Annotated in this window: 84 protein-coding genes, 3 tRNA genes and 1 pseudogene; 42 read left to right on the top strand and 46 right to left on the bottom strand. The window is 65.8% G+C overall.

Annotated elements, in window-relative coordinates; all coding sequences use genetic code 11:
* The first annotated feature begins 733 nt into the window (after positions 1–733).
* Entirely contained in the window at positions 734–1219 is a 486-nt protein-coding gene (locus NNJEOMEG_RS08590; RefSeq protein WP_173083374.1) for a BLUF domain-containing protein, read from the top strand.
* A gap of 273 nt (positions 1220–1492) precedes the next feature.
* A complete protein-coding gene (locus NNJEOMEG_RS08585; RefSeq protein WP_173083372.1) occupies positions 1493–2791 on the top strand; it encodes an EAL and HDOD domain-containing protein in 1299 nt (432 codons plus the stop codon).
* Between the two features lie 46 nt (positions 2792–2837).
* Here NNJEOMEG_RS08585 and NNJEOMEG_RS08580 read toward each other — a convergent pair whose 3' ends face one another.
* Positions 2838–3236 carry a response regulator gene (locus tag NNJEOMEG_RS08580; RefSeq protein WP_173083370.1) on the bottom strand — a complete coding sequence of 133 codons (399 nt, stop codon included), beginning with the start codon at positions 3234–3236 and terminating at the stop codon, positions 2838–2840.
* A gap of 104 nt (positions 3237–3340) precedes the next feature.
* On the bottom strand, positions 3341–4270 hold the full coding sequence (locus tag NNJEOMEG_RS08575) for a sensor domain-containing diguanylate cyclase (protein WP_173083368.1): 930 nt from the start codon (positions 4268–4270) through the stop codon (positions 3341–3343).
* Positions 4271–4809: 539 nt separating this feature from the next.
* Here NNJEOMEG_RS08575 and NNJEOMEG_RS08570 point away from each other — a divergent pair.
* The 3 genes from NNJEOMEG_RS08570 (at position 4810) to NNJEOMEG_RS08560 (ending at position 7945) form a co-directional block, all read left to right on the top strand.
* The gene (locus NNJEOMEG_RS08570) at positions 4810–5286 is read left to right on the top strand and encodes a bacteriohemerythrin (protein WP_173083366.1); all 477 of its coding nucleotides are present in this window, start codon (positions 4810–4812) and stop codon (positions 5284–5286) included.
* Positions 5287–5444: 158 nt separating this feature from the next.
* Positions 5445–6596, top strand: a complete 1152-nt coding sequence (locus tag NNJEOMEG_RS08565) for a sensor histidine kinase (RefSeq protein ID WP_173083364.1) — start codon at positions 5445–5447, stop codon at positions 6594–6596.
* 527 nt (positions 6597–7123) lie between these two features.
* Positions 7124–7945, top strand: coding sequence for a hypothetical protein (locus NNJEOMEG_RS08560; RefSeq protein WP_173083362.1), 822 nt, complete (start codon positions 7124–7126; stop codon positions 7943–7945).
* 628 nt (positions 7946–8573) lie between these two features.
* Here the strand turns inward: NNJEOMEG_RS08560 and NNJEOMEG_RS08555 are convergent.
* The 4 genes and pseudogenes from NNJEOMEG_RS08555 to NNJEOMEG_RS08540 form a co-directional block, all read right to left on the bottom strand.
* Positions 8574–9071 carry an integrase core domain-containing protein gene (locus tag NNJEOMEG_RS08555; RefSeq protein WP_173083360.1) on the bottom strand — a complete coding sequence of 166 codons (498 nt, stop codon included), beginning with the start codon at positions 9069–9071 and terminating at the stop codon, positions 8574–8576.
* 102 nt (positions 9072–9173) lie between these two features.
* Positions 9174–9257, bottom strand: a pseudogene (locus NNJEOMEG_RS21135) (hypothetical protein); the annotation flags it as partial.
* A 279-nt stretch (positions 9258–9536) separates the two neighbouring features.
* Positions 9537–10028, bottom strand: a complete 492-nt coding sequence (locus NNJEOMEG_RS08545) for a chemotaxis protein CheW (protein ID WP_173083358.1) — start codon at positions 10026–10028, stop codon at positions 9537–9539.
* Between the two features lie 15 nt (positions 10029–10043).
* Positions 10044–12083, bottom strand: coding sequence for a HAMP domain-containing methyl-accepting chemotaxis protein (locus NNJEOMEG_RS08540; RefSeq protein WP_173083356.1), 2040 nt, complete (start codon positions 12081–12083; stop codon positions 10044–10046).
* 991 nt (positions 12084–13074) lie between these two features.
* On the opposite strand from NNJEOMEG_RS08540, the gene NNJEOMEG_RS08535 reads away from it, so the two are divergent.
* Positions 13075–15891, top strand: coding sequence for a response regulator (locus NNJEOMEG_RS08535; protein ID WP_173083354.1), 2817 nt, complete (start codon positions 13075–13077; stop codon positions 15889–15891).
* Between the two features lie 144 nt (positions 15892–16035).
* On the opposite strand, the gene NNJEOMEG_RS08530 is transcribed toward NNJEOMEG_RS08535, so the two are convergent.
* From NNJEOMEG_RS08530 to NNJEOMEG_RS08515, 4 genes are all read right to left on the bottom strand, one after another.
* Positions 16036–17652 (bottom strand): sensor domain-containing diguanylate cyclase, encoded by a 1617-nt coding sequence (locus tag NNJEOMEG_RS08530; RefSeq protein ID WP_173083352.1) that lies wholly within the window; start codon positions 17650–17652, stop codon positions 16036–16038.
* Between the two features lie 94 nt (positions 17653–17746).
* Complete coding sequence (locus NNJEOMEG_RS08525) at positions 17747–18541, bottom strand: hypothetical protein (protein WP_173083345.1); 795 nt, start codon at positions 18539–18541, stop codon at positions 17747–17749.
* Between the two features lie 105 nt (positions 18542–18646).
* Positions 18647–20029, bottom strand: coding sequence for a DUF1254 domain-containing protein (locus NNJEOMEG_RS08520; protein ID WP_235956888.1), 1383 nt, complete (start codon positions 20027–20029; stop codon positions 18647–18649).
* Between the two features lie 865 nt (positions 20030–20894).
* A tRNA-Leu gene (locus NNJEOMEG_RS08515) sits at positions 20895–20981 on the bottom strand.
* Positions 20982–21117: 136 nt separating this feature from the next.
* Between NNJEOMEG_RS08515 and NNJEOMEG_RS08510 the strand changes: the two genes are divergently transcribed.
* Positions 21118–22059, top strand: coding sequence for a bifunctional riboflavin kinase/FAD synthetase (locus tag NNJEOMEG_RS08510; protein WP_173083341.1), 942 nt, complete (start codon positions 21118–21120; stop codon positions 22057–22059).
* A gap of 180 nt (positions 22060–22239) precedes the next feature.
* Here NNJEOMEG_RS08510 and NNJEOMEG_RS08505 read toward each other — a convergent pair whose 3' ends face one another.
* The 5 genes from NNJEOMEG_RS08505 to NNJEOMEG_RS08485 form a co-directional block, all read right to left on the bottom strand.
* On the bottom strand, positions 22240–23097 hold the full coding sequence (locus tag NNJEOMEG_RS08505) for a glycerophosphodiester phosphodiesterase (RefSeq protein ID WP_173083339.1): 858 nt from the start codon (positions 23095–23097) through the stop codon (positions 22240–22242).
* A 24-nt stretch (positions 23098–23121) separates the two neighbouring features.
* Entirely contained in the window at positions 23122–23901 is a 780-nt protein-coding gene (locus tag NNJEOMEG_RS08500) for an amino acid ABC transporter ATP-binding protein (protein WP_173083337.1), read from the bottom strand.
* 9 nt (positions 23902–23910) lie between these two features.
* Positions 23911–24999, bottom strand: a complete 1089-nt coding sequence (locus tag NNJEOMEG_RS08495) for an amino acid ABC transporter permease (protein WP_173083335.1) — start codon at positions 24997–24999, stop codon at positions 23911–23913.
* Positions 25000–26373 (bottom strand): amino acid ABC transporter permease, encoded by a 1374-nt coding sequence (locus NNJEOMEG_RS08490; protein ID WP_173083333.1) that lies wholly within the window; start codon positions 26371–26373, stop codon positions 25000–25002.
* 235 nt (positions 26374–26608) lie between these two features.
* Positions 26609–27619 (bottom strand): amino acid ABC transporter substrate-binding protein, encoded by a 1011-nt coding sequence (locus NNJEOMEG_RS08485; protein ID WP_173083331.1) that lies wholly within the window; start codon positions 27617–27619, stop codon positions 26609–26611.
* 265 nt (positions 27620–27884) lie between these two features.
* Between NNJEOMEG_RS08485 and NNJEOMEG_RS08480 the strand changes: the two genes are divergently transcribed.
* Positions 27885–28598, top strand: coding sequence for a GntR family transcriptional regulator (locus NNJEOMEG_RS08480; protein WP_173083329.1), 714 nt, complete (start codon positions 27885–27887; stop codon positions 28596–28598).
* 135 nt (positions 28599–28733) lie between these two features.
* Here NNJEOMEG_RS08480 and NNJEOMEG_RS21105 read toward each other — a convergent pair whose 3' ends face one another.
* Both NNJEOMEG_RS21105 and NNJEOMEG_RS08470 read right to left on the bottom strand, forming a co-directional pair.
* Positions 28734–30560, bottom strand: coding sequence for a methyl-accepting chemotaxis protein (locus NNJEOMEG_RS21105; protein WP_173083327.1), 1827 nt, complete (start codon positions 30558–30560; stop codon positions 28734–28736).
* Positions 30561–30564: 4 nt separating this feature from the next.
* Positions 30565–30972 carry a bacteriohemerythrin gene (locus NNJEOMEG_RS08470; protein ID WP_235956887.1) on the bottom strand — a complete coding sequence of 136 codons (408 nt, stop codon included), beginning with the start codon at positions 30970–30972 and terminating at the stop codon, positions 30565–30567.
* A gap of 110 nt (positions 30973–31082) precedes the next feature.
* Between NNJEOMEG_RS08470 and aroC the strand changes: the two genes are divergently transcribed.
* Complete coding sequence (gene aroC, locus NNJEOMEG_RS08465; RefSeq protein WP_173083319.1) at positions 31083–32138, top strand: chorismate synthase; 1056 nt, start codon at positions 31083–31085, stop codon at positions 32136–32138.
* A gap of 61 nt (positions 32139–32199) precedes the next feature.
* Here aroC and NNJEOMEG_RS08460 read toward each other — a convergent pair whose 3' ends face one another.
* From NNJEOMEG_RS08460 to NNJEOMEG_RS08435, 6 genes are all read right to left on the bottom strand, one after another.
* Positions 32200–34272 carry a hypothetical protein gene (locus NNJEOMEG_RS08460; RefSeq protein ID WP_173083311.1) on the bottom strand — a complete coding sequence of 691 codons (2073 nt, stop codon included), beginning with the start codon at positions 34270–34272 and terminating at the stop codon, positions 32200–32202.
* Positions 34190–35032, bottom strand: coding sequence for a tRNA pseudouridine(38-40) synthase TruA (truA, locus tag NNJEOMEG_RS08455; protein WP_173083309.1), 843 nt, complete (start codon positions 35030–35032; stop codon positions 34190–34192). Before truA ends, NNJEOMEG_RS08460 begins: the two co-directional genes overlap by 83 nt.
* A 34-nt stretch (positions 35033–35066) precedes the next feature.
* Entirely contained in the window at positions 35067–37751 is a 2685-nt protein-coding gene (locus NNJEOMEG_RS08450) for an ATP-binding protein (RefSeq protein WP_173083307.1), read from the bottom strand.
* Between the two features lie 299 nt (positions 37752–38050).
* Positions 38051–38782, bottom strand: coding sequence for a MotE family protein (locus NNJEOMEG_RS08445; protein WP_235956886.1), 732 nt, complete (start codon positions 38780–38782; stop codon positions 38051–38053).
* The gene (gene fliJ, locus NNJEOMEG_RS08440) at positions 38775–39215 is read right to left on the bottom strand and encodes a flagellar export protein FliJ (protein ID WP_173083305.1); all 441 of its coding nucleotides are present in this window, start codon (positions 39213–39215) and stop codon (positions 38775–38777) included. The genes NNJEOMEG_RS08445 and fliJ overlap by 8 nt, the downstream gene beginning before the upstream one ends.
* A 171-nt stretch (positions 39216–39386) precedes the next feature.
* Entirely contained in the window at positions 39387–40085 is a 699-nt protein-coding gene (locus NNJEOMEG_RS08435; protein WP_173083303.1) for a Crp/Fnr family transcriptional regulator, read from the bottom strand.
* A gap of 89 nt (positions 40086–40174) precedes the next feature.
* Here NNJEOMEG_RS08435 and NNJEOMEG_RS08430 point away from each other — a divergent pair, with 89 nt between their 5' ends.
* Entirely contained in the window at positions 40175–41605 is a 1431-nt protein-coding gene (locus tag NNJEOMEG_RS08430; protein WP_173083301.1) for a 4Fe-4S binding protein, read from the top strand.
* A gap of 28 nt (positions 41606–41633) precedes the next feature.
* On the opposite strand, the gene NNJEOMEG_RS08425 is transcribed toward NNJEOMEG_RS08430, so the two are convergent.
* Positions 41634–42488, bottom strand: coding sequence for a 4Fe-4S ferredoxin (locus NNJEOMEG_RS08425; RefSeq protein WP_235956885.1), 855 nt, complete (start codon positions 42486–42488; stop codon positions 41634–41636).
* A 123-nt stretch (positions 42489–42611) separates the two neighbouring features.
* Here NNJEOMEG_RS08425 and NNJEOMEG_RS08420 point away from each other — a divergent pair, with 123 nt between their 5' ends.
* The 7 genes from NNJEOMEG_RS08420 to fliQ are packed head-to-tail and all read left to right on the top strand — an operon-like array spanning position 42612 to position 46865.
* On the top strand, positions 42612–43310 hold the full coding sequence (locus NNJEOMEG_RS08420; RefSeq protein ID WP_173083299.1) for a YggS family pyridoxal phosphate-dependent enzyme: 699 nt from the start codon (positions 42612–42614) through the stop codon (positions 43308–43310).
* Between the two features lie 19 nt (positions 43311–43329).
* Complete coding sequence (locus NNJEOMEG_RS08415; protein WP_173083297.1) at positions 43330–43920, top strand: flagellar basal body-associated FliL family protein; 591 nt, start codon at positions 43330–43332, stop codon at positions 43918–43920.
* A 9-nt stretch (positions 43921–43929) separates the two neighbouring features.
* Positions 43930–44907, top strand: a complete 978-nt coding sequence (fliM, locus tag NNJEOMEG_RS08410; protein WP_173083295.1) for a flagellar motor switch protein FliM — start codon at positions 43930–43932, stop codon at positions 44905–44907.
* A 12-nt stretch (positions 44908–44919) separates the two neighbouring features.
* On the top strand, positions 44920–45474 hold the full coding sequence (gene fliN / locus NNJEOMEG_RS08405) for a flagellar motor switch protein FliN (RefSeq protein WP_173083293.1): 555 nt from the start codon (positions 44920–44922) through the stop codon (positions 45472–45474).
* Positions 45467–45910, top strand: a complete 444-nt coding sequence (fliO, locus tag NNJEOMEG_RS08400; RefSeq protein ID WP_235956884.1) for a flagellar biosynthetic protein FliO — start codon at positions 45467–45469, stop codon at positions 45908–45910. The genes fliN and fliO overlap by 8 nt, the downstream gene beginning before the upstream one ends.
* Positions 45867–46583: a flagellar type III secretion system pore protein FliP gene (gene fliP / locus NNJEOMEG_RS08395; RefSeq protein ID WP_235956894.1), complete on the top strand. Its 717-nt coding sequence runs from the start codon at positions 45867–45869 to the stop codon at positions 46581–46583. Before fliO ends, fliP begins: the two co-directional genes overlap by 44 nt.
* A gap of 12 nt (positions 46584–46595) precedes the next feature.
* Entirely contained in the window at positions 46596–46865 is a 270-nt protein-coding gene (fliQ, locus tag NNJEOMEG_RS08390; RefSeq protein WP_173083289.1) for a flagellar biosynthesis protein FliQ, read from the top strand.
* A 271-nt stretch (positions 46866–47136) separates the two neighbouring features.
* Here fliQ and NNJEOMEG_RS08385 read toward each other — a convergent pair whose 3' ends face one another.
* From NNJEOMEG_RS08385 to NNJEOMEG_RS08350, 8 genes are all read right to left on the bottom strand, one after another.
* Positions 47137–47424 carry a hypothetical protein gene (locus NNJEOMEG_RS08385; RefSeq protein ID WP_173083288.1) on the bottom strand — a complete coding sequence of 96 codons (288 nt, stop codon included), beginning with the start codon at positions 47422–47424 and terminating at the stop codon, positions 47137–47139.
* Between the two features lie 164 nt (positions 47425–47588).
* Positions 47589–47987 carry a hypothetical protein gene (locus NNJEOMEG_RS08380; protein WP_173083286.1) on the bottom strand — a complete coding sequence of 133 codons (399 nt, stop codon included), beginning with the start codon at positions 47985–47987 and terminating at the stop codon, positions 47589–47591.
* Complete coding sequence (locus NNJEOMEG_RS08375; protein WP_173083284.1) at positions 47969–48277, bottom strand: hypothetical protein; 309 nt, start codon at positions 48275–48277, stop codon at positions 47969–47971. Before NNJEOMEG_RS08375 ends, NNJEOMEG_RS08380 begins: the two co-directional genes overlap by 19 nt.
* A gap of 1024 nt (positions 48278–49301) precedes the next feature.
* A complete protein-coding gene (locus tag NNJEOMEG_RS08370) occupies positions 49302–50048 on the bottom strand; it encodes a helix-turn-helix domain-containing protein (protein ID WP_173083282.1) in 747 nt (248 codons plus the stop codon).
* Positions 50049–50186: 138 nt separating this feature from the next.
* Positions 50187–51350, bottom strand: a complete 1164-nt coding sequence (locus tag NNJEOMEG_RS08365; RefSeq protein ID WP_173083280.1) for an ABC transporter permease — start codon at positions 51348–51350, stop codon at positions 50187–50189.
* Positions 51351–51353: 3 nt separating this feature from the next.
* Entirely contained in the window at positions 51354–52514 is a 1161-nt protein-coding gene (locus tag NNJEOMEG_RS08360) for an ABC transporter permease (protein WP_173083278.1), read from the bottom strand.
* Positions 52489–53190 carry an ABC transporter ATP-binding protein gene (locus tag NNJEOMEG_RS08355; protein WP_173083276.1) on the bottom strand — a complete coding sequence of 234 codons (702 nt, stop codon included), beginning with the start codon at positions 53188–53190 and terminating at the stop codon, positions 52489–52491. The genes NNJEOMEG_RS08360 and NNJEOMEG_RS08355 overlap by 26 nt, the downstream gene beginning before the upstream one ends.
* Complete coding sequence (locus tag NNJEOMEG_RS08350; RefSeq protein ID WP_173083274.1) at positions 53187–54395, bottom strand: efflux RND transporter periplasmic adaptor subunit; 1209 nt, start codon at positions 54393–54395, stop codon at positions 53187–53189. The genes NNJEOMEG_RS08355 and NNJEOMEG_RS08350 overlap by 4 nt, the downstream gene beginning before the upstream one ends.
* A gap of 106 nt (positions 54396–54501) precedes the next feature.
* On the opposite strand from NNJEOMEG_RS08350, the gene NNJEOMEG_RS08345 reads away from it, so the two are divergent.
* The 6 genes from NNJEOMEG_RS08345 to NNJEOMEG_RS08320 all read left to right on the top strand — a co-directional run bounded on the left by NNJEOMEG_RS08345 (position 54502) and on the right by NNJEOMEG_RS08320 (position 59427).
* Positions 54502–55353 (top strand): tetratricopeptide repeat protein, encoded by an 852-nt coding sequence (locus NNJEOMEG_RS08345; RefSeq protein ID WP_173083272.1) that lies wholly within the window; start codon positions 54502–54504, stop codon positions 55351–55353.
* The gene (locus NNJEOMEG_RS08340) at positions 55350–56135 is read left to right on the top strand and encodes a cyclic di-GMP-binding domain-containing protein, MshE-related (RefSeq protein ID WP_173083270.1); all 786 of its coding nucleotides are present in this window, start codon (positions 55350–55352) and stop codon (positions 56133–56135) included. The genes NNJEOMEG_RS08345 and NNJEOMEG_RS08340 overlap by 4 nt, the downstream gene beginning before the upstream one ends.
* A gap of 121 nt (positions 56136–56256) precedes the next feature.
* Positions 56257–56985 carry an amino acid ABC transporter ATP-binding protein gene (locus tag NNJEOMEG_RS08335; RefSeq protein ID WP_308464632.1) on the top strand — a complete coding sequence of 243 codons (729 nt, stop codon included), beginning with the start codon at positions 56257–56259 and terminating at the stop codon, positions 56983–56985.
* A gap of 29 nt (positions 56986–57014) precedes the next feature.
* On the top strand, positions 57015–57830 hold the full coding sequence (locus NNJEOMEG_RS08330; RefSeq protein WP_173083268.1) for an ABC transporter substrate-binding protein: 816 nt from the start codon (positions 57015–57017) through the stop codon (positions 57828–57830).
* 194 nt (positions 57831–58024) lie between these two features.
* On the top strand, positions 58025–58726 hold the full coding sequence (locus NNJEOMEG_RS08325; protein ID WP_173083266.1) for an amino acid ABC transporter permease: 702 nt from the start codon (positions 58025–58027) through the stop codon (positions 58724–58726).
* Positions 58727–58731: 5 nt separating this feature from the next.
* Entirely contained in the window at positions 58732–59427 is a 696-nt protein-coding gene (locus tag NNJEOMEG_RS08320; RefSeq protein ID WP_173083263.1) for an amino acid ABC transporter permease, read from the top strand.
* A 615-nt stretch (positions 59428–60042) separates the two neighbouring features.
* On the opposite strand, the gene NNJEOMEG_RS20955 is transcribed toward NNJEOMEG_RS08320, so the two are convergent.
* Positions 60043–63012 carry a glycosyltransferase family 39 protein gene (locus NNJEOMEG_RS20955; RefSeq protein ID WP_173083261.1) on the bottom strand — a complete coding sequence of 990 codons (2970 nt, stop codon included), beginning with the start codon at positions 63010–63012 and terminating at the stop codon, positions 60043–60045.
* 152 nt (positions 63013–63164) lie between these two features.
* Here NNJEOMEG_RS20955 and NNJEOMEG_RS08310 point away from each other — a divergent pair, with 152 nt between their 5' ends.
* From NNJEOMEG_RS08310 to NNJEOMEG_RS08285, 6 genes are all read left to right on the top strand, one after another.
* Positions 63165–64235 (top strand): glycosyltransferase, encoded by a 1071-nt coding sequence (locus NNJEOMEG_RS08310; RefSeq protein WP_173083259.1) that lies wholly within the window; start codon positions 63165–63167, stop codon positions 64233–64235.
* Positions 64232–64903, top strand: coding sequence for a class I SAM-dependent methyltransferase (locus tag NNJEOMEG_RS08305; RefSeq protein WP_173083257.1), 672 nt, complete (start codon positions 64232–64234; stop codon positions 64901–64903). Before NNJEOMEG_RS08310 ends, NNJEOMEG_RS08305 begins: the two co-directional genes overlap by 4 nt.
* A gap of 18 nt (positions 64904–64921) precedes the next feature.
* On the top strand, positions 64922–66349 hold the full coding sequence (locus NNJEOMEG_RS08300) for a B12-binding domain-containing radical SAM protein (protein WP_173083255.1): 1428 nt from the start codon (positions 64922–64924) through the stop codon (positions 66347–66349).
* 5 nt (positions 66350–66354) lie between these two features.
* Complete coding sequence (locus NNJEOMEG_RS08295; RefSeq protein WP_173083253.1) at positions 66355–69012, top strand: glycosyltransferase family 39 protein; 2658 nt, start codon at positions 66355–66357, stop codon at positions 69010–69012.
* Positions 69013–69097: 85 nt separating this feature from the next.
* Complete coding sequence (locus NNJEOMEG_RS08290; protein WP_173083251.1) at positions 69098–70216, top strand: DegT/DnrJ/EryC1/StrS family aminotransferase; 1119 nt, start codon at positions 69098–69100, stop codon at positions 70214–70216.
* Between the two features lie 448 nt (positions 70217–70664).
* Complete coding sequence (locus tag NNJEOMEG_RS08285) at positions 70665–70928, top strand: hypothetical protein (protein ID WP_235956883.1); 264 nt, start codon at positions 70665–70667, stop codon at positions 70926–70928.
* Positions 70929–71024: 96 nt separating this feature from the next.
* On the opposite strand, the gene NNJEOMEG_RS20950 is transcribed toward NNJEOMEG_RS08285, so the two are convergent.
* From NNJEOMEG_RS20950 to NNJEOMEG_RS08255, 6 genes are all read right to left on the bottom strand, one after another.
* Entirely contained in the window at positions 71025–73157 is a 2133-nt protein-coding gene (locus NNJEOMEG_RS20950) for a DegT/DnrJ/EryC1/StrS family aminotransferase (RefSeq protein ID WP_173083249.1), read from the bottom strand.
* Positions 73142–73720, bottom strand: a complete 579-nt coding sequence (locus tag NNJEOMEG_RS21100) for an acyltransferase (RefSeq protein ID WP_173083390.1) — start codon at positions 73718–73720, stop codon at positions 73142–73144. The genes NNJEOMEG_RS20950 and NNJEOMEG_RS21100 overlap by 16 nt, the downstream gene beginning before the upstream one ends.
* Positions 73720–74727, bottom strand: a complete 1008-nt coding sequence (locus tag NNJEOMEG_RS08270) for an NAD-dependent epimerase/dehydratase family protein (protein WP_173083247.1) — start codon at positions 74725–74727, stop codon at positions 73720–73722. The genes NNJEOMEG_RS21100 and NNJEOMEG_RS08270 overlap by 1 nt, the downstream gene beginning before the upstream one ends.
* 13 nt (positions 74728–74740) lie before the next feature.
* Positions 74741–75295 (bottom strand): hypothetical protein, encoded by a 555-nt coding sequence (locus NNJEOMEG_RS08265; RefSeq protein ID WP_173083245.1) that lies wholly within the window; start codon positions 75293–75295, stop codon positions 74741–74743.
* Positions 75292–76824, bottom strand: a complete 1533-nt coding sequence (locus tag NNJEOMEG_RS08260) for a hypothetical protein (RefSeq protein ID WP_173083243.1) — start codon at positions 76822–76824, stop codon at positions 75292–75294. The genes NNJEOMEG_RS08265 and NNJEOMEG_RS08260 overlap by 4 nt, the downstream gene beginning before the upstream one ends.
* 273 nt (positions 76825–77097) lie before the next feature.
* Positions 77098–77346, bottom strand: coding sequence for a hypothetical protein (locus NNJEOMEG_RS08255; protein ID WP_173083241.1), 249 nt, complete (start codon positions 77344–77346; stop codon positions 77098–77100).
* Positions 77347–77516: 170 nt separating this feature from the next.
* On the opposite strand from NNJEOMEG_RS08255, the gene NNJEOMEG_RS08250 reads away from it, so the two are divergent.
* The 8 genes from NNJEOMEG_RS08250 (at position 77517) to NNJEOMEG_RS08215 (ending at position 85187) form a co-directional block, all read left to right on the top strand.
* The gene (locus NNJEOMEG_RS08250; RefSeq protein WP_173083239.1) at positions 77517–78011 is read left to right on the top strand and encodes a peptidylprolyl isomerase; all 495 of its coding nucleotides are present in this window, start codon (positions 77517–77519) and stop codon (positions 78009–78011) included.
* Between the two features lie 6 nt (positions 78012–78017).
* Complete coding sequence (locus NNJEOMEG_RS08245; RefSeq protein WP_235956882.1) at positions 78018–78389, top strand: carboxymuconolactone decarboxylase family protein; 372 nt, start codon at positions 78018–78020, stop codon at positions 78387–78389.
* 22 nt (positions 78390–78411) lie between these two features.
* A complete protein-coding gene (gene cobA / locus NNJEOMEG_RS08240) occupies positions 78412–79929 on the top strand; it encodes a uroporphyrinogen-III C-methyltransferase (RefSeq protein ID WP_173083237.1) in 1518 nt (505 codons plus the stop codon).
* A gap of 1 nt (position 79930) precedes the next feature.
* Positions 79931–80605 (top strand): phosphoribosylglycinamide formyltransferase, encoded by a 675-nt coding sequence (gene purN / locus NNJEOMEG_RS08235; RefSeq protein ID WP_173083235.1) that lies wholly within the window; start codon positions 79931–79933, stop codon positions 80603–80605.
* A gap of 341 nt (positions 80606–80946) precedes the next feature.
* Positions 80947–81465 carry a MarR family winged helix-turn-helix transcriptional regulator gene (locus NNJEOMEG_RS08230; protein WP_173083234.1) on the top strand — a complete coding sequence of 173 codons (519 nt, stop codon included), beginning with the start codon at positions 80947–80949 and terminating at the stop codon, positions 81463–81465.
* A 7-nt stretch (positions 81466–81472) separates the two neighbouring features.
* Positions 81473–82543 carry an HlyD family secretion protein gene (locus NNJEOMEG_RS08225; RefSeq protein WP_173083232.1) on the top strand — a complete coding sequence of 357 codons (1071 nt, stop codon included), beginning with the start codon at positions 81473–81475 and terminating at the stop codon, positions 82541–82543.
* A gap of 4 nt (positions 82544–82547) precedes the next feature.
* A complete protein-coding gene (locus NNJEOMEG_RS08220; protein WP_173083230.1) occupies positions 82548–84122 on the top strand; it encodes a DHA2 family efflux MFS transporter permease subunit in 1575 nt (524 codons plus the stop codon).
* A gap of 42 nt (positions 84123–84164) precedes the next feature.
* The gene (locus NNJEOMEG_RS08215) at positions 84165–85187 is read left to right on the top strand and encodes an alpha-hydroxy-acid oxidizing protein (RefSeq protein WP_173083228.1); all 1023 of its coding nucleotides are present in this window, start codon (positions 84165–84167) and stop codon (positions 85185–85187) included.
* Between the two features lie 97 nt (positions 85188–85284).
* On the opposite strand, the gene NNJEOMEG_RS08210 is transcribed toward NNJEOMEG_RS08215, so the two are convergent.
* The gene (locus NNJEOMEG_RS08210; protein WP_173083226.1) at positions 85285–86817 is read right to left on the bottom strand and encodes an SDR family oxidoreductase; all 1533 of its coding nucleotides are present in this window, start codon (positions 86815–86817) and stop codon (positions 85285–85287) included.
* Between the two features lie 158 nt (positions 86818–86975).
* Between NNJEOMEG_RS08210 and NNJEOMEG_RS08205 the strand changes: the two genes are divergently transcribed.
* The 3 genes from NNJEOMEG_RS08205 to NNJEOMEG_RS08195 all read left to right on the top strand — a co-directional run bounded on the left by NNJEOMEG_RS08205 (position 86976) and on the right by NNJEOMEG_RS08195 (position 90237).
* Positions 86976–87052: transfer RNA gene (locus NNJEOMEG_RS08205), tRNA-Pro, on the top strand.
* A 694-nt stretch (positions 87053–87746) separates the two neighbouring features.
* Positions 87747–89930 (top strand): B12-binding domain-containing radical SAM protein, encoded by a 2184-nt coding sequence (locus NNJEOMEG_RS08200; RefSeq protein WP_235956892.1) that lies wholly within the window; start codon positions 87747–87749, stop codon positions 89928–89930.
* Between the two features lie 19 nt (positions 89931–89949).
* Positions 89950–90237 carry a hypothetical protein gene (locus tag NNJEOMEG_RS08195; RefSeq protein WP_173083222.1) on the top strand — a complete coding sequence of 96 codons (288 nt, stop codon included), beginning with the start codon at positions 89950–89952 and terminating at the stop codon, positions 90235–90237.
* Positions 90238–90362: 125 nt separating this feature from the next.
* Here the strand turns inward: NNJEOMEG_RS08195 and NNJEOMEG_RS08190 are convergent.
* Positions 90363–90456, bottom strand: a tRNA-Ser gene (locus tag NNJEOMEG_RS08190).
* A 127-nt stretch (positions 90457–90583) separates the two neighbouring features.
* Here NNJEOMEG_RS08190 and NNJEOMEG_RS08185 point away from each other — a divergent pair.
* Together NNJEOMEG_RS08185 and NNJEOMEG_RS08180 are read left to right on the top strand one after the other, a co-directional pair.
* Positions 90584–91762 carry an aminotransferase class I/II-fold pyridoxal phosphate-dependent enzyme gene (locus NNJEOMEG_RS08185; protein WP_173083220.1) on the top strand — a complete coding sequence of 393 codons (1179 nt, stop codon included), beginning with the start codon at positions 90584–90586 and terminating at the stop codon, positions 91760–91762.
* Positions 91759–93057: a homoserine dehydrogenase gene (locus NNJEOMEG_RS08180; RefSeq protein WP_173083218.1), complete on the top strand. Its 1299-nt coding sequence runs from the start codon at positions 91759–91761 to the stop codon at positions 93055–93057. Before NNJEOMEG_RS08185 ends, NNJEOMEG_RS08180 begins: the two co-directional genes overlap by 4 nt.
* Before the next feature lie 71 nt (positions 93058–93128).
* Here the strand turns inward: NNJEOMEG_RS08180 and NNJEOMEG_RS08175 are convergent, their stop codons facing one another.
* The 5 genes from NNJEOMEG_RS08175 to NNJEOMEG_RS08155 form a co-directional block, all read right to left on the bottom strand.
* Positions 93129–94220 carry an NADH:flavin oxidoreductase/NADH oxidase gene (locus NNJEOMEG_RS08175; protein WP_173083216.1) on the bottom strand — a complete coding sequence of 364 codons (1092 nt, stop codon included), beginning with the start codon at positions 94218–94220 and terminating at the stop codon, positions 93129–93131.
* 249 nt (positions 94221–94469) lie between these two features.
* Complete coding sequence (locus NNJEOMEG_RS08170) at positions 94470–95237, bottom strand: hypothetical protein (protein WP_173083214.1); 768 nt, start codon at positions 95235–95237, stop codon at positions 94470–94472.
* Between the two features lie 3 nt (positions 95238–95240).
* Positions 95241–96494, bottom strand: coding sequence for a sulfite exporter TauE/SafE family protein (locus NNJEOMEG_RS08165; protein ID WP_173083212.1), 1254 nt, complete (start codon positions 96492–96494; stop codon positions 95241–95243).
* Positions 96495–96574: 80 nt separating this feature from the next.
* Complete coding sequence (locus NNJEOMEG_RS08160) at positions 96575–96967, bottom strand: response regulator (protein ID WP_173083210.1); 393 nt, start codon at positions 96965–96967, stop codon at positions 96575–96577.
* 282 nt (positions 96968–97249) lie between these two features.
* Complete coding sequence (locus NNJEOMEG_RS08155) at positions 97250–97858, bottom strand: GyrI-like domain-containing protein (protein ID WP_173083208.1); 609 nt, start codon at positions 97856–97858, stop codon at positions 97250–97252.
* Positions 97859–97979: the final 121 nt, after the last annotated feature.

Below are 97979 nucleotides of genomic sequence, written 5' to 3'. Positions count from 1 at the left end.
GGAAACTGGGTAACCCCTTCGTTTTCGTTCTTAGCCAACATCCGCCAACAAAAGCTGTTGGCACCCCCAGGCTGAGCTGATCCAGCGAAGCACAATCACACCTGTTTGAGCATCCCAGAAGAATGCCTCTTGAAGAAATTCAAGAGGTTGTCTTTTGCTGCGTCGTTTCGCTGTGTATTCAGGTTTTCTCCTGGAGAAGACGGAGCGGAGCATGAGGCCCTTGGCTAAGGGGCTCTTGGGTGATTTTCAAGCGGTGGTGGGCATTAGGTCTTGCTGCTCCTGCGCTGGGTATTCGGAAATGCTCCTGGAAGTGATGAAGGGCTGGCCGGGGCGGAGCAGGAGCGACTTGGAAAACGATCTTTTGATTAAAAATCAATGGGATATGGGTGCTTGGGCTACTTGCTGGTCATGGACGGCTACGTCGGTTTGGACATTTGGACTTTTTCGGTGCATTGATGGAAATAGAAGGAGGACAAGGAAGGATCAGTGCCAGTGTATCCTCATCATTTTCTCAGTGAGCGAACAACGGCGCAGGGTTTGACGCAGGTACAGCCGAAGAGAGTCACATGGGGTGTGCTTTTTACCCTGCCGACCGTACGATATGCAGTGAATGGGTTTCAAATGCTGTCGCTTAAGTTCTTTAAAACAAATTTGAACGTCAGTATAGGGCCGGTCGTTACAGCCTATGTTCAAAAAGCTTATGATTTATAAAATATAAAAATGAGAATTTAAAATGGCTAGCAATGAAAACAAACACCCGAACAGCTCGGTCTTGCAAGGAGAAAATCTATACGAAGTAATCTACGCTAGCAACGCAACGCATTTGATGTCTCAAGATGACTTAATTCAACTTCTTTTACAGTGCCGCAAAAACAATCCACCGCTTGAACTTACTGGTATGTTACTGTATCGAGCAGGATACTTTCTTCAGGTGCTGGAAGGCCCGAAAGAATGTATAGATCATATGTATCATAGAATTGCAAAGGATGTGAGACACAAAAATTTGTCTCTCCTCGTCTATGACAAAATACTTAGCCGAAGTTTTTCAGAGTGGAGTATGGGCTTCGTTGCGGTTGATAGCCGTTGCGAGCAACTTGAAGAATTTTTTAATTTACTCTACCGAAATTTGCTTGAAAACAAGATGTCTGAATGTAAGCAGTCCGTTTATAATATGTTCAAAGAGTTCAGGTCAGGCTCTTTAAGAGGACTTATAAAGTAGTTTTTCATCATCTTTTTGCAAGTGCTTCTGCGTCACCATGAATATAATCAATTCTGAATCAGTAGCGCAAAGCGTCCACATATAAGAATTTTTGCTTATTGAAATGTGTCTATTGCCTTCGGTCCACAATCGGGACTTGCTGCGAAGAGTGCGAGTTGGGAGCCTAGAAATGCGAAGGGTCGCAGGTTAACCCGGGTTCGGGTGATCCTAATGTGCTTCTCGGGTGGCAAAGAGTACCTATGAGATTGGATTTCCTCTGCAGGAGTACTGACAATGGCTGAAACTGCAAATTTGCTTGGTAGAGGCCTCATAAATGCCGAGAGTCAATCTGCGGCATCGCCTTCAGAACGAGCTGAATGCTGCGTAGTTTTTTCAAGTATGCCTATTTTTGACCACAGCAAGAACATCATTGGGCGAGAGCTGTATGGATGTAACCTCGGAGATGAGTACTCAAAGAACGCACCTGGTATTTTTAACAAAAATATAGTTGATGAGATCAAATCAATTGCCGAAAGGCATGGTAGACTTGAATTTATTTCCGTAGATATCCCCTTGGAGCATTTGACCGATGACGTACTGGACATGCTTCCGTTAAACCTCTTGGTCTTGCCCATTCATTCGAAAACAAAACCTGATGACACGTTTTCTGCAAAAGTTAAGTTCCTAAAAGAAAAAGGGGTTCGATTTGCACTTAAAGGGTGTCAGCACGACACTAACATTGGGGCTTTCGGACCTTTGTGCAATTTTATCAGCGTGAACATGTCAGAAGCGCATGGGTTAAATCTTAACATTGTTAAGCTCCTCAAGAAGCATGGATTTAAGGTCATAGCTGGCAGTCTCAATGACTGGCACACATTTTCTGCGGCTTTAGACGCGGGCTTTGATTGTTTTCATGGCCAGTTTTTTGCGAAACACGATGCAACGAAGGCGATTAAAGCAAAGAGTCTGCCCCAGGTAAAACTGAAACTCATGAAAATGTTTTCTGGGACCACGGACTCAGTAGATATTGAAGAACTTTCCAAGACGATTTCGCTGGACGCTGCACTTTCTGTCAAGTTGTTGAAGTTGGTTAATTCCTCTGCTTTCAGCCTGCGCTATCCTGTAGATTCAGTAAGGCAAGCCGTGCAGCTGGTCGGACTGGATCAACTTAAAAAGTGGGTGACGGTTGCACTTCTATCTGAGCAAGACGGCAGTGACAAAGGGCTGGAAGTAATGTTTTTGGCTTTGCACCGCGCACTCTTTTTAAATCTATTGGCAGACACTGGGGCGCTAAACTGCGACGGAGAGTTGGCTTTTATGCTTGGCCTTCTTTCTTGTGCGGACGCGATATTTGGGGTTGAAATGTCCATAATTGTTGACGACCTCAAGCTGTCAGATTCATTAAAATCCGCCCTGAATAGAGAGGAAGGCGGCGAGTTTACTTGGATCATAAACATGCTTGAATATGTTGATCAAAACATGGTTGATGAGTCAGTCGCTATGATGGCTCGTTATGACATAGACCGACTGCTCGCTGCAAAATTGTATATGAACTCATCTCGGATAGCTAAAAGCCTGCTCCGCGATGTATAGAGACGTTTTGTTTTATCTACTGCATGCACCAGGGAGTTGCTACATATCAAGAGATCAGCTTCAATTCTTTAATGAGCTGTATGAACGCACATTTGTCGATCGGCTTTGCTACGTATGATGTAGCTCCGCCTTTGTAGTACGCCTCAATTACATTTTTTGGATCATCCAGCGCGGTAGTCATGATAATTTTTGCTTCTTGAATAGAAGTAATGCATTTTTCCTTTTCGATTCTGCGAATATGTTTAAGCGCAATCTGGCCGTCCATCTCGGGCATCATTATATCCATACAGACAAGGTCGTAAGGAGTGCCCTCCTCCAAGGCCTTCGAGAAAGCTTCAATAGCTTCCAATCCATTGACCGCGACATCCGCCTCACCGTAGGGCTGTAGTATTCGTTGTAAAAGCTTTCTGCTGGCAAAATCGTCCTCAACAACTAGAGCTTTCATTTATGTCCTCCGGTTGCAGGTAGCGCATTGGCTATTGTTTACTTGATTTTCTTCAAAGGGGGCCTTCCGCTTAGGTATTACCTCGGCAACACCCGTATACGCTGTTATCCTCGTCCTGGAGAGGGAAGTTCGTTAGCAAATACACAGCGATTTTTGCCGCCACGTTTGGCTTCGTACATGGCGGTGTCGGCTAGTCGCATTAGTTCCCTTGGGGCATTGGCGTCATGTGGAGCTATAGCAATGCCGATTGAAGCGCCAACTTGTACGTCTGATTCATCAATCAGGACTGGTTTATTTATCGATGTGATAATCATTTTAGCCAAACGTTCAGCACCGTTAGTTCCACAATTTTTCTCTAAAAGTATGAACTCATCGCCTCCAAGTCGGACACAATAATCTTGATCGCTGACAATAAGTCGAAGACGTTCTGAAGCTATTTGCAATAAGTAATCTCCTGCTTGATGTCCCATGCTGTCATTGACGGACTTAAATCCATCCAAGTCAATAAGGAAAAGGGCAAGTGGCTGATCTTGTCGTCCTGCGTCTTCAATAAGTTTTGGCAAATTGTCGAGGAGGAAGAGTCGGTTTGAAAGTCCTGTTAAGGTGTCATGGTATGCGGCGTGGCTAAAGTCTTTGACGTCACTTATGTCTTTTACGACGCAGTAAATTATTTCGAGTTCCGGCGAATAGTATATATTCCAATTTAGTCGCTTGTAGCGATCGTCAGAGCATCGAAAACGAAAGGCAAAGGTAGTTGCTCCTTTGGCGCTAGTAATTAGGCGTTGAAACCTAGCCAAGACAAGTTCGCGGTCCTCGTAGTCCATAAACTCGAGGAGGTGCTTGCTATTCAAATCTTTTTGGGAGTGGCCTGTTGAACGTTCCCAGATGCTGTTTGTGGTTAAGATTGAGCCGTCAATCCCGATAACCATCGCCATATCATAGCACAGAGTCATCCAGGCGTAACGCTCAATGTCGAATAACCTTGCTAGGTATTCGCTGTCTGCACCTTGTTCAATATGCTCTTTGAAGTTCATACAATCACATCTCGAGAGGCAAATATCAAATGATTTAGAGCCTCTACTCGAAGAGTCAACGTCTTCGATAGGCGTTACAAGCTACCCCTTGCCCCATTGTCTACCCCGTCCTCTTCCATCCTCCGCTCCACTGTCATTGACCGAGCTAGTGTAGTCACCCTGAATGGCGTTTCTGAATTTGGGACACGTTGTAAATTTAGTCTATTTCACCGGAACCGGCAACGTTTGTCATGATGAATGCTCCAGGCCTGCATGATCTGTAGCCTGTCCAAGCCGTGACGTGGGTCTGAAGGGGATCAGCCGGAGAGAGTCACAGGGGCCTGTGAATTTGGGCTGCCCCGTTTGTCTCCTGGGGCTACCCCGCCCCTTCCCCTCGGTCCTGCCCCGGACCTCCCTTGGAATCGCGCGGACATACATTTTCTGAGGAATTCCATCTGCTTTGCCTTGCCCTTTTCCTGTGGAGTGTGAGATGTTTTCATATCTTTCAATGGCCATAGATTTGACCCAGGCTGTGCAGCAGGATGAACGGGAGCGCTTCGATGCCACTCAATACTCCAGAAAATCTATGGAAACCAGAATATCTTCTTGATGTTGGAAGTATGGATGAGCAGCATAAACATTTTTTCAAAATCCTTGATGTGTTGTCCAGAGTCATTGGCGAGGCGGGGCGAGATATAATAAAGAATGCTCATTTATACTCTATCGTATGGGAAGTAAGAAGGTATTCCCAAAAACACTTCCATGACGAAGAAACACTACTCCAAAAGTATGGGTACCAAGGGTTCTCTGACCAGTGTTCCGAACATGACAAGTTTCTACGATATATTCTTGAATACATTAACGATAAGATGAAAGTATACGAACTCGTTCCTGGTGATGCGATATCAGATTTGAACCTTGGACTTATGCAGGAGCTGCTTGAGTATACTCAGCAGTGGTGGGCTGATCATATATTGAAGAAGGATGCACTGTATGTAGACTTAATCAAGAGTAATAAAAGAGTTAAGCCTATTTGATGACGATTGGTTGATGAACTGTTCAGATGCACCCCAGGAAATAAAAGAAGCGCGAGGGGTGGCCGTGCTGGGTTGAGGCGCCTCTCAATGAATTGCGCAGTGGCCTCCAGCTATTTCGGCAAACATTTTATGTGTTGATCACGAAGGATAGGTCTGAAGTGAAAGAAACGAGTGGGACTCAATTCGCCCCTGGAGCGCGATTAACGATTCAGGCTGTCAAGGAAGAGCACTCTGAGCTTTCTAAGCATCTCTGTTCAAAATACTTCGACTTTTTTCCTTTGCCCTTAATGGTAGTGAATTCACATCGCCAAATTGTGTTCAGCAACCAAGCCTTTTTAAAAGCTTTTGGTGTTGATAATCTCGACAACTTTCTGGCGAAACGTCCTGGTGAGGCCATGGGGTGTATTTATTCAACAACAGGGGAGAATGGCTGCGGGACTTCTGCCCACTGCCGTGAGTGCGGAGCTGTTCGTGCGCTCATGGAGAGCATACTTGGAAATGTCAACGCAGAACACGATTGCCAACTCCTCCTAAAGAGCGGCACTGATACCAGCGCGAAGGATTTACGTGTGTTTGTTTCGCCATGGGAAGCAGGTGATGATACATATTACGTCGTCACTCTCATGGACGTCGAAGATGAAAAGCGTAGACGTGTACTGGAGCGGATTTTCTTTCATGATATACTGAATTCAGCAAGTGGCTCAAGTGGCTTAATTGATATGCTTCTTGACGAAGCTCCTGAAGAGATGAAGGAAACCATTGGCGTTGTTAGGTCTTCACTGTTTGGAATGATCGAAGAAATTCAAAAGCAAAAGCAACTATTGTCTATGGAGCGCAACGAGTTTACTGTCACTGCGATAACGTTGCAGGGATTGGAGATTGTAAAATCGATTTCTTTGGAGTTTCACTCTCATCCTAAGACGATTGGTAAGCAGATTTGCGTTGACAATAGCAGTGTAAATGTAGCGGTGCATACAGATTTAGCACTTCTTCGCAGAGTGATAGTCAACATGCTCATGAACGCCCTTGAGGCCACGCCTAGAGGGGGAACCGTCACTCTGGGGTTGAGGAAAGAAGACGGTAAGGCTGTTTTCTGGGTCAAGAACAGAACGGTTATGCCTGAATCGGTCAAACTCCAGATTTTCAAAAGATCATTCTCAACCAAGGGACATGATCGAGGTTTGGGGACCTACTCAATCAAGCTCCTCACAGAGAAATACCTTGGAGGAGAAGTCGGTTTCTCTTCTGAAGAATCCGATGGTACGATCTTCTGGGTGAAACTCAATCAGGCGGAACCAATCCCGGATTGAGTTTTTAAAGATCTATAAAATATCCAGTCTGTGAACTTGAAAAAGCTCGACTGCGTAAACTCCTCAAGAAGTTCTACAACGAGAAACGTCCACCTCCCCACATCCGGAGCGATCTCTCCCTGCGGCCAACGTATAAAGTCCCATCTCCTTCAAACCATCCTTGGCCCCAATGGGATTCGAACAACCCTTTCTGGAGTTTCATTCGGATCAAGACCCAGAGTCTCAACTGATCCAGGGATAACGTCGAGGCTACAGCGCCCTTGCCTACCGTCAGAGCAGAATGGTAACCGTGGACATGGACACGTTGCTGCTGATCGTCGCTGGCGTCGTCGCACTTGCTCTGATGGGCTTGGCGATCAAGCGTGTCATGGGGAAATCGGAATCTCGGCCAGAAGTACGAATCCATTTTGACCAGTACAGGGTCAGACCTGTCCGCTTTTCCACCGATGCCAGCAGAAGGCCGTATAGTCATTAATCTCGAACAAAGAATAAATCGGAGAACTGACGAGAGATTGTATGTATCCACCGTGACAAACCAGAGAGATGAGAAAGAGATTTCACCAGTTGTTTTTATTGTTATGCAAAGCGTTACGCTAAACATACCTATGCGTGTCGAAATACCATGGAGAGCGCTTATAAAAGGTGGGCGAGATTTAAGGGGAACCTATTCAGTTTATGCACACTTCCTTTTTTCTAGCGACAACAAATACTACGCGTATTATGGCATAACAAAAAGAGGTTGGAATACTCGTTTTTCTGAGCATGTGAAATGCGGCATCAGTGATGAATCTAAACGGCTATTTCCAAAAACGATGAATTCCTTGATTCAGGCAAAATTAAGTGAAATGAACAATATTCCTGTTAATGTCCCGAAATTGGAGGGAGTTGTTACCTCGATCTGTGCAGTCGGCTTAAATACTGATCAAGCTATGGACACTGAGGAGTATTTGGTTGACAAGTATAGTTTGTCCTCGAAGCATGAATACGGATTAAATATGATACCAGGCGGATATGAGGGTATCCGATGTCTGCACAGGCTAGCAATATTAAAAGAGCCAATGCATATAGATACTGAAGAGCGAGAGTTATTACTCGAAAAGCATCTAAAAGAACACCCGCAACTTGGTATACCTAATCCTGGCGTAGCAGCAAAATGGAATGATCCACAATATGCAGAGGCTGTAATTTGTGGCAATGAAAATCGTCTTAAAGCAGAGCAAGTCCGACAGATTCGATATTTAGCAGCGATTGGAAATGAAATTGATGTAATTTGTGCAAAAGTCGAAATTCATGATTTCGAACGAGTTAAGCGGGTTGTTAAAGGCAGAACATATTCTCGCATCCAATAGATGTCTGTAGTTATGTATTTTTTAAAACGAGTTTGTAAAGTACTCATGCAGTGGTCGGTTCACAGGGGTCTATGAATCAGGACCAGCCCAAGCTCCGTTGGCTGCCCTGTGGCTGTCTAGCCACTGCCGCACCAACTGCGCAGCCGCTGCCGCCAAATACCTGTTGGCGTCACGTTGGCAGGACCGCCACTGAAAGCCACAATTCCGTTGGCAGGAGCCAAAAGGTTAGGTTGGCAATCTTTGGCTGTCCAACAAAAGTCTAATTATTTCAATAAATTGTTGGCATGGCATTCAAGAGGTCGTCGGTTCGATTCCGTCCAGCTCCACCACACATTTCAAGGGGTTACGATGAAAATCGTAACCCCTTCTGCTTTTCTAAAATCCCATTGTGAAAGATTTGTGAAAGACAAGACAGTAAAAATCTCGGCAATAAACGCCGATATTTCAGCATGTTGTGCCATCATTTTTTCACCGTTTTTTCACTCATATTCACGTCTCTCTTCGCTCTTCACGCAGAAACGCTAACGCTCAAAATCGCTCTCAGACGAGTTGTCGATTTTCGACTCACTATGAGTCGCAAAATCAGTCTTGTAGCGGTCCAGTGTTTCTTGGTCAATTTGCCGTCGAATTAAGCCGCCCTGCCAAGAGCTGAAAGGAGTTTCTCCCTGTGCTGCTCGGGCGTCCTGTAGCCGTGCCGTCCGACCCTCCAGCGGGTGTTGTATGTTTCCTTGAAGGCCTGGAGGCCTTGGCGCAGGTCCTCGACGGTCTGGAAGGCCCGCACCCAGAGCAGATTTTCCTTGAGGATTAGCACGAAACGTTCGGCGATGCCGTTGCCTTGGGGCTCGCGCACGTAGGAGGGCGAGTCCTTGATGCCGAGGAAGGCGAGCTCCCGCTGGAAGTCCTCCGAGATGGACTGGCTGCCATGGTCATGGGGCAGGGTCAGCCCGGCCGCCACATCCTTGCCGAGCGCGCCGAAATTACGGCGCACACCTTGCCGGATCGGCTCCAAAGCTTCGAGCCTGGTCCCGCGCTTGACGGCATGGATGCCCACCAGTTCCAGCGAGCAGTGGTCGATAGCGAAAAAGATCGAGGCGTTGCCTTCCGAGAGGGCCATGGTCGTGGTCATGTCGATGCCCCGCCACTGATTCGGCCTAGAGGGCCTGGGCTTGTGGCCGGTCGGCTTTCGCTTGGCCTTAAGGAGCTGACTGCCGCGAAACGCGAGGCCGTGCTCCTTCATGAGCCGGTGCACACGGTTCTTGCCGACGATCAGTTCATCAACGAAGCGCTGATGAGCCCAGATTCGCCGGTAGCCCCAGAAAGGATTGTCCTGCCCCCGGTTTGGTGAAAGATCGCGCTAACTGAGTTTTCGTGGCTGATTCCGAGGAGGAGATCGGCCATGAAACGTCGCAAGTGGACCCCACGGCCCTTGCGGCGGGAAGGGGCGGCATCGGGCCTGAAGGCTTGGCGTCCAGGCCCTCGGCGGCCTCCCCGAGCGCGTCGCCGGAATCGTGCTGACGCCGCCGGACCGGAACGCGGCGCGCCGCGGGGGGGGGGGCATCCGACGCGCATGCCCCCCGCGCGGAATCTCACGTCACGCCGCGCTCTGGGAGTCCTCCCCCGCGACGTCACGCACCTGCAACTCGTCCTCGGTGAACACCTTGTCGATGTCCAGGATGATGATGAAGTCGTCACCATGCTTGCCGATGCCCTGGATGAAGTCGGCATGGACGGAGGTTCCCATCCTGGGCGCGGGCTCGATGTCCTTGGGTTCGATATCCATGACTTCCTTGACCGAATCGGCAAGTGCGCCCAGGACCGTCTCCTGGCCGTCCATGCGCACCTCGACGATGATGATGCAGGTGTTCACGGTGCGCCTGGTCTCGGGCATGCCGAACTTCAGGCGCACGTCAACCACGGGTACGGCCCGGCCGCGCAGGTTGATCACCCCGCGCACGGCTTCCGGCGTGCGCGGGACCTTGGTGATGGTCGTATATTCCAGCACCTCGCGCACCGAGGCTATGTCCAGGGCGAACACCTCTTCACCCAGGGTGAAGGTCAGGTATTGGTTCGTGTTCTCGCTCACGGAGTACTCCCGGGGCTAGAATTTCTCGAAATCGTTGTCATGATCGGCCGCCCCCAGGTCGATGGAAACGCCCTTCCCGGGCTTTGCCCCTTTCCTGGCCGCCGGGCGGGGGCGGCCGACGGAGGACGTGCCGTGGGGGAGGGCCTTGGGAGCCGCGGGCCTCGAGCCGTGGTGGGAGCCCTTGAGCTTGAAGAAGCTCACGGTGGAAAGCAACTGCTCGGCCTGGCTGGAAAGTTCCTCGGAGGTGGAGGCCATTTCCTCCGAAGCGGAAGCGTTTTGCTGGATAACCTGGTCGAGCTGCTGGATGGCCTTGTTGATCTGGTCCGCGCCCGCGCTCTGCTCGCGCGAACCGGCGGCGATCTCCTGCACCAGTTCGGCGGTTTTCTTGATGTCGGGCACAATGGCGGAGAGCATGTTCCCCGCCTTCTCGGCCACGGCCACCGATTCGGTGGACAAAGACGAGATTTCGGCGGCCGCGTGCCCGGAGCGTTCGGCAAGCTTGCGCACTTCGGCCGCCACGACCGCGAATCCCTTGCCGTGTTCACCCGCCCGGGCAGCCTCGATGGCCGCGTTCAAGGCGAGCAGGTTGGTCTGGCGGGCGATTTCCTCGATGATGGAGATCTTCTCGGCGATCTGCTTCATGGCGCCCACGGTCTGGGACACGGCGCGCCCGCCCTCTTCGGCGTCCCTGGCGGCCTTCATGGCCATGGATTCGGTCTGCACGGAGTTGTCGGCGTTCTGCTGGATGTTGGAGGTCATCTCCTCCATGGAGGAGGAGACTTCTTCCACGCTGGCAGCCTGTTCGCTGGCGCCCTGGGAGAGGGATTCGGAGGTGGCCGAGAGCTCCTGCGCCCCCGAGGCCACGTTGTTGGCCCCCTCCACCACTTCGCCCATCACTTCGTTCAAGCGTCTGGTCATCTCGCGAAGGGCGTCGGCCAGCATGCCGATCTCGTCTTTCTGGTTCACCTGAAGGTCCAGGGTCATGTCGCCTTCGCTCATCTTCTGGGCGAAGGTGACGCCCTGGATCACGGGGCCGGTGATCCCCTTGGTGATGAAGAAGGCCACGGCCACGCCCATGATCAGCGCGATAACAAGCCCCACGGCCATGATGGTGGAAGAGGCGGACAGGCTTTTGGAGGCCTCGTCCGTGAGCTGTTCGGTCAGCTTCACGCCGTAGGAGGAGGTGTCCGACGCGGCCTTCAGCACGTCCTCCGCCACCAGGTTGCGCGTCTTGGTGGCCTCCTCGCTGGCGAGCGAGTTCTTCACGTAAGCCAGCATCGCCTCCTTGTAGGCCTCGCCGGCCTTGCGGATGTCGTTCAGCTGGCGGATGTTCGCCTCCAAGCGGGTGATGGCCCTGAGTTGCTGCTCCTTGGCGGCGATGATTTCGAAGTTCTTCAGCCCATCCTGGATGATCTTCAGGTCGCGGTGGGCCTGCCCCTTGAAGTTGGCCACCCGTACGGCATTGCCAGCGTCTATGACGTCGTTGATGATGTTGATCTTGTCGGCGCGGTCCTTGATCTTTGCGGATTCCGCCGTCGGGTTCCCCAGGAGCTCGAAGAGCGCCTTCTGCTGGGACTCCAGATACATCACGCAATTCTTCATGAACACCTGGGCACTCTCGTCCATGGTCTTGCGGTTGGCGTCCATGGCATGCTCCAGGGCGTAGGACTGCTCCGCCAGCTTCTTCCATTCAGCGACCTTGGTGCTGGCCTTGTCCGCGTTCTCCTTGAGCTTGACCAGGTTCGGGTACTTCCGGGCAAGCTCCCTGGCCTGCTGGAGCGCCTTGTCCACGTCGACAAGTTCCTTCTGGGTCTCCTTCCAGAAGGCTTCATCGCCCGTGTAGACGAAGCCTCGCATGGCGAACATGGTCTGCAGCGAGGAGCGCTCGACTTCGGTGGCAACGGACACTTCGGGCGCGACCTCCTGGGCCAGGCGTTCTGCCTGCCTCCCCACGGAGAGCATGTTCACCATGGCCATCCCGCCAAGGAGGCCTGCGATAAGAATGAGAATGCCGAAACCAAGGCCGATCTTCACCCCGAGTTTCAAGTTTTTCATGGCAACGCCCTTCATTGGAAAGTTTCATCCGGGTACGACTCTGGACTGCCTCGCCTCGAAGCGACTCGGACAAGCCGAAGGCTTCTGCCTCCTGGGCCCAGGGCCGACCTCCTGAAATGTAAACCGCCACTGTACCGGAGGCCACCACGCTGGAGAGAGCTTCAACCTTACACGGCAAACGTCGCATGGTCTACACAAGCGAACAATATTTCGTCATACATGGAGTAAGTGACACAATTCACCAAGGGGCTACTGAATCTTAATTAAAACCATTTTGGGGAACAGTGGTGAAAGGCAAAGGCATATGAAAGGATCATGATGCTCCGCAGAGTCACGCCAAGGCGCAGTAACAGTTGGCTGCAGTATGTATAGACATTGCTGATAAACGGATATCGTCCGGCGTTTTCCTGTCAATCTTCGTGAGACATTGTGTGGGAAGTCAGCCGCTTCCGGCGCGCCCGGGCTGCTGCAGGCGTATGCGCCTGGGCGGTCTGGAAGCCGTCTTCGCGAGTGGCGTCGGGGGGGGATGGGTAGAGATTTTGGGCAGCCGCGCGGGACGATCAGCGTTGCCGGTGCACCCTGGTGGCGGCCCCCACCCCGGGGCGATGGAGCGCCGGGCCGGGACGTCCGCTCTCGTCCGGGTGGGCGCCTGCAGGCGCGAGGCATGCGGCAAGGCCTTCCGGCGGGAGGCGCGGCGGACAGGCCCCCCGAGTATTCCCCGATGATTGCATGAAAGTTGAACACTCTCTACAGAGGTGGCATTCTCCTCTTGAGTGGTGTATGAAAGGAAATAAGGCCTTTTGTGTCGGGTAGTGTTGGTGAATCGTGTTTGTGCAGCAGGACATGGCAGGCGTATAATTATAGCCGGGAACGGTGCTTGATGTCGAAAATTGAAATCGCTGCCACGGGTAGTATCGACGATATCACATCCATTGCCCAGGCTGTTCGGCAGGACAGGGGCCTTTTCTATGCGGTGTTAAGGTGTATGCCGATGCCGTATCTGCTGGTGGATGAATGTGAACGCGTTTTGCAGACAAACACGGCGTTGCTTCAGATGCTCCAGATGGAAGGAAGCGCCGATGAATGTGTTGGGAAGAGGCTCGCGGAAGTCTTCTATGGAGACATAACGCATGAGACAGTCGTCAGCAAGAGTATCCAGCATGGTAAGGTTTTCAAGAACATTGATGTTCCTGTTACTGGCAGGCGCGGGGCAAGGTTGAGCATAATAGCCAATGTTTTCCCACTTTATGATCTCAACGATGTGTGCATCGGTGGGATGTGCATCTATATCGACCGCAGCCAGAACAAGCAGATAGAAGAGGCTCTGCTTGAGAGCCAGCAGAGAAACCTGAAGCTCATTCAGAACATGCACTCAGGAGTTGTCGTCCATGCTCCTGATTCAAGCGTGCTCATTGCCAATGAGCACGCGTCGAAGTTGCTGGACTTAACGGTCGAGCAGATGATGGGCAAGACTGCCGTCGATCCCGCATGGTGTTTCATGAGAGAGGACCGGACCCCGATGTCCGTCGAAGAATACCCCGTATCAGTGGTGTTGTCCTCCCTACAGCCCGTGCGCAATATGACGCTTGGCATTGTCAGCCCGAATCGAAGCGTGCCTGTATGGGTTTTGGTTGATGCATTCCCGGAGTTCGATTCTTCCCGGCGGCTTGAGCAGGTTGTGGTCACGTTTGTCGACATAACAGAGCGCAAACTCGTCGAGGATGAAGGTCGCCTCAATGAGGCGCGCCTCTTGAGTCTCGTAAGCATCTTGCAGCGCCCCTTCTCGTCCGCTCAGGATTACTTGGATTTTGCCTTGGCGGAGGCCATCAAGTTGACGAGCAGCAAGATCGGGTACATCTACCACTATGATGAGGAAAAGAGTCATTTTATTCTCAATACCTGGTCGAAGGATGTGATGCGGGAATGTCGCGTCGCGAAGCCGCTGCAATGTTATGAGTTGAGCAAAACGGGCATATGGGGCGAGGCCGTAAGGCAGCGCAGGCCAATTGTCGTCAATGATTTCGGCGCACAAAACCCGCTCAAGAAAGGGTATCCTGAGGGGCATGTGCATCTGGAGTCGTTCATGACGGTGCCGGTCTTCAGGGATGAAAAGATCGTCCTTGTTGTGGGTGTCGGCAACAAGTCGTCAGAGTATACCAGCGCGGATGTCTATCAATTGACGTTGATGATGGACTTCGTGTGGAAAGTTCTTGCCCAGAAAGAGTCTGACAGGGCGCTGCAACAAAGCGAGGAAGTGCTGAGAGCCGTCATCGATCAGACGCCTATCGGCATGCATCTCTATCATCGAGACGATGGCGGGCTGGTGTTCTTCGGCGCAAATCCCGCTGCAGATGAAATTTTAGGAATTTCTCATGAGAAGTTGAAGGGGAAAGGTTTCCTGGAAGCATTTCCCGGATTGATCGGGACGGACATCCCGGAGCGCTCCATGGATGTGCTGGAGACAGGGGTGAGCTGGCATACGGAGCAGGTGGTCTATGAAGATGCCAAGGCGGCAGGTGTTTTCGAACTGTTGTGCTTCCGCCTGTCCTCGGAAAAGCTCGCGGTCATGTTCATGGACGTCACCTCGCGAAAGAATGCCGAACTCGAGATGCTGCGCGCCAAAGAGGCCGCAGAATCGGCCAGCCTCGCCAAGTCGGTTTTTCTGGCGAACATGAGCCACGAAATCCGCACGCCCCTCAACGGCATCCTCGGCATGCTTCAGGTGTTGCAGGGGGAGGTGTCCGACAAGGACCACCTCGAGTATGTTGATTTGGCCATCAAGTCCTCGAAGCGTCTGGCTCGTCTTCTTTCGGACATACTTGACCTGTCGAGGGTCGAATCCGGGAAGATGCCGACGACCAATGAACAATTCGAGCTCTCCCAAGTCAAGGAATCCGTTCTGGAGCTTTTCCAGCACGAAGTGGCGAGCAGCAGGGTGAGGCTCTCCTTCGATTTCGCGGACAACGTTCCGATGCTGTTGATCGGTGACGAGGGAAAGATCCGCCAGATCTTGTTCAATCTGGTCGGCAATGCCCTGAAGTTCACGGAGTCTGGTCATGTTTGTGTCGAAGCGTTCACGGTCCCGCACTTGAGGGACGAGTTGGTGCGCGTCGTGTTCTGTGTGAACGACACGGGCCCCGGAATACCAGATGATGAAATCGTCAAGGTTTTTGAGCCGTTTGCGCAGGTCGAAACCACCTACATACGCAAGCATCAGGGGGCTGGGCTCGGCCTGTCGATCGTGCGCAGGCTTGTGAGCACCCTCGGAGGGTCCATCTGCGTCGACACCGAGGTGGGAGCGGGTTCAACCTTTTACGTGTCTATCCCCTTCAGGAACACGTACCATGAGGCCCTGCAAACGATTCACATGGCATCGAGGCCGGCCGGCGCCCTGTCTTGCGAGAAGCGAATCCTCTTTGCCGAGGATGACTCGGTGACCCGGCTGGTCACGAAAAAGTTGCTGGAAAAGGCGGGTTACGACGTGACGCTCGCCGTCGACGGCAAAGACGCCTTGGAAAAGCTGGCGTCCAAGGATTTCGATCTGATCCTGATGGACATCCAGATGCCCGAGATGGACGGACTTGAAGCGACCCAGCACATACGATTCAAACACCGCTTCGAATTGAAGCGGGATATTCCGATCATAGCCATGACCGCCTACGCGATGGCCGGCGACAAGGAGAAGTTCCTGGCGGCCGGGATGGACGACTACATTTCAAAGCCTGTCGAATGCAAGGAACTCGTGGGACTGATCGAGAAGGTGATGGCGTCGCGAGCCATGGCGTCCCAAACCACGGATATCGACTGACCCAAAGGCGGCAGCGCAGTGTCTGAGCCGATTGCCTGTTGCATGCAGGCCTTCTTTGCGCGGATCGTCGCCTGACGCTTTCGCCCCTGCCGCGCTACGCGCCGGGAGCGGGGAGTGCGCCCGCAAGACGGCAAATCGTCGCGCTCAGCAGACGTGCCCTGTTTCGACGGGGGGCGCCTCCAGCATGGCGTAGCAGTCCCTGCCTCGGGATTTCGCCTGGTAGAGTGCCTCGTCCACGCGGCAGTAGGCGGCGTCCAAGTCCATCCACGCACGCTGGTCGATGACGATCGCCCCCAGGGAGAGGGTCAGGTGTCCGTAGGGGCTGGCCTTGTGCGGCAGCTTCAAATCGCGCACCGCCTGGTTCAACTTGGCAAGGATCGGGTGCAGGGTCTCCTGTTCGTGCAGGGTCACGAGGATGAGGAACTCCTCCCCGCCCACGCGGAAGGCCAGGTCCGTGCCCCTTTGCAGCGTATTTTCCAGGGCTTCGGCCACTCCAGCCAACGCCCTGTCTCCCTTTTGGTGCCCGTAGGCGTCGTTGAATTTCTTGAAATAATCCACATCAGCCAGGATCATGCCCATGCGCACCAGGCCGCGCCGCGCCGCATCGAAGTGATAGGACGCGATCTCGTCAAAATGCCTGCGGTTGAACAGTCCTGTCAGACCGTCATGGATGGAGATGTCCCGGACGCGCCTGGCATGGCGCGCCAGAAGCGCCGAAAACAACAGGACGGACGCAATCAGAAGCATTCCGATGATGAGCGCGGCCTGATCTTTCAGGGCATCCTGCAACAGCCTTCTCTCGTCGACAGCGAGTTCGATGCGCCAGGGGACGAGCTTGAGCGGGAGGCTGTGGAATTCATACCCCTTGGCGCCGTGCGGGATGTTAGCAAACGTGTGGCGCGCCAGTTGCTGCCCGTCATCGCTGACCAGGACGGCATTCACGCCCGGCAGCGGGTACATGTCCATGATGTACTGGAGATTCTTGACGGAGACGTCGATGCTGACGCTCCCACGGAAGCTGTCCCCCTGGTAGATGGGCGCGCTTACCGTGGCCATCTGGCCTTTTCCCGCCACGTCCGTGTAGGGTTTGGTCCAGAAGGTCGCGCGCGACGGGTTGGCCTGCGGCGTCGCGCCGGTCAGGAACTCCATTTCGAGCAGGTCGGGGGTGAAGTAGAACTCTTCCGCCTCCTCGGAGGGGAAGAGGTACATGAAGGCATTGGCCGATGTGTAATAGACCCAGGGCGTGTCGGGGCTTCTGTCCCGAATGGCCCGCATGAGGGGGGCCAGGGCTTCGGCCATCCGCATTTCTTCGACCACGGGGTCGTCGGGGCCGGGCGTCCGGCCCAGCCCCACCATCCGGCCATGGGCCTGGCGGTCCTCATCCTTCCCCGGGGGCAGCGCGGCGTACCCGTCCCGCTCCGGAAGGCGGCGCAACCGGTCCGCCGGATTGCCGGGGCGGGTCAGGTAGCCGGAGAGGCAGCTCTCCGCGACGTTGCGCATGGCCATAACGTTGTAGACGTGGCTGTCCAGCTCGTGGTCGATGTTCTTCACAAGGGCCTGCCCGGCGGCGATCGCTTTCTGCCGTCCTTCGGCCATGGTCTGGCGGACGCGGGCGGTCGTCACCAGGATTCCGGCGGCAAGCACGGCCACCAGCACGGCCAGGAGGACGCCGACGAGCCGTGCGGCGAGGAGATGCCGCAGCCGTTGCGCCAGCGGAAGCTTCATCGGGAATGCGTGGGATGCTTTGGTACGGATTGGCATGGCGCCTTCCACTGCATGGAAAAGAACGGTTGCGATCGGATGGCCGGTTGTGCCGGGCCTGCGCTCCCGGGCGGGAGTTTTCCCCGGTCCGACGTCAGAACGTGAAGGCCGCGCCGAGGACCGGCCCCGACAGGACGGCGTCGAACTTGAAGTAGTCCTTGCCGCTGCCTTCGGAGTGGTTCACGCCGACCGCGCGGTAGCCGATGAATGCCGTGCCGTGGTCGCGGAAGGTGTAGCCCACCAGGGCCATGGCGTCCCACGTGATGGCCGAACTGATGCCGAAGCCGCCGACGCCGCCGCGCAGTTCGGCCTTCCAGGCGTCCGTCAGCTGGAACTGCACCCGCGCCCCCACAAAGGGGTCCACCCAGCTTTTCTGCCTGAAGATCGAACGGCTGTTGAAGGGCGAATCGCTCTTGAGGTGCATGGCCAGGCTCCAGATGCGCGCGCCGGCCAGGAGGTCCAGGCTCGCGGGCGCGGCCCCGTCCTTGCCCAGCGCGGCGGTTCCCACGCGCCAGAACCCGGCCACGTCGGAGAGGAACAGGCCCATCTGCCCGTCCAGGGAGACCCGTTTCCCCGAGGACTGGTCGCCGAGCTGGGCGTAATTGACCTCTCCCAGGAGCCCGAAGGTGTCCCGATAGAGGATGTCCGCGTGGAGCATGCCCGCGATGTTCAGGTATTTGGAGAGGTCGGCGAAGCTGGAATCGACGGTCGTCTGGGCCCCGCGCACCCCCACCGTGCCCGAGAGGCCCGTGAGCCAGGCGTAGGGGGCCAGGGTGACCTTGAGGTCCCCGCCGGGAGGGGTCGGCGCGGCGGCTTGGGCGGCAACGGGACATATCGTGAGCACGAGAAGCGCTGTCAGGATGAAACACCTGGCCGTGGTGTTCGGCATAAGGCCTCCAGCCGGTCGGGTTGGGGTTGGCGCGAAAGGGGCGAGAGGCCCCGAGGCCGGGTCTTCGACACGAAGACCCGGCCGGAAACGATCCGTCGGGGCGCGTCAGTTCACCTCTTTGACCTCAGGAATGACCCATGATCCGTCGAGAATCGAGGGGTTGGCCTTGCTCGGCCAGTAGAGCCGCAGCATGAGGACGAAGGTGTCCTTGGGCGCGGGAAGCCAGTTGGATTCCTTGTCCGGCCCGGGATTGTCGTGCTGGATGTAGAGGTCCACGGAGCCGTCGGCGTTGGGTTTCAGGTTCTGCCTGGCGCTGATGCTCTGGCGGTTGAGGGGGTTTTTCACGAAGAAGTAGTCCTTGTCGTACATGGTCAGCGACCAGAAGCCCTCCGCCGGGGGGAGCTGGCCCTTCTCGAAGCGCATCACGTAGTTCTTCCCGCCGTGGTACGATGCGAGGACGTTGGGGCCTTCGGAGGTCGGGTAGACCGCGTCCTGGGGGAGGTTCGCGCCCAGGCCGATGGCGGTGATCAGGGCGCGCTGGATGTAGTTGACGCCGTAGTCGCCGGTCTTGGTGGTGAAGGCCCAGCCGTTCTGGAGTTTCATGTCGCCCGCGAGGACGCCTTCCTTCATCCAGAGCATGATCCGTTCGAAGCCGATCTTCGGGACCGTGGCGAACGCCTCGCGCGCCAGGGGGCTGAGCCTGTTGCCGTCGAAGGGCTGTCCGGGCACGATGCCCAGCCTGGCCATCTTGGCCAGCATGGGCTTGTCGGCCGGGGCGGGCGGGTTGTCCTTCAGGAGCCTGGCCAGCAGGTTGAAGTAGTCGTGCGCGCTGAGCGCGTTGACCTGTTCGCGCACCGCAAGCTTCATGTCCAGGGAAGGATCGACCTTCCCGGCAGGGGGCGTGTAGGGTTTGCCGTAGGAGCTGAGCGGCACGAGCGCGATCTCGTCCTGCAGCTTGTGCACGGTCTCGTAGTCCTCGGGGGTGCCGGTGCAGTAAATGCGCCCGAGCAGCCACACGATGTTGGTGGGCGATTTGTACTCCTTCACGCCGTCGGGCAGCTTGCCGTTCCAGCCGGGGCCGGTGATGGCGTATTGCTGCGGCCCCGTGCCGGTGGTGCGCTTGCCGGGGGCCTGGAAAACGTTCGTCCAGCCGTCGAGCATGGGGAAGAGGTAGTAGCGGTCCTTGGCGTCCGGCAGCGTGAGCACGTAGGGCTCGCGACCCACGTCGATCCACGCCGTGGTGTAGAGCGTGTCGGCGTTGGGCGCGGTCACGTCGCGAAACTCCGCCGTGGGGTACTCGCGCATCCGTACGAACTGCCCCATGGGGGCGTGCGTTCCCTGGGGCTTCTCCACGTTGGTCATGACGCGCCGGGTCATTTCCATGGTCACGAGCGGGTAGCCGTAGACGTAAGCTTCCACTCCGAGCGCGACGGCCTCCAAAAGGTTCTCTTTCGCCTGGCCCGCATTGAAGGGAAGAAACAGGGTCATGAACGACACGCAGATGGCAAGTGCTGTTTTCCTGGAAGCTCTCATTGGCCTTCTGTCTCCTGTCGATGGTGTTTGGGGGACGATCCGCGTGGTCTGTTGCGTTTGCCAGTACTGCCGTTGAATGACGTGATCGAACTGCCTGGGCGAAGAACGCCGTTTTGGGGCGTACATTTCGAATCGCGACGCCGTGCGGGCCAGGGGCTCGAAAGGACCGCCTCGGAAATGGAGCGCATTTCCCCCCGCGCCCGGGAGGAGCAACCCCGCCTGACCGTACGGGGAGAGACGCCTGCTCGCAGCCCCGTCCCCGGGGTGGGTGGGGCGGCCTCGCCCGGGGGGCCGCAGGTGTCCCGGAAGAGGATGTCCTCGCGGATCAACCCGGCTTCAGCCGGACGGACAGCCAGGCGGGGGAGAGTGGCCGGGATGAAGTGACGCGCCGCAATGCGAAGCATGAGGACTCCTTCCGGATCGATGCCGCGATGCGTTCGAGCGACCGATTGCCGGATGGTCCTGCGGTCGGCCAGTCAACCTCCAGGCCTCGGCCCGATCGGGCTAAGGCAAAAAGTGGGAGAATTTAACTTAAGTAATATTAAACCACAGCTTTGCTGCCGATGCAACAGCTTCCGGTTTTCGCCGCGATGATCCCCGGGACGGGCGCGGCGTTCACCGGTCGGGCAGGCCGGGGGGCGGCGTCGGCGGGCATGATGAATGCGCCGTTCTGGAGGCTTGGGGCGATGCAGGGATGTCTGTGGCGGGGGAGAAGGCCTGCGACGGGACGCCTCAGCCCTCGCGGACGTGTTCGGAAGTGGGGCGCCGCGCCGAGCGCCAATGCAAAAAGGCCGGACATTGCTGTCCGGCCTTATGCTTTTGGTGCCGAAGAGAGGACTCGAACCTCCACGGAGTTGCCCCCACCAGACCCTGAACCTGGCGTGTCTACCAATTCCACCACTTCGGCGTCGGGAGACGTGTATCTATACGCGGGCCGCCCCCTTGGCAAGCGTTTTTTCGCCCCGGGACGAATTTTCCCCGGTTGATGGCCCCCGCGCTTTGCGCTACCTAGCTTTTCGCCAAACCGGCCCACCGGATACCCCATGATCGTAGCCCGCACCTTCGACGACCTCGAAGGAGTCCTCAACGGCTCCTGCCTCACCATCGGCAATTTCGACGGCGTGCACCTGGCGCACCAGAAGCTCCTCGCGCGCACCCGCGACAGGGCCAAGGCCCTCAACGTGGTCAGCCTGGCCGTCACCTTCGAGCCGCACCCGCGCAGCGTGCTCACCGGCAAGAACGACCCGCCGCGCCTCACCGCGCCGGACGTGAAGCTGGAACTCATCGCCGACACGGGCATCGAGGCCTGCCTCGTGCTGCCCTTCACCCGCGCCTTCGCCTCCCTCGAGCCGGAGGACTTCGTGCGCGACTGCCTCGTGCGCGACCTGGGCATGCGCGAACTCATCGTCGGCCACGACTGGGCCTTCGGCAAAGGACGGCGCGGCGACTACGAAACCCTCTCCGCCCTGGGGCGCTCCATGGGCTACCTGGTGGAACGCCTGGACCCTGTGCTCCACGACGGCGCGGTGGTGAGCTCCACCCGCGTGCGCGACATGCTCCAGGCGGGCGACGTCTGGGACGCCAAGCCTCTGCTGGGCCGCTGCCACAAGGTGCGCGGCGAGGTGATCCACGGGGCCGACCGGGGCGGCAAGCTCCTGGGCTTCCCCACCGCCAACGTCAAAAGCCAGGACCAGCTCCTGCCCCGCTCGGGCGTCTACGCCGTGTGGGTCTCCCGGGCAGGGCAGACCTGGGCCGGGGTGGCCAACATCGGCATCAACCCCACCTTCGGCGGCAGCCAGCTGAGCACCGAGGCCCACATCTTCGACTACTCCGGCGACCTCTACGGCAAGACCGTGGACCTCCACTTCGTCCAGCGCCTGCGCGGCGAGCGCAAGTTCCCCGGCATCGAGGAACTCAAGGCCCGCATCGCCGAGGACATCCGCCTGGCCAAGCGCATCCTCGCCGAGCCCGAGGCCGCGCTCTAGCGGCGCGCGTATGAAAAACATGAAGATGTTTTTCATTATTTAAATGAATGGTTTTGCCTGGTTATCTTGAAAATCCGCAGGGACGGATTTTGAGGGCGCACCACGAGCGGCGCGCTCCGGCAGGCGGGGACGCGCGGGAGGCCCGGGACACCTTCCCCGGGGGACGCCAGGGCCGGGCCTTCAGGACTTGGGCCGGGCCGCGAAACGGGGAGCGTCCTGGGGCCTGTCCGTGACGATGCCCGTTACGCCCCATTCCGCCAGGCGGAGCATGTCGGCGGCGTCGTTCACGGTGTAGGGGTTCACCCCGTAGCCCGCGGCCAGGGCGGCGCGCACGGCGTCCCGCTCCAGGCCGCGATGCCCAGGGTGCCAGGCGTCGGCCCTCACCGCGCGCAGGGCGCGCTCAACGTCTCCCCGGAAGCCGTGCGGGGTGAGCAGCGCCGCCAGCACCCCGGGGGCCGCCTCCTTGCTTCGCAGCACGCAGGTCGCGCTGAAGGAGGAGACGATCACCCGGTCCTCCATGCCCTCGGCGGCCACTTCCTCCAGCACCCGCTCCACCACGCGCCCGGCCAGCTCCGGCGGGGCCGCGCGCGCCAAGTCCTTGATCTCCACGTTGAGCCACATGTCCAGCTGGCGGGTCAGGCGCAGGGCCTGGGCCAGCGTGGGCACGCGCACGTCCTCTGGGCAGGGGTCGGGCAGCTCCCGCCAGGGCTTGTGGTGGCGCGAGCCCGTGCACGTGCGGCGCGGGAACACGTCGGCGCAGAGGGCGCGGATGTCTTCGAGCGTGTGCAGCCAGGGCAGGGCCGGGGGGCCGGAGGCGAAGCGCGGGTGCGCGCCCGCGTTGGTGGTGCGCAGGAGGTTCAGGTCGTGCAGGACGATCACCTGGGCGTCGCGCGTGAGCTGCACGTCGATCTCGCAGCCTCGCGCGCCGGCCGAGCGGCCCATGCGCAGGGCGCGCAGGGTGTTCTCGGCGGCCAGCGAGCGGCCGCCCCGGTGCGCCCAGATCGCGGGCGCGTCGTTGAAAAGCGTAAGGGATGGCAAAGGGGGGTCTCCGGCCGGTGCGGCTCAGCGGTTGAGAACCTGGTCCAGGAACTGGCGGCAGCGCTCCTCGCGGGGCGCGGTGAAGAACTCCCGCACGGGGGCGCGCTCCACGATCTGGCCCTTGTCCATGAACACCATGGTGTCGGCGGCCTCGCGGGCGAAGCCCATCTCGTGGGTGACGCAGACCATGGTCATGCCCTGGGCGGCCAGTTCGCGCATCACGTCGAGCACTTCCTTGATCATCTCCGGGTCCAGGGCGGAGGTGGGCTCGTCGAAGAGCATGATCCGGGGCTGCATGGCCAGGGCGCGGGCGATGGCCACGCGCTGCTGCTGGCCGCCCGAGAGCTGTCCCGGGAACTTGGCGGCCTGCTCGGCGATGCCCACGCGCTCCAGGTAGCCCATGGCCAGCTCCAGGGCCTTGGCGCGCGGCATGTTGCGCACGTGCACCGGGCCGCAGACCACGTTGTCCAGGATGGTCATGTGCGGGAAGAGGTTGAACTGCTGGAACACCATGCCCGTCTCGCGGCGCACGCGCTCGATCTGTCGCACGTCGTTGGTGAGATGCTCGCCGTTGACCACGATGTCGCCCTCCTGGTGCTCCTCCAGGCGGTTCACCGTGCGGATGAGCGTGGACTTTCCCGAGCCCGAGGGGCCGCACACCACCACCTTCTCGCCCTGGCGCACCCGCAGGTGGATGTCCTTGAGCACGTGGAAGCGGCCGTACCACTTGTTGAGGCCCCGGATGTCGATGGCCAGGGGGGCCTGGGCCAGGTGCGGGGGGATGAATTCTTGGTGCTCGGTCATGGCTGGCCCCTATCTGTCCGCCGAGGGGATCTTGCGTTCCAGGCGGGCGCTGTAGCTGGACATGCCGTAGCAGAGCACCCAGTACCAGAAGGCGATGAAGACGTTGGCCTCCTCCAGGCGGCCGAACCACTTGGGGCTCGACGTGGTGGCGAAGGCAATCTGCAACAGGTCCATGAGGCCCACGATGCCCACCAGGGACGTGTCCTTGAGGATGGCGATGAAGTTGTTCACCATGGGCGGGATGACGATGCGCAGGGCCTGGGGCAGGATGACCACGGTCATCTTCTTCCAGTAGCCCATGCCCAGGGCGTCGGCGGCCTCGTACTGGCCCTTGGGGATGCCCTGGAGACCGCCCCGGATGTTCTCGGCGAGATACGCCGCGAAGAAGAGCGTGATGCCCACCATGGCGCGCATCACCTTGTCGAGCTTCACGTCCGAGGGCAGAAAGAGCGGCAGCACCACCGAGGCCATGAAGAGGATGGTGATGAGCGGCACGCCGCGCACCACCTCGATGTAGGCCACGCAGAAGGGCCGGGCCACGGGCAGCTCCGAGGTGCGCCCCAGGGCCAGGAGCACGCTCAGGGGAAAGGCCGCCGCCATGGCCACCACCGAGAGGAGCACCGTGAGCATCAGCCCGCCCCAGTAGTGGGTCTCCACGGCGGGCAGCCCCGTGAAGCCGCCGCCGTGGATCAGGGCGAACACCGCCAGGGGCGAGGCCAGCCACGCCAGGCGCAACGCCCGGCCCCGGCGCAGGCGGGGCAGAAGGCTGAGCCCCGCCAGGGCCAGCACCAGCACAAGGGCCGCCAGGGGCCGCCAGCGTTCCTCGGCGGGGTAGATGCCGGTCATGAAGATGGGCCAGGTGTCGCGGATGTAGCCCCAGGCCGCGCCGGTGTGCTGCCTGGCCACGGCCGGGTCCAGGGTGAGGGTGGCGTTGGCCACGGCCCAGTTCCAGAAAGGTTTCGCGGCCGACCACGCCAGCAGGAGCGACAGGGCCGTGAGCACGGCGTTGTACCAGGGCCAGAGCAGGTTGCGCCGGACCCATCCGAAAGCGCCGGTCTCCAGGCGCGGCGGGGGCCTGTCGGGGATTTCGGGGGCCATCTAGCGCTCCACCAGGGCGACCCTGCGGTTGTAGATGTTCATGCCGAGCGAGATGACCAGCGAGATGGCCAGGTACACCCCCATCCAGATGCCCACCACCTCGATGGACTGCCCGGACTGGTTGAGCACCGTGCCGCCCACGCTGACGAAATCGGGATAACCGATGGCCACGGCAAGGGAGCTGGACTTGGCGATGGCCAGGTATTCGCTCGTCATGGGCGGCACGATGACGCGCATGGCCTGCGGCAACACCACCAGACGCAGCACCTGGCCCTCGCCCATGGCCAGGGCGCGGGCGGCCTCGCGCTGGCCCTTGGGCACGGCCTGGATGCCCGAGCGGATGATCTCGGCGTTGAAGGCCGACACGTACACCGTGAGCCCCACCACAAGGGCCGTGAATTCGGGCGAGAGCCCCGTGCCGCCCTGGAAGTTGAAGCCCTTCAGGGCGGGCAGCTCCAGGGCGAAGGGCTGCCCGGCGGCCAGCCAGGAAAGGGCGGGCAGGGCCAGGAGCAGGCAGGCCCCGGGCACGACCCAGCGACCGGGCGCGCCCGTTTCGTCGCGCAGGCGGCGCGAGCGCCTGCGCAGCACCACGGCCGCGGCCAGGGCCGCCAGCAGCGCCGCGCAGAAGGGCCAGGCCCCGTCCAGGGGGACCAGGGCGGGCACGTAGAGCCCGCGCTTGTTCAGGAAGGCCCACTCGCCCAGGCTCAGGGAGTTGCGCACGTCGGGCAGGTGCTGGAGCACGATGAAATACCAGAAGAAAAGCTGGAGCAGCACCGGCAGGTTGCGGTTGAGCTCCACGTACCAGCGGCAGAGCGTGCGCAGAAGCCAGTTGGGCGAGAGCCTGCCCAGGGCCACCAGCAGGCCCAGGAACGTGGAGGCCACGCACCCGATGAGCGTGACCTTGAGCGTGTTCAGCAGCCCCACGGCCAGGGCCAGCCCGTAGCTGGAGGTTTCGGAGTAGTGGGCCACGTCCACGGCGTCGCGGGTGAGCCAGAGGGCCAGGACGGGCAGCCCGGCGCAGGCCAGCACGCCCGCCGCGAACCAGGCGTCGCCCCGGGGGCCGGGCGTGCTCCGCGCCCTGCGGGCCATCAGGCGGGAGGCCGCAAGCCCGGCGGCCAGGGCGGCCAGGATGACGAACACGCCCCAGCCGGGAAGCGGCACGCCCATGGTCTCCCCGATGCGGAAGCCCGCCTCGTTGCGCAGGAACTTGAACCCTGAGCTGATGCCCCGGCTCTCCAGGTTGGCCAGCACGTTGGAGTATGCCGCGGCCACCAGCCAGAGGAAGGCCGCGAGCATGGCGATCTGGAAGGTCCAGGCCCGGCCCTGGGGGCTGCGCCAGAAGGGGACCTGCGGCGGGGCGGGGCGTTGGTTCATGGGCAATGCGGCCGTCCGGCCGGGGTTGGGATTGCGGGAGTCGGCGCTCCGGGCCTGCCGCCCCGGGCCGGGGTATGGCACGCAGGGCCGGTTCGCGCCAGAGGGCGGGCCGGGCCGGGTGGAGGGCCGGCCCGCTCCCCCCGTTTTCCCGTCGCCCTGGGTTCCCGCGCCGGGGGCTGGCCCGGCGCGGGAGTCCGTTCGGAGCCGGTGCGGCGACCGGTCCTGCGGCGCTCGATCAACGGAAGGGCGGAGAGTAGAGAAGGCCGCCTTTGGTCCACTGGGCGTTCAGGCCGCGCTCCATGCGCAGGGGGGTCTTGGGCCCCAGGTTGCGCTCGAAGATCTCGCCGTAGTTGCCCACGGCCTTGATCACGCGCACGGGCGCGCCCTGGTCCAGGCCCAGGTCGGTCCAGAGGGTGCCGGTCTTGCCCAGCATGCGCTGCACTTCGGGGTCCTTGCTGTTGGCGAACATCTCTTCAACGTTGGCCTGGGTGACGCCGTATTCCTCGGCGGCGATGGTCAGCCAGACCACCCAGCGCACGATGTCCGTCCACTGGGCGTCGTCCTTGCGCACGAAGGGTCCGAGGGGTTCCTTGGAGATCACCTCGGGAAGGATCACGTGTTCGGCGGGGTCCTTCATCAGGGAGCGCTGGGCGGCCAGGCCCGAGATGTCGGTGGTGTGGGCGTCGCAGCGGCCTTCGTCGTAGGCCTTGCGCACGTCGGGCTGCTTCTCGAAGACCACGGGCTTGTAGTTCATGCCGTTCTTGCGGAAGAAGTCGGCCACGTTGAGCTCGGTGGTGGAGCCGGTCTCCATGCCGATGGCCGCGCCGTTCAGGTCCTTGGCGCTTTTCACGCCCGAGGATTTGCGCACCATGAAGCCCTGGCCGTCGTAGAGGGTCACGGTGGTGAAGCTCAGGCCCAGGGCGGTGTCGCGGTTCATGGTCTGGGTGGTGGTGCGCACGAGCAGGTCGATCTCGCCCGACTGCAGGGCCGGGATGCGCTCCTTGGAGTTGAGGGGCACGTACTTGATCTCGGGCACGTTGGCGGCGGCGGCCACGGCGCGCATGAAGTCGATGTCGAAGCCGATGCGCTGGCCCTTGTCGTCCAGGGCCGAGAAGCCGGGGTTTTCCACGTGGGTCCCGCACTTGAGGAAGCCGTCTTTCTTCACGTTCTGCAGGGTTCCCGCCGAGGCCGTGGCGGCCAGGGCCAGGGTGAGAAGGCCTGCGAGACAGAATCGGGTCAGTTGCATGGAGGCTCTCCTGCGTCCCTCTCGGTGCTCCCCGCGCGCGGACCTGGGAGGGGTTGCCGTGTCCGCGCCGCGCATGACCAGCCCGCGCCGGACGATGGCGTGGCCTGCGGGGCCGCGCTTCCGGCGTGTTCCATGCCCCATACATGGATGGCCTCGCGCTGGCAATTGGGTTAACCCAGATTTCCAGGAGCTGCGCAACGAAACGGTGATGACACCGCGACAATTTCACGTCATAGCCACGGCGCAACCCAAGCCCAGAGGCCCCATGGACAAACCGAAGTTCTATCAGGCCGTGCGCGAGCTCATCCTCGCGGAGCTGGCCTCCGGCGCGCTGCGCCCCGGCGACCGGCTGCCCAGCGAGCGCGCCCTCTGCGCCCGCACGGGCATGAACCGCAACACCGTGCGCCACGCCCTCCTGCAGCTCCAGAAAGAGGGGCGCATCCACCGGCTGGACCGCCGGGGCTGGTACGTCACGCCCGCGCGCCTGACCCACAACCCCGCGCGCCACGTGAACTTCGCCCGCCTGGCCGCCGCCCAGGGCCGCGCGGCCCGCTGGACCACCGTGGACCGGGGCGCCCCGCTCCTGGACGGGGCCCACGAGGCCTGCGGCCCCGGGCTCTTCCCGGCCAGAACCCGGGTGTACGAGGTGGAGAACGTCTTCTTCCTGGACGGGCAGAAGGTGGCCTACGTGCGCAACTTCCTGCACGCCGGACGCCTGGAGGGCATCGTGCCCCGCATCCGCGACCGGGCCATGACCCAGGTGGCCGCCGAGGACTACGGCGTCGCCCTGGTCCAGACCGACCTCCTGGTGCGCCCGGAGTTCCTTCCCGTCGAGGTCTGCGCGGAGCTGGACGTGCCCCGGGGCTCGCCCGGCCTGTACATTCGCCGCGTGAAGACCGACGGCGCGGGCCAGGTGGTCACCGTGGAGCACGAATCCTGGCGTTTCGACGCCATCGAGCTGCGCGTGCGCGAGGAGTGAGCGGGGCGCGCCGCCAGGCCGCCGCAGTCTGGCGGTTCGCAGACGGCCGCGCGCGCCGTCCCGGCGGGGCGGGCGCGCGGCTGGTCCTGGTCCGGACCGTTCGGCAAAGCGGGGCAGCTCTTCTGCGTCCGCGCGCTACGCCTGCGCCACCAGGGCCTGGAGGCGGCCGGCGGAATAGGGCAGGGGGTTGTCGAACTCCAGGCCCACGTCCCTGCCCGAGCACCAGCGCACCACTCCGGCGCGGCCGTCCAGGCCCAGGTCGCCCTTGCAGGAGCAGGCCGCCAGCGCGGCGCGTCCGCCCTCGCGGGGCTGGGCCTCCTCCAGCAGGCGCAGCCGGACGCCGCCGGGGCTCACGTCGAGCACTTCGCCCATGGCCTGGCGGCCGCCCAGGTCCACGCGGCAGGTCAGGCGGGAGGCGTAAGCCTTCACGTAGATGCGGTCGTGGGCGCGGTGTTCGCTCTCGTCGTTGCCGCCGTCCAGGTAGCGTCCGGCCAGGTCGCGCACGTTGGCGGCCTCTTCCACCAGGGCCTTGAGCTCGCGGCTGGTCTCGCCCACGGTCTCGGTGACCTCCTCCGAGTTGTCCGTGACGTTCATGGCGCACATGTTGATCTCGAAGCTGGAGGCGCACTGGCTTTCGGCGCGCCGGGCGATGTCCCCGATGGCCTGGGAGGTCTCCACCATGGCCTTGGCGATGGCGGAGAAGCGCTCCTCCACGTCGTGGACGAGCCCGGAGGCGTTTTCGATGTCGCCCTTGGTGGCGTTCATGGCTTCGAGGGCTTCGTGGGAGCTTGCGTCGATGGCGCCCACGGCCTCGTGCACCTCGCGGGTGGCGGCCAGGGTCTTTTCGGCCAGCTTGCGCACCTCGTCGGCCACCACCGCGAACCCCCGGCCGGACTCCCCGGCCCGGGCGGCCTCGATGGCCGCGTTGAGCGCCAGGAGGTTGGTCTGGTCCGCGATGTCGGAGATGATCTGCGTCACGTTGCGGATGCGCCCGCCGCGCTCCACCAGCTGGGTCATGATGGCCTGGAGCCCGGCGTAGGAGTCCACCACCTTGCGCGTCACCTGGGCGGTGTGGCGCACCTCCTCCATGCCTTCGCGGGCGCTGCCCTCTGCCTCGGAGGAGGTGGCGTGGGACTGGGCGGCCACGGTGGCCACCATGCGCACGTTGTCGGTCATCTCCTGCATGGCGCAGGAGACCTGGCGCGCCTGGCCCTGGGAGTCGGCCATGGTGTCCACCAGCCGCTGCAGGGTCTCGCTGATGGCGCGGGCGTCCTGCTCCAGGCGGGCGGTGGTGCCCCGGATCTTGCGGGCCAGCTGGCGGATCTCGGCTTGCTGGGCGGCCAGTCGCTCGGCGTCCATGTTGGAGGAGGTCATGTCCACGAGCATCACGAGCCAGCGGTCCTCGTTGTCGCCCACCTCCTGAACCACGCACTGGAAGAGGAAGAAGGCCTCGCCCCGGGTGAAGCGCAGCAGGTCCTCCGTCCGGGCGTCGCCGCGCAGGGCCTCCCAGCCGCCGGCCGAGGTGGAGGCGAAGAACAGGGGGTCCATGGCCGCGCCGCGCGCGGGCGGGGGCGTGCCCAGCACCCCGGCCATGGAGCGGTTCATCCAGCGCAGGGTTCCGGCGCGGGTGAGGGTCATCGCCGGGAAGGGGAAGCTCTCCAGCAGGCCAAGGGCGCGCTCGCGGGCCTCCCGGTCCTCCCGGGAGCGGCGCGCGGCGGCCTCCAGGGGGTCCTGCACGGCTTGGTCCGGGGCGATGCCCGCCAGTTCGCGGACGCGGCCCAGGAGCTGCCTTTCGCCGCGCGAGGCCCACAGGGCCGCCGCCCCGGCAAGGCCCGCCGCGGCCAGCCCGGCCGCCGCGCCCGCCCAGGAAGGGAGCCCGGCCCAGGGGGCGGACGCCGCGGCCGCCGACAGGACGGCCGCCGCGACGGCCGTCCGGGATGCGAGTTCGCCTGGGGAAGGCATGGCCCTACTTTACGCCCCGCGCGTTGAGGTAGGGGCCGTACTTCTTGTCGGTGCCCTTGATGTGGTTCACCAGCCAGTTGGAGAGGAAGTTCAGGATGTCCATGGACATGGCGCACTTGCCGGACTTGCAGTCCGCTTCCACCTGGAGCACCTTGGCCACGAACTTGTCGTGCTCGGCCTTGTGCGCGGCGAATTCGGGGTAGGCGTGGGCCTTCATGTGCCGCTCCTCGGTGGCGAAGTGGGAGGCGGCGTACTTCTTCATCTCGTCCACGATGCCCAGGACCACTGCGTCGGCCTTGCCGCCCTTCATGGCGTCGTGGAGCTTGTTGATCATGTCCACCAGCTTCTTGTGCTGGTCGTCGATCTCCTTGATGTTCACGGCGAGACGGTCGTTCCAGGCCAGCATGCTCATGCGGAATCTCCTTTTGGGGGATAGATTCCAGTTATTAAACTCCGGGCTGGAGCATGTAAAGCGAATCCCCGGCTTGCCCCCGGGCGGGTTAAGGGCTAGCGTGCGCGGCCATGAACGCCAACACCTTCGGAAGCCTTCTGCGGCTCACCACTTTCGGCGAATCCCACGGCCCGGCCATCGGCGGGGTCCTCGACGGCTGCCCCGCCGGGCTCCCCCTGAGCGAGGCCGACCTCCAGCAAGGCCTCGACCGCCGCCGTCCCGGCCAGGGCGGGCTGGCCTCCACGGCCCGCGACGAGCCCGACCGCGCGCGCATCCTCTCCGGGGTGTTCGAGGGCGTGACCACCGGCACGCCCATCGCCTTCGTGATCGAGAACACCGACCAGCGCTCCCGCGACTACTCGGCCATCAAGGACATCTTCCGGCCTGGCCACGCCGACTACACCTACCAGGCCAAGTACGGCGTGCGCGACTACCGGGGCGGCGGCCGGGCCTCTGCCCGCGAGACGGCCGCCCGCGTGGCCGGGGGCGAGGTGGCCCGCCTGATCCTGGCGCGCGGCGGCGTGAAGGTGTACTCCTACACCACCGAGATGGGCGACGTGCCCGCCCAGTGCATGGACCCCCTGAACGCCCACACGCGCCCCTTCTACGCCCCGGACGACTACGTGGTGGACATCTGGACCGACCGCGTGGAGCTGGTGCGCTCCGAGGGAGACTCCATCGGCGGCGTGGTCTGCGTGACGGCCACGGGCATGCCCGCCGGGCTGGGCGAACCCGTGTTCGACAAACTCGACGCGCGCCTGGCCTACGCCCTCATGGGCGTGGGCGCGGTGAAGGGCGTGGAGATCGGGGCCGGGTTCTCGGCGGCTCGCAACTACGGCTCCAAGAACAACGACCCCATCACCCCCCGGGGTTTCGCCTCCAACCGCGCGGGCGGCATGCTGGGCGGCATCAGCTCCGGCCAGGACATCGTGGTGCGCGCGGCCGTGAAGCCCATTCCCTCCGTCGCCAAGGAACAGCTGACCACCACCACCTCCGGCGAGGAGACCACCGTGCGCGTGGGCGGACGCCACGACGCCTGCGCCATCCCTCGCATCAACCCTGTGCTGGAGGCCATGGTCTGCCTGACCCTGGCCGACTTCTGGCTGCTCTCGGGCCGACGCATCTGAGCCCGCGCCCGCGCTCCGGCCGCGCACTGCGCGGCAGCCCGCCCGGCGACGACGGGGCCGCTCAGCCCAGGAGCTTCATCAGCCGGTGCTTCTGCTCCAGCTGGAATTCGCTGGTGAGGGCCGGGCGCGAGGCCTCGAAGGAGAGCCCCGACTCCCGGTCCGCCCCGCCCGAGAGCCAGCTCTCCAGCCCGGCGGCGCGCACCGAGGACGCCGCCGCCTTCCAGGCGGGCACGAGCCCCGTGGCGGGCGCCCAGAGCGCCGCGCGGGCGCGGTCCGTGTCCGCCAGGAACGAACTCCAGAACGTCCGCGAGTTTGTCCACAGCTGGCCGGTGCGCCCGGCGGTGGTCACGCCCATCCAGCGCAGGTCCCCAGCCCGCGAGGCCAGGGGGGCCTCCAGGCGCTGCCCCAGCCCCGCCGCGAACTGGTCCTCGTTGGCCCGCAGATAGCGTGAAAGCGAGTTCCAGGCGTCGGTGATCCCGCTCCAGCCCTTCTCCGTGGCCTCCATGCCCGAGGTCACGGCCAGGGGCACGTCCTCCGCGTAGACCGATTCCAGCCCAAGGAGCACGCGGCCCTGGTCCAGGCTGAAGGCGTCGTTCTCCGAGACCATCTCCCTGCCGTTCACGGTGATCATCCCGTCGCGCCCGGGGCGCTCGCGGCTCAGCACCCCCAGGGAGTCCAGCACCCCGGTGCGCCCGTCGGTGAGGGACACGCGCTCCCCGATGCGCTGGTTGAGCTGGGTCAACGCCAGGAACGCGCCCTGGTGGTGGAGATCCTTGCCCGGCGTCACGGTGGAGGGGATCATCGTGCCCGCCGTGGCGGCCCCGAGGGAGCGCTGGCTGCCGCCGATGGCCACGGAGGCGGAGCGGTACACGTCCTCCCAGGTGTCGCCCGGGGCCACGTTGAACGACACGGGCGTGCCGGTGAGCTTCGCCGTCAGGCCCAGGCTGGAAAGCAGGCCGCCCGCGCCGTCGGCGAGTGCGAAGTCCTTCCCGGCCGCTCCGGTCACCGTGAGGGAGCTGCCGTCGGTGGCGGCCCCCGGCGTGGTGGTGGAGGGGATGGGCCAGTAGCCCACCGAGGCCGTGACCCCGGGCTGGGAATAGGCCGTGGACGAGGCCGAGAGCGTGGGGCTTGCGGACTTGACCCAGACGGGCTGCCCGTTCAGCTCCGCGCCCACGGCCTGGAGCACGTCGCCCCAGGACCAGCCGGACCCCACGATGACCGAATGGGAGCGCGTCTCGCCGTCGTAGGCGGAGGAGAAGGTGTAGGTCCCGGCGGCCAGGGTGGTGGCGTCGGAGGGGGTGAAGGCCTTGGAGATGTAGGTGGAGGCCTGGGGGCCGATTCCGGTGGCGATGCCCAGGTCGTGGCGTCCGGTGGCCAGGGTCGTGGCGGCGCGCGGGTCCGTGGGCGTGGAGGAGAAGAAGGTGGGCAGGGCGGTGGCCTGGCCGCTCACGGAGTAGAAGGCCTCCTGGGCCGGGCCCACGGCGCGGTTGGCCGCGCGCAGTCGCAGTTGCGCGAGCAGGTCGCCGGAGCGGTCGGAGACGCGCAGGTCCTGGTCCTGGCGCAGGGGGTTCACGGAGAGGGCCAGCACGGCGCCCGTGCCGGGCATGGAGGGGGCCTGCTGGAAGGCGGCGTTCTGGTAGACCACGTCTGCCCGGGCGGCCAGGGGGGACTGGTTCACGGCGTCGCCGACCTTGCCCAGCACGTCGCCCCAGGTGTCGGCGCTAGCCACGTCCACGTTCAGGGTCTGGGTGTCCGGGCCCAGGGAGAGATCGAAGGAATAGCTTCCCGCCGCCAGGGAGGTCTGGGCGGAGGCCTCGAAGCCGCCGGAGGCGATCTTCACCAGGGGGGTGGCCTGGTCGGCGTCCCGGGTGACCCCGGCGATCTTCCCCGCCGCGTCCCCGCTGCCGGTGACCATGCGGGCCTGGGGCCAGGCGAAGGCCCCCAGGGCGGACTCGAAGGCCCTCAGGCGGGTGTCCAGGCCGCTCAGCAGGGGGTTGGCGGGCAGGGCGGCGAGGCGGCGGTCCAGGGCGTCGCCCGCGCGCGACAAGACCTCAGAGGCCGCCCAGTCGCTCTTGATCCGGGAGGTGCTCGCCAGGGTCCCCGTCTGGACCTTGGTGACGCCGCTTTCGTCCACGTCCGCCGAACTCCATGTGTTCGAGGCAGAGCCCCCTGGCCGGGGCGGTTGCCGGGGCGAGGGTCCTGTCCTTCGTCTCCAGGAGGGATCGGACGGTTTGGGCGTTTGCTTTACCCTGCCCGGCCAAGGCCAGGCAGCCCATGATGTTGCGCACCATCTGTTTGAGGAAGCCGCCGCCCCGCACCCGGAAGACGGCCTCGTGGGGCGTGGGGCCGGGGTGGCGGGTGATGGAGAAGACCTCGCGCACGGTGTCCGCCACGGGGGTGCCCGCGTTCTGGAATGCGGCGAAATCGTGGCTGCCGACGAAGGCCTGGGCCGCCTCGTCCATGGCGTCCAGGTCCAGGCTGCCCGCGTCCCAGACGAAGGGGCGGCGCTGGGGCAGGAGGAAGCCCTGCTCCAGCCAGAAGGTGTAGGCGTAGGTCTTGGCGGTGGCGTCGTAGCGGGCGTGGAACTCCCGGGAGACCTCCTCCGCGGCGAGCACGGCCATGTCCCTGGGCAGGAGGGCGTTGAGGGCGCGCCGCCAGGGGAGGTGGGCGCGCGCGGCGGGCACGTCGGCGTGGGCCACCTGATGCAGGGCGTGGACGCCCGCGTCGGTGCGCGAGGCCCCGTGGGCGCGCACGGGCCGTCCGGCCAGGCGGGCCAGGGCCTCTTCCAGGCAGGCCTGCACGCTGCGCCCGCGCCCCTCGGGCTGATACTGCCAGCCCGCGAAGTCGGTGCCCTGGTAGGCCAGGGTGCATTTCAGGCGGAGGGTAGGTTCCATGGGCCGGGCATGGAACACGCTCGGGGCGCGGGGGTCAAGCCCCCGAGGCGTCTTCGGGCGGGGCCTCCGGGGTGGCATCGGACACGAGGTCGAAGCATTCCACCGGGAAAAGAACCTCCACCCGCGCGCCCGAGCAATGCGGGATGGCGAGCTTCCCGGCGATCTGGTGCACGAGGCCCATCACGAGCTGGAAACCCAGTGATTTCTGGTTTTCGGGGTCGAAGCCGGGAGGGAACCCCGGTCCGCTGTCCTGTACGGCGAGCAGGGCCTGAGAGCCCTGGCGTTCCAGGGTGATGCGCAGGGTCCATCCCCCCCTGCCGGGGGCGGCATGCTTGAAGGCGTTGGTGATCAGCTCGTTGAGCAGCAGGCCGAAGGGCACGGCCTTGTCGATGCCAATCGACAGCGGGCAGGTTTCGATCTCCAGGCAGGCCTTCCCGACGTCTGTGTCGAAGGTTTGGGCCAGCTTGCCGGCCAGGTCGCGGATGTAGTTGGCGAGGTCCACGGCCGCGAAGTCGCTGGTGCGGTAGAGTTGTTCGTGGACCAGGGCCATGGAGTGGATGCGCCGGTCGAGGGTCTCCGCGCGTTCCAGTTCCTTGGGGTCCTCGGTGTCCGCGGCCTGGAGGTTCACGAGGCTCATGATGATCTGGAGGTTGTTCTTGACCCTATGGTGGATCTCCCGCAGGAGCATCTCCTTCTCGCACAGGGAGTGGCGGATGTCCTCCTCGGCCCGCTTGCGGCGCTGGATGTCCTCCACCACGGCGATGAAGTAGTCTGGCGCGCCCGCGTCGTCGCGGACCAGGGTCGCCGTGACCAGCGTCCAGAGGGGGACGTCGCCGGGACGCAGCCAACGGGTCTCCAGGCACAGGCTTTCCTGTCCGCTTTCGAGCAGTGTCGCCACGAGGCGCTTCCCTTCCTCCATGCAGCCGGGGTGGAGCAGGTCTCGCGGCGCGGCCTGCATCAGTTGCTCGCGGGTGCGGCCCATGATGTCGCAGAGTTTCTGATTCACCAGGAGCACGGCCCCGTCGGCGGCCACATGGGCGATGCCCACGGCAGCGTGCTCGAAGGTGTCGCGGAAGCGCTTGCGGAAGGCTCGCAGCGCCGTCTCGTGGCGGCTGCGCTCCCGGAGCAGGCCCTCCACCCTGGCCAGGAGCTCTTCGCTGGAAAAGGGCTTGGTGACGTAATCCTGCGCGCCGGACCTGAGCAGTTCCACCCTCAGGGCGTCGTCGGCCTTGGCCGTGAGCATCACCACGGGGACGTCGTCCATTTCGGGGTGGAGACGCAGCTCCCGCACGAGCCAGCTGCCGCTGGCTCCGGGCATCATCACGTCGGAGAGGATCAGGTCCGGCTTGAGGGCGAGGGCCATGTCCAGGGCCTCCCTGCCGTCCTCGGCCGCGGCGACCCGGAACCGGGGCGAGAGCGTGGACCGGATGAACATGCTCATGTCCGGGTTGTCCTCCGCCACGAGAATCAGGGGCGCGTCCGGGGAGGTCCCGGCGGACCCGGACGGCTTGTGCCCGGTGTGGACGCGTTGTTCCTCCACGACCTGGCGTGCGGGTTCCTCGTCCAGCAGTTCGGGGGCGGGGAGCATCGTCGTGCCCGGAGGCGCGGCCAGGGGCAGCGTGACCGAGAACTGGGCGCCGCCGCCGGGAGCCTCGTCCAGCGTGACGCTGCCCCCGTGCAACTGGGCGAGTTCCCGGACGATGGCCAGGCCCAGGCCGGTGCCGCCGTGGAGGCGTTGCGTCCCGCCGTCCACCTGGCGGAAACGCTCGAAGACGGCCTCGCGCAGGTCAGGGGGCACGCCCGGGCCGTTGTCGCGCACGTGCAGCACGGCGCTGCCTTCCCTTTGCTCCAGCGAAAGCTCCACCCTGCCGCCGGGCGGGGTGAACTTGAAGGCGTTGGAGAGCAGGTTGAGCACGATGCGCTGGCACTTCTGGGCATCCACCTGGGCGGGCAGCTCGTCGGGAAAGCTCAGGGAGAGAAGCGTTCCGTTGTCCTTGGCCAGGGACTCGAAGTGCGACGCCGTGAGACGGATGAGCCGGGCGAGGTCGAGCTCTGCGTAGTTGAGGACCATGCTCCCCGCTTCCAGCTTGGCCACGTCGAGCAGGTCGTCCACGTGGCGATGGAGCAGCCCGGCGTTGCGGCGGGCCATTTCCAGGTCGCGCTGGACCTGCTCCGGCAGATCGCGCCTGGCCAGGGTGTTCTCGACGGGTCCGAGGATCAGGGCCAACGGGGTGCGCAACTCGTGGCTGACGTTGGCGAAGAACTGGGTCTTGAGCTCGTCAAGTTCCCGGGTCTTTTCGTAGAGACGGGTGATTTGTTGGTTGGCCTCATGGATGCGGCTGTTGGCTTCCGTGACTTGGGCCAGGGACTTGGCGACGCGGAGGTTGGCCCTGCGCAGGCGGTCGTGGGAGAGGCTGAAGAGCACGCCCATGCACATGAACATCCCGATGGAGACGAGACCTATGGGGCTTTGCAGCAGCAGTTTAAGGTCGGGAGCGATGAAGAAGAACGTGGCGAGCGCCGTGCTCAGAAGCGTGGCCGCTAGTCCCCCGGGCAGCCCCCCCGCCCAGGAGCTGAAGAACACGGCGGGGAAGAACAGGAACCAGGCGTAGGGCTTGATGGCCGCCCAGAAGGTCCACTGCAGGGCGAACGCCAGGAGCGGGATGGCCAGGGCGAGCACGATGCGGCTAGTCGGAATCCGGGCCTTCGGGTCATCCATGGCGAGTCCTTGGGGACAGCCGACGGACACGGCTTTGGGCTGCCCTGACAACGATCCGAAGGGATCGGTCGCGGTTAGGTGAAACCAGCTTCAACTTACCATTGTGAAAGGATCGTGTGAAGCGGTTTTCGCCGCAAAGAGCTTTGGGAACAGAACGCCAGAGCGGGAGGGCCGCAGAGGTCCGGCCCCGCCCGTGCGGGCGCGGCAGTACGAGGCGATGATCTACGACGGGAAAAAGGCCCGGCCCCGCCCGCGCGTGCGCGCGGACGGGGCCGGGAGGGCGTCATTGGGGGCCGGGCCTAGGGCTTTTCGGGCAGCTCGGGGCCGGTCTGGAGCTTGGTGAGGTCTTCGGAGAGCTTGGCGGCCTTCTTGGCCGAGACGAACGTCAGGATCTCGCCGGCCTGGCGGCCCTTCATGCCCGCCAGGATTTTGACGGCGATCTGCTCGTCCAGGGTCTCCAGCACCGAGGCGGCCTGCTTGGCCTTCATGTTGGTGTACACGTCGATGAGGTGGCGCAGCTTCTCGTCCTTGAGGGACTTGGCTTCGGCCAGCATGCCCTTGAGCAGGCTCTCGAGGTTCTGCAGCTGGGTCATGCGGGTGTTCAGGTCCGATTCCAGGGACTTCAGGGCCTGTTCGCGGCGCTCCAGCTCCTCGGCGCGGGTTTTGAGCTGCTCCAGGGTGAGCACGCCTTGCGGGGGTTGGGCCGGGGTCTTCTTGTCCTGGGCGGGAGCCTGCTGGGCGGCGTGGGCCGGGGCGTCCTCCAGGATGGAGGCGCGCACGGCCGCCAGGGGGGCCTGGGCGCTAGCGGCCGGGGCTTGCCCTGGGGGCGATGCGGCGGACTGGAGCGCGGACTTGGGGGCGGGCTGGACTGGCGCGGCCGCGGTCGCCATCTGGGCCGCCATCTGGGCCGGTGGCGCGGCAACCGGGGCCTGGGCCTGCTGGCGCTGGCCCGGCGTGGAGAGCCCCATGAAGAGCAGCAGCGCGAGCTTCACGGCCGCGAGGCCGGCGGCCGCCAGCAGGACCTTAGACAACCGGGGGCTGGTAGCGAAGGGTCGCCATTTCGTCGAATTGGGCCTGCTCTTTGCGATGCTCTTCACGTTCATGGCGAACCGCCTGTGTTTCCTTGAGTTTTTCGAGAAGCTTGCGTTCCTTGGAGCGCTCCACCAGCTCGAGCCTGCGTTGATGCACGTCCTGGGCCAGCCGCGCCTCCTCCAGGCGGGAGAAGGCAAGTTCCTCCTCCAGGCGGCGGGCGTAGTTGCGTCCCAGCCAGAAGTCGGCGGCGCTCGCGCCCTCGCGGGCCATGCGCTCCAGGTGTTCGCGCAGGGAGGCGTCCAGGCGGGCCGTGGCCTCCAGGCGCTCCTGGAGGGCCTGCTGGGCCTTGGCCAGGGCCAGCTTGGCCTGGTCTTCCAGCTGTTCGCGGTAGTCGAGCACCTGGGCGAGGGTGAAACGGAAGGGTCTGGTCATGGCCCTGGGACGTTAGCAACATCCAGGCCACGAGGGAGCGGCGGTGCGCGGGGGGCCGGGGGCGCGCCGTGTCCGGCCGCCGTCCGGCCCGGCGCAGCCCGGCGTCCGGGCGTCGCCCGTCGGCGCGGCGGGCAGCCCCGTACGGAGGGCCGGAGCGTCGGGATTACGGCGCTACTTCAGGCGCGTCTCGCCCTCGGAGAGTTCGCGCAGGCGCTCGAAGTCCTCGATGGTGATGTTGCGCCCGCGCATGGTGATGTATCCCTGGTCCTCCAGGCGGGCCAGGGCGCGGGAGAGCGCCTCGCGCGTGGCCCCCAGGAACCCGGCCAGGTGGCCCTTGCTCATGTCCAGATCGAAGGCTGGGGAGTCCTTGCCCTCGGACTGGTGCAGCAGGTAGGCCGCCAGACGGGCGGGCACCTCGCGCAGGGTGAGCTGGCCGATCATGGTGGCCATCTGGCGCAGGCGCTGGGAGAGGGCCGCCAGCATGGCCATGGCGAAGCCCGCGTCGCGCTCCATGAGCCGGGTGAGCACGCTCTTTTCCAGGTAGAGCACCGAACTGGGCTGGATGGCCATGGCGTTGGCCGGGAAACGCGTGCCCTGGAACATGGGCACCTCGGCGAAGGGCTCGCCCGGCCCCAGCACGTGGAGGATCTGCTCCTTGCCCTCGGACGAGGACTTGTAGATCTTCACCTGTCCCGAGAGCAGCACGTAGAGGCCCTTGGCCTCCGCGCCCTCGAAAAACACCACCTGCCCCTTGTCCAGCCGGAGCACGGCGGAGTTGTTTTCGAGCGTGGCGAGCTGCGCCGGGGAAAGACCGGAAAACAGCGGCGCCTTGGCCAGGATCGACAGGGTGGAAGGGGATTTTTTCTCCATGGGGCGTGGGTGTACCCGCATTTTGACGCAAATCAAACCCCGCGTGACCGTTGGCGTGTAGGAATGCCTCCGACGACGTGGAGGTACCGATGCGACGCGCGCTCCTGACGCTCCTGGCGGCCCTGGGCTTCCTGCTCCCGGCGGCCCACGCCCACCGCTGGCACGGCCTGCCCGAGGCCCTGGCCTGGCTGGTCCCGGCGCTTGCCCTGTTCACCGGCAGGGAATTCGCCCGCCGCGCGGCCCAGCTGGCGCTGCTGGCCGGGAGCCTGGTGCTGGTGGACACCATGCTCCATTTCATCATGCTGCGCTCCGCCATGGGCGCGCCCTGGATGCGCCTGGCCCTGATCCTCTCTGCCTCGGCCCTGGTCCCGCTTGCGGCGGCCTGGGCCCTGGAGCGCCCCCTTTCCCCCACGGCGCGGGCCGGGCGGGAGAGCCCGGGAGACGCCGCCCCCGAAGGCCCGACAGGAGCGAGCCCGGAGGAGGAGACGGCAAGTCGCGAGGGCCGCTCCGAGGTGGCCCCGCGCGCGGTCGCGGCCTCGCCCGCCCTGGCCGGGCGCTCCCCCTGGCCGGGCCTCGCCGCCGCCGCGCTGGCCTTCGCGGGGCTGGCCGCAGTGCAGCTCAAGGCCGCGCGGCCCATGCTCCTGGCCGAGCGCTTCGTCCCTGGCGCGGGGTGGCTGGAAGCGGCGCTCCTGGCCCTCTACGCGGGCTTCGCCGCCGAGGCCCTGCTGCGCAAGGACGGCGGCCGGGCGCGCAGGCTGCTCTGGGGCGTCTTCTCCGCGGCCTTCTTCGCCCAGCTGGCCCTGGGCCTGGCCGGGTTCGACCGCTTCCTCATGAGCGGCGCGCTGCACCTGCCCGTGCCCGCGCTCATCGCGGCGGGGCCGCTCTACCGGGGCGAGGGCCTGTTCATGCTCGCGCTCTTCGCCGGGGCGGTGCTTCTTGTGGGGCCGGGCTGGTGCAGCCACCTGTGCTACATCGGGGCCTGGGACAGCGCCTGCTCCCAGGCGCTCAAGCGCCCCGCCGAGGCCCCCCGGCGCATGCGCGCGGCGCGCGCGGTCCTGGCCGCCCTGGCGCTGGGCGGAGCCTGGGCGATGGGACGCGCGGGCGTTCCGGCCTGGACGGCCGGAGCCCTGGCCGCCGGGTTCGGCCTGGCGGGGGTGGGGGTGATGCTCTTCGTCTCGCGCCGCCTGGGCGTGATGGCCCACTGCGCAGGCTGGTGCCCCATGGGTCTGGCGGCCGGACTCCTGGGCAGGCTTTCGCCCTGGCGTCTGGCCGTGGCCGAGGGCTGCACGGGCTGCGGGCGCTGCGCCCGGGCCTGCCGCTACGACGCCCTGCGCCCGGAAGACCTGGCCCGGCGCGCGCCGGGCGTCTCCTGTTCGCTGTGCCGGGACTGCCTGGAGCGCTGCCCGCACGGGGTGCTCTCGCTCACGTTCCTGGGCCGGTCGCGTCCGTGGACGGAGCCCGCCTACGCGGCCCTGGCCGGGGCGCTCATGGCCGTGTTCCTGGGCGTGGCCCGGCTCTAGCGGCCCGTGGACAACTCCCCGGCGGCCGCTAACGGGACTTCTTCACAGGCGGCACGCCCGCCTCGCAGGGCGTGCCGGTCTGGCAGAAGCCGCAGCTGTTCACGGGGAAGCCCAGCTGGTCCGAGGCCACCCACGGGGCCGTGACGCCCCGGATGTAGGCCTTGCATTTGCCCTTGTCGTGCCCGGCTTCGCTGATGGCCCCGGCCGGGCAGCGCTTCATGCAGGCCCGGCAGGGCACGCCCCGGGCGCGCAGGCACCACTCGTCGTGGCGCTCGTAGGGCCGGGGCGTGGGCGCGAACGCCGCGCGCGCCACCACGGAGCCCACCCGCACGGCCTTGCCCGCCCGGGTGATCAGCCCGTCGGAGAGCCCGAAGCACCCCAGGCCGCAGACGTGGGCCGCATGGCGCTCCGACCACGTGGACGCAAAGCCGAAGCGCTCCGACACGGCCCGCCCCCACTGGGGCAGCAGCGCCGGGGCGCAGGCCCGCACGCCGCGCGCGGCCAGAAGCTCCACCACGTGGCGGCGCAGGGCCTCGTTGACCTGCTCCCCGTAATGCCGGGCCTTGCTCCACTGGGCGCTGGGCAGCTCGCGGGCCTTGCGATGCGCCTGACGGGTGTCTCGGGTCTGGGGGAGGACCCAGGCGATCACGGAGAGTTCTTCGTCCTCGGCCGGGTCGTCCGGGAAGGCCCAGGCGTGAGCCTGGGCCGGTGACCAGTAGAAGTCCTCCCCGATGTCGGCGCGGATGCGCGCGAAGAGAGGGTCCGCGCCCGAGGCGCAGCCCAGCAGGGGCGCGTCGAAGGCGGGCAGGGACGAACCGGGTTCCAGGGCGTTGTGGGCGCGGTCGTCCATCCAGGCGGCCATGGCGCGTGCGAGTTCTTCCACGGGGTGCTCCCTGCTTGGGCGGTTTGCGCCCAGGATGACCGCGCCCGGGCGCGGGGTCAAGGCCCGCGCCGCGCTGCCTCCGGGGCCATTTCCCATCGGGCGCGAATGTGGTAGCCCCCTCCCATGACGGTGAGCCTTTCCCCACACGAACGCCTGGAGCGCGTGCGCGAGCGCATCGCGGCGGCCTGCGCCCGGGCCGGGCGCGACCCCGCGTCGGTCACCCTGGTGGCCGTCTCCAAGACCCATCCGGCCCAGGCCGTGGGGGCCCTGGCCCGGGCCGGGCAGACGCTCTTCGGCGAGTCCTACGTGCAGGAGGCCCTGCCCAAGATGGACGCCCTGTCCCCCCTGGGCCTGAGCTGGCACTTCATCGGCAAGCTTCAGAAGAACAAGGTGAAATACGTCGCCGGGCGCTTCGAGTTGATCCATTCCGTTGACTCCCTTGAGCTGGCCCGCGTATTGCATGAAAAATCGTCGGCGCTGGGCGTGCGCCAGGGGGTGCTCGTGCAGGCCAACCTGGCCTGCGAGGCGGCCAAATCCGGCTGCCGCCCGGAGGACGTGGAGTCCCTGGCCGAGGCCTTCGAGGAGCTGCCGGGCCTGGAACTGCGCGGGCTGATGCTCATGCCCCCCTGGAACGAGGACCCCGAGGCCAACCGGGGCCTGTTCGCCCGGGCGCGAGGGCTGCGGGAGCGCCTTTCGGAGCGACTCGGGCGCGAGCTGCCGGAGCTCTCCATGGGCATGTCCCACGACCTGGAGACCGCCGTGGAGGAAGGGGCCACCCTGGTGCGCGTGGGCACCGACCTCTTCGGGGCGCGCGAAGGCTGAACCAAGCGAGGAGCCGCACATGGCCAAGAAAGTGGAAGAAGAAAGCGCGGAAGGCGCTCCGAAAAAGAAAAAGAGCAAGCTTCTGCTCATCATCATCCTGGTGGTGATCCTGGCCGCCCTGGGCGGCGGCGGGTATTTCGCCTACCTGAAGTTCTTCGCCCCGCCTCCCGCCGAGGGCACGGAAGAGCAGGCCCCCGCCGACGGCGAGAAGAAGGCCGAGAAGAAGGACGAAAAGAAGAAAGAAGAGAAAAAGGAAGAGAAAAAAGAAGAAAAGAAAGAGGAAGGCGGCAAGAAGGACGAAAAGAACAAGCCCGTCACCTCCATCGCCAACATCGTCACCAACTTGGCCGACCCGGGCGGCAAGCGCTACGTGCGCCTTTCCGTGGAGTTCGACTTCGCGGACGCCCACGCCGCCTCCGAATTCGCGGAAAAGTACCAGGCGCGCGTCAAGGACGCCGTGCTCACGCTGCTCTGGTCCAAGACCAGCGAGGACCTCTCCTCCGTGGACGGCATGCTGGCCTTCCGCACCGAGTTGCAGGGCCGCGTGAACCAGATCATGGGGCAGGGGAAGGTCAAGCAGGTGTTCATCACCGACCGGGTGATCCAGTAGGGACCGGCCATGAGCAAGATCCTCAGCCAGGACGAGGTCGATACCTTACTGCGCGGGCTCACGGGCGGCGAAATCGAGTCCGAGTCCGAGATCCTTGAGGACGACTCGGGCATCGTCCCCTTCGATCTCTCCAACCAGGACCGCATCATCCGCGGGCGCATGCCCGTGCTGGAGATCATCAACGACCGCTTCGCGCGGCTGGCCACCAACGCCATGGCCAACGCCATGCGCAAGCGCGTGGACGTGAACCCCATCTCCATCGACATGTCCAAGTTCGGCGACTTCATGCGCAGCCTGCCCGTGCCCACCTCCATCAACATCTTCAAGCTCGACCCCCTGCGCGGCAACGCCATCCTCGTGGTGGACTCGCGCCTGGTGTTCGCCCTGGTGGAGAACTTCTTCGGCGGCGCGGGCAGCCAGCCCAAGGTGGAGGGGCGCGACTTCACCCCCATCGAGCAGGCCATCATCGCCAAGGTGGTCAAGATCGCCCTGGCCAACCTGGAGGACGCCTGGCGGCCCGTGCACGAGGTGCACGTGGAGCTGATACGCTCCGAGATAAACCCCCAGTTCGCGGCCATCGTGCCCCCCTCCGACGTGGTGGTGGTGGTCACCTTCGAGGTGGAGCTGGAGAACGCCATCGGCTCCATGATCGCCTGCCTGCCCTACGCCACCATCGAGCCCATCCGCTCCAAGCTCTACGCCTCCTTCCAGTCCGAGCGCCTGGAAGTGGACCACGCCTGGATCAGCCGCTTCAAGGAGCGGCTCATGGAGACCCCCGTGGAACTGGTGGTGGAATTCGGCAAGACCCAGCTCTCGGGGCGGCAGCTGCTCTCGCTCAAGGAGGGCGACATCATCCTCCTGGACACCGACGTGGAAGACCTGCTCAAGGTGGAAGTGCAGGGCGTGAAAAAATTCTGGGGCGTCCCCGGCACCGTGAAGTCCAACAAGGCCTTCCAGGTGCTGCGGGAGGAAGAAACCCATTTCTAGCGGGAGGCGACCGTGGCCGACGACATCGATCAAGACCAGCTGGCGGCCGAATGGGCGGCAGCCCTGGAGGAAACCGACGGCTCGGGCGGGGCGGACCCCTTCGAGCAGGCTCTCGCCGCCGCGTCCTCGCCCTCCGGCGGCGGGGGCGACGACGCCCTGGCCGAGCAGTGGGCCGCAGCCCTGGCGGGCGAAGAGGAAACCGCCGTCAAGAAGGAGCGCGAACAGGCCCAGCTGGCCGCCAAGAGCCGGGAGGCCTCGTTCAAGGATTTGACGCAGGACGCCCGCGCCCCCCGCGCCGACACCGGCAGGCGCGACCTGGACTTCATCCTGGACATCCCCCTGGACGTGTCCGCCGAACTGGGGCGCACCAAGCTGCTCATCAACGAGCTGCTCCAGCTGGGCCAGGGCTCCGTCATCGAGCTCAACAAGCTGGCGGGCGAGCCGCTGGAGATCTACGTCAACGGCAAGCTCGTGGCCCGGGGCGAGGCCGTGGTGATCAACGAGAAGTTCGGCGTGCGCCTCACCGACATCATAAGCCCCATCGAACGGGTGAAGCAGCTTGGCTGATCCAGCCGCCACCGCCGCCCAGGTGACCGCGCCCGTGGCCCCCCCGCCCCCACCCACCGTGGACCTGGGCGGCGCGGCCGTGCAGATGGGGGTGGGCCTGCTGGTGATCCTGGTGGTGATCCTGCTGGCCTTCTGGATGCTGCGCCGCTTCGGCCCCCGCCTGGGGCTGGGCGGCAGATCCCTGGCGCACGGCCTGCGCCTGGAAGGGCACATGACCCTGGGACCCCGCAAGAACATTATGGTGGTCCGCTTCTTGAATAAGCTGTTGGTGCTCGGGGTCACGGACCAGAGCATCAATCTGCTCACAGAGGTGGACACGTCCCATGAAGCCCAAGAATTCCAAGACGCCCTGGACCAGGCCCGCAAAGGCGGCGGCCCTGGCGGCCCCCCTGATGCTGGCGGCCCTGGCCCTGGCGCTTCCGGCGCAGGGGGCTGAGCCCACCCTCACGCTCAATCTGGCCGCCGGGCAGCAGCAGCCCGAGAAGGTCAGCATGCTGCTGGAGATCCTCTTCACGCTCACGGTGCTCTCCGTGGCGCCTTCCATCGTGCTCTGCTGCACCTCGTTCACGCGCATCATCGTGGTCTTCTCGTTCCTGCGCCAGGCCATGGGCACCGGACAGATGCCCCCCAACCAGATCCTGGCCAGCCTGGCCATCTTCATGACCGTGGTGATCATGTACCCCACCGGCAAGAAGATCTACGACGAAGCCCTGAACCCCTACATGGAGGAACGCCTCGGCTTCTCCGAAGCCGTGAAACGCGCCGAGGCGCCCATGCGCGACTACCTCTTCAAGCACACCCGCGAGAAGGATCTTTCGGTCTTCTACACCATCACCAAGATGGATCAGCCCAAGACCAAGGAGGACGTGCCCACGGTGATGCTCAGCGCCGCCTACATGATCAGCGAGCTCAAGACCGGCTTCACCATAGGCTTTCTGGTGTACATCCCCTTCCTGGTGCTGGACATGGTGGTCTCCAGCGTGCTGCTGGCCATGGGCATGATGATGCTGCCCCCCGCCATGGTCTCCATGCCCTTCAAGCTCCTGCTCTTCGTGATGGTGGACGGCTGGAACCTCATGACCGCCGCGCTCGTCAACAGCTTCGTCTAAAGGAGTTCCGCCATGACCCCCGAAACCGTCATCGGCTTCGCCCGCTCGGCCATCGAGATCACCCTGCTGCTCTCGCTGCCCATGCTCGCCGTGAGCCTGGTGGTGGGCGTGGTGCTCTCCGTGCTCCAGGCCGCCACGCAGATCCAGGAAATGACCCTGACCTTCGTCCCCAAACTGGTGGCCATGTTCATCGCCATCATCCTCGCCTTCCCCTGGCTCATGGACAAGATGGTCGGCTTCACCCGGGACATCCTGCTCAACCTGCCAAAATACATCCAATAAAAACTGCGCGGCCCGGACGGGGCGAGATCCGTCCGGGCCGCATCGACCACCTCTGGCAGGAGGTTTGATCGCGTGGGCCGCCCGCTGGAGGGGCGGCTATGTCGTGTTGGGCATATGTCTATCCTGACATATTAAATCCGTCAACGGGGTCCTTCGCGGATTGCCGCACTGGCAGGAGGGGACGGGCTCTGCGCGTGTCGTTTTCGCAACGCGCGGGCCAGGGCGGGGGCGCGCCCCGTGCCGGGCCGGGGAGTCGGGGCTGGCCGCGCGGTCAACGTCCGGCGCGGGCGGCGGTCTCGCCGCGCTTCACCACCACGGCGTCGCGCGCCCGGCCCTGGCTCTTGAGCAGGTCCAGGTGGCGCGCGGCGGCCTTGGCCGGGGGCAGGTAGGCCCCGGCGGTTTCGGGGGTCTCGCGCACCACGGCCCCGGTGATGGCCTCGTGTGTCTCGAAGAGGAAGCGGCAGGACTCGTTGCGGCACCAGCGCACGCGCACCACCGCCCGGTCGAGCTTGTCGGTTTCCAGCACCCGCGTGTCCGTGCCGCATTGGGGGCACCACATGTTCCAGGTCTCCTTGCCGCCGGGCGGGAGCGGGGGGCTTCGGCGGCCCCCCGCCCGGGTCGGATGCGGCATGCGTTGCGTTCTGGCCCGCCGTGCCCGGCCAGCGCGATGGGGATCGTCCGGGGCGGGCGTCTTCCGCGCGCCTCCGGACGTTGGGTTCGTTCTCAGGCCGCTGGGGCGTCCTGGGCGGGTCGGTAGGCCCGCACGAGATTCCTGGGCGGGCTCTGCCCGGTTTCAGAGTGTTCCAGGGCCACGCGGGCGGTGAAGCGCAGGCCGTGCAGTTCCTCGGAGTCGTGCAGGCGTCCCGGGGCGGGGTGCCCCGCGCGCAAGGCCAGGGTTTTCAGGCGAGTCAGGCCCGCCTCGTGGTCCAGGAGCATGGCGTCGACCACTTGTCGGCCCTGGAAGGGGCCGTGGGTCACGTCGTAGACCAGCTTGAGCAGCGGCCTGCCGGATTTGGAACGGATGAGCAGGCTGTCGGCCACGCGGCAGGGGTAGTCTCCGGTGGGCAGGGGCTGCTCAGTTTCGGGGAGCACGGCTTCGAGGTTCACGTCGAGGATGGCCATGAGGTGGTCCTTCCCGGGAAAGCCCGGGGGTTGAGGCTCGCAGGGTAATGAAGCCCCGCGCAACGCTGGAGGTCGCGGGCGTGCCGGGCCTCGCTCCGCTCCTCTTCCAGAACCTCGGGCGAGGGCTCGTAGAGGGCGCAGCGGCCCGAGGCGGCGGTGCGGCAGGTGGAGAGCCCCCGCAGGCCCAGGGCGCGGTCCAGGAGCAGGTGGCCTGTGATCTCCGCGCAGAAACCCACCAGGGCATCGCGGGAATCCCAGTGTCCGCAGTGTTCGCAGGCTGGTTCGGTCACGGCGGTTTCTCCCGGGGCGGCGGGCGTTGTCGGTGCGCTGCGGGCGTGCATAGAGGCCCTCCCCGTGGGGCGGGCCGGGACGGACCCTGGCTTGCCGCGTCCCGGCCCTGGTTGATGAAGCGTTGCCTTGAACGCCGCCCCGGCGGGCGGGGCGGGCCGGATTGGTGATCCCTCACCGGCTTCGGGTTGTCCAGTCCGGCCGGACTGGTCTGCATCGGAGTCGCCTTCGCCGCATGGTTTGCGGTCTTCCCTCGCACCCGCCTGTCCCGCGTGATTGGGCTTCGGAGGCGTAGCCTTGGGTCTTCCGGTACCGACCTCGCCGCGTCTGCGTGGCGTTCCCGAATGCATGGCTGGAATCATATTCTGAAACGAATTTTTGTCAAATACAGTATACAAATAAAATCGCGTGCGATTGTGGATGTTTAACAGGATTGAGCTTCAGACAAGCAAAAATAAATTCACTAAAGAATTTAAAATGAATCTATATTCTACAATTTGAATTATGAAGCTGACACATGAGAAGCCTGCACGCGCCGCGCCGGGAATAGGCGTGCCCGACGTTCAGGGGATGGCAGGGGATGTGCCGAGGGCTCGGCAGGGGATGAGCGAAGGGGAGCGCTTTGCGCTTGCTGCGGATTGGACGGTATGGGCCGTGGGCCTGGAGTCGGCGCAAGCCATGCCGCGCGGGGCGGGGCTTATGCAGTGCCCGGGCGTCTGCGCGCGGTCCAATGGACCAAGCTCTTTGGGAGGGAATCGGTGTCGTGGCCTGGCGTTCCAGCGCGGCCCCATGGACCCCGGCGGCGCAGTGGCCCTGGACGGGCGCGCGCTCCTGGCGCGTCCCCTTGGGCCACGGCGGCGGTGTCGCGGCTCGCGGCCTCGCGCGTTCCTTCGCGTCGTCGGGTCTCGCGGCCGATGTCTGCGGGGACGCGTTGCTCGCGGACTGGGGGCGGGCGAGCGCCACCCTGGCCGCACGAATGGAGGCCTCGCGCTGCTCGCGGGCGCGCGGGGGGCGCGGGCCAGCGCCCTATTTGCGCGTCATGTCCGACCAGGACCAGACCACCCGGCCCACGATGGCCCGGCGCAGGTCGCCCTGGTAGTCGCCCTCAAGGCTGTGCACCGAGGGGGGGTAGGAGCGCTTGTCCGGGTTGTCGGAGACGAACGTCAGCAGGGTCTGGCCTTCCTTGCGGCTCGTGTAGACGCGCTTCACGGCCACCTCGGCGTCGGGGCCGGGCTCGCGCACCAGGAAGATGGAGCCGTCCGGCTCCGGGCGGAAGTCGTCGCGGTCCACCAGCACGATGTCCAGGGGGTGCAGCGTGGGGGCCATGGACTCCTGCCCGCGCCCCACCTCCATGGCCACCAGGTTGGTGCGGTAGCGGATGGAGGCCTGGTCCTTCATGGCGAGCACCCAGCCGCGCACGGCGTCTTCGGGCACGAGGCCCGGTCCGGCGGCCACCGACCCCTGGGCCAGGGGCACGGCCATGTAGTTCTCGGGCGCGGGCGGAGACGTCTGCTCCGAGGTGCCGCCGGAGCGCCGGGCGGAGACGAACACCACCGGGCGCGTGGTGTCGCGCTCGTCGTCGGGGAAGAGGATGCGCGCCCCCAGCGTCTCCAGGATGCGCGCCACCGTGTCGAAGCGCGGGATGGCCTTGCCCGAGAGAAACTTGGAGACGTTGGGCTGCCCCACGCCGGACTTCTCGGCCAGCGCCGAGGGTCCGCCGTGCTCGCGCGCCAGCCGGACGATGCCCTGCTTCACTTTCTCAACCATGTTCATGGTCAGCCGCCTTCTCGGTGATGCCTAAACGGATGCACCCTGCCACGAAGCCGAACAAAAGGAATATCGAGCCGCGTTGCCCACCACCTGTAAAGCAATCCGCTCCAATTGCAACTGAAAACATGACAGCCCGCCGCCTCATCCCGAGCGCAGGGCCTCCACGATGTTCATGCGCGCGGCGCGAAGCGCCGGAAGCACCCCCCCGGCAAGCCCCATGAACAGCGCGAATCCCATGGACCACGCCGCGATCTCCCCCGTGAGCGTGAACCGGAACGCCAGCTCCGCGAAGGTCTGGAAATTGGTGGTGGAAAATGAAAGGAACGAGAGGAACGCCGCGAAGAAGAGCCCCACCGCGCCGCCAAGCCCGCCCAGAAGCGCCGCCTCGGCCAGGAACGCCAGCAGGATGGCCCGGCGGCCGAACCCCAGCGCCCGCAAGGCCCCGATCTCGCCAACGCGCCCGGCCACGGCCGAGAACATGGTGATCATGGCCCCCAGCATGGCCCCGATGGAGAAGATGGCCGTGAGCGACACACCAAGCACCTTGAGGAACTTGGAGAGCGCCTTGGACTGGTCCTCGTAGTACTTGCGCTCCGGGCGCACCTCGGCCTGGAGACGGGGGTCGCCCTCCACGGCGGCCCGGTAGGACTCGAAGAGCCCGGGCTCGCGCAGCCGGGCCACCACCACCGAGTAGGCGTTGCGCCGGAAGGCCTGCATCAGCTGCTCGGCGTCGCCCCAGATCTCCGATGCGAAGCCCGTGCTGCCCGCGTCGAACACGCCCACCACCGTCCAGGAGCGCTGGCCGAAGGAGAGGCTCTGGCCCAGGGCCACCCCCGCGAACTTCTCCCGCACGCTTTCGCCCACCATGATCTCCGTAGACCCGGGCCGGGGCAGGCGCCCTTGCGCGAGGCGCACCTGGGGCCGAAGCCCCAGCGAGGCGCGCTCCGTGCCCCGGATCACCACGTTGGAGGAGCTGCCCGTGCGTTTGGGCATCACGAAGAGCACCACCACCTCGCGCGCGGCATCCAGCGCCCCGGAGGCGTCCTGGGCGATCTCCGGGCGCGTGGCCGCCACGCTGGCGGCGGAGCGCTCCAGGGAGGACTGCACCTCCGTCTCGGAGCTTTTGCGCAGCACCACCACGTTGTCCGGGCTGCCCGTGGCCACCAGCGTGCGGCGCAGGCCCTCGGCCAGCATGAGCGTGGCCGCGAACACGAACACCACCAGGGCCATGCCCCCTGCCGTGAGGGCCGTGGTGGCCCGGCGCGTGAGCAGGTTGCGCCACGAATAGCTGAGGGGAACCGCCACGGCCTATCCCACCCGGCGCAGGGCCTGGGCGATGCGAACCCTGGAGGCGTAGAACGCCGGATAGATGCCCGAGAGCACGCCCACCGCCAGCCCCGCCAGGCCTCCCTGGACCAGCGTGAGCCGCGACACCTCGAACACGGGCATGAAGTCCTCCATGAAGCGCCCGAACACCCGCGCCGAGGGCAGGATGAGCGCCAGCCCCAGCCCCGCCCCCGTGAGCGAGAGCACCAGGGACTCCCCGAAGATGAGCAGGGCCACCGTGCGCGCCGGGAAGCCCAGGGTCTTGAGCACGGCGTACTCGCCCGTGCGCTCGCGGGCGCTCATGGCCATGGTGTTGGCGGCCACGGCCAGGATGATGGCCACCACCACGTAGCTCACCAGCCGGATGGCCAGGATGATGGCCTCGCTCATGGCCACGAAGCCCATCTGGAAGGCCTTTTCCGTCTCGGTGAGGGTCTCGGCCGGGGAGTTGGCGAACTGGGCGTCGATGGCCCGGGCGGTCTCGGCGGCGCGGGAGGCCTCCTGCACGCCCACCAGGTAGAACCCCGCCTGCCCGGCCCGAGAGGGCGCGCTCTGACGCAACGACTCCTCAACGTAGGCGAAGTGCATGAACAGCTGGGACTCGTCGGTGTTGGCCCGGCCGCCCCGGTAGACGGCGCGCACGGTCATGGGCCAGTCGCCCGGGTAAATGGTGCCGCGCAGGGTGATCTCGTCGCCCACCTTCCAGCCGAAACGTTTGGCCAGCTTCGCGCCCACCAGGCAGCCCTTGCGGTCCTTGAGGAAGTCGTCGCGCCGGGCCGGGTCGTCGATGACCAGCTCCGGGTAGAGCGCCAGCAGCGAGACGGGCTCGTAGGCGAAGTTGGCGAAGAAGTTCTTCTCGTCCACGTAGATGCCGCCGAACCACGTGCCCGGGCAGACCTGGGTGACGCCGGGGATGGCCCGGATCTTCTCGCGGTAGGCCAGGGGCAGCGTGAACACCAGGGACACGGCGTTGCGCGTGACGAGCCGGTTGGCCGAGCTGGCCTCCACGCCCGCGTGCCAGGCGTCGATGACCGTGCGCAGAAGCCCGAAGGCCAGGATGGCCACCATCACGCCCAGGATGGTCAGGGCGGAGCGCAGCCGGTGGCGGAAGGCGTTCCTAAAGGCCAGCCGGATCAGCAACACGGGAGAGCTCCCCCTTGTCCAGGTGCAGGAGCACATGGGCCTGACGGGCGGCGCGCGGGTCGTGGGTGACCATGATGATGGTCTTGCCCAGGTCGGTGCACAGCCGCTCCATGAGGGCCAGGATGTCTTCGGCGCTGGCGCGGTCCAGGTCGCCGGTGGGCTCGTCGGCAACGATCACGGCCGGGTCGGTGACGATGGCCCGGGCGATGGCCACGCGCTGCTGCTGGCCGCCCGAGAGGTGGGCCGGGTGGTGGCTGGCGCGATCGGGCAGGCCCACGGCGTCCAGGGCGGCCAGGGCGTGTTCGCGGCGCTCGCGCCTGGAGAGCCCGGTGAGCAGAAGCGGCAGCTCCACGTTCTCCAGGGCCGTGAGCACGGGGATGAGGTTGTAGAACTGGAAGATGAAGCCCACCGTGGCCGCGCGCCAGCGCGCCAGGTCCGATTCGCCCAGCTGGGCGATGTCCACGCCGTCCACGGTGACGCTGCCCGCGTCGATGCGGTCGATGCCCGCCAGGCAGTTGAGCAGCGTGGACTTGCCCGAGCCCGAAGGCCCCATGAGCGCCAGAAACTCCCCCCGGGCGATGTCGAAGGAGATGTCCGCGAGCACGGGGATCACCTGTCCGCCGCGCCGGTAGGCCTTGCACAGCCCCCGGATCTCGATGAGCGGGGCGTGGCTCATTGCCCGGCCGTCTTGAGGGCGTCGCCGTCGCGCAGGGAGTCCGGCGGGGAGAGCACCACCTTGTCCCCGGCGGCCAGGCCGGAAAGGATCTCGGCCATGTCGCCCAGGCCCGCTCCCACGGTGACGGGGGTGAGGCGCGCGCGGCCCTCGCGCAGGACGAACACCGCCCGCGCGCCGCCGCGTTCCGTCAGGGCCTTGGCGGGCACGGCCAGGCGGGGCGCGGTCTCGCCGGGCTCGGGCCTGCGCTCCAGGAAGGCCACCTTGGCGCTCATCTGGGGCAGGATGCGCTCGTCCAGGGCGTCGAAGCGCACCTTCACGAGCACGGTGGCCTTGGTCTTGTCGGCCGTGGGCACGATCATGTGCACGCGCCCCGGGAAGCGTTCCTCGCCGTAGGCGTCCAGCATGATCTCCACGGGCTGCCCCGCGCGCACCTTGGAGAGGTTGGATTCCGACACGTCGGCCTCCACCTGGAGCGAGCCCAGGTCCGCGATGGTCACCACCGAGGCCTTGGAGGTGGAGGAGGCCCCGATGGGCGTGACGATGTCGCCCACGTCGGCGCTCTTGGTGAGCACCACGGCGTCGAAGGGGGCGCGGATCACGGTGTATTCCACGTTGGCGCGGGCCAGTTCCAGGGCGGCGCGGCGCGCCTCCAGCACGCGCCGTGAGTTCTCGTGGGCGGCCTGGGCCTTGCGCAGGCGGGCCTGGGCCTGGTCGTACTCGGAGCGGGCCACCACGCGGCCCTTCTCCAGACGGGCGAAGCGGCCGTGGTTCAGGGTGGCGTCGGCAAGCTCGGCCTGGTCCTGCTCCACGCGGAAGCGGGCGGCCTCCACGTCGGCCTGGGCCTGGCGCAGGGCGGCCTCCACGTCGTCGGACTCCAGGCGCGCCAGCACCTGCCCCTTCGTGACGCGGCTGCCCTCCTCCACGCCCAGCCAGACCAGGCGGCTGGTCACCTTGGAGGCCACGGAGGCCTTGCGGTCCGCCACCACGTAGCCCGTGGCGTTCACCAGGGTGAGGGCGCGCGTGGGGTAGTAGAGCCCCGCCTGGACGAGATCCGCCTCGTGGGTGGAGGGCCAGAAGAACCATGCGGCGGCCGCCAGGGCCAGTCCAAGGAGCGTCCACGCGGCGCGGCCGAAACGCCTGCGTCCGGCGGGGGCGCTCCCGGAGGGGCCCCGCGCGATGCGCAGTTTGTCGAGGTCCATGTTCATGGAGCCGTTCCATAGCCCAGGCTCGGCGAGGGGTCATCAGCAAATTCCGTCATGTCGCGCGGCGGCGTGGACAGTGCGGCGCGGTTTGGATAACAAGTAGGTACGAATGACCGAAAAGCCGGACAGAGCCTCCGCCCAGGCCGTACAGGGGGTCTTCGCCGCCGAGACGACGACCACCGTGGGCTTCGGGGCCACGAAACGCCGCGTGCAGCAGGTGGTCTATCTATACGCCGAGGAGAAAGAGCCTGGCGTGGTGACCTGCACGCCGCTCTCGCAGAACTACACCCCGGCCGGAGCGCCCCGGAACGTCACCCGCGAGGAACTGCTGGCCAAGTTCAAGCCCGAGCCCCACATCTATCTGCAGAAATACCTGCCCGCCATGGCCCGCGTGGAGCGGATGGTGGACGACGCCGACCGCTGCCGCGAGCAGGGCCAGCTCTTCACCTCGGAATTCGAGTACAAGAACGCCCTGCGCCTGGACGAGAACCACATCCGCGCCTCCTTCGGCCTGGGGCTCACCTACCTGGAACGCGGCGACACCCAGAACGCCCACGTCGTCTTCCGCAAGCTTTCCCGTCTGGAAGGGGCCTTCGATCCCGAATACAAACACCTGTTCAACGAGTTCGGCATCCAGCTGCGCAAGAACAGCATGCACGCCCAGGCCCTGGGCCACTACGCCAAGGCCCTGCGCCTGAGCCCGCGCGACGAGCACCTGCTTCTCAACATGGCCCGGGCGCTCCTGGAAAAGGGCCGACCGCGCCCCGCCCTGCGCCTCGTGGAGAGGGCGCTCGCGCTACGGGCCGACCACGCCGCGGCCCTGCGCTTCAAGGAATACCTCGACCGCAAACTCGGCGCTTCCCCCGCGCCCCCGGTGGAGATGGGCATGGAGCTGATCGCCGATTCGTCGCTGGAGGCCCAGGGCCCCGGCCCGTCCGGCAGCAAGGGAGGCGCGCCGTGAGCTTCCAGTTCCTGGGGCATTACCTTGTGGAGCAGGGCCACGCCACCCGCCGACAGGTGGAGGAGGCTTGCGCCCATCAGAGCGAGGCCAACCGCCGCCTGGGCGATTTCGCCGTGGAGGCGGGCATGCTCACCCACGCCCAGGTGGAGGACATCCTCGCGCGCCAGCGCGGCACGGGGCGCAGTTTCGGCAGCCTGGCCGTGTCGCTGGGCTACGTGGCCAGGTGCCACATGGACGAACTGCTCTTCCGCCAGAGCGTCAACCAGGTGCACCTGGGCGAGGCCCTGCTCGCCCTGGGGCACCTGGACCCCGCGCGCTTCTCGGAAATCCTGGAGGGCTACATGACCCGCGAGCGCCAGCGGGCGCAACGCCTGGAGGCCTTCTACGGCGCGACCTCCCGGGGCAGGGCGCTCCAGGCCCTGGCCCGCGCCCTGGAGCTGGCCTTCCTTCGCTTCGCGCGCTGCCCGCTGAAGGCCCATGGCGAAGCCGGACCGCGGGAGCTTGAAGACCTGCCCCACCGCCTGCCCTGCTCGGTGACCCTGCCTGGCGGCGCGGAGCTTCGCTTCACCCTGCACCTGGACGAACGCATGCGCGCAATGCTTGAGCAGGCCAGGCCGGACCACGAGGACGGGGCCGACCTGCTGGAAGCCGTGGCCAGCTACCTGCGGGAGAACTGGCGCGATGACCCCGCGGCCTCCCCGGCCGCCCCCCCGGCGCGCGGCGTGCTCCTGGCCTCGCCCGAGGCCCGCGTCGCCGCGACCCTGGACGCCCCGGCCGCGTAGCCCCCGCGCCCCGGCCAGCGGGCATTCCCGACCATTTCGAGGGGTTCCTTGACCGAAAGCCCCTATCCGGTTACCTTGGGCTCTTGCGAGAATTGTGATTTATCAGGGAGGAACGCGCCTCATGCCCATGATCGAGTTCAAGGATGTCCACAAATGGTACGGGGATTTCCACGTGCTCAAGGGTATCGAGGAGTCCGTCGAGCAGGGTGAGGTGCTGGTCATCTGCGGCCCGTCCGGGTCGGGAAAATCCACGCTGATCCGCTGCGTGAACCGCCTGGAGGAATACCAGCGCGGCACCATCCTTTTCGACGGCCAGGACATTCACGACAAATCCGTGGACGTGAACCTCCTGCGCGCCGAGATCGGCATCGTCTTCCAGCAGTTCAACCTCTACCCGCACCTCTCGGTGCTCAAGAACATCACGCTCGCCCCCCTGAAGGTCCGCAAGGCCGACAAGGCCGAGGCCGAGGCCATGGCCATGAGCCTCCTGGAGCGCGTGGGCATCCACGACCAGGCCCACAAATTCCCCGCCGAACTCTCCGGCGGCCAGCAGCAGCGCGTGGCCATCGCCCGCGCCCTGGCCATGAAGCCCAAGGTGATGCTCTTCGACGAGCCCACCTCCGCCCTCGACCCCGAGATGATCAACGAAGTGCTCAACGTCATGAAGGACCTGGCCCGCGAAGGCATGACCATGCTCTGCGTCACCCACGAGATGGGCTTCGCCCGCGAAGTGGCCGACCGTGTCATCTTCATGGACGGCGGCGAAATCATCGAGGCGGGCCCGCCCCAGGAGTTCTTCAAGAACCCCAGACACGAGCGCACTCGCGCCTTTTTGAAGGAAATCCTCTAGCCGCAACCCAAAACCGAGAGGAGGCATCGATGAAGCGTTTGGCAAAGGCCCTCGTGGCCCTCATGATCCTGACCCTGGCGGCGGCCCCGGCGTTCGCCGGCAAGCTCGAAGACATCAAGGCCAAGGGCGTGTTCACCGCCGGCGTCAAAGACTCCCAGCAGCCTTTCGGCTTCGTCGATGAAAAAACCAAGCAGATCGTCGGCTTCGAAATCGACATCATGCAGTACATCGCCGACAAGCTGGGCGTGAAGCTGGCCCTCAAGCCCGTCACCTCCTCCACCCGCATCGGCATGCTCACCCAGGGCGACGTGGACATCGTGGCCGCCACCATGACCCACAAGAAAGACCGCGAGGGCCAGGTCGACTTCTCCATCACCTACTTCATGACCGGCCAGCGCCTGCTCGTGAAGAAAGACGGACCCATCAAGAGCGTCAAGGACCTGGCCGGCAAGAAGGTCGGCTCCGTGAAGGGCTCCACCTCCGAACAGAACGTCAAGAAGGCCGAACCCACCACCACCGTCGTCTCCTTCGAAACCTACCCCGAAGCCTTCCTGGCCCTCAAGCAGGGCAAGGTCGAAGCCGTCACCACCGACGAAGCCATCCTCGTGGGCATCAAGTACGCCGACGACAAGCCCGAAGCCTGGGACATCGTGGGCGACTACATCTCCCCCGAACCCTACGGCCTGGGCGTGGTCGAGAACGACTCCAAGTACCGCGACTTCATCAACCTGACCCTCATGGAAATGTGGGAGTCCGGCGCCTACAAGAAGATCTACGACAAGTGGTTCGGCAAGGACACCAAGAACTACATCCCCCTCACCTGGACCATGGAACTCTGGCCCTAGTGTCGAGCTTTTGAAAAACATGAACATGTTTTTCAAAAGGATAATCAATGGTTTTGGCTGCTTGTCTTGACAATCCGCACGGACGGACCTTGAGGACCAAACACTAGCAGCCCCGACCGACCGGCAATCTCCGACGGGCGCCCCGCGCGCCCGTCGGCCCCCCGGGCCCCGCCCGGCGCACCTGGAGCAGCACGTTGGCATATCAATTCGACTTCGGCCTGGTGGTCTCCGGCGAATACGGAGACTGGATCCTCCAGGGCTTGGCCATCACCCTCAAGATCTCCGCGATCTCCATCGTCCTGGCCCTGGTCATGGGCACGCTCCTGTGCATCCTCCGGATCACCAAGGTCAAACCCCTCGTCTGGATCGCCTGGACCTACACGGAATTCTTCCGCAACACGCCGCTCCTGGTTCAGATATTCTTCTGGTATTTCGGCTCCTACTCCGTGCTGCCCGACGGCGTGAACCGCTGGCTCAACGCACAGGACTTCGAATTCAGCTGCGGCGTCATCGCCCTGAGCTTCTACACAGCCGCCTTCATCGCCGAAGACCTGCGCTCCGGCATCTTCGCCATCCCCAAAACGCAGCTTGAAGCCTCCCGCGCCTGCGGACTCTCCTTCATGCAGGCCATGGGCTACGTCATCCTGCCCCAGGCCTTCCGCATCATCGTGCCGCCCCTCGTCTCGCAGTTCCTGAACCTCATCAAGAACTCCTCACTGGTGATGACCATCGGCGTCATGGACCTCACCTACATGGCCCGGCAGATCGAATCGCACACCTTCCACGGCTTCGAAGCCTTCACGGTGTCCACACTCATCTACCTGTCCATCTCGCTCATCGTCTCCTTCTCCATCCAGCAGTACAACCTGCGCGTGCTGCGCACGGCCACGAGGTAGCACGCATGCACTGGGACATCGTCTGGAACAACCTGGACTACTTCCTCTGGGGCGCCTACCCCAACGGACCCCTCGGCGGCCTGGCCATGTCCATCCTCATGGCCCTGGCAGGCATCTTCGGCGCCTTCTGGCTGGGCCTCGTGGTGGGCGTCTGCCGCCTCTCCTCGCGTAAATGGCTCAACATGCCGTCGCTGGTCTACATCGAAGTGATCCGCGGCACGCCGCTGCTCATGGTCATCTTCTGGTTCTTCTTCCTGGCCCCCGCCGTGTTCGGCTTCAACCTGCCCGACTGGCAGTCCGCCATCATCGCACTCATCGTGTTCACCAGCGCCTACATCGCCGAAATCGTGCGCGCGGGCGTGCTCTCCCTGCCCAAAGGACAAATGGAAGCGGCACGCGGCACCGGCCTCTCGCACACCCAGGCCATGATCCACGTCATACTGCCCCAGGCGCTGCAAAACATGATCCCCTCCTTCGTGAACCAGTTCGTCTCGCTCACCAAGGACACCTCCCTGGCCTACATCATCGGCGTCAACGAACTCACCAAGACCGCCACTCAGGTGAACAACCGCACCATGAAGGCCCCCTTCGAAATCTTCATCACCATCGCCGTCCTTTACTTCGTGGTCTGCTTCGTGCTCACCGAATTCTCCCGCAGGCTGGAAGCACGCACCAACCGCTACCAGGCCCGCAACCGCTAAGCCGCGACAGGATACGGCGACCGTCAGTACGGCAGACTGACGGAGAAGCGGCCTCCGGCGGGCAGATGGCTGCACCCTTTGGAATCCCTCTCCGCTTCGCGACGGCGTGCGACCTGGCAGTGATGAGCGGCCGGGCAGGCGGAGAAATAGCCTCCGGCGGCCAAAGGGCTGCGCCCTTTGGAATCCCTCTCCGCTTCGCGGGCTTCACCGGTAAGGATCGTGTTGCCTTTGCCTGGCCTCTGCGCAGGGAGAGGCTGGCAAGACCCTTGCGGCTGCGCCGCCTGTCGCGCGGGAATTCGCGCAAAGCCGCGAATCCCCGCGCGGGGAGCCGTGGCGCTGCGCGCCAGATTTTCGAGCAAGATTCAATTCTCGGATTTTATGAAACAATTCCTCGTTCATCGTCGCTTGCGACGATGGCGGTCCGCCGGGATAAGCGCTGCTTTGAGCGCGTTCCCGGCGGGTGTCCGCTGCTGTCCGGGCATCTGGGGAGTGGCCGCCCCCATAAACAACGGCTTACCCGGTGAAGCCCGCGAAGCCATTGCGGGGTCTGGGGGGATCATCCCCCCAGCGGGTCCAGGGCGGAGCCCTGGCCGCCGGAGGCGTCTCCCGTCGTCGCTAGCGCGAACGCATCAGCCAATCGGGAAAAACGATGGGGCGCTCCAACAGGAGCAGTTCGAGGCTTTTGGGATTGGAAGTCCAGGCGGCCAGGGGCCACGCTGGGAGTTGGAGGGGTGCGGCGGCTCTGGCGTCCAGGTCCAGGTCGATGCGCATGCGGGCGTCGGGCGCGCTCCAGAGTTGCGCGCCGGAGCCTGCCAGTTCGAAGCGCACGAAGATTTCGCCGGTTGCTCCGTTCAGGTCGGTTTCCCAGTAGCGCGGGGCTTTGAGGCCTTCCCAGCGGCCGGAGCCCGAGCCCTGGAAGCGTCCCATTTCCCGCCAGGAGAGGCCGTCCAATGAAACGAGGGCACGGACCATGTTGGTCCCGTCGGGCCGCGCTTCCACGCGCGGATAGGCCCGCACGCGCAGGCGACCGGCGGGCATCCCCGTAACGATGCCCAGGGTGGCCGAACAGGGGCGCGGTCCGTCGCAGACCAGACATTCTTCGCGGGCAGCCGGGCGCGCGTCGTAGAGGGCCATGCCGCGAGGCAGGTTTCCGGGAGTGAAGAGGGGCTCCAGGGTCAGGCGCGCTCGTCCGCCCAGGTTCAGGCTCAGGGTCCCGGTCTGCGGGCTGACCACATCCACGGAGAGGCGCGCGTTTCCGGCCTGGAGCACGGGGCGGTCCAGGAGTCCGCGCAGACGCAGGGCCGGAACGGCGCGTGGGCTGCGCGGCCAGGCGTCCAGCGGGGTCTCGCCGCCTGCGGGCAGGGGCGCGAAGGGGTCGGCCAGGGAGGCGTCGTAGAGGGCCGCGGCGGGTCTTCCGTCGGGGTACGCCAGCAGGCGCACGGGGTCGATGCCCGGGTGTTCGGCCAGGAAGCGCTGGTGCAGGGAGGCGGGTGACGTCCCTGCCAAGGGGGCCGCATCGTCCAGGGCGAAGGCGTGCAGGGCGCGGGAGAGGGCCAGCCGTTCGCCGGGTGTCCAGGGCGCGAGGGGCAGCTGGTCCAGGAGCGCCTGGGGCAGGGCCTGGGGCGGCGGGGGCAGGCCGTCCAGGGCGGCTTCCAGGCGCAGGGCGGAGATTTCGAGCGGCATCTCGCGCGTGGAAGGATCGATCTCCAGGATCAGGTCGAAGGCGGACGCGCCGCGCACTGCGTCGTCCAGGGGCCAGGAGATGGTCTTGCGCAGCTTCCTGTCCGGGCCGGGCGTTTGGCCGCGCAGTTCGCGGGCCTCCACGCGGGCCACGGGTCGCGGCTCCCCGTCGCCGGGGCGGACCCACACGGAGACGGCCCCGTCGGAATCCGCGAGGTTGGTGGCGTAGAGGACCAGCTCCAGGGTGAGGGACGCGCGGGCGGGTCGCGACTCCGGGGGGGCCTGGAACCGGTAGACGGCCCGGGCAGGCAGGGCCGGTTCGTAGGACGTGAGCACCCTTTGCTCCAAGGACGGGGCGGCGTTGCGGGCCTCGAAGGCGTCCTCGTAGAAGCGCTGTGTGGAGAAGTCGTCCTCATAGCGGCAGAGGCCCGTGGCGTCTGGGATCAGGGGGCGCACCGGGGTGCGGGCGATGCCCAGGCGCAGTACGTCGGTCCAGGCGATGCGCGCGCGGTGCACGGCCCCGGGCAGCGCGGCCGCGCCGAGGGAGTCCGGCGCAAGGAGCAGGGCGCGCAGGTAGCCCTTGCCCGCGAGGGCTCGGGCCTCGTCCAGGAGCCCGGGCACGTACCAGTTCGAGACCAGCTTGAGCTGACGCGGGTGGGCGAAGAGCAGGAGGTCGGCGTCGTCGCGGTTCTCGGCGCACCAGGCGGCCAGGTCCTTGTAGTGGGAGCTTTCGCGGCCGTAGTAGGCGTCCAGGCTCTGGAGGTTGGGGATGGAGACCAGCGCGCAGGCCAGGGCGGCCAGGGAGATTTCCGCCAGGGGGAAGCGGGCGCCGCGCAACAGGCGGTCCATGAGCGTGCGGGCGGTCCAGCCCAGGGCGTGCCCGGCCAGGAGCACGCAGGCCAGCATGGTGGGGAACACGTAGCGCGAGGAGAGCTCCATGCGCACTCCGACAAGCACGATGGAAAGCCACGGCAACCCGGCCCAGAGCAGGAGCAGGCAGGCCAGGGGGCGCGAGCGCCTTTCGCGAAGGGCCAGAACCGCTCCGGCAAGGCCCAGGGCGGCCAGGAGGGCCCAGGCGGGGAAATCGCCGACGTAGGCGAAGGCGGCGAACTCCCGGAGGGTGCGCAGCACGAAGCCCCAGTCCAGGGGCGGCACGAAGCCCGGGTCTCGCAGGAGGGTGAGCACGCGCGCCTGGGCGTGCAGCCAGGGCAGGTAGGCCAGTGCGGCCGGGACCAGGGCCAGGGCCAGGAGGAGGCCTGCCCGGAAGGCCTCCCGCCGGGCGTCGCGGCCCCGTGCGGCGCGCAGGGCCAGCACGCCCCCCGCGAAGAGGAACTGCGCCGCCAGAAGCGTGGAGGCCATGTAGGAGGTGTAGAGCATGGCCAGGGCCAGGGCCGCGAAGCCGAGCGCGGTCCCCAGGCGGGGGCGCTCCAGGTGGCGGAGCAGACAGGCCATGGAGAGCGCGTTCTCCAGCATGAAGAGGGCGTAGGGCCGAAGCTCCCGGCTGAAGTGCACGTGGTACACCGACAGGGCCAGGAGCAGCGCGGCGGCGAAGGCGCTGGTCCTGCCCAGGGGGCGGCGCAGGAGCGCGAAGCAGGCCGGGACGGTGGCGATGCCCGCCAGGGACACGGGCAGCCGGACGAGCCAGTCGGCGTGCCCGGCCAGGAGGGTCGCGCGGGTGATCAGGTGGGCCAGGGGCGGGAAGAGTTCGACGCCGTAGTCCGAGGCGGACTGGAAGGCGAGGGTGCGCAGGCTCCGGGCCAGGGGTTCCAGGGCCACGCCCAGGGTGATGAACTCGTCCCACCAGAGGGAAGGCTGTCCCAGGTGGCTCAGGCGCAGGCAGGCGGCCAGCAGGGTGAGGAGGGCGATGAGGATCCGGTCGCCGGAATGTTGCTGAGGATGTGTCACGGGGGCAGGCCGCCTGGAATTCGCGGGCGCGCGGGGCGTCCGGGTTGGCCCTGACTAGCGCCGGGCATGAAAAAAGGCAACATGGCGAGGGATGGCGCGTCGGCGCGCCTCGTTGCGCTTCCGGGGGGATCGTGGTAGATGGCCGGATCGGAATGGCGAGCGCCATACGCGGCGCGCAGCCCTGCAACCCGGCAGCCGCACCCTCCACGCCCATGCCCATGACGCCCAGCAGCAACCGCAGCCCCTCCGCCGACGACCGCTCCCTGGTGGTGGTTGTGCCCCTCTACAACGAGGAATCCAATGTGGAGGCCTTCTTCGACCGCCTTGCCCGGGGCGTGGGGCCGGACGTCAAGGGCGTGGTGGTGGTGGACGACGGCTCCACCGACCAGACCGTGACCCTCGTGGAGCGCTATCTGCACGATTATCCCGCGCCGGTGAAGCTCGTGCGCCTTTCGCGCAATTTCGGCCATCAGCCAGCCGTGGTGGCGGGATGCCACTGCGCGGCGGCCTGGGCGCGCGAGCTGGGGGCAGCGTGGGTGGGCGTCATCGACGGCGATCTGCAGGACCGTCCAGAGGACTTCTCCCTGCTCCTGGACCACGGCGCAGGGCAGGACGTGGTCTACGCCGTGCGCGCCGAGCGCTACGACGGGCTGGTGATGCGCTGGTGCGCCCCGGTGTTCTACCGGCTGCTCTCCATGTCCGCGAGCTTCCACATTCCACGCAACGCCGGCACCTTTTCCATCATCCGCACGGAGGTGGCGGGCCTTCTCGTCGAGAGCGCCGACGCCAACCCCTACTTCCCGGGCCTGAGGGCTGCGGTGGGCTTCCGGCAGAAGTCCATCGAACTGGACCGCCAGGCCCGCGCCAGCGGCTCGTCCAAGGTGGCGCTCAAGGGGCTGGTGGCCCTTTCGTTCCGGGCCTTCATCCTGCATTCGGACCTGCCCATGCGACTGATCCTGGCGGCCATGGGCGTGCTCTTCGTGGTGCTGGTGTTCCTGGGGGCTGGCATGCTGGTGCTGCGCTTCTCGGGCACCCCGGTGCCTATGGGCATCACCACGGTGGTCATGCTCAACATCTTCTCCATGGGGCTTTCGGCCGCGTTCTTTTTCATCCTGGCGGCCATGGTCAGCCGCGTGAAGACCAACACCTCACGCCAGCAGCCCTGGGTGATCATGGAAACCCGGGAATCCCTGGGCCGCACCCCGCGGGACCCCGCCGCATGAGCGCCCCGTCCATCCCCGCCGGGGGGGGCTCCCTCCAGACCCGGCTGCCCAGGCTCTGGCTGGCCGCCCAGCATCTTTTCGCGGGATTCTTCGACAGGGGACGCCACATCCTCAAGCATTATGCCGGCCAGCGGCGCGTGCTGGAGATCGGCTGCTCGGTGGGCATCGACAGTGTTCACTTCGCACGCAGGCCATGCCTGTATCTGGGCGTGGACGTGGACCTGCCCGCCGTGGAGAGCGCCCGCAAACGCTACGCGAATCGGCCCCACATGCGCTTCGAGGCGGCCGACCCCCGCTCTCTGGACCCCTCCGCGCACCGCTTCGATTTCATCCTGCTGTGCGGCACGCTCCACCACATCCCCGACGACGCGGCCCGCCAGGTGCTGGCCCACGCGGCCCGGCTCCTGGACCGCGACGGACGCCTGGTAGTCGTCGACTACGACAACAGGCCCCATCCCGGCTGGCTGGAACGCCTGATCCTGCGCATGGAGGAGGGCGAACACGTGCGGCCGGGGACCGAACTCCTGGCGATGCTCCGGTCCACCCCGGGCCTGCGGGTGTTGTCCGAGGAATCCTTCGACAACGCGGCCTTCCTGACCCCCTGGCCGGTGATGGCGCGCAAGAAACTCGTGCTGCTCGGGCGCGACGACGACGGGGCCGCCAGCTAGGCGGCCCGGGAAAAAACCATGGCCAAAGTCCTGCTCATCGTCCCGCCGTTGGCCGCCAGCGAGCTGTTCACCAAGGGGGCGGAGTCCACCGCCAGCAAGCTGCCCTCCCTTGGCGTGGCCTACATCGCTTCCTATCTGCGGGCCCATGGCCACGAGCCTGCCGTTTATGACGGCATAGCCCAGCCCAGACCCCTGGAAGAGGTGGCGCGCTCCATGCACGGCTACGACGTGGTGGGGCTCACGGCCCTGTCGTCCTACGCCACGCGCTGCATTGAGCTGATGCAGGCCGCGCGGCGCGAAGGGGTGCGCGCGCCCATCGTGGCGGGCGGACCGCACGTGACGGCCATGCCGGGCCACCTGCTGGGCTTCGGGGCGGATTTCGAGGTCACTGGCGAGGGCGAGATCACCATGCTGGAGCTGGTGGAACACCTGGCACGGAGCGGCAAGGACCCTTCGGGCATCAAGGGGCTGGCCTATCTGGACGACGGCAAGGTGCGCCACACCGGCCGCCGCCCCCTGGTGGACCCCCTGGACCTGCTCCCCCTGCCCGCGCGCGATCTGCTGCCCATGCACCTCTATTCCACCAGCCCGGCGCGTTCGCGCAACTATCCCTCCCACTCCATGTTTACCTCGCGCGGCTGCCCGGGCATCTGCAGTTTCTGCGACCACCGCACCTTCGGCTCCCGGGTGCGCCACTTCAGCCTGGAGCGCATCGTGGAGGAGTTCTTCCTCCTGCGCGACCGCTACGGCGCGCGCGACGTCTCCGTCTGGGACGACAACTTCACCTCCGACAAGGAGCTGCTCTTCAACGTTTGCGAGAGCCTCAACCGGGGCGGGTTCGGGCTCACCTGGAACGTGGAGTCGCGCATCAACCTGGTGGACCGCGAGATCCTGCGCACCCTCAAGGGGGCGGGCTGCTCCTTCATCGCCTACGGCATCGAGAGCGGCAGCCAGCGCATGCTCGACCACATGAAAAAGGGCATCACCAAGGAGGAGATCCGCGAGAAGGTGCGCATCACCCAGGAAGTGGGCATCCCCATCCGGGGCTACTTCATGGTCGGGCTCCCCGGCGAGACCGAAGAGGACATCCGCCAGACCATCGCCTTCGCCCAGGAGCTGGACATCGACATCGCCACCTTCACCATGTTCCTGCCCCTGCCCGGCACACTGGACTACAAGCGCGCCCTGCGCACCGGCTCCTTCCAGGATCCGGAGTACTTCCTGCACGGCATCATCCCGGAGTTCAACTTCCTGGACAAGCCCGTCTACGTGCCCGGGGGCATCAGCCCCGAGCGGCTCCTGGAGCTGCACCAGGCGGCCTACAAGGGCTTTTACATGCGTCCGCGCATGGTGCTCAAACACCTGCTGTCCATCCGCTCGCCGGGCGAATTCCTCTCCCTGGCCAAGTCGGGCATCGGGCTCTTCAAGAGCCTCTTCTGCCGCTGACGGGCATGATCCGCCTCGGAAAACGTCCTCCGCCGGACGCCCAGCGCGTCCCCGGGCTCGACCTCGGCGTGCCCGGGCACATCCTCCTGTGCCTGGCGGTGTTCGCCGCCGTGAACCTCTGGGCCATTCGATCCATGCACGGCGTGGCCGACGCCGAGGGCTACCTGCTCAACACCTCCAAGCTCGTGCCCGTGAACACTTACGAGGACGACGCCCAGGTGACCATGGGACACGCCATGGGCCTCTACGGCGAGGTGAAGGACACCTTCTCCATAGGCACCAACTTCGGAGGGCCGCTGCTCCACGGCGGCCGGGCCGTGGTCTGGGCGGGGGCGAAGCTCGGGCTGGTGAAGCTCTGCGACGACCCCCTCTTCTACGTGGCCTACCCCGAGGAGCTGCGCGCCCTCTGGCAGCTCTTCGCCCTCTACAAGCTCGTCGTGTTGCTGCTCCTGCCGCTCTCGGTCTACTGGATCGCCAGGAATTTCGACCGGGAGGCCACCGGGACCATCGCCGTCTGGCTCCTGGCTGCCATGCCCTTCCTCCCGGCCTACGAGCTGCGCCTCAAGCCCGAGGGCGTGGTGCTGGCCATGACCCTCCTGGCCCTGCTCAACCTGCTCGAACACATGCGCTCCGGCCGGGCGCGCCACCTCTTCACCGCCTGCGCCTTCCTGGGCCTGGCCTTCTCCATGAAGTTCACCCTGGCCCCGGCCGGGCTCCTGGCCGTGGCGGCCTTCTTCGTTTCCCGGCGGCGCAGGGGCCTGCCCTGGCTCTCGCGCGAGGCCCTGATCCTGGCGGCCAAAGCCTGCTGCGTGGTGCTTGCCACCTTCCTGGCCGCCAACCCGCTCTTCCTGCACGCGCCCAGGATCTTCACGAGCTTCGTCGCCCGCTATTCTTCCGTGCTCCATGCCTATTCGGGTGCCCTGCCCCTCCCCCAGTCCTTCGCCGAGGTGACGTGGTACCGCCTCACCCACTTTGAGCCCTACCTGGGGCAGGCCCTGAACCTCCTGGTCCTCCCGGCCCTGGCCTTCGCCCTCTGGCGCTTGGTCTCGGAGCGCTTCCGGCTCTCCGCCCAGGCCGTGGTCCTGCTGCTCTTCGTCGGCAACGGCCTTTTCCTGTGGTGGCTGGCCCGGGCGCAGCTCATGCTGGTGCTCAGCTACTATTACTATTCCCAGGCCGTGCTGGCACTCGTGCTCGTGGCCTTCCTTCTGGGATGGCTGTGGGACGCGGCGCGCGGCCCGCTTCCGCGCGCCGCCTGCCTTGTCGGCGTGGCGGCCGTGCTCCTGGCCACCTTCTCGGACACCCTGGCCGTGCTGCGTTTCCTGGGCGGACCATCCACCCGCCAGAGCGTCCACGCCTGGGTCCGCGACAACATCCCGGCCGGGGCCTCCCTGGGCGTGCCCATGGCGCGCCAGGAACACCTGGGCTTCACCGACCGTTTCATGGCCGATCCCTTCCGCCACCGCCTGGTCCCCACGGGCGACCAGGGCGAGCACCTGGATGCCCTGCGTCCGGACTTCGCCCTGGGCGTGGTCCTGGACCCCGTGCGCCGCACCCCTGAACCGTCGGGCTACGAGCCCCTGCTGCGCGTGGACACCGGCAGCCGTCTCCCCAGGGAAACCTACGGATTCTACCAGGACGACATCTATTCGGTGTACCGCCGCAAGGACGGCGCCGCCGCCGGGGATATTCCCGGCCCGGGCGCGGCCGAGGCGGCGCTGGGGACCTTCACGCGCGCCGACGCCGAGCCGGAGTTCACCATCCTGAGCTATCGGGGGCTTTCCATGTTCCCGCTTGGGCTGGAGCTTCTGGGCAAGACCCCGGACACCGTGCTGCCTCTGCCGGGACGTCTCTTCACCTCGGCCCTGCGCGACCCGGCCGCGCCCCCGGCCTACGTGCACCAGGTTCCGCCCGAGCTGCTCACCCTCTGGGGCGTGAAGTACGTACTGGCCCTCCAGGACGACGCCTTCCGCTCCGAGGTGCTCCAGTCGGGCGTCTACCGCCTGGAGCCCGCCCAGGGGCCGGGCCTGGAGGCCCTGCCGCAAGGCGTGGCCCTCTACCGCAACCAGGGCTACCAGGGCCGGGTGTTCTTTCTGCCCGCGCCGCCGCCCGGTTCGACGCAGGCCCGCGAGCGCTCCTGGGGAGGGCTGCTGGGCCGGGGCAGGCTCAAGCCCTTCGGCGCGCTCTACGATCCCGCCGCACAGGGCGCTGTTCCGGCTGGCCTCCTGCGCGTGCGCCTGGTCCTGGACTGCGACGGCCCCATGGACGTGCTCCTCAAGGGCGGGGAGCGCCCGGTCTCCCTGCTGGCCGGTCCCGGACGCCAGACCCTGGACCTGCCCTACCGGACCGTCCCCGGGCGCGAGGCCGGCTACGAGATCAACCCCGCCGCTCCCGGAGCGACATGTTCGGTGCTCGCCGTCTCGGCCGAGCCCCTGGAGATCGTGCCCCAGCCACAGGCCCAGCCCGCCGCCCTGGGCATGCGCCTGGCCTTCGCCCGCGTGGAGACGCCGGGCCCCGGAGAGGCCGTGTTCGCCCTTCCATGGCACGGACACTGGATCGCCGACGTGGACGGCCGACCCGCCCGGGTCCTGCGCGGGCCGGGCAACACCGTGGCCGTGCCCCTCCAGACGGGCCGCCACGAGGTGACCCTGAGGATCAAACCGTGACGAACGGCCGCCCTGACAGGCCCGGCGTCGCGCCCCACCGACCCGTAACCGCGCGGCCAGCGCGCCGCGCGCCGAGAGGCCTCCCATGAAGGTGGAATTCTACCGGCACAACCTCGACGAGCAGGACATCGCCAACGTCGTCAAAGTGCTCCATTCGGTCTTTTTGACCACAGGCCCCGTCACGGCCGAATTCGAGCGCCGCTTCGCCGAATACACCGGCGTGCCCAACGTGTTGGCCGTGAACTCCTGCACGGCGGCCATGCAGATGACCCTCATGGCCCTGGGCGTCGGCCCCGGAGACGAGGTGATCGTCCCGGCCATGACCTTCATCGCCTCGGCCACCTGCGTGGTCCACGCCGGGGCCACCCCCGTGCTCGTGGACGTGGACCCCGAGACCGGCTGCATGGATCCCGAGGCCGCCCGGCGCGCCGTCACCCCGCGCACCAAGGCCATCCTGCCCGTGCACCTCTACGGCGTCATGGCGGACATGAAGGCCCTGCGCGTCCTGGCCGACGAGCACAAGCTCTTCCTTGTCGAGGATTGCGCCCATTGCGTGGAGGGCGAGCGCGACGGTGTCCGCCCGGGGCACCTCTCCGACGCGGCCTGCTACAGCTTCTATGCCACCAAGAACCTGGCCTGCGGCGAGGGCGGGGCGCTCATCACCCGGCATGAGGAGGTGGCCCGCAAGGCCAAGCTCCTCTCGCTGCACGGCATGAGCAAGAACGCGGCCGGGCGCTATCATGGCCTCTACCAGCACTGGGACATGCTCACCCTGGGCTGGAAGTGCAACCTCGACGACATCCACTCGGCCCTGCTGGTGGACCAGCTCGGCCGCCTGGACGCGCTCTGGGCCAGGCGCAACACCCTCTGGAAACGCTACGAGCAGGGGTTCGAGGGCACGAACGTGGCACGGCCCAAAGTTGTGGGCAAGAGCGGCCACCACCTCTACACCGTCTGGGCGGACCCCGCCCGGCGCGACGCCCTGCTCCCGGCGCTCCAGCAGGCCGGCGTGGGCGTGGCCGTGAACTTCCGGGCCATCCACCTGCTGGAATGGTTCCGGGAGACCTTCGGCTTCAAGCCCGGCGACTTCCCCAACGCCGAGGCCATCGGTGACCGCACCATCAGCCTGCCTTTCTACCCGAAGATGACCGACGCCGAATGCGATTACGTCATCGAGACCGTGCGGGGGGTCTTCAAGGGCTGACCCGCTCGCACCTGCGCGTTCCGCCGAGAAGAGGCGCGCGGCCCACGTGCCGCGCGCCTCTTTTGGTGACAAGCCCCATGGACGGGATTCGCCGACGCCGGTTGCGTGCGGCAAAGACGTCCAGTTCCCGGTTGCGCTCCGCGCTTGGCCGCCGCCGGAGCCTCGTGGGCGAAAGTCCCGGCAGGCGTGGCTCCGATGTCGCGCCGTCCGCGTGCGGCCCCCTTCCGCCCGAACTCCGGGAATCTCAGGTCTCGGAGGCCGGAACTGGGAACGCCTGTCGCCAACCGCATTCGCTTTTCGAGGGAGGTCTGTTCGATACCTAGTGGGCTAGACAATTCATTCCGTATTGCGCTGAATTTGCGAGGTGTGATAGGCTGAAGCCGTGGTTTCAAACCGGCAGTACGCGGACACCCGCGTGACCGCACTGCCAAACAAAGGGGACTTCTGCATGATGAAACGGATAGCGACGTTGTGCTGCGCCGCCCTGCTGCTGATGGCCTCCGCGGCTTTCGCCGGGCAGGACGACGCCAAGTGGATCGCCAAGTGCATCCAGGACAACAAGGACGCCAACGTGCCGGTGGAAGTGGTCACCAAATACTGCACCTGCATGAACAACCTGATGGACGACAACGAAACCCAGTCCATCACGCAGTGGGAGAAGACGCACCCGGCCGAGCGGGCCAAGTGCGACAAGGAATCCGGCTGGAAGTAGCCTGAGCCCTGCGCGAAGCGCGCAGGGGGGATGGCTCCGGGCCGCCGTTCCGCCACAGGGCGGGCGGCGGCCCTTTTGCGTTGCTCCGCTCCAGAGTCAGCCGCGCGCGGCCCACTCCCGGCAGGCCTCCACCACGCGCTCCACGTGGGCCTCGGGGATGCCCGGGTAGCAGGGCAGGCTCGTCACGCGCGCGGCTGCCGCCTCGGCCGTGGGGCATCCGGCGTCCGCGCTCCTGGCGTCCGGGCCGTGCGCCACGGCGACCGTTCCCGGAGCGGCGGGGGCTTGCGACTCCGGGGCTTGGGCGACGCGGCCCTGTGCCGCAAGATACGGGTGCCGGTTCAGGGCCTGGGAGTAGTGCACGCCCGTGTCCACTCCGCGCTCGGAGAGGAAGCGCCTGAACTCCGCGCGTTCGTCCGGGCGCACCACATAGAGGTGCGGCACGCGTCCGGGCTGGCCGGGCACGGGGTCCAGGGCGGAGAGGGCCTGGTCGTAGCGGGCGGCCACGGCCACGCGCCGGGCGTTGTGCTCGTCCAGGCAGGCCAGGCGTTCGGTAAGCAGCGCGGCCTGCATCTCGTCCAGGCGGGAGTTCATGCCCGGCAGCACGCACACGCCCGAGGCGTCCTGGCCGTAGAAGCGCATGGAGACCAGGCGCTGGGCCACGCCCGGGTCGGCCGTGACCACGGCCCCGCCGTCGCCGTAGGTCCCCAGGTTCTTGGTGGGGTAGAAGCTGAAGGAGGCCGCGTGGCCCCACGTGCCGCAGTGGCGGCCGAAGGCCTCGGAGCCGGTGGACTGGGCGCAGTCTTCGATCACCACCAGGCCAAGGCGGTCGGCCTCGGCGCGGATGGCGGGCATGTCGCAGAGGTTTCCGTAGAGGTGCACGGGGACGACGGCCTTGGCCCCCAGCGCCGCCGCACGGGCCACGGCCGAGGCGGGCAGGAGGAGCGTCTGGGGGTCCACGTCCATGAAGAGGGGCACGCACCCGGCGCGCAGCACGGCCACGGCCGTGGGCGGCGCGGTGAGCGCGGGCACGGCCACCAGGCTGCCGGGCTCCACGCCCAGCGCCCAGAGGGCCAAAGTGATGGAGTCCGTGCCGTTGGCCACGCCCACGGCGTGGGGTGCGCCCACGTAGCGGGCGAAGGCGCGCTCGAAGCGCTCCACCTCCGGCCCCAGGATGATCCGGCGGGAGGCCAGCGCCCGGTGGGCGGCCTCGCGCAGGCCGTGGCGCGCCGGGGCCGAGACGCGCTCCAGGCTGAAGAAGTCCACGCGTCCGTCGCGGTCGCCCGGGGCCAGGTCCTGCCCCACGGTCTTGTCCACGATGAAGAGCGGGCGGCGTCTGGTCTGCTCCAGGTTGATCCACAGGTACCCGCCCAGCACGCCGAAGCCCAGGAGCACCGTGGCCAGGATCACCGTCTGCATGAGCATCAGTGCCGACCAGCCCGGCACGGTGATCCAGCCGAAAAGGTTGGCCAGGAGCACGTAGAAGGCCATGAGCACGCCCGCCGCCCCCACCACCAGCCCCAAGCCCGCGAAAAGCTTCATGGGAAGCGAGCTGAAGGCCACCAGGGAGTGGAAGGCGTAGGCCAGCTTGCGCCCCATGGACCACATGCTGCGTCCGTGCTTGCGCGCGGCGCGTTCGTAGGGGATGACGCTGCGCTCGAATCCGGCCCAGAGGATCAGGCCCACGAGGCTGGTCTTCTTTTCGGAGGACTCCAGGATCACGCGGACCACGCGGCGGTCGATGAGGCAGAAGTCGAAGCCGCCGGGTGGCATGTCGGGCATGGCGAAGCGCCGGAAGGACCACCAGAACGCCCGGGAAAAGAGGCGCGAGGCCAGGGGGTCGTCGCGGTCCTTGCGGGAGCAGAGCACCACGGGAATGCCCGCGCGCCAGCGCCGGACCATCTCCGGGATCAGCTCCGGGGGGTCCTGGAGGTCGGCGGAGAGGATCACCACGGCGTCGTGGGTGGCCACCTGGGCCATGCCCGCGGCGATGGCCGTGAAGGAGCCGTGGTTGCGCGAGAGCAGGATCACGCGCACGCGGGGGTCGCGCGCGGCAAGGCTTTCCAGCACGGCCTGGCTGCCGTCGGGTGAGCGGTCGTTGACGAACTGGAGGGTCAGCTCCACGTCCAGGCCGCGCGTGGCCGCGTCGATGCGCTCGTAGAGTTCGGGGAGGCTGGCCTCGTTGCCGTAGACCGGCACCACCACGGCCAGGCGTTTCAGGATGGTTCGCATGCGGGGCAGTCCATGTCCGGGGAGGGGGCCTGGCCCTGCCAGCCGCCGGGGCATTTTAGGAGTTCGCCGTCGCGCGCCAGCGGGCGTCCGCAGACGCAGGCCAGCCCGCGCTGCCTGGCGGGATTGCCGGTGACCAGGGCGAAGGGTGGCACGTCGCGCGTGACCACGGCGCCCGCGCCCACCAGGGCGTACTGGCCGATCTCGATCCCGGGCAGGATCACGGCCCCGGCGCCCAGGGAGGCCCCGCGCCCGATGATGGTGTGCAGCGGCGTCTTGTAGCGTTTGCTGCGCGGGTTCTTGTCGTTGGTGAAGCACACGCCGGGGCCGATGAACACGTCGTCGCCCACGCGCAGGCCGTCCCAGAGGGCCACGTGGCACTTCACCGTGACGCGCTCGCCCAGCACCACGTCGTTTTCCACGAACACGAAGTCGCAGATGTTGGCGTCCCGGCCGATCTCCGCGCCGGGGAGCACGTGGGCGAAGGCCCACACGCGCGAGCCTTGGCCCACGCGAGCGCTTTCGCAGAGGCCCTTGGGGTGCACGAAGAAGCCGGGCGCGTCCATCACCAGTACCGCGCCTTGTGCTGGCGGTAGTAGTCCAGGGTGCGGCGCACGCCTTCCTCCAGATCCACGCGCGGCTGCCAGCCCGTGAGGGTGCGGATCTTGGTGATGTCGGAATAGAAGTCGCCGGGTTCCTGGGCCTTGCGTTCGGCCGAGAAGGGGGTGTAGCGCCAGCTCGCCCCCGGCTCCACCCGGGCGATGGTCTCGGCCAGTTCGCGGAAGTGCGAGGGCCGGTCGTGCCCGATGTTGTAGACCCCGCCCGCGGCCTCGGGATGCACGGCCAGGGCCAGCAGGGCGTCCACGCAGTCGTCCACGTAGAGGAAATCGCGCTTGATGAGCCCGTCGCCGAACACGGAGATGGGCTCCTTCTCCAGGGCCAGGCGCATGAACCAGTTGGCCACGCAGAACCGGTTGTGGCGCATCTGGGCGCGCGGGCCGTAGATGTTGGTGAGCCGCGTGAGCACGCAGGGGATGGAGTGGGCGCTCAGGTAGGACTGGATGATGTGCTCGGCCGCCAGGAGCGAGATCTCGTAGATGCCCTTGGGCCGGGGCACCACGTCCTCGCCCGCCGGGAGCGTGAGCACCGGGCCGTACTGGCCGCGCGAGCCCAGCTTCACCACCTTGGCCCGGGGGTTCACCTTGCGCAGGGCCTCCATGACCACCACCGTGCCGCGGATGTTGATGTCCACGTCGGGGTAGGGGTCCGAGAGGCTCTTCAGGTGGCAGACCTGGCCGGCCGAGTGGAACACGTAGTCCTGGTCGCGCACGAGCCATTCCATGGCCGAGGCGTCGCGGATGTCGCAGAAGTTGACCTGGATGGCGTCCCGGGCGGGCTCGATGTTGAAGAGGTTGCCGCCGTATTCGTCGATCATGGCGTCAACGGCCATGACCTTCGCCCCTGCCCCGGCCAGGCGCAGGGCCAGGCTGGAGCCCAGAAAGCCCAGGCCGCCCAGGATGAGCGCTCGCTTGCCCGCGAAGGCGGGGAGGATGTCCTTGTCGATGTCGGTCATAGGAGGAGGGTCCTCAGAAAAAGATGAACGCGTCCTTGTGCCAGAGCTGCGCGCCGCCCTCCAGGACGATTTCCAGGTCCACGGGGGTGCCCGGCCTGCTCCAGCCCTGGTCCGCGCAGCCGACGCAGAGTTCGTGGATGGCCCCCACGGGGGTCCACCCGGGGGCCGGGCCGCGCTGGTCGTACAGAATTTTTCTATCCTTGCCGATCACCTGGGAAATGACAAGCCGGTCCCCGGGACCGGAGAAGCGCGGATAGAAGAGGAAACGGGGCGCCGTGAGCCTGGCGCGCACCAGGAGGCTGCCCGGCAGGGGGCCGGAGCGCTCGAACACGCGCCATTCGCGGTTGTCCGTGGGGGCGTCGCGCAAGGCGGACTGGCCGATGATTTCCTGCTCCACGTTGCTGCACGCCAGCAGCCTGTCCTGGCCGGCGTGCTCCACGGGCAGTTCGCGGGCGAAAAGGCACCACGCGTCGTGGAGGAATCCCCCCCCGTACCAGGCCGTGCCCGCCCAGACGGCGACGGCCATGGCCAGCGCGTAGAGCGCCCGAGCGGTCCGGCGGCCGGTCATCCGCCGCTCCCGGCCGGGGAATCGGGGGTCTGGGGCCTCAGGAAGAGCGTGCCCACGCTCGTCTCCTTGAGCACCTTGAAGTGGGGCGAGGCCAGGGCTTTCTCTCGGGCGTCTCCGGCGAGCAGGGCGAAGCGCGAGCGCACGGGCATGGTCCCTTGCGTCAGCGACTGGATGCCGTAGCGCTGGGGCACGGCCAGCCAGGCCGCGGCCGCGTCAGGGCCCGACACGTGCAGGGCGATGGTCTCGTCCCATGGGTTGCCGCTTTTCCATTCCCGCAGGTGTTCGGAAAGCTCCTGGCGCAGGGTCTCAACGCGCGGGCGTACGGCCGCGTCGCGGTAGGCCGGGTAGTGCTGGTACTGGTAGTACGCCAGGCTCGAGGGCAAGAGCAGCGCACCGTAGAGCACCAGGGGGTGCAGGACCCGGGACGGCAGGAAGCGCACCGCCAGGGGCAGGCAGAAGAGGTAGTGGGCGCTCAAGAGCCGTGCCATGTTCATGCCGTTGCCCACCCAGGCAACGGTGTTCATGACGAAGAGCCCCAGCAGGCCGGCGGACACGGCCAGCAGGGCCTCCCGGTGCAGCGCGGGGATGGAGAATGCGCGGCCGGTGCGTTTCCATCCGGCCAGCCAGATGCCCAGGCACGCCACCAGGGCCAGGGCCAGATCCAGGGAGAGCAGGGCGCTGGCCCGGAGGTTGCCGTCCACGTCCACCAACTGAGAGAGGTTGCGCGCGGCGCGCCCCCAGAGGCCCGCCGCAGCCCCGCCAGAGCCGCCCAGGAACACCTGGGCCTCGGGCGAGGCGTACCAGACGGGCACGAAGAGATGGAACGTCCACACCACGGCCAGGCCGGCGGCGCCGCCCGCCAGCACGGCCAGCAGCAGCCGCCGGGGCCGCCCGCTCAGCACGGCGTAGGCGTAGGGCACCAGGCACACGGCCCAGGTGTAGCGCACGAAGCACAGGATCAGGAGCAGCGCGCCGGTCCAGAGTGCGGCGACGCGGTCCGGTTTTCCGGCGGCGTTGGCCTCCATGAGCCGGATGAAGCCCCAGGCCAGGGGGAGCGCGCCGGCCATGTGCAGCCCGTCCTGGAAGGATGAGGGCGCGAAGAGGAGCACCGGCGGATAGAGGGCCACGCCCAGGGCCAGCAGGAGGCACGCGCCGGTGTCGGCGCGCTCCTTCCAGAGCAGGAAGCCCAGGCCAAGGGTGATGAGCCCCAGGTTGACCACGGGGATCAGGGCGAAACCCAACTCCGGCAGGAGGCGGTAGAAGGAGCCGTACAAGATGGGCGCCGCCACGCCGTGCGGGCCGAAGCCCTTGAGGACGGAGGTCGTGTCGTTGATCCCGTAGTTCCCGCCGGAAAAGCCCGCCGCGGCGAAGGAGGCCATCTCGCGCCAGTAGGGGAACTGGTCGAGGTCGAAGTGGGGCATGAAGTCCGTGAGGGACGCCCCGAAGCTGGCGTGCACCACGCCCCAGGCCAGGGCCGCCGGGAGGACGGCCAGCAGAAGCGGCGCGAGCGACCTGGCGATGTGGTGCATCCTGGCTCCGTGAGGCGCGGGTGGGCTGGCGTTTCGCGCGGGCGGACCGCGCGGGGACGCACGGCTTATGCCAGAGCGTCCCCGCGAAGTCCAGAAAGCGGCCCCGGCTGCGGGAAAGGGCGGGGTGACGCCGGGGCGGGAGAAGCGAGGGGCGGGCGGCCCGGCTACGGGAGCGGCCGGGCCGCGGCGGGATGACAAACCCCGAAACGGGGTGTGCGGGAGTCGCTTACGGGCGGCAAAGCCGCCCTGCTCCAGGTTGCGCTTCGCGCGGGGCTACTCCTCGGTTTCGCCGATGGTGCGCACGTTCACCAGCTTGTCCCAGGCGTAGTAGGTGTTGATGGCTTCCTTGCCGTTCTTCTCGGTGATGCGCAGGAATTCCTCGCCGAGGAAGAGCACGGCCTGCGCGTAGACCTTGCCCTCGTTGATCTGGATGGTCAGGCCCTTGCGCAGCTTGCGCGAGAGGGTGCCGTGCACGGGCATGGAGGCGTATTCGAAGATCTTTTCCCAGGTGGCCTTGTTCATGGTGTTCTCCTTGTTTCGAAACGTTGGCCAACAGCTAACATGTCTCGGGGAAAAAAGCAGCAATATACAAAAATGTTAACACCGCTCCGCGCTCCGGGCCGGGGATGGACTCCAAGGCCGATGTGCGCTAGATGGCCCGGACACAGAACACCCGCAAGGAGCGCACGCATATGGTCCTGATGGAAACCTCCATGGGTCTGATCACCATCGAACTGTACCCGGACAAGGCCCCGGTCACCGTGGCCAATTTCCTGAAATACGTGGACGACGGCTTCTACGAGGGCACCATCTTCCACCGGGTCATCGACAACTTCATGATCCAGGGCGGCGGAATGAACGTGACCATGAAGGAAAAGCCCACCAACGCCGCCATCGTCAACGAGGCGGACAACGGGCTGGAAAACCTCACCGGCACCCTGGCCATGGCCCGCACCATGGACCCCCACAGCGCCACCGCGCAGTTCTTCATCAACGTGAACGACAACCACTTCCTCAACCACAAGGGCAAGACCCCCGAAGGCTGGGGCTACTGCGTCTTCGGCAAGGTGGTGGACGGCATGGACGTGGTGAACAAAATCAAGAAGGTTCGCACCCGCAGGGCCGGCTTCCACGACGACGTGCCCGTGGACCCCGTGACCATCAACTCCTGCCTGCGCGAGGAATAACGCCCCGTGGCCGAGGATCGCATCGAGGCGGGCCGGGCCGTCCTGGCCTCCCTCGACCCCGGCAACGAGGCCATGCTCCGCCAGGCCTTCGACCAGACGGCCCCGGGCATGACCGAGATGATCCTCGGCTTCTTCGGCGACGTGTACGCAAGGCCCGGGCTGCCCCTGCGCGAGCGCATGCTCGTCACCCTGGCGGCCCTGGCCGCGCTGGGCCACGCCCAGCCCCAGATCGCGGCCCATGTGAAGAACGCCCTGAACGTCGGCCTCACCCGCGAGGAGATCGCCGAAGTGTTCATGCAGGTGTCCGGCTACGCAGGCTTCCCGGCCGCGCTCAACGCCCTGGCCACGGCCCGGGCGGTCTTCGAACAAGACTCCTAACCGATCCCAAGGCCAATCCGACATGCCCAACGTCTACCTCATCGGCGCGGGACCCGGCGATCCGGGCCTTCTCACCCTCAAGGCCAAGCGCGTCCTGGAGACCTGCGACGTGCTGGTCTACGACTACCTGGCCAACAAGGCCTTCCTGGACTACTGCCGCCCCGGCGCGGAGATCATCTACGTGGGCAAGAAGGGCGGGGACCACACCCTGCCCCAGGGCGACATCAACAAGCTCCTGGTGGCCAAGGCCCGCGAGGGCAAGATGGTGGCCCGCCTCAAGGGCGGCGATCCCTACGTCTTCGGGCGCGGCGCGGAAGAGGCCGAGGAGCTGCTGGCCGACGGGCTCACCTTCGAGGTGATCCCCGGCGTCACCAGCGCCGTGGCCGCCCCGGCCTACGCGGGCATTCCCATCACGCACCGCAAGTTCGCCTCGTCCGTGAGCTTCATCACCGGACACGAGGACCCCACCAAGGATGAGTCCGCCCACAACTGGCCCGCGCTGGCCCAGGCGGCCTCCACCCTGGTGTTCTTCATGGGCGTGAAGAACCTGGCCGACATCTCGCGCCGCCTCATCGAGGGCGGGCGCGACCCCAAAACCCCCGCCGCCCTGGTGCGCTGGGGCACCACCTGCCGCCACCGCTCCATGGTCTCCACCCTGGAGGACATCCCGGCCGAGGCCAAGCGCCAGGGCTTCAAGGCCCCGTCGCTCCTGGTGGTGGGCGAGGTCGTCTCGCTGCACGACACCCTCAACTGGTACGAGAAGCGCCCGCTTCTGGGCAAGGGCGTGGTGGTCACCCGCTCGCGCGAGCAGGCCAGCGACCTGGTGCGCCTGCTCACCGACCTGGGGGCCTGCGCCTGGGAGTTCCCCACCATCGAGGTGGCCCCCCTGGCCGATCCCGCGCCCGTGCGCGAGGCCCTGGGACGCCTGAACTGCTTCGACTGGTTGGTGTTCACCTCCGTTAACGGCGTGAAGTGCTTCTTCGCAGAGATGGACGCCATGGCCCTGGACGCGCGCGCCCTGGGCGGTCTCAAGGTGGCGGCCATCGGGCCGGCCACGGCGCAGGCCCTGGCCGAGCGCGGCATCCGCGCGGATTTCGTGCCCGAGAAGTACGTGGCCGAGTCCGTGGTGGAGGGGCTTCTGGCCCTGCAGATCGGCGGCAAGCGCGTGCTCATCCCCCGCGCGGCCCAGGCCCGCGAGGTGCTCCCCGAGGAGCTGGCCCGCGCCGGGGCCCAGGTGGAGGTGCTGCCCGTCTACGAGACGAAGCTCGCCCAACAGGACCCCGACGAAGTGCTCGCCGCCATCGAGGAGGGCGAGATCCACTTCCTCACCTTCACCAGCTCCTCCACGGTGGACAACTTCTTCCAGGTGGTCCCGGCCGCGCGCGTGGCGGCCCTGCGCGACAAGCTCACCATCGCCTGCATCGGCCCCGTCACGGCGGCCACGCTGAAAAAGCACGGCTTCGAGCCCGACGTGCAGCCCGAAAACTACACCATCCCGGCCCTGGCCCAGAGCCTGGTGCGCGCCGCCGCGGCAGTCTGACGTGACCCTGCCCGTCGCCGTCCTGGTCTCGGGCTCCGGGTCCAACCTCCAGGCGCTCATCGACCGGATCGAGGCGGGCGTCCTGGATGCGGAGATCCGCCTCGTGGCCTCCAACAAGCCCGAGGCCTTCGGCCTGGAGCGCGCCAGACGCCACGGCATCGCCACCCTGGGCCTGCCCCACAAGGAGTTCCCGGACCGCGAGGCCTTCGACCAGGCCATGGTCCGGGCCATCCGGGAGTCCGGGGCCCAGGCCGTGGTGCTGGCCGGGTTCATGCGCCTACTCACGTCCGGGTTCCTGCAGGCCTTCCCCGGGCGCGTGCTGAACATCCACCCTGCGCTCCTGCCCGCCTTCCCCGGGGCTCACGGCCAGCGCGACGCCGCCCACCACGGCGTGAAGCTCGCCGGGTGCACCGTGCACTTCGTGGACGAACTCATGGACCACGGCCCCGTGATCGTCCAGGCCGCCGTGCCCGCCTGGACCGACGACACCCCCGAGACCCTGGGCGGACGCATCCTGGCCCTGGAGCACCGCGTGCTGCCCCAGGCCGTGCAGTGGCTCGCCCAGGACCGCCTGCGACTCGACGGCCGCAAGGTGCGCCTGCTGCCGGGCCGCGCCGCCTCGGCCACCCCGCCCTCCGACGCCCTGGTGAACCCCCCCCTGGAATCCGGATTCTGACGCATCACGGCCCAGTCGGCGGCAAGGCCGTCGCTCCCTGGCGGCGCGCCCGCGCCTAAGCCATTCCATGCCGCCCCGCGAGGCTCCCCAAGGGAGCAACCGCCCGCTGAGAATGCCGATCCTCGCGGCCTGTTCGAGACACTCGCCAGCCAGGCCCGGGGGGAATGCCAAGCACAGGGCGTCATTCCCCTCCGTGAGGGTTCGGCTGTTTGCCTGCAACCCGGCCAGGGAGGATTTTTCACCGGAGCGGTAACCGTTTGCCCCCAGGGGGCGTCTTATAGACAGTTCGCTTTCCAAACATTAGCGTTCTAATTATTAGACGCCATCACAAGGGGGCTCCCATGATCCTCAAGGATATGCCCAGCTACCAGACCCTGCTGGACAGGGCCCAGCGCTATCCCACCATGGACGTGCTGGTTTGCGAAGCCTATCTCCACGTGTTGCGCACGGGCACCATCCTGCACCACTGCGTGGAGCGGGGCCTGGCCAAACGCGGCCTCTCCTTCGGCCGTTTCATGATCCTCAACCTGCTCTGCCGCGAACCGGACCCCATCCCCGTGTGCAAGCTGGCCGAGATGGTCGGGGTGACCACGCCCACCGTGTCGGCCGTGCTCTCGGGCATGGTGCGCGACCTGCTGGTGGAACGCCTGGAAGACCCCCAGGACCGCCGCGTGGTGCGCATCGCGCTCCTGCCCGCCGGGCAGAAAGTTCTCGACGACGTGCTCCCGGACCTCTTTCGCTACCAGGCCGACGTGATGTCCGGCCTGAACGGCGAGGAGTTCAAGACCCTTATCGCGCTGCTCTCCAAGGTACGCCTGGAAGCCGACGGCTTCGCCGCGTGCGGCGCCGCCAGACCATGAGGTGACGATGTCTTCTTCCGATACGCCCACCGTGAGTGACCCGGCGGGCAAGGCCGCGCCGCGCGGCAAGGCGGGCAAGCTCGCCGTTCTGGCCGTGACGCTTGCCGCCCTGGGCGCGCTCGCCTGGTGGTGGTGGCAGGAATCGCACTACGAGACAACCGACGACGCCTACATCACCGGGCATGTGGCCAACGTGGCCCCCCAGGTGCCCGGGCGCGTGCTGGAGGTGCTCGCGGACGACAACCGCCGCGTGCAGGAGGGCGACGTGCTCCTGCGCCTGGACCCGGCCATCTTCCAGGCCGAGCTGGGCCAGGCGCGCGCCAACCACGAGGAGGCCCGGGAGCGCCTGCGCGAAAGCCAGAGCCAGCACCGCGCCTCCCTTGCCGCCCTGGAGCAGGCCCAGGCCGACGCCGCCTCCGCCGAGGCCCAGGCCGCCAACGCCTCCACCGACCTCTCCCGCTACAGCCAGCTGGTGCGCACGGGGGCCGTCTCCCAGCAGGCCCAGGACAACGCCCAGACCCTGGCCCGCACCACGGCCTCGGCCCTGCTGGGGGCGCGCAAGCGGGTGGCCGCCGCCGAGGCCCAGGCCGACCTCGCCGCCGCCCAGATCAACACCGCCCGGGCCGCCGTGGAGCGCTACCGCGCCGCCATGGAGAAGGAGACCCTGCAGGTGGCCTACACCGAGGTGCGCGCCGGTCTTTCGGGGCGCGTCACGCGCAAGGCCGTGGAGCCCGGCGACTACGTGCAGGCGGGCCAGGCCGTGCTCGCCCTGGTGGGCGACGACGTGTGGGTGGTGGCCAACTTCAAGGAGACCCAGATCCAGGGCATGCGCCCCGGCATGCCCGTGACCTTCACCGTGGACGCCTATCCCGGCAGGACCTTCACCGGGAAGATCGACAGCCTCCAGGCGGGCACGGGCTCGGCCTTCAGCCTGCTGCCGCCCCAGAACGCCTCGGGCAATTTCGTGAAGGTGGTGCAGCGCGTGCCCGTGAAGATCGTTCCCGACGCCCTCCCCGACGGGAAGGAGCTCCACCTGGCCCCGGGCATGTCCGTGATGCCCCGGGTGCTGGTGCGCTAGGGCCATGCCCGCCCAGCACCACGCCCCCTGGAGGCCCCGGGCCAGCCTGTGGGTGATCGCGCCCTCGGTGATGCTGCCCACCATCATGGAGGTGCTCGACACCACCATGGCCAACGTGGCCCTGCCCCAGATGGCGGGCAACCTCTCGGCCAGCCACGAGGAGGCCACCTGGGTGCTCACCAGCTACCTGGTGGCCAACGCCATCGTGCTGCCGCTCACGGGGTGGTTTTCGGTACGCTTCGGGCGCAGGCGCTTTCTGCTGGCCTGCGTGGCCCTGTTCACCCTGGCCTCGGCCTGGTGCGCGGCGGTGGGGTCCATGCCCATGCTCATCCTGGCGCGCATCGTCCAGGGCGCGGCCGGGGGGGCGCTCCAGCCCCTTTCCCAGGCCATCCTCATGGAGAGCGCCCCGCCCGAGAAGCGCGGCACGGCCATGGCCATCTTCGGCATGGGCGTGGTGGTGGCCCCCATCGTGGGGCCCACCCTGGGCGGCTGGCTCACGGACCACTACTCCTGGCGCTGGATGTTCACCATCAACATCCCCGTGGGCGTCGCGGCCTTCCTCATGTGCCGGACCTTCATCGAGGACCCGCCCTACCTGGAGGCCCAGCGCCGCAAGGCGGGCGGCGTGGACGTGACGGGCTTCGCCATCATGGCCCTGTGGCTGGCCACCCTCCAGATCGTGCTGGACAAGGGCCAGCAGGAGAACTGGTTCGAGACGGGCTGGATTCTCTGGTTCTCCGTGATCTCCTTGCTCTCCATGGTCGCCTTCATCGTCTGGGAGCTGCGGGCCGAGCACCCCATCGTGGACCTGCGCGTCTTCAAGGACGCCAACTTCGCCATCGGCACGGGCATGATGACGCTCCTGGGCGTGGTGCTCTACGCCACCATCACGCTCCAGCCCCTCTACCTGCAGACGCTCATGGGCTACACGGCCCTGGACAGCGGCCTGGCCCTCAGCCCCCGGGGCATCGGGGCCATCGTCTCCATGGTGCTGGTGAGCCGGCTCATCAACCGCGTGGATGCACGCAAGCTCATCGCGGGGGGATTCCTCATCCTGGGGCTCACCTCGCTTTATTTCTCCACCATCAACCTGCAGATCAGCCAGGGGCACATCGCCTGGCCCAACGTGATCATGGGGCTCTCCATGGGCTTCATCTTCGTGCCCCTGACCATGCTCTCCATGGCCTCCATGCCCCAGCACCGCATGGGCACGGCCTCGGGGCTGTTCAACCTGATGCGCAACATCGGGGGCGGGGTGGGCATCTCGGTGGTCACCACCATGGTGGCGCGTGGCTCCCAGAGCCACCAGACCCTCCTGGCCGGGCACATGACCCCCGCCAACCCGCGCTTCAACGAGTTCTTCCAGGGCCTCACGGCCTACTTCACCCAGGGGTTCGACCCCGTGGCCGCCAAGCAGAAGGCCCTGGCGGTGCTGGAGCAGCTGCTCTTGCAGCAGTCGGCCCTCCTGGCCTATCTGGACAGCTTCCGGCTTCTGGGCATGGTGAGCCTCGTGTGCGTGGCGGGGGCGCTCTTCATGCGCCGCCGGGCCGCGCGCGGCGGCTCCGTGGCCCTGCACTGAGACCGGACAAACCAACAAACCAAGCACATCTGGAGGCTCATCATGGACATGGCCCAACTGCGCAAGACCGCCCGCGAGGCGATGAAGGGCTATTGCAGGGTCTGCCCCGTCTGCGACGGACGCGCCTGCGCCGGGGAAGTGCCCGGCATGGGCGGGGCCGGAACAGGGCGCGCCTTCGGGGCCAACCTGGAGGCCCTGGCGGCCTGGCGGCTCAACCTGCGCACCATTCACGCCGTGAAGGAGGCAGACACCTCCGTGGAACTCTTCGGCAAGACCCTCTCCATGCCCGTGCTGGCCGCGCCCATGACCGGCGTGGTCTACAACATGGGCGGCAAGATCGCCGAGGACGCCTTCGCGGAGATGATCGTCGCGGGTGCCCTGGCCGCCGGGACCGTGGGCTGTTGCGGCGACGGCGCGGACCCGGCCATGTACGAGGGCGGCGTGCGCTCCATCGCGGCCCGAGGCGGTCAGGGCGTGCCCTTCATCAAACCGCGCGCCCAGGAGGCCGTGCTGGCCCTGGTGCGCCGCGCCGAAGAGGCCGGGGCCATGGCCGTGGGCATGGACGTGGACGGCGCGGGGCTCATCACCATGGCCCTCAAGGGCCAGCCAGTGAGCCCCAAGACCTTCGTTGAGATCAAGGAAATCACCGCCTCCACGCGGCTTCCCTTCGTGATCAAGGGCGTGATGACCCCCGACGAGGCCCAGTTGGCCGTGGGCGCTGGCGCGGCGGCCATCGTGGTCTCCAACCACGGCGGGCGCGTGCTGGACCACACCCCCGGCGCGGCCGAGGTGCTTCCCGAGATCGCCGCCCGCGTGAAGGGCCGCGTGGCCATCCTGGCCGACGGAGGCGTGCGTTCCGGCGCGGACGTGCTGAAGCTGCTGGCCCTGGGGGCCGACGCCGTGCTGGTTGGCAGGCCCCTGGCCGTGGCCGCCTTCGGCGGCGGGGCCGAGGGCGTGGCCGCATGGCTGGGCAAAGTGCGCTCGGAGCTTCTCTCGGCCATGCTCCTCACGGGCACGGCCAGCGCCCGGGAGGTCTCGGCGGACATTCTCTCCAAGGCCCCGTAGGAGGGCTGCGGGCGGACGACGCCCGGGCGGCCCGGGCGCACGTCATTGAGACGCGACATCAGGCAAAGGCCGACGCGCGAGCGTCGGCCTTGTGCGTTCAGCGCCGCACGGCGCAGCCCTGGCCGTTCGCGGGCGGGGCCAGCGACGGCCCCTCCAGCACGCGCGCCCCGGCGGCCCGGGCCAGGCCCCGGAGCAGCCCGCGGAAGAGCGCGAGGTGCGGCAGCCACAGCGCCCACCAGTAGATCTGTCCGGCCAGGCCCCTGGGCTGGAAGCGGGCGCGCAGCAGGAGCTCCGCGCGTCCCTGTGCGCGCGGGGCCAGGGTGATTTCCAGGGCCGCCTCGCCCGGGGACTTCATGGCCGCCAGGAGCACCAGCCGGGCCGGGGGCTCGCAGGCGTGCACGCGCCAGCAGTCCAGACAGTCCCCCGCGAAAAGGCGCTCGGGGTCGCGCCTGCCGGGGGCCAGACCCACGCCGCCCATGAGGCGGTCCACCAGGCCCCGGAGCTTCCAGAGCACGTCCGCGAAGTACCAGCCGCGCTCCCCGCCGATGGACTCCACGGCGGGCCACACGCGCTCCGGCGGAGCGTCCAGGAGCGCACGGAAGGCCATCTCCAGCACCTCGCCCCCCGCGTAGGGCGCGTCGCCGCACACCAGCCACTCCGGGGCGCGCACCTGGCCCGCATCGCTCCAGCAGGTGGGCACGAGGCGGTCCTTGAGTTCGCGGCGTGCGGCCTGGAAGGTCTCGCGGCAGCCCTGGAGGTCCAGGGGGATGATCCGGCGGATGCGGTCGTCGCGGCAGACCACCTCGTTGCGCAGTCCCTCGATGAGCGGGCGGGCCACCGAGGCGGGCACGGGCGTGACGAAGCGCACCCAATGGGCCGAGAGCCTGGGCGTGAGCAGGGGCACGGGCACGATGATCCGCCGGGGCAGCCCCGCCACCTGGGCGTAGAGTTGGAAGAGGTCCTCGTAGGTGAGCACATCGGGGCCTCCGATGTCGTAGGTCTGCCCTGCGGTTTCGGGGTGTTCCAGGCAGGCGGCCAGGTAGTCGAGCACGTCGCGCACGGAGATGGGCTGGCAGCGCGTGTGCACCCAACGCGGGGTGATCATCACGGGCAGGCGCTCCACCAGGGAGCGCAGGATCTCGTAGGAGGCGCTGCCCGCGCCCAGGATGGCGGCGGCGCGCAGGTGGGTGACGGGCACGCCCGCCCGGGCCAGGTTGTGGGCGGTGCGGTGCCGGGAGCGCAGGTGGTGGCTCAGTTCGGCGTTGTCGTCGCCCAGGCCGCCCAGGTAGACGATGCGTTCCACGCCCGCCCGGGCGCAGGCCTCGCCGAAGTTGAGGGCGGAGCGCTCGTCGGCTTGGGCGAAGTCCCTGCCCGCGGAGCCCATGGAGTGGACGAGGTAGTAGGCGGCGCGGCAGCCCAAGAGGGCCTTGTCCAGGGATGCGGCGTCGAGCATGTCCGCCTGGACGGGCTCGCAGCGCGGATGGGCGGCCCAGGGGCGGCAGGCGAGCTTGTCCAGGGAGCGGGCCGCGGGGCGAACGCGGCGTCCGCGCACCAGGAGCAGGGGGACCAGGCGGCCGCCCACGTAGCCCGTGGCGCCGGTGACCAGGACGGGATCGTCGGGATGGAGCATGCGGAACCTCGCGTGACGGTTGCCCGGGGCCGATGCCCGGTCAAACCCAGCGTAACCCGGAAAGGGGCTCTGCGCCAGCCCGGGCAAGAAAAACGTGCTTCCTCGCGATTCTTCGTTGACACTGTGTCGCTGCAAGGCTAAAGACTCCTTCTTCGCGTCGGGATGTAGCGCAGTCTGGGAGCGCACCTGAATGGGGTTCAGGGGGTCGGAGGTTCAAATCCTCTCATCCCGACCATAAATTTCCCCAAGAAAAAGGGCCGGTTAACTGACAAAGTTGACTGGCCCTTTTTCTATGGTGGTCAACCTCCCGGTGAACCTTGGGTTGACCGCGATGTTGGATAGAACTGTTTAAGCCGCTGTAATCACAATGTATGAAGGTGTATGACCTGGAAGAGTGTCAACTCCTGATTACCCAAGCCCTTCAGGCACCATCCTGCAAAATCTCCATACACCCTCCATTACCGAATGAGACATGAGGTACGGGGTGTGCCGCCAACAAGGCTTTGGAGCCAGTGGTTGCGCAAGTAGTGAGTCAGTGGTTAGACACTCACAGAGTAGCCAACGAGGCGGTGGCATGTCCTGATTTGATTAATGAGAGGAATTCCTCAACGACCTGTTAGGGCTTGTTTTGGTGACAAAACCCTTCGGAAGAACGGCTGCCTGCCGCAGCCCCCCTCTCGCAGGCGGCAGGCTCTTACACCACAAACTGAGACTCTACCGGGCTTTGGGACACAAAAAATTAAATAAGCTGAATCTTTTGACATGATAATTGCATGAACTTTTTGTGGCATACGCAGGCGACATGATCGCCCCAAGTCGAGGGTGGCAAGCCCATGGATGCTTGGCGGTGCGAGACATGCACGGGCCAGCGAGAATCTCCACGTTATTCTATCCATTAACCTCATCAAGAGGGTAAAATTTTGAAAAAAGTGCTTATTGCTTCTCCGAAGCTTTCAGGTCCTCCCGTCGGCATCGCCTATGTGCTGGCAGACCTAAAAAAGCATCACATCCCCTATGAATACATAGACCTTGAATTCACCCCTCTGCCGGAAGAAGCAATCCGAGCCGGGGAGTACCTCTGCATAGGGTCAGGCGGGATGGTCGGTTCGTGGAAGTTCTTTCATGAGTTCTTCGCCAAAGTGAAAGGCTTGAGTGATACTCCACTAATATTGGGTGGACCAGTCACAAGCTGCATTCAGCTTGAATTGATCTTTTCTCAATTCGGCGTGGATTATATTTTCCTAGGCGAAGCCGAAAAAAGGTTTGCTGAGTTCCTGACGCGGCTCGACAGGCAAGAGGATGTGACCGACCTCCCGGGATTAGCCTGGAGAAACTCGGATGGGGTCATCATGGCAAACCGCCATGTCAGGCGATTAGATATCTCAAAGTATGACGTCTCCCCGGAATGGACAGAAGTCCATGTGGAAAGACATTTCGGGTCCGCATCGGCCAATCACAATCTGGACTATCCAATATATCATGCCAGGGGCTGCATCGGGAATTGTACATTCTGCTTTCCTTTGTACCACGGTTTTACCGCCAGAAAAACCGAGCTGGTAATTTTGGAGATGCAAAAGGCTGTCGAAGCCTATCCTCATATGTGGGGTTTCTCTTTGATGAACGAGACATCCTTCGTGCGACTCGATCAAGCTGTCGAATTCTGCGAGGCATACAAGCTGAGTGGAATAGGTAAGCCGTGGAATTGCTGTCTTAAAGGGAACATTGACTTGCAAATTCTGCAAGTTTTGAAGGATGCAGGCTGCGTCCATGTGTTTATGGGTATTGAGAGCGGGAATGACGATATTCTCAAGAGAATGCGGAAAGGGATTACCACCAAGATGGTATTGGAATTCTACAAAGCAGCGAATTTGGCTGGGATTTTGACGACAGGCGCGATCATGTTCGGATCTGAGGGTGAAACCGAGAAGCATATACAAGGAACGGCCGACTTTATTATCGAAAACGATTTGTACTGCACATTTTTTAGCATGGTTACCGCGTACCCGGGGACAGCTATTTATCAGCGGGCCCTACGGCGGGGACTGATTTCTGATGAAGTTGCATACCTTTCCAATTTGGAAGAGTTACAGTGCGAGCAAGGACTACACAATGGGCTGCTTTATGGGAAAACAAAAAACTACGACAGGATTAATGTCAGTGAAGTCGATGACTCACGTCTCTATTCCGTTGTCATGCAACAAATGCGCCGGATAAATACTCATTACCTTGAAAAATTTACACTCCAGAACTTCGACCCGGACACTGGTTCAGGAGAATGCCCCTTCTGCGCTTCACAAGTCAAAGTTCCTCTTTCGCCGTTCCCCCTGGTAAAGGCTTTTTGTAGCCAGTGTAGAATGATTGCATCAGTGAATTATTTTCAGTACAGCCCACTATCTCGCCAAGCCGAAATGCTTTCCGCTGTTCTGCGTGACAAGAATATCGTTGTGTATGGAAGGGGTGAGAACGCTCGTATATTGCGAACCCACAACCTTTTTGGTGTTGAACAGGGCCAATATGTTTGTCACGTCGATGGCCCGACCAAAGATCATTACTACTTTGAAAATCCGATAGTTTCTATTGGTGACCTCGGTAAGCTTAAATATGACGTTATACTTCTTGCTGATGCAGTCCCATGGACCAGAAAGATGTTATCATCCCGCGGTATCCCTGAGGAAACAATCCTGGATCTGCTGCCCCCGGAATGGATGCAAAGAATCTCCTGCCTTTATTCGGCACAAACTGGAACTCTTCAGCTACTTCCCGTCGATCCCGGGTTCGCGGCGCACGCGCTCGGTGGGGCTTGCGGCCTGAAGTCCGGCGACCGCATCGTCCTGGCGCCAGCCGGCCGGTATGCGATCAGCGTGGCTGAAAACCTCGAAGAACTTGGTCTAGATGTCCTGGCATTCATTGACAATGCCAAGGGCGGTCGCGGTCTCTACCATGGCAAGGCCCCCATCCTCCTCCCGATGGAGGCGGGAGAACTGGATGGCGCACAGATTCTGGTTGCAACGCCGAGCATTCGTGCCATGCAGGAACTGAGGATGCAAATTGCCGCCGAAATTCCTGGATCATCACCCATTTGCCTAGTCGAGGCGCTTTTCCCAAAGATCTAGCCACAAGAACGAATCCGCCATGGATACTCAGACGGCCCAGTCCGGCCTGGTTCTGGCCCGTCACTCCTGGCACTGCAGGGGGGCGCGGACGTCCAGCAGCGCCACCCTGTCCCAGTTGCAGACGAAAGGCCCCGAGGTCCAGGAAAACCGTCAGGGCGATCCCGGCCGGAATGAACATCGCCGATGGAACCGGGCGCGTGACGAGATGTGGGGCACTGGCATGGCCACGACCATGACCCTTTCGGAAGGCAACGCTTCGATATATTTCGCCATCGACCACTGCTCCCTGTGCCAGTTACCCATCTGAATGAACGGAGCCCAGTAGAACGGGTGGGAGTGTACGGCCAGAAGTGCGACAAAATCAAAACCCCGGCCAGGAATCCGTGTCCTAGGCCGGGGCCAGAAGGCTGGGAAGCCTCGTGCTGTAAGGGCTGGCGGAGAGGGCGGGATTTGAACCCGCGATACCGGTTTTGCCAGTATACTCCCTTAGCAGGGGAGCGCCTTCGGCCAGCTCGGCCACCTCTCCGCGAAGAGACCTCATAGCCGCGCGCGGCCCCCCGGTCAAGGTTTCATTCCAGTCTTTGACAGCCGGGCCGCCCGCCGGTACACAAGGAGGATTCATTCACCCTCCGCCACAGAAGGAGCCTTTGGCCATGCACAAGTTCGCGCGCATGGAACGCCTGCCACCCTACGTCTTTGCCGTGGTCAACGAACTCAAGATGCAGATGCGCCGCCAGGGCGTGGACATCGTGGACCTCGGCATGGGCAATCCCGACCTGCCCACCCCCAAGCACATCGTGGACAAGCTCGTGGAAGCCTCCCAGAAGGCCGTCAACCACCGCTATTCCGCATCGCGCGGCATCCCCGGCCTGCGCCTCGCCGCAGCCAACTGGTACCTGCGCCGCTTCGGGGTCGAACTGGACGCGGATTCCGAGGTGGTGGTCACCATGGGCGCCAAGGAAGGCCTGGCCCACCTGGCCCTGGTGATGCTCCAGCCGGGCGACGTGGTCTTCGCCACCGATCCGGCCTACCCCATCCACCCCTACGCCTCCATCATCGCCGGGGCCGACGTGCGCCGCATCCCCATCGGCAAGGGACGCGACTTCTTCGCGGACCTCTTCACCGCCACGCGCCAGACCTGGCCCCAGCCCAAGCTCCTGATCATCAACTACCCGCAGAACCCCACCACCGAGGTGGTGGACATCTCCTTCTTCGAGAAGATCGTGGACTTCGCCAAAGAGCACAACATGCTCGTGATCCACGACCTGGCCTACGCCGACCTCTGCTACGACGGCTACGTGGCCCCCAGCTTCCTCCAGGCCAAGGGCGCCAAGGACGTGGGCGTGGAATTCTTCTCGCTCACCAAGAGCTATTCCATGGCCGGGTGGCGCGTGGGCTTCTGCTGCGGCAACCGCGACATGGTGCACGCCCTCACGCGCATCAAGAGCTACCTGGACTACGGCATCTTCCAGCCCATCCAGATCGCCGCCACCGTGGCCCTGAACGGCCCCCAGGACTGCGTTTCCGAAATCTGCGAGGTGCACCGCGACCGCCGCGACGCCCTCATCGAAGGGCTCACCCGCGCGGGCTGGCACGTGCCGCCCCCCAAGGCCACCATGTTCGTCTGGGCCGAGATCCCCGACGAGTTCAAGGCCATGGGCTCCGTGGACTTCTCCAAGTTCCTGCTCAAGGAGGCCCACGTGGCCGTCTCCCCGGGCCTGGGCTTCGGACACTTCGGCGACGACCACGTGCGCTTCGCCCTCGTGGAGAACCGCCACCGCATCAACCAGGCCATGCGGGGCATCAAGAAGGCCCTCTCGGGGGGAGCGTGAGCGCCCCCGTGCGCCTGGGGCTCGCGGGCTTCGGCACCGTGGGACAGGGCCTGGCCGCCATCCTGGCCCAGAGCGCGGACTGGGTGGCCCGCCGCCTGGGCCGCCCCGTGGCCGTCACCGCCGTGGCCGTGCGCGACCCGGCCAAGCAGCGCGCCGTGCCCCTGCCCGCCGGGGCGCGCGTGGTGGCCGATCCGCTGGAGCTGGCCCACGCGCCGGACGTGGACATCGTGGTGGAGCTCATGGGCGGGCTGGGCAAGGCCCACGAGCTCATCCGGGCGTCCCTGGAGAACGGCCGCCACGTGGTCACGGCCAACAAGCACCTGCTGGCCGAACGCGGGGCCGAGCTTTTCGCCCTGGCTGCGTCCAAGGGCGCGGGGCTCTACTACGAGGCCAGCGTCTGCGGTGGCATCCCCGTCGTGCAGACCCTCAAGGAGTCCCTTGCGGGCAACCGCATCCAGGCCGTCACGGGCATCCTGAACGGCACGTCCAACTTCATCCTCTCGCGCATGACCAAAAAGGGCCTCTCCTACGGAACGGCCCTCAAGAAGGCCCAGAAGAAGGGCTTCGCGGAAGCCGACCCCACCCTGGACGTGGGCGGCTTTGATGCGGCCCACAAGCTGGCCCTGCTCATCCGCCTGGCCTACGGCGTGCATTTCCCGCTGGAGAAGCTCCCGGTGACGGGCATCACGGCCGTTACGCCCCTGGACATCGCCTACGCCAAAGAGTTCGGCTGCGAGGTGAAGCTGATCGGCCAGGCCAAGATGGTGGACGGGCGGATCATGGCCGGGGTGCACCCCATGCTCCTCTCCAAGAGCTACCTGCTGGCCCAGGTGCAGGGGGCCTTCAACGCCGTGCGCGTGGTGGGCGACGCCGTGGGCGCGGTGATGCTCTACGGCCAGGGCGCGGGCGGCCTGCCCACGGGCTCGGCGGTGCTGGCCGACATCATGGCCCTGGCGCGCGACGGGGCCGCGCCCAACAACACCGGCTTCCCCGAGAAGACCCTGCCCCTGGCGGACATCCTGCCCGCCGAGGAGTCCTGCGGGCGGCGCTACTTCCGCTTCACCGTGGAGGACAAGCCCGGCGTGCTGGCCTCCATCGCCCAGGCCCTGGGCGACGTGGGGGTCTCCATCCACCAGGTGGTGCAGAAGGTGGACCCCGACGCATCCGACGAATCCATCGTGCCCATCGTGTTCATGACCCACACGGCCAGCCAGAGCCAGGTGGACCAGGCCCTGGCCCGCATCCGGGAGTTCCCCTACGTGAAGGCCGAGCCCGTGCACATGCGCGTGCTGTAAGCGCGGCGGGACGGATCAAATGAAAGGGCCGGCGGAAGCGCCGGCCCTTCTGCGTTGCGGGCGAGCCCCCGCTACCGCCTCTTCACCGCATACCCGTACTGCACGGGCCAGTCCGGCTCCACGCCCAGGGCCTGGGCGGCCTTGATGGCCCAGTAGGGCTCGCGCAGCATCTCCCGGCCCAGGAGCACGATGTCCGCCGCGTCCGAGGCCAGCACCTCCTCGGCCTGGGCGGCTTCGGTGATCAGCCCCACGGCGCAGGTGGGCACGCCCGCGCGCTCGCGCACGGCCCGGGCGAAGGGAACCTGGAACCCGGGCCCCACGGGAATCTTCGCGTAGGGCACGAGCCCGCCGGTGCTCACGTCCACCACGTCCACCCCCGCCTCCCGGAGCTTCCCGGACAGGACCACCGTCTGTTCGAGATCCCAGCCGTTCTCCACCCAGTCCGTGGCCGAGACGCGCGTAAACAGCGGCATGGAGTCCGGGATGGCCTCGCGGATGGCCCGGGCCGTCTCCAGAGCCAGGCGCATGCGGTTCTCCAGGCTGCCGCCGTAGGCGTCCGCGCGCACGTTGGAGAGGGGCGAGAGGAATTGATGCATCAGGTAGCCGTGGGCCGCGTGCAGCTCGATGATCTCGAATCCGGCGTCCACTGCGCGGCGCGCGGCGTCGACGAAAGCCCGCTTCACGGCCGCGATGCCCGACAGGTCCAGGGGAGCGGGCAGGGGGTCGGACTCGTTGAAGGGCAGTGGGCAGGGGGCCTGCACGGTCCAGCCGCCCGCACCCGGGTCTGCGATGCGCGCGCCGCCTGCCCAGGGGGGCAGGCAGCTGGCCTTGCGCCCGGCGTGGGCCAGTTGGATGGCGGGCACGGCCCCCAGCAGGCGGACGGCCTCGGCCACGGGGGCCAGGGCGCGGGCGTGGGCGTCGCTCCACAGGCCCATGTCGCCCGGGGAGATGCGCCCCTCGGGCGCGACGGCCGTGGCCTCCACGAACACCAGGCCCGCGCCGCCGGCGGCGCGGCTGCCCAGGTGGGCCATATGCCAGGGTGTGGGCAGCCCGTCCGTGGAGCTGTACTGGCACATGGGCGAGACGCCGATGCGGTTCTTCAGGGTGACGCCCCGCACGGTGAAGGGCGTGAAAAGGATCGGGGGGGAGGAGTGTCCGGCCATGGGTCACCTCGGGGAAAGAATGGCCCCGGTCCGTCCGGGAGGACGCCGGGTGCTGACGCCCTTGTAGCATGAACCGGGAGGATGATGGCAAGCCCGGTCCGCAGGCTAGGCCGGGACGCTTCGCCGAGACGTTCCGCAAAATGCGCACGGCCGGTGCGCCGGTCGCGCCGCCCGCCGAAGTTCCCCCAAAAGCGAGAGGCCGCCCGGGGGGGGCGGCCTCTGCATGGGGGGGTTAGGGTTTAAGGAATCCTAGTGCTTCTTCTTGGACTTCTTCATGGACAGGCCGATGCCGTCGAACATGTAGAAGATGCCGTAGCCGTACCACATGGTGTAGACCACGTAGAAGGCCAGCAGGAAGGTGAGCAGGAAGATGTTCTTGGAGACGGGCTCGCCCACGATGCCGTAGAAGTTGTAGGCGGGCTCGATGCCCTTCTTCATCACGGTGTCCAGGGCCTTGGCCTCGGCCACCTTGCCGTCCTTCTGGAGGGGCTTGATCATGGCCGCGTAGCCCTTCCAGAGGTTCTTGAGGGTCTTGCGCAGGGCCAGGTTCTCGGGCTTCTCGGCCTCCGCGCCCACGAGCCCGAAGGCGAACTGGCTCTTCACGGTGGAGAAGTCCAGCATGGCGCCCAGGTCTCCCTTGATCGCGAGCACGTTGTCCTTCACTTCCACCTGCGCGCCGGCGGCCTGGAGGGCCTTGGCGATGTCCTGGGCGTCCTGGTTGGCCTTGGCCTGGGCCTTGGCGGCGTCGGGCTCGTCCTTGGGGTCGGGCTTGGCGATGGTGGCCGTCACGGCGAGGGTCTTGCCCTTCTGCTTGGCGGCGGTTTCCTTCACCTGGTCGAAGTAGTCGGAGGAGTTCTTGGAGAGCTTGTTGAAGAACTCGTCTGCGAACTCAAGGCCGGTCTGCGGGTTGCCGTTCTGGTCCTTGAACAGGGGGGACATGATCAGGGCGAAGACCACGCAGAAGCTCACCATGAGGGCGAGGCCCTTGCCGAAAGCGGATTTGTTAGTGATAGCCATTGCTTATTCCTCCCCGCGCAGCATGGGGATGTTGGCGAAGAACTTCCCGAACACCCACACGCCGAAGAGCCCGACGCTGACCCAGAACACGATGTTGCCCACGTATTCGATCATGTTGTTGAGTTCGGGAGACCAGCCCAGGTAGCCCAGCTCGGTGAGCTTCTTGGGCAGGGTGGCCGCGCGGTTGATGAAGCCGGAGATGATGGACAGGGCGTAGAAGCCGCGGATGTGCACGCCCTTGACGACCTTGGTCACCAGCGCGCCCACCTGGATGCCCAGGAGCGAGCCGATGAGCATGCCCATGGCCAGGGTGTAGAACACGAAGCCGTACACGGCGTACTGGGCGATGCCCGCGAAGCCGGCGGTGAAGATGATCTGGAGGATGTCCGTGCCCACGGTGGTCATGGAGGAGACGCCGAAGACGTACACGAACATGGGGAAGGTGATGAAGCCGCCGCCGACGCCCATGATGGCCGCCAGGGCGCCCACCACGAAGCCGCCGCAGGCGATAACCCACATGGAGAGCTGACGGCCACCGGGGACGAAGTCCTCGTCGAAGGTGATCATGGGGGGGATCTTCAGGGCCTGGACCTTCTGGGCCAGCGGGGGCACGCCGCCGCCGGCGGGGCCGCCGTGGGAGTCGCCGCCTTCCTCGCCCTTGCGGGACTTCAGGAAGTCGTACGCGCCGTAGAAGCCCAGGAAGCCCAGGAGCACGGCGTAGATGGTGGAGATGAACAGTTCCGACATGAGCGGGTCGGAGTCGTAGAGCATCTTGTTGAGCGTGCCGCCCGCCACCGCGCCGAAGCCGGAGCCCAGCAGGAAGCCCAGGGCCAGCTTCACGGAGACGTTGCCCAGCTTCTTGTGCACCGCCGTGCCCATGATGGCCTTGGCGAAGATGTGGAAGAGGTCCGTGCCCACGGCCAGGATGCCCTTCACGCCCGCGGCCATCAGGGCCGGGGTGATGATGAAGCCGCCGCCCGCGCCGATGCAGCCCGTGATCAGGCCGGCGGCCAGGCCCACGCCGATGGAAGCCAGGAAGATGGTGGTGTTGTAGTAGGAGGGCATGTAGGCGGTCTTGCCGCCGATCACGTCCGCCGCCTCGACGAAGCTGAAGCCCAGGATGGGCAGGGCCAGTACGGCAAGAACCAGGAGCTTCTTGCGGTTCTGGATGATGTTCATGGAGACTTCGTAGTCCCACTTGGCGTGGGCCCGCGCTCCTTCCATCATGAAATTGTAGACGTCCCTGAAGAATCGCATCCGGTAACACCTCCGTTGCCTAGACATTGTTCCACCCTCGGGGTTGTTCCCCAGGGGACCCGCCGCGCCCTTGCGCCCCTTTATCCGGCAGGTCCCGTCGGCCGTGCCCTCAACGCTTCCAGCACGGCCTTCACCAGCCCCGCCGGATCGTCCCTCTTGGGGACATAGAAAACCATCGGTTGGCCCAGGCAGGGCCGCGCCTCGTCCTCCTCGTGGGCGTATACGGCCACGGGAAGTCCCGGCCTGACCCGGCGCACCTCGCTGACCACTCGCCCGGCGTCCATGTCCGGCAGTTCGCCGTCCACCACCAGGATGTCGCCCTCCGCGGCGGCCAGGAGCGCCGCCTCCCTGCCCAGTCCACAGCCTTTCACCGCGTATCCTTCCCTGGCGAACTCGCGTGCCAGCAGCTCCCGGATGTGCCGGTTGCGGTCGGCGAGGATCACTGTCGGAGGGTTGGATGCGGCTGTGGCCATGGCCTGGCAAAGGCAAAGGGCGTGCCGGAAACGTTGTTCGGCAACGTTCCGGAATGATGATGAAAAAAAGACGGCCCGCTGGAGGGCGGGCCGTCTGGGTGTCAGCAATTTTTACGGTTGGTAAACGCGATGCCTGCATGCCGGGGTGGACGCAAGGGCTCCGGCCGCGCTTCCCCGGACGAGGGACGGGACGGCAGGCCTTCCGCCGACGGATGGCCGGGTTTGTCGGCCGCGCGGGAGGCAGGCGCGCCGGGTCCGGTCCTGCGGGGTCGGGCGTCCGGCTCAGACAACGGGGTAGCGGACGATGGTGCGCTGGCGCTCCGGGGGGGTGCGCAGGGGGTCGCTCAGGTAGATTTCGTGGCGGCGGCCCGAGGGGGCGAAGCCCTCGCGCTCGATGAAGGCCGCCAGGGCCTCCCGCACGGCGCGGGTGTCGTGGCGCGGCCCCACGTGCAGCGCCTGGGCGGCGCGCCCCTCCCCGAAGCCGATGAGCTTCACGCGGCGCACCATGGGCGGCTTGCCTCCGGCCAGGAGCGCCTCCTTGAGGGGCCAGAGGATGTTGTCGCCCACGAAGTCCGGGGCGCGCAGGCAGAGGGTCCACTGCCAGGCCTGGGGGGGCGCGGCGTCGAAGTCCTGGTAGCCGGGCTCCAGGCTGTAGAGACCCTCCAGCCGGGGCAGGACGAAGGGCCGTCCATCCGCCTTCGACTGGGCTCGCAGGGCCCGGGCCACGGTGTACAGCGCCGCCAGGCCCTCCCGGAAGCGGGGATCGTCCGGCCTGCCGATGCCATCCAGGGAAAGGAACCAGGCGTCGTCCACGGTGACGAACCTGGGCTCGGGTCCGGCGGCGAGTTCCGTCCGGCAGCGGGCGAAGAGATCGAGGGGGGCGGCGGTCATGGGCTGCTCCTTGGGTGTTGGTGGAGGCTTGCTTATCCCGGCGCGCCCGTCCTGAAAAGAGGGAGAAACCCCTCGGTTGGTGTCATTTGAGAAGTATGTCACAATGCCTTGACAAAATGGT

The sequence above is a fragment of the Fundidesulfovibrio magnetotacticus genome (genome assembly GCF_013019105.1).
Lineage (GTDB): Bacteria > Desulfobacterota > Desulfovibrionia > Desulfovibrionales > Desulfovibrionaceae > Fundidesulfovibrio > Fundidesulfovibrio magnetotacticus.
The sequence above is the reverse complement of the archived record's forward strand: the minus strand, read 5'-3'. Positions and strand labels throughout refer to the sequence as shown.

Coding starts and splice junctions, on each gene's coding strand:
- NNJEOMEG_RS21105 (WP_173083327.1), bottom strand. CDS start 30,560: ATGCCTTCCCCAGGCGAACTCGCATCCCGGACGGCCGTCGCGGCGGCC.
- NNJEOMEG_RS08485 (WP_173083331.1), bottom strand. CDS start 27,619: ATGCAACTGACCCGATTCTGTCTCGCAGGCCTTCTCACCCTGGCCCTG.
- NNJEOMEG_RS08260 (WP_173083243.1), bottom strand. CDS start 76,824: ATGCACCACATCGCCAGGTCGCTCGCGCCGCTTCTGCTGGCCGTCCTC.
- NNJEOMEG_RS08265 (WP_173083245.1), bottom strand. CDS start 75,295: ATGACCGGCCGCCGGACCGCTCGGGCGCTCTACGCGCTGGCCATGGCC.
- NNJEOMEG_RS08415 (WP_173083297.1), top strand. CDS start 43,330: ATGGCCAAGAAAGTGGAAGAAGAAAGCGCGGAAGGCGCTCCGAAAAAG.
- NNJEOMEG_RS08430 (WP_173083301.1), top strand. CDS start 40,175: ATGCGACGCGCGCTCCTGACGCTCCTGGCGGCCCTGGGCTTCCTGCTC.
- NNJEOMEG_RS08380 (WP_173083286.1), bottom strand. CDS start 47,987: ATGGCCATCCTCGACGTGAACCTCGAAGCCGTGCTCCCCGAAACTGAG.
- NNJEOMEG_RS08510 (WP_173083341.1), top strand. CDS start 21,118: ATGATCGTAGCCCGCACCTTCGACGACCTCGAAGGAGTCCTCAACGGC.
- NNJEOMEG_RS08335 (WP_308464632.1), top strand. CDS start 56,257: ATGCCCATGATCGAGTTCAAGGATGTCCACAAATGGTACGGGGATTTC.
- NNJEOMEG_RS08480 (WP_173083329.1), top strand. CDS start 27,885: ATGGACAAACCGAAGTTCTATCAGGCCGTGCGCGAGCTCATCCTCGCG.
- fliM (WP_173083295.1), top strand. CDS start 43,930: ATGAGCAAGATCCTCAGCCAGGACGAGGTCGATACCTTACTGCGCGGG.
- NNJEOMEG_RS08270 (WP_173083247.1), bottom strand. CDS start 74,727: ATGACCGACATCGACAAGGACATCCTCCCCGCCTTCGCGGGCAAGCGA.
- NNJEOMEG_RS08570 (WP_173083366.1), top strand. CDS start 4,810: ATGCCACTCAATACTCCAGAAAATCTATGGAAACCAGAATATCTTCTT.
- NNJEOMEG_RS08530 (WP_173083352.1), bottom strand. CDS start 17,652: ATGCCAATCCGTACCAAAGCATCCCACGCATTCCCGATGAAGCTTCCG.
- aroC (WP_173083319.1), top strand. CDS start 31,083: ATGAACGCCAACACCTTCGGAAGCCTTCTGCGGCTCACCACTTTCGGC.
- NNJEOMEG_RS08195 (WP_173083222.1), top strand. CDS start 89,950: ATGGATACTCAGACGGCCCAGTCCGGCCTGGTTCTGGCCCGTCACTCC.
- NNJEOMEG_RS08470 (WP_235956887.1), bottom strand. CDS start 30,972: ATGAGCATGCTGGCCTGGAACGACCGTCTCGCCGTGAACATCAAGGAG.
- NNJEOMEG_RS08345 (WP_173083272.1), top strand. CDS start 54,502: ATGACCGAAAAGCCGGACAGAGCCTCCGCCCAGGCCGTACAGGGGGTC.
- NNJEOMEG_RS08225 (WP_173083232.1), top strand. CDS start 81,473: ATGTCTTCTTCCGATACGCCCACCGTGAGTGACCCGGCGGGCAAGGCC.
- NNJEOMEG_RS08540 (WP_173083356.1), bottom strand. CDS start 12,083: ATGAAAAACTTGAAACTCGGGGTGAAGATCGGCCTTGGTTTCGGCATT.
- NNJEOMEG_RS08295 (WP_173083253.1), top strand. CDS start 66,355: ATGATCCGCCTCGGAAAACGTCCTCCGCCGGACGCCCAGCGCGTCCCC.
- cobA (WP_173083237.1), top strand. CDS start 78,412: ATGCCCAACGTCTACCTCATCGGCGCGGGACCCGGCGATCCGGGCCTT.
- NNJEOMEG_RS08575 (WP_173083368.1), bottom strand. CDS start 4,270: ATGAACTTCAAAGAGCATATTGAACAAGGTGCAGACAGCGAATACCTA.
- NNJEOMEG_RS08525 (WP_173083345.1), bottom strand. CDS start 18,541: ATGCCGAACACCACGGCCAGGTGTTTCATCCTGACAGCGCTTCTCGTG.
- NNJEOMEG_RS08320 (WP_173083263.1), top strand. CDS start 58,732: ATGCACTGGGACATCGTCTGGAACAACCTGGACTACTTCCTCTGGGGC.
- NNJEOMEG_RS08520 (WP_235956888.1), bottom strand. CDS start 20,029: ATGACCCTGTTTCTTCCCTTCAATGCGGGCCAGGCGAAAGAGAACCTT.
- fliP (WP_235956894.1), top strand. CDS start 45,867: ATGCTGGCGGCCCTGGCCCTGGCGCTTCCGGCGCAGGGGGCTGAGCCC.
- NNJEOMEG_RS08420 (WP_173083299.1), top strand. CDS start 42,612: ATGACGGTGAGCCTTTCCCCACACGAACGCCTGGAGCGCGTGCGCGAG.
- NNJEOMEG_RS08300 (WP_173083255.1), top strand. CDS start 64,922: ATGGCCAAAGTCCTGCTCATCGTCCCGCCGTTGGCCGCCAGCGAGCTG.
- NNJEOMEG_RS08350 (WP_173083274.1), bottom strand. CDS start 54,395: ATGAACATGGACCTCGACAAACTGCGCATCGCGCGGGGCCCCTCCGGG.
- NNJEOMEG_RS08310 (WP_173083259.1), top strand. CDS start 63,165: ATGGCGAGCGCCATACGCGGCGCGCAGCCCTGCAACCCGGCAGCCGCA.
- NNJEOMEG_RS08215 (WP_173083228.1), top strand. CDS start 84,165: ATGGACATGGCCCAACTGCGCAAGACCGCCCGCGAGGCGATGAAGGGC.
- NNJEOMEG_RS08285 (WP_235956883.1), top strand. CDS start 70,665: ATGATGAAACGGATAGCGACGTTGTGCTGCGCCGCCCTGCTGCTGATG.
- NNJEOMEG_RS08355 (WP_173083276.1), bottom strand. CDS start 53,190: ATGAGCCACGCCCCGCTCATCGAGATCCGGGGGCTGTGCAAGGCCTAC.
- NNJEOMEG_RS08185 (WP_173083220.1), top strand. CDS start 90,584: ATGCACAAGTTCGCGCGCATGGAACGCCTGCCACCCTACGTCTTTGCC.
- fliJ (WP_173083305.1), bottom strand. CDS start 39,215: ATGACCAGACCCTTCCGTTTCACCCTCGCCCAGGTGCTCGACTACCGC.
- NNJEOMEG_RS08255 (WP_173083241.1), bottom strand. CDS start 77,346: ATGAACAAGGCCACCTGGGAAAAGATCTTCGAATACGCCTCCATGCCC.
- NNJEOMEG_RS08535 (WP_173083354.1), top strand. CDS start 13,075: ATGCCGTATCTGCTGGTGGATGAATGTGAACGCGTTTTGCAGACAAAC.
- NNJEOMEG_RS21100 (WP_173083390.1), bottom strand. CDS start 73,720: ATGGACGCGCCCGGCTTCTTCGTGCACCCCAAGGGCCTCTGCGAAAGC.
- NNJEOMEG_RS08175 (WP_173083216.1), bottom strand. CDS start 94,220: ATGGCCGGACACTCCTCCCCCCCGATCCTTTTCACGCCCTTCACCGTG.
- NNJEOMEG_RS08490 (WP_173083333.1), bottom strand. CDS start 26,373: ATGAACCAACGCCCCGCCCCGCCGCAGGTCCCCTTCTGGCGCAGCCCC.
- NNJEOMEG_RS08585 (WP_173083372.1), top strand. CDS start 1,493: ATGGCTGAAACTGCAAATTTGCTTGGTAGAGGCCTCATAAATGCCGAG.
- NNJEOMEG_RS08220 (WP_173083230.1), top strand. CDS start 82,548: ATGCCCGCCCAGCACCACGCCCCCTGGAGGCCCCGGGCCAGCCTGTGG.
- NNJEOMEG_RS20950 (WP_173083249.1), bottom strand. CDS start 73,157: ATGCGAACCATCCTGAAACGCCTGGCCGTGGTGGTGCCGGTCTACGGC.
- NNJEOMEG_RS08155 (WP_173083208.1), bottom strand. CDS start 97,858: ATGACCGCCGCCCCCCTCGATCTCTTCGCCCGCTGCCGGACGGAACTC.
- NNJEOMEG_RS08290 (WP_173083251.1), top strand. CDS start 69,098: ATGAAGGTGGAATTCTACCGGCACAACCTCGACGAGCAGGACATCGCC.
- fliQ (WP_173083289.1), top strand. CDS start 46,596: ATGACCCCCGAAACCGTCATCGGCTTCGCCCGCTCGGCCATCGAGATC.
- NNJEOMEG_RS08385 (WP_173083288.1), bottom strand. CDS start 47,424: ATGTGGTGCCCCCAATGCGGCACGGACACGCGGGTGCTGGAAACCGAC.
- NNJEOMEG_RS08305 (WP_173083257.1), top strand. CDS start 64,232: ATGAGCGCCCCGTCCATCCCCGCCGGGGGGGGCTCCCTCCAGACCCGG.
- NNJEOMEG_RS08210 (WP_173083226.1), bottom strand. CDS start 86,817: ATGCTCCATCCCGACGATCCCGTCCTGGTCACCGGCGCCACGGGCTAC.
- NNJEOMEG_RS08170 (WP_173083214.1), bottom strand. CDS start 95,237: ATGGCTATCACTAACAAATCCGCTTTCGGCAAGGGCCTCGCCCTCATG.
- NNJEOMEG_RS08230 (WP_173083234.1), top strand. CDS start 80,947: ATGATCCTCAAGGATATGCCCAGCTACCAGACCCTGCTGGACAGGGCC.
- NNJEOMEG_RS08500 (WP_173083337.1), bottom strand. CDS start 23,901: ATGACCGAGCACCAAGAATTCATCCCCCCGCACCTGGCCCAGGCCCCC.
- NNJEOMEG_RS08165 (WP_173083212.1), bottom strand. CDS start 96,494: ATGCGATTCTTCAGGGACGTCTACAATTTCATGATGGAAGGAGCGCGG.
- NNJEOMEG_RS08495 (WP_173083335.1), bottom strand. CDS start 24,999: ATGGCCCCCGAAATCCCCGACAGGCCCCCGCCGCGCCTGGAGACCGGC.
- truA (WP_173083309.1), bottom strand. CDS start 35,032: ATGGAACCTACCCTCCGCCTGAAATGCACCCTGGCCTACCAGGGCACC.
- NNJEOMEG_RS08330 (WP_173083268.1), top strand. CDS start 57,015: ATGAAGCGTTTGGCAAAGGCCCTCGTGGCCCTCATGATCCTGACCCTG.
- NNJEOMEG_RS08160 (WP_173083210.1), bottom strand. CDS start 96,967: ATGGCCACAGCCGCATCCAACCCTCCGACAGTGATCCTCGCCGACCGC.
- NNJEOMEG_RS08435 (WP_173083303.1), bottom strand. CDS start 40,085: ATGGAGAAAAAATCCCCTTCCACCCTGTCGATCCTGGCCAAGGCGCCG.
- NNJEOMEG_RS08370 (WP_173083282.1), bottom strand. CDS start 50,048: ATGAACATGGTTGAGAAAGTGAAGCAGGGCATCGTCCGGCTGGCGCGC.
- NNJEOMEG_RS08555 (WP_173083360.1), bottom strand. CDS start 9,071: ATGACCACGACCATGGCCCTCTCGGAAGGCAACGCCTCGATCTTTTTC.
- NNJEOMEG_RS08450 (WP_173083307.1), bottom strand. CDS start 37,751: ATGGATGACCCGAAGGCCCGGATTCCGACTAGCCGCATCGTGCTCGCC.
- NNJEOMEG_RS08590 (WP_173083374.1), top strand. CDS start 734: ATGGCTAGCAATGAAAACAAACACCCGAACAGCTCGGTCTTGCAAGGA.
- NNJEOMEG_RS08250 (WP_173083239.1), top strand. CDS start 77,517: ATGGTCCTGATGGAAACCTCCATGGGTCTGATCACCATCGAACTGTAC.
- NNJEOMEG_RS08580 (WP_173083370.1), bottom strand. CDS start 3,236: ATGAAAGCTCTAGTTGTTGAGGACGATTTTGCCAGCAGAAAGCTTTTA.